Annotated in this window: 113 protein-coding genes, 1 other RNA gene, 6 pseudogenes and 1 other annotated feature (2 of these 121 only partly in view); of the genes and pseudogenes, 68 read left to right on the top strand and 52 right to left on the bottom strand. The window is 55.4% G+C overall.

All coding sequences use genetic code 11. The features are described 5' to 3' along the window. Positions 1-175 carry the 3' portion of a GlsB/YeaQ/YmgE family stress response membrane protein gene (locus B498_RS14155; protein WP_008500746.1) on the top strand. The gene continues 74 nt to the left of window position 1, outside the view, so 175 of the gene's 249 nt are visible here — the last part of the coding sequence; its start codon lies off the left edge, out of view; it ends in the stop codon at positions 173-175. A 130-nt stretch (positions 176-305) separates the two neighbouring features. On the opposite strand, the gene B498_RS22895 is transcribed toward B498_RS14155, so the two are convergent. Both B498_RS22895 and B498_RS14160 read right to left on the bottom strand, forming a co-directional pair. Continuing rightward, the gene (locus B498_RS22895) at positions 306-404 is read right to left on the bottom strand and encodes a YoaK family small membrane protein (RefSeq protein WP_014883431.1); all 99 of its coding nucleotides are present in this window, start codon (positions 402-404) and stop codon (positions 306-308) included. A 45-nt stretch (positions 405-449) separates the two neighbouring features. After that, positions 450-1,478 carry a sensor domain-containing diguanylate cyclase gene (locus B498_RS14160; RefSeq protein ID WP_032622855.1) on the bottom strand — a complete coding sequence of 343 codons (1,029 nt, stop codon included), beginning with the start codon at positions 1,476-1,478 and terminating at the stop codon, positions 450-452. A 309-nt stretch (positions 1,479-1,787) separates the two neighbouring features. Here B498_RS14160 and B498_RS14165 point away from each other — a divergent pair, with 309 nt between their 5' ends. Together B498_RS14165 and B498_RS14170 are read left to right on the top strand one after the other, a co-directional pair. Beyond that, positions 1,788-2,042, top strand: a complete 255-nt coding sequence (locus B498_RS14165) for a DUF333 domain-containing protein (RefSeq protein ID WP_008500743.1) — start codon at positions 1,788-1,790, stop codon at positions 2,040-2,042. Between the two features lie 80 nt (positions 2,043-2,122). Next, the gene (locus B498_RS14170) at positions 2,123-2,428 is read left to right on the top strand and encodes a hypothetical protein (protein ID WP_008500742.1); all 306 of its coding nucleotides are present in this window, start codon (positions 2,123-2,125) and stop codon (positions 2,426-2,428) included. Here B498_RS14170 and B498_RS14175 read toward each other — a convergent pair whose 3' ends face one another. Beyond that, positions 2,429-2,773 carry a DUF488 domain-containing protein gene (locus B498_RS14175; RefSeq protein ID WP_008500741.1) on the bottom strand — a complete coding sequence of 115 codons (345 nt, stop codon included), beginning with the start codon at positions 2,771-2,773 and terminating at the stop codon, positions 2,429-2,431. A 101-nt stretch (positions 2,774-2,874) separates the two neighbouring features. Between B498_RS14175 and B498_RS14180 the strand changes: the two genes are divergently transcribed. Next, entirely contained in the window at positions 2,875-3,582 is a 708-nt protein-coding gene (locus tag B498_RS14180; protein WP_008500740.1) for a CTP synthase, read from the top strand. 31 nt (positions 3,583-3,613) lie between these two features. Here the strand turns inward: B498_RS14180 and B498_RS14185 are convergent, their stop codons facing one another. Beyond that, positions 3,614-4,801, bottom strand: a complete 1,188-nt coding sequence (locus tag B498_RS14185) for a CynX/NimT family MFS transporter (protein ID WP_008500739.1) — start codon at positions 4,799-4,801, stop codon at positions 3,614-3,616. A gap of 99 nt (positions 4,802-4,900) precedes the next feature. On the opposite strand from B498_RS14185, the gene B498_RS14190 reads away from it, so the two are divergent. Next, entirely contained in the window at positions 4,901-5,692 is a 792-nt protein-coding gene (locus B498_RS14190; RefSeq protein WP_008500738.1) for an AraC family transcriptional regulator, read from the top strand. On the opposite strand, the gene B498_RS14195 is transcribed toward B498_RS14190, so the two are convergent. Then, complete coding sequence (locus B498_RS14195) at positions 5,676-6,122, bottom strand: DUF441 domain-containing protein (RefSeq protein WP_008500737.1); 447 nt, start codon at positions 6,120-6,122, stop codon at positions 5,676-5,678. The genes B498_RS14190 and B498_RS14195 overlap by 17 nt on opposite strands. Positions 6,123-6,266: 144 nt before the next feature. On the opposite strand from B498_RS14195, the gene yoaI reads away from it, so the two are divergent. Continuing rightward, the gene (yoaI, locus tag B498_RS22890) at positions 6,267-6,371 is read left to right on the top strand and encodes a small membrane protein YoaI (RefSeq protein WP_008500736.1); all 105 of its coding nucleotides are present in this window, start codon (positions 6,267-6,269) and stop codon (positions 6,369-6,371) included. Between the two features lie 20 nt (positions 6,372-6,391). Here yoaI and B498_RS14200 read toward each other — a convergent pair whose 3' ends face one another. From B498_RS14200 to B498_RS23345, 5 genes are all read right to left on the bottom strand, one after another. Further along, positions 6,392-6,892, bottom strand: a complete 501-nt coding sequence (locus B498_RS14200; protein WP_008500735.1) for a YbaK/prolyl-tRNA synthetase associated domain-containing protein — start codon at positions 6,890-6,892, stop codon at positions 6,392-6,394. 263 nt (positions 6,893-7,155) lie between these two features. Then, positions 7,156-8,298, bottom strand: a complete 1,143-nt coding sequence (locus B498_RS14205; RefSeq protein ID WP_008500734.1) for a phage integrase Arm DNA-binding domain-containing protein — start codon at positions 8,296-8,298, stop codon at positions 7,156-7,158. Beyond that, a complete protein-coding gene (locus B498_RS14210; protein ID WP_008500733.1) occupies positions 8,273-8,536 on the bottom strand; it encodes an excisionase in 264 nt (87 codons plus the stop codon). Before B498_RS14210 ends, B498_RS14205 begins: the two co-directional genes overlap by 26 nt. Positions 8,537-8,568: 32 nt before the next feature. Then, positions 8,569-8,838: a hypothetical protein gene (locus tag B498_RS14215; RefSeq protein WP_008500732.1), complete on the bottom strand. Its 270-nt coding sequence runs from the start codon at positions 8,836-8,838 to the stop codon at positions 8,569-8,571. Then, positions 8,838-9,467 (bottom strand): hypothetical protein, encoded by a 630-nt coding sequence (locus B498_RS23345; RefSeq protein WP_008500731.1) that lies wholly within the window; start codon positions 9,465-9,467, stop codon positions 8,838-8,840. Before B498_RS23345 ends, B498_RS14215 begins: the two co-directional genes overlap by 1 nt. Before the next feature lie 11 nt (positions 9,468-9,478). On the opposite strand from B498_RS23345, the gene B498_RS14220 reads away from it, so the two are divergent. Then, on the top strand, positions 9,479-9,997 hold the full coding sequence (locus tag B498_RS14220) for a DUF1133 family protein (protein WP_050547794.1): 519 nt from the start codon (positions 9,479-9,481) through the stop codon (positions 9,995-9,997). Positions 9,998-10,076: 79 nt separating this feature from the next. Here B498_RS14220 and B498_RS14225 read toward each other — a convergent pair whose 3' ends face one another. Beyond that, positions 10,077-10,982 carry a hypothetical protein gene (locus B498_RS14225; protein ID WP_008500729.1) on the bottom strand — a complete coding sequence of 302 codons (906 nt, stop codon included), beginning with the start codon at positions 10,980-10,982 and terminating at the stop codon, positions 10,077-10,079. Positions 10,983-11,129: 147 nt separating this feature from the next. Between B498_RS14225 and B498_RS22190 the strand changes: the two genes are divergently transcribed. After that, the gene (locus tag B498_RS22190; protein ID WP_071530953.1) at positions 11,130-11,615 is read left to right on the top strand and encodes a putative holin; all 486 of its coding nucleotides are present in this window, start codon (positions 11,130-11,132) and stop codon (positions 11,613-11,615) included. Continuing rightward, complete coding sequence (locus B498_RS0121355) at positions 11,612-11,887, top strand: hypothetical protein (protein ID WP_032622826.1); 276 nt, start codon at positions 11,612-11,614, stop codon at positions 11,885-11,887. Before B498_RS22190 ends, B498_RS0121355 begins: the two co-directional genes overlap by 4 nt. Before the next feature lie 213 nt (positions 11,888-12,100). Here B498_RS0121355 and B498_RS14230 read toward each other — a convergent pair whose 3' ends face one another. Then, positions 12,101-12,652, bottom strand: a complete 552-nt coding sequence (locus B498_RS14230; protein WP_008500726.1) for an ATP-dependent Clp protease proteolytic subunit — start codon at positions 12,650-12,652, stop codon at positions 12,101-12,103. A gap of 811 nt (positions 12,653-13,463) precedes the next feature. On the opposite strand from B498_RS14230, the gene B498_RS0121345 reads away from it, so the two are divergent. The 8 genes and pseudogenes from B498_RS0121345 (at position 13,464) to B498_RS23340 (ending at position 19,835) form a co-directional block, all read left to right on the top strand. After that, the gene (locus B498_RS0121345) at positions 13,464-13,913 is read left to right on the top strand and encodes a hypothetical protein (RefSeq protein WP_032622824.1); all 450 of its coding nucleotides are present in this window, start codon (positions 13,464-13,466) and stop codon (positions 13,911-13,913) included. 53 nt (positions 13,914-13,966) lie between these two features. Beyond that, entirely contained in the window at positions 13,967-14,317 is a 351-nt protein-coding gene (locus tag B498_RS22185; protein ID WP_032622823.1) for an HNH endonuclease, read from the top strand. Positions 14,318-14,443: 126 nt separating this feature from the next. After that, positions 14,444-14,941: a phage terminase small subunit P27 family gene (locus B498_RS14235; RefSeq protein ID WP_008500724.1), complete on the top strand. Its 498-nt coding sequence runs from the start codon at positions 14,444-14,446 to the stop codon at positions 14,939-14,941. Next, positions 14,938-16,671 (top strand): terminase large subunit, encoded by a 1,734-nt coding sequence (locus tag B498_RS14240; RefSeq protein ID WP_008500723.1) that lies wholly within the window; start codon positions 14,938-14,940, stop codon positions 16,669-16,671. The genes B498_RS14235 and B498_RS14240 overlap by 4 nt, the downstream gene beginning before the upstream one ends. A 147-nt stretch (positions 16,672-16,818) precedes the next feature. Continuing rightward, positions 16,819-17,256, top strand: a pseudogene (locus B498_RS22885) (phage portal protein); the annotation flags it as partial. Next, positions 17,255-18,121 (top strand): annotated as a pseudogene (locus B498_RS14255) (phage major capsid protein); the annotation flags it as partial. The pseudogenes B498_RS22885 and B498_RS14255, both read left to right, overlap by 2 nt. Continuing rightward, positions 18,118-18,555 (top strand): annotated as a pseudogene (locus B498_RS14260) (phage tail sheath C-terminal domain-containing protein); the annotation flags it as partial. The pseudogenes B498_RS14255 and B498_RS14260, both read left to right, overlap by 4 nt. A 14-nt stretch (positions 18,556-18,569) precedes the next feature. After that, positions 18,570-19,835 (top strand): hypothetical protein, encoded by a 1,266-nt coding sequence (locus B498_RS23340; RefSeq protein ID WP_008500718.1) that lies wholly within the window; start codon positions 18,570-18,572, stop codon positions 19,833-19,835. Positions 19,836-19,875: 40 nt separating this feature from the next. Here the strand turns inward: B498_RS23340 and B498_RS0121330 are convergent, their stop codons facing one another. The 3 genes from B498_RS0121330 to yeaG form a co-directional block, all read right to left on the bottom strand. Then, positions 19,876-20,874 (bottom strand): acyltransferase family protein, encoded by a 999-nt coding sequence (locus B498_RS0121330; protein WP_008500716.1) that lies wholly within the window; start codon positions 20,872-20,874, stop codon positions 19,876-19,878. Between the two features lie 894 nt (positions 20,875-21,768). Continuing rightward, on the bottom strand, positions 21,769-23,052 hold the full coding sequence (locus tag B498_RS14270) for a YeaH/YhbH family protein (protein WP_008500714.1): 1,284 nt from the start codon (positions 23,050-23,052) through the stop codon (positions 21,769-21,771). Positions 23,053-23,126: 74 nt separating this feature from the next. Then, positions 23,127-25,061, bottom strand: a complete 1,935-nt coding sequence (gene yeaG, locus B498_RS14275; protein ID WP_008500713.1) for a protein kinase YeaG — start codon at positions 25,059-25,061, stop codon at positions 23,127-23,129. A 431-nt stretch (positions 25,062-25,492) separates the two neighbouring features. Between yeaG and B498_RS14280 the strand changes: the two genes are divergently transcribed. Continuing rightward, positions 25,493-26,239 carry a MipA/OmpV family protein gene (locus B498_RS14280; protein WP_008500712.1) on the top strand — a complete coding sequence of 249 codons (747 nt, stop codon included), beginning with the start codon at positions 25,493-25,495 and terminating at the stop codon, positions 26,237-26,239. Positions 26,240-26,317: 78 nt separating this feature from the next. On the opposite strand, the gene B498_RS14285 is transcribed toward B498_RS14280, so the two are convergent. Then, positions 26,318-27,202 (bottom strand): D-hexose-6-phosphate mutarotase, encoded by an 885-nt coding sequence (locus B498_RS14285; RefSeq protein WP_008500711.1) that lies wholly within the window; start codon positions 27,200-27,202, stop codon positions 26,318-26,320. A gap of 72 nt (positions 27,203-27,274) precedes the next feature. Further along, the gene (gapA, locus tag B498_RS14290) at positions 27,275-28,270 is read right to left on the bottom strand and encodes a glyceraldehyde-3-phosphate dehydrogenase (RefSeq protein WP_006809136.1); all 996 of its coding nucleotides are present in this window, start codon (positions 28,268-28,270) and stop codon (positions 27,275-27,277) included. Between the two features lie 341 nt (positions 28,271-28,611). Here gapA and msrB point away from each other — a divergent pair, with 341 nt between their 5' ends. After that, positions 28,612-29,025, top strand: a complete 414-nt coding sequence (msrB, locus tag B498_RS14295; RefSeq protein WP_008500710.1) for a peptide-methionine (R)-S-oxide reductase MsrB — start codon at positions 28,612-28,614, stop codon at positions 29,023-29,025. Positions 29,026-29,066: 41 nt separating this feature from the next. Continuing rightward, entirely contained in the window at positions 29,067-29,339 is a 273-nt protein-coding gene (locus tag B498_RS14300) for a YeaC family protein (RefSeq protein ID WP_008500708.1), read from the top strand. Positions 29,340-29,390: 51 nt separating this feature from the next. Here the strand turns inward: B498_RS14300 and B498_RS14305 are convergent, their stop codons facing one another. The 4 genes from B498_RS14305 to sppA all read right to left on the bottom strand — a co-directional run bounded on the left by B498_RS14305 (position 29,391) and on the right by sppA (position 34,453). Beyond that, positions 29,391-30,644, bottom strand: coding sequence for a glycoside hydrolase family 18 protein (locus tag B498_RS14305; RefSeq protein WP_008500707.1), 1,254 nt, complete (start codon positions 30,642-30,644; stop codon positions 29,391-29,393). Positions 30,645-30,865: 221 nt separating this feature from the next. Next, positions 30,866-31,507: a bifunctional nicotinamidase/pyrazinamidase gene (gene pncA / locus B498_RS14310; protein WP_008500706.1), complete on the bottom strand. Its 642-nt coding sequence runs from the start codon at positions 31,505-31,507 to the stop codon at positions 30,866-30,868. Between the two features lie 9 nt (positions 31,508-31,516). Then, complete coding sequence (ansA, locus tag B498_RS14315) at positions 31,517-32,533, bottom strand: asparaginase (RefSeq protein WP_008500705.1); 1,017 nt, start codon at positions 32,531-32,533, stop codon at positions 31,517-31,519. 63 nt (positions 32,534-32,596) lie between these two features. After that, positions 32,597-34,453: a signal peptide peptidase SppA gene (sppA, locus tag B498_RS14320; protein WP_008500704.1), complete on the bottom strand. Its 1,857-nt coding sequence runs from the start codon at positions 34,451-34,453 to the stop codon at positions 32,597-32,599. Between the two features lie 167 nt (positions 34,454-34,620). Here sppA and B498_RS14325 point away from each other — a divergent pair, with 167 nt between their 5' ends. The 3 genes from B498_RS14325 to B498_RS14335 all read left to right on the top strand — a co-directional run bounded on the left by B498_RS14325 (position 34,621) and on the right by B498_RS14335 (position 38,250). Then, on the top strand, positions 34,621-35,172 hold the full coding sequence (locus B498_RS14325) for an NAD(P)H nitroreductase (RefSeq protein WP_008500703.1): 552 nt from the start codon (positions 34,621-34,623) through the stop codon (positions 35,170-35,172). 116 nt (positions 35,173-35,288) lie between these two features. Further along, positions 35,289-36,332: a selenide, water dikinase SelD gene (gene selD, locus B498_RS14330; RefSeq protein WP_008500702.1), complete on the top strand. Its 1,044-nt coding sequence runs from the start codon at positions 35,289-35,291 to the stop codon at positions 36,330-36,332. Positions 36,333-36,336: 4 nt separating this feature from the next. Next, complete coding sequence (locus B498_RS14335) at positions 36,337-38,250, top strand: DNA topoisomerase III (RefSeq protein ID WP_008500701.1); 1,914 nt, start codon at positions 36,337-36,339, stop codon at positions 38,248-38,250. Between the two features lie 116 nt (positions 38,251-38,366). On the opposite strand, the gene gdhA is transcribed toward B498_RS14335, so the two are convergent. Then, complete coding sequence (gene gdhA, locus B498_RS14340) at positions 38,367-39,710, bottom strand: NADP-specific glutamate dehydrogenase (RefSeq protein ID WP_008500700.1); 1,344 nt, start codon at positions 39,708-39,710, stop codon at positions 38,367-38,369. 229 nt (positions 39,711-39,939) lie between these two features. Here gdhA and B498_RS14345 point away from each other — a divergent pair, with 229 nt between their 5' ends. After that, a complete protein-coding gene (locus B498_RS14345) occupies positions 39,940-40,212 on the top strand; it encodes a YnjH family protein (protein WP_008500699.1) in 273 nt (90 codons plus the stop codon). Here the strand turns inward: B498_RS14345 and B498_RS14350 are convergent. Continuing rightward, complete coding sequence (locus B498_RS14350) at positions 40,172-40,588, bottom strand: pyrimidine (deoxy)nucleoside triphosphate diphosphatase (RefSeq protein ID WP_008500697.1); 417 nt, start codon at positions 40,586-40,588, stop codon at positions 40,172-40,174. The genes B498_RS14345 and B498_RS14350 overlap by 41 nt on opposite strands. Before the next feature lie 75 nt (positions 40,589-40,663). On the opposite strand from B498_RS14350, the gene B498_RS14355 reads away from it, so the two are divergent. Beyond that, positions 40,664-41,233: a carboxymuconolactone decarboxylase family protein gene (locus B498_RS14355; RefSeq protein WP_008500696.1), complete on the top strand. Its 570-nt coding sequence runs from the start codon at positions 40,664-40,666 to the stop codon at positions 41,231-41,233. Continuing rightward, positions 41,226-41,843 (top strand): CDP-alcohol phosphatidyltransferase family protein, encoded by a 618-nt coding sequence (locus B498_RS14360; RefSeq protein ID WP_008500695.1) that lies wholly within the window; start codon positions 41,226-41,228, stop codon positions 41,841-41,843. Before B498_RS14355 ends, B498_RS14360 begins: the two co-directional genes overlap by 8 nt. Here B498_RS14360 and B498_RS14365 read toward each other — a convergent pair. From B498_RS14365 to xthA, 6 genes are all read right to left on the bottom strand, one after another. Then, on the bottom strand, positions 41,840-43,147 hold the full coding sequence (locus tag B498_RS14365; RefSeq protein WP_008500694.1) for a sulfurtransferase: 1,308 nt from the start codon (positions 43,145-43,147) through the stop codon (positions 41,840-41,842). The genes B498_RS14360 and B498_RS14365 overlap by 4 nt on opposite strands. A gap of 73 nt (positions 43,148-43,220) precedes the next feature. Beyond that, entirely contained in the window at positions 43,221-43,841 is a 621-nt protein-coding gene (locus B498_RS14370; protein WP_008500693.1) for an ATP-binding cassette domain-containing protein, read from the bottom strand. Beyond that, positions 43,841-45,370: a thiamine ABC transporter permease gene (locus tag B498_RS14375; protein ID WP_008500692.1), complete on the bottom strand. Its 1,530-nt coding sequence runs from the start codon at positions 45,368-45,370 to the stop codon at positions 43,841-43,843. Before B498_RS14375 ends, B498_RS14370 begins: the two co-directional genes overlap by 1 nt. Beyond that, the gene (locus B498_RS14380; protein WP_050547795.1) at positions 45,343-46,503 is read right to left on the bottom strand and encodes an ABC transporter substrate-binding protein; all 1,161 of its coding nucleotides are present in this window, start codon (positions 46,501-46,503) and stop codon (positions 45,343-45,345) included. The genes B498_RS14375 and B498_RS14380 overlap by 28 nt, the downstream gene beginning before the upstream one ends. A 15-nt stretch (positions 46,504-46,518) precedes the next feature. After that, positions 46,519-47,202, bottom strand: a complete 684-nt coding sequence (locus tag B498_RS14385; RefSeq protein ID WP_008500689.1) for a TVP38/TMEM64 family protein — start codon at positions 47,200-47,202, stop codon at positions 46,519-46,521. Positions 47,203-47,208: 6 nt separating this feature from the next. Beyond that, a complete protein-coding gene (gene xthA / locus B498_RS14390) occupies positions 47,209-48,015 on the bottom strand; it encodes an exodeoxyribonuclease III (protein WP_008500688.1) in 807 nt (268 codons plus the stop codon). Positions 48,016-48,448: 433 nt separating this feature from the next. Between xthA and B498_RS14395 the strand changes: the two genes are divergently transcribed. The 7 genes from B498_RS14395 to ves all read left to right on the top strand — a co-directional run bounded on the left by B498_RS14395 (position 48,449) and on the right by ves (position 56,159). Further along, positions 48,449-49,669 carry an aspartate aminotransferase family protein gene (locus B498_RS14395; RefSeq protein ID WP_008500687.1) on the top strand — a complete coding sequence of 407 codons (1,221 nt, stop codon included), beginning with the start codon at positions 48,449-48,451 and terminating at the stop codon, positions 49,667-49,669. Next, positions 49,666-50,700 (top strand): arginine N-succinyltransferase, encoded by a 1,035-nt coding sequence (gene astA, locus B498_RS14400; protein ID WP_008500686.1) that lies wholly within the window; start codon positions 49,666-49,668, stop codon positions 50,698-50,700. Before B498_RS14395 ends, astA begins: the two co-directional genes overlap by 4 nt. Then, positions 50,697-52,184: a succinylglutamate-semialdehyde dehydrogenase gene (gene astD, locus B498_RS14405; protein ID WP_008500685.1), complete on the top strand. Its 1,488-nt coding sequence runs from the start codon at positions 50,697-50,699 to the stop codon at positions 52,182-52,184. The genes astA and astD overlap by 4 nt, the downstream gene beginning before the upstream one ends. Continuing rightward, on the top strand, positions 52,171-53,496 hold the full coding sequence (gene astB, locus B498_RS14410; protein WP_008500684.1) for an N-succinylarginine dihydrolase: 1,326 nt from the start codon (positions 52,171-52,173) through the stop codon (positions 53,494-53,496). The genes astD and astB overlap by 14 nt, the downstream gene beginning before the upstream one ends. Before the next feature lie 10 nt (positions 53,497-53,506). Further along, positions 53,507-54,472, top strand: a complete 966-nt coding sequence (gene astE / locus B498_RS14415) for a succinylglutamate desuccinylase (RefSeq protein WP_008500683.1) — start codon at positions 53,507-53,509, stop codon at positions 54,470-54,472. A 338-nt stretch (positions 54,473-54,810) separates the two neighbouring features. Continuing rightward, positions 54,811-55,305: an ATP-independent periplasmic protein-refolding chaperone Spy gene (gene spy / locus B498_RS14420; protein ID WP_008500682.1), complete on the top strand. Its 495-nt coding sequence runs from the start codon at positions 54,811-54,813 to the stop codon at positions 55,303-55,305. A gap of 296 nt (positions 55,306-55,601) precedes the next feature. Beyond that, on the top strand, positions 55,602-56,159 hold the full coding sequence (gene ves, locus B498_RS14425; protein WP_008500681.1) for an environmental stress-induced protein Ves: 558 nt from the start codon (positions 55,602-55,604) through the stop codon (positions 56,157-56,159). On the opposite strand, the gene cho is transcribed toward ves, so the two are convergent. After that, positions 56,137-57,027: an excinuclease Cho gene (gene cho, locus B498_RS14430; RefSeq protein WP_172955643.1), complete on the bottom strand. Its 891-nt coding sequence runs from the start codon at positions 57,025-57,027 to the stop codon at positions 56,137-56,139. The two genes, ves and cho, sit on opposite strands and share 23 nt — an antisense overlap. A 103-nt stretch (positions 57,028-57,130) precedes the next feature. Next, positions 57,131-57,955: an ammonia-dependent NAD(+) synthetase gene (gene nadE / locus B498_RS14435; protein WP_008500678.1), complete on the bottom strand. Its 825-nt coding sequence runs from the start codon at positions 57,953-57,955 to the stop codon at positions 57,131-57,133. Between the two features lie 221 nt (positions 57,956-58,176). Between nadE and osmE the strand changes: the two genes are divergently transcribed. From osmE to chbG, 7 genes are all read left to right on the top strand, one after another. Next, positions 58,177-58,518, top strand: a complete 342-nt coding sequence (gene osmE, locus B498_RS14440) for an osmotically-inducible lipoprotein OsmE (protein ID WP_008500677.1) — start codon at positions 58,177-58,179, stop codon at positions 58,516-58,518. A 284-nt stretch (positions 58,519-58,802) separates the two neighbouring features. Beyond that, positions 58,803-59,120 (top strand): PTS N,N'-diacetylchitobiose transporter subunit IIB, encoded by a 318-nt coding sequence (gene chbB / locus B498_RS14445; protein ID WP_008500676.1) that lies wholly within the window; start codon positions 58,803-58,805, stop codon positions 59,118-59,120. Between the two features lie 79 nt (positions 59,121-59,199). Then, positions 59,200-60,558: a PTS N,N'-diacetylchitobiose transporter subunit IIC gene (gene chbC, locus B498_RS14450; protein ID WP_008500675.1), complete on the top strand. Its 1,359-nt coding sequence runs from the start codon at positions 59,200-59,202 to the stop codon at positions 60,556-60,558. Positions 60,559-60,604: 46 nt separating this feature from the next. Continuing rightward, a complete protein-coding gene (gene chbA, locus B498_RS14455; RefSeq protein ID WP_008500674.1) occupies positions 60,605-60,952 on the top strand; it encodes a PTS N,N'-diacetylchitobiose transporter subunit IIA in 348 nt (115 codons plus the stop codon). A 29-nt stretch (positions 60,953-60,981) separates the two neighbouring features. Next, the gene (gene chbR, locus B498_RS14460; protein WP_008500673.1) at positions 60,982-61,800 is read left to right on the top strand and encodes a transcriptional regulator ChbR; all 819 of its coding nucleotides are present in this window, start codon (positions 60,982-60,984) and stop codon (positions 61,798-61,800) included. 109 nt (positions 61,801-61,909) lie between these two features. Next, entirely contained in the window at positions 61,910-63,265 is a 1,356-nt protein-coding gene (locus tag B498_RS14465; RefSeq protein WP_008500672.1) for a 6-phospho-beta-glucosidase, read from the top strand. Positions 63,266-63,276: 11 nt separating this feature from the next. Further along, positions 63,277-64,026 carry a chitin disaccharide deacetylase gene (chbG, locus tag B498_RS14470; RefSeq protein WP_008500671.1) on the top strand — a complete coding sequence of 250 codons (750 nt, stop codon included), beginning with the start codon at positions 63,277-63,279 and terminating at the stop codon, positions 64,024-64,026. Positions 64,027-64,120: 94 nt separating this feature from the next. Here chbG and katE read toward each other — a convergent pair. After that, positions 64,121-66,371, bottom strand: a pseudogene (katE, locus tag B498_RS0121325) (catalase HPII). A 167-nt stretch (positions 66,372-66,538) separates the two neighbouring features. Between katE and cedA the strand changes: the two are divergent. After that, a complete protein-coding gene (cedA, locus tag B498_RS14475; protein ID WP_191091794.1) occupies positions 66,539-66,814 on the top strand; it encodes a cell division activator CedA in 276 nt (91 codons plus the stop codon). Positions 66,815-66,862: 48 nt separating this feature from the next. Here cedA and tcyP read toward each other — a convergent pair whose 3' ends face one another. The 3 genes from tcyP to hxpB all read right to left on the bottom strand — a co-directional run bounded on the left by tcyP (position 66,863) and on the right by hxpB (position 69,745). Then, complete coding sequence (gene tcyP, locus B498_RS14480; protein ID WP_008500667.1) at positions 66,863-68,254, bottom strand: cystine/sulfocysteine:cation symporter; 1,392 nt, start codon at positions 68,252-68,254, stop codon at positions 66,863-66,865. Between the two features lie 127 nt (positions 68,255-68,381). Continuing rightward, entirely contained in the window at positions 68,382-68,972 is a 591-nt protein-coding gene (locus B498_RS14485; protein WP_014883483.1) for a metal-dependent hydrolase, read from the bottom strand. A gap of 101 nt (positions 68,973-69,073) precedes the next feature. Further along, positions 69,074-69,745 carry a hexitol phosphatase HxpB gene (gene hxpB / locus B498_RS14490; protein WP_008500664.1) on the bottom strand — a complete coding sequence of 224 codons (672 nt, stop codon included), beginning with the start codon at positions 69,743-69,745 and terminating at the stop codon, positions 69,074-69,076. Positions 69,746-69,893: 148 nt separating this feature from the next. Here hxpB and B498_RS14495 point away from each other — a divergent pair, with 148 nt between their 5' ends. Next, positions 69,894-70,430, top strand: a complete 537-nt coding sequence (locus B498_RS14495) for a YniB family protein (protein WP_008500663.1) — start codon at positions 69,894-69,896, stop codon at positions 70,428-70,430. Between the two features lie 36 nt (positions 70,431-70,466). Here the strand turns inward: B498_RS14495 and B498_RS14500 are convergent, their stop codons facing one another. The 3 genes from B498_RS14500 to pfkB form a co-directional block, all read right to left on the bottom strand. Beyond that, positions 70,467-71,327 (bottom strand): fructosamine kinase family protein, encoded by an 861-nt coding sequence (locus B498_RS14500; protein WP_008500662.1) that lies wholly within the window; start codon positions 71,325-71,327, stop codon positions 70,467-70,469. Between the two features lie 105 nt (positions 71,328-71,432). Continuing rightward, a complete protein-coding gene (ghoS, locus tag B498_RS14505) occupies positions 71,433-71,723 on the bottom strand; it encodes a type V toxin-antitoxin system endoribonuclease antitoxin GhoS (RefSeq protein ID WP_008500661.1) in 291 nt (96 codons plus the stop codon). 106 nt (positions 71,724-71,829) lie between these two features. Then, positions 71,830-72,762: a 6-phosphofructokinase II gene (gene pfkB / locus B498_RS14510; protein WP_008500660.1), complete on the bottom strand. Its 933-nt coding sequence runs from the start codon at positions 72,760-72,762 to the stop codon at positions 71,830-71,832. 295 nt (positions 72,763-73,057) lie between these two features. Here pfkB and B498_RS14515 point away from each other — a divergent pair, with 295 nt between their 5' ends. After that, complete coding sequence (locus B498_RS14515; protein WP_021241081.1) at positions 73,058-73,816, top strand: YdiY family protein; 759 nt, start codon at positions 73,058-73,060, stop codon at positions 73,814-73,816. Between the two features lie 80 nt (positions 73,817-73,896). Here B498_RS14515 and yniD read toward each other — a convergent pair whose 3' ends face one another. Together yniD and yncL are read right to left on the bottom strand one after the other, a co-directional pair. Next, entirely contained in the window at positions 73,897-74,004 is a 108-nt protein-coding gene (yniD, locus tag B498_RS22870; RefSeq protein WP_008500658.1) for a small membrane protein YniD, read from the bottom strand. A 98-nt stretch (positions 74,005-74,102) separates the two neighbouring features. After that, on the bottom strand, positions 74,103-74,195 hold the full coding sequence (gene yncL, locus B498_RS23085; protein ID WP_021241082.1) for a stress response membrane protein YncL: 93 nt from the start codon (positions 74,193-74,195) through the stop codon (positions 74,103-74,105). A 324-nt stretch (positions 74,196-74,519) separates the two neighbouring features. Between yncL and thrS the strand changes: the two genes are divergently transcribed. The 14 genes from thrS to selO all read left to right on the top strand — a co-directional run bounded on the left by thrS (position 74,520) and on the right by selO (position 87,156). Next, positions 74,520-76,448 carry a threonine--tRNA ligase gene (thrS, locus tag B498_RS14520; RefSeq protein WP_008500657.1) on the top strand — a complete coding sequence of 643 codons (1,929 nt, stop codon included), beginning with the start codon at positions 74,520-74,522 and terminating at the stop codon, positions 76,446-76,448. A gap of 3 nt (positions 76,449-76,451) precedes the next feature. Further along, on the top strand, positions 76,452-76,994 hold the full coding sequence (gene infC, locus B498_RS0121315; RefSeq protein ID WP_023616141.1) for a translation initiation factor IF-3: 543 nt from the start codon (positions 76,452-76,454) through the stop codon (positions 76,992-76,994). Positions 76,995-77,091: 97 nt separating this feature from the next. Continuing rightward, a complete protein-coding gene (gene rpmI, locus B498_RS14525; RefSeq protein WP_001124225.1) occupies positions 77,092-77,289 on the top strand; it encodes a 50S ribosomal protein L35 in 198 nt (65 codons plus the stop codon). 49 nt (positions 77,290-77,338) lie between these two features. Further along, on the top strand, positions 77,339-77,695 hold the full coding sequence (gene rplT / locus B498_RS14530; protein WP_000124850.1) for a 50S ribosomal protein L20: 357 nt from the start codon (positions 77,339-77,341) through the stop codon (positions 77,693-77,695). 117 nt (positions 77,696-77,812) lie between these two features. Next, positions 77,813-77,937 (top strand) — a sequence feature (Phe leader region). Next, a complete protein-coding gene (gene pheM, locus B498_RS23080; protein ID WP_001386830.1) occupies positions 77,818-77,862 on the top strand; it encodes a pheST operon leader peptide PheM in 45 nt (14 codons plus the stop codon). (Overlaps the previous feature by 45 nt.) Before the next feature lie 62 nt (positions 77,938-77,999). After that, positions 78,000-78,983, top strand: coding sequence for a phenylalanine--tRNA ligase subunit alpha (gene pheS, locus B498_RS14535; RefSeq protein WP_008500655.1), 984 nt, complete (start codon positions 78,000-78,002; stop codon positions 78,981-78,983). 15 nt (positions 78,984-78,998) lie between these two features. Continuing rightward, on the top strand, positions 78,999-81,386 hold the full coding sequence (gene pheT, locus B498_RS14540) for a phenylalanine--tRNA ligase subunit beta (protein WP_008500654.1): 2,388 nt from the start codon (positions 78,999-79,001) through the stop codon (positions 81,384-81,386). A gap of 4 nt (positions 81,387-81,390) precedes the next feature. Next, complete coding sequence (gene ihfA, locus B498_RS14545; protein WP_003857805.1) at positions 81,391-81,690, top strand: integration host factor subunit alpha; 300 nt, start codon at positions 81,391-81,393, stop codon at positions 81,688-81,690. A 103-nt stretch (positions 81,691-81,793) separates the two neighbouring features. After that, entirely contained in the window at positions 81,794-82,774 is a 981-nt protein-coding gene (gene btuC / locus B498_RS14550) for a vitamin B12 ABC transporter permease BtuC (RefSeq protein WP_008500653.1), read from the top strand. A 22-nt stretch (positions 82,775-82,796) separates the two neighbouring features. Next, positions 82,797-83,348 (top strand): glutathione peroxidase, encoded by a 552-nt coding sequence (locus tag B498_RS14555; protein WP_008500652.1) that lies wholly within the window; start codon positions 82,797-82,799, stop codon positions 83,346-83,348. Then, positions 83,348-84,103 carry a vitamin B12 ABC transporter ATP-binding protein BtuD gene (gene btuD / locus B498_RS14560; protein ID WP_008500651.1) on the top strand — a complete coding sequence of 252 codons (756 nt, stop codon included), beginning with the start codon at positions 83,348-83,350 and terminating at the stop codon, positions 84,101-84,103. The genes B498_RS14555 and btuD overlap by 1 nt, the downstream gene beginning before the upstream one ends. A gap of 74 nt (positions 84,104-84,177) precedes the next feature. Continuing rightward, positions 84,178-84,642 carry an NlpC/P60 family protein gene (locus B498_RS14565; RefSeq protein WP_008500650.1) on the top strand — a complete coding sequence of 155 codons (465 nt, stop codon included), beginning with the start codon at positions 84,178-84,180 and terminating at the stop codon, positions 84,640-84,642. Positions 84,643-84,935: 293 nt separating this feature from the next. Further along, the gene (locus B498_RS14570; RefSeq protein ID WP_008500649.1) at positions 84,936-85,652 is read left to right on the top strand and encodes an EAL domain-containing protein; all 717 of its coding nucleotides are present in this window, start codon (positions 84,936-84,938) and stop codon (positions 85,650-85,652) included. Positions 85,653-85,713: 61 nt separating this feature from the next. Further along, positions 85,714-87,156 carry a protein adenylyltransferase SelO gene (gene selO / locus B498_RS14575; RefSeq protein WP_008500648.1) on the top strand — a complete coding sequence of 481 codons (1,443 nt, stop codon included), beginning with the start codon at positions 85,714-85,716 and terminating at the stop codon, positions 87,154-87,156. Positions 87,157-87,194: 38 nt separating this feature from the next. Here the strand turns inward: selO and hmuV are convergent. The 5 genes and pseudogenes from hmuV to ppsR all read right to left on the bottom strand — a co-directional run. Beyond that, positions 87,195-87,683 (bottom strand): annotated as a pseudogene (gene hmuV, locus B498_RS14580) (hemin ABC transporter ATP-binding subunit); the annotation flags it as partial. Beyond that, positions 87,650-88,720 (bottom strand): annotated as a pseudogene (locus tag B498_RS14585) (TonB-dependent receptor plug domain-containing protein); the annotation flags it as partial. The pseudogenes B498_RS14585 and hmuV, both read right to left, overlap by 34 nt. 72 nt (positions 88,721-88,792) lie before the next feature. Beyond that, the gene (hemP, locus tag B498_RS0121310; protein ID WP_021241095.1) at positions 88,793-88,975 is read right to left on the bottom strand and encodes a hemin uptake protein HemP; all 183 of its coding nucleotides are present in this window, start codon (positions 88,973-88,975) and stop codon (positions 88,793-88,795) included. A gap of 198 nt (positions 88,976-89,173) precedes the next feature. Beyond that, a complete protein-coding gene (gene aroH / locus B498_RS14590) occupies positions 89,174-90,220 on the bottom strand; it encodes a 3-deoxy-7-phosphoheptulonate synthase AroH (RefSeq protein WP_008500645.1) in 1,047 nt (348 codons plus the stop codon). A gap of 152 nt (positions 90,221-90,372) precedes the next feature. Then, positions 90,373-91,206, bottom strand: a complete 834-nt coding sequence (gene ppsR, locus B498_RS14595; protein ID WP_008500644.1) for a posphoenolpyruvate synthetase regulatory kinase/phosphorylase PpsR — start codon at positions 91,204-91,206, stop codon at positions 90,373-90,375. A gap of 335 nt (positions 91,207-91,541) precedes the next feature. Here ppsR and ppsA point away from each other — a divergent pair, with 335 nt between their 5' ends. The 3 genes from ppsA (at position 91,542) to B498_RS14610 (ending at position 97,934) form a co-directional block, all read left to right on the top strand. Then, positions 91,542-93,920, top strand: coding sequence for a phosphoenolpyruvate synthase (gene ppsA, locus B498_RS14600; protein ID WP_008500643.1), 2,379 nt, complete (start codon positions 91,542-91,544; stop codon positions 93,918-93,920). Between the two features lie 234 nt (positions 93,921-94,154). Continuing rightward, complete coding sequence (locus tag B498_RS14605) at positions 94,155-95,555, top strand: MFS transporter (RefSeq protein ID WP_008500642.1); 1,401 nt, start codon at positions 94,155-94,157, stop codon at positions 95,553-95,555. Between the two features lie 3 nt (positions 95,556-95,558). Further along, positions 95,559-97,934: a glycoside hydrolase family 3 N-terminal domain-containing protein gene (locus B498_RS14610; RefSeq protein ID WP_008500641.1), complete on the top strand. Its 2,376-nt coding sequence runs from the start codon at positions 95,559-95,561 to the stop codon at positions 97,932-97,934. A gap of 5 nt (positions 97,935-97,939) precedes the next feature. Here B498_RS14610 and rprA read toward each other — a convergent pair. After that, positions 97,940-98,047: antisense sRNA RprA (rprA, locus tag B498_RS22175), an RNA gene on the bottom strand. Between the two features lie 207 nt (positions 98,048-98,254). Then, entirely contained in the window at positions 98,255-99,370 is a 1,116-nt protein-coding gene (gene ydiK, locus B498_RS14615) for an AI-2E family transporter YdiK (protein ID WP_008500640.1), read from the bottom strand. Between the two features lie 200 nt (positions 99,371-99,570). Between ydiK and B498_RS14620 the strand changes: the two genes are divergently transcribed. From B498_RS14620 to B498_RS14630, 3 genes are all read left to right on the top strand, one after another. Beyond that, a complete protein-coding gene (locus B498_RS14620) occupies positions 99,571-102,627 on the top strand; it encodes an FAD-binding and (Fe-S)-binding domain-containing protein (protein WP_008500639.1) in 3,057 nt (1,018 codons plus the stop codon). Beyond that, positions 102,624-103,034 carry a 1,4-dihydroxy-2-naphthoyl-CoA hydrolase gene (menI, locus tag B498_RS14625; protein ID WP_008500638.1) on the top strand — a complete coding sequence of 137 codons (411 nt, stop codon included), beginning with the start codon at positions 102,624-102,626 and terminating at the stop codon, positions 103,032-103,034. Before B498_RS14620 ends, menI begins: the two co-directional genes overlap by 4 nt. Before the next feature lie 85 nt (positions 103,035-103,119). Next, positions 103,120-103,314: a YdiH family protein gene (locus tag B498_RS14630; protein ID WP_003857766.1), complete on the top strand. Its 195-nt coding sequence runs from the start codon at positions 103,120-103,122 to the stop codon at positions 103,312-103,314. 50 nt (positions 103,315-103,364) lie between these two features. Here B498_RS14630 and B498_RS14635 read toward each other — a convergent pair whose 3' ends face one another. The 5 genes from B498_RS14635 to ycgZ form a co-directional block, all read right to left on the bottom strand. Further along, positions 103,365-103,994, bottom strand: a complete 630-nt coding sequence (locus B498_RS14635) for a helix-turn-helix domain-containing protein (protein WP_008500637.1) — start codon at positions 103,992-103,994, stop codon at positions 103,365-103,367. A gap of 131 nt (positions 103,995-104,125) precedes the next feature. Beyond that, the gene (fdhF, locus tag B498_RS14640; protein WP_008500636.1) at positions 104,126-106,276 is read right to left on the bottom strand and encodes a formate dehydrogenase subunit alpha; all 2,151 of its coding nucleotides are present in this window, start codon (positions 106,274-106,276) and stop codon (positions 104,126-104,128) included. A 190-nt stretch (positions 106,277-106,466) separates the two neighbouring features. Next, on the bottom strand, positions 106,467-106,745 hold the full coding sequence (locus B498_RS14645) for a biofilm/acid-resistance regulator YmgB/AriR (RefSeq protein WP_008500635.1): 279 nt from the start codon (positions 106,743-106,745) through the stop codon (positions 106,467-106,469). Positions 106,746-106,774: 29 nt separating this feature from the next. After that, positions 106,775-107,095, bottom strand: a complete 321-nt coding sequence (locus B498_RS0121305; protein WP_021241105.1) for a hypothetical protein — start codon at positions 107,093-107,095, stop codon at positions 106,775-106,777. Positions 107,096-107,099: 4 nt separating this feature from the next. Further along, complete coding sequence (ycgZ, locus tag B498_RS14650; protein WP_008500634.1) at positions 107,100-107,339, bottom strand: regulatory protein YcgZ; 240 nt, start codon at positions 107,337-107,339, stop codon at positions 107,100-107,102. Between the two features lie 340 nt (positions 107,340-107,679). Here ycgZ and B498_RS14655 point away from each other — a divergent pair, with 340 nt between their 5' ends. The 5 genes from B498_RS14655 to sufC all read left to right on the top strand — a co-directional run. Further along, complete coding sequence (locus B498_RS14655) at positions 107,680-108,900, top strand: diguanylate phosphodiesterase (protein ID WP_008500633.1); 1,221 nt, start codon at positions 107,680-107,682, stop codon at positions 108,898-108,900. Between the two features lie 188 nt (positions 108,901-109,088). Further along, the gene (locus B498_RS14660; RefSeq protein WP_008500632.1) at positions 109,089-109,817 is read left to right on the top strand and encodes a MerR family transcriptional regulator; all 729 of its coding nucleotides are present in this window, start codon (positions 109,089-109,091) and stop codon (positions 109,815-109,817) included. 313 nt (positions 109,818-110,130) lie between these two features. Then, positions 110,131-110,499 carry a Fe-S cluster assembly scaffold SufA gene (sufA, locus tag B498_RS14665; protein ID WP_008500631.1) on the top strand — a complete coding sequence of 123 codons (369 nt, stop codon included), beginning with the start codon at positions 110,131-110,133 and terminating at the stop codon, positions 110,497-110,499. 8 nt (positions 110,500-110,507) lie between these two features. After that, the gene (gene sufB / locus B498_RS14670; protein WP_008500630.1) at positions 110,508-111,998 is read left to right on the top strand and encodes a Fe-S cluster assembly protein SufB; all 1,491 of its coding nucleotides are present in this window, start codon (positions 110,508-110,510) and stop codon (positions 111,996-111,998) included. 9 nt (positions 111,999-112,007) lie between these two features. Further along, a protein-coding gene (gene sufC / locus B498_RS14675) for a Fe-S cluster assembly ATPase SufC (protein WP_008500629.1) crosses the window boundary here: on the top strand, positions 112,008-112,331 show its start. Its footprint extends 423 nt past the window's final position; the window shows 324 of its 747 coding nt (coding positions 1-324); its start codon is at positions 112,008-112,010; its stop codon lies beyond the right edge, outside the window.

The following is a 112,331-nucleotide window of genomic DNA, read 5'->3' as shown; positions in this document are numbered from 1 at the left end:
TGGCGGTGGGTTTATCGTCACCGTAATACTGGGTATTGTCGGCGCGGTAGTCGGCGGCTGGATCAGTACGCTGTTCGGTTTTGGCAAGGTCGATGGCTTTAACTTCGGCAGTTTCGCCGTCGCGGTGATCGGTGCGCTGGTTGTTCTGTTTATCTACAGAAAGATCAAAAGCTAAGGTCTTAAAGCGTTGAAAAAGGCTGCCAGATGGCGGCCTTTTTACGTACTGGCGTTTACCACCAGCCAAGCTGCGTGCCGGCAAACGCCGCGATGGCAACGATCAGCATAATGACGGTTGTCTTCCGCATTTATGCCCCCGGCGCCGCGTAACCGCCGACAAAAAACCACGCTAAAAATACCACCGCCGTTATAAATATAACGACCGGGAAGAGGATCCCTATTCTCATACCATCACCTGTTTCGGTTTCTGTAACGCCGTAGAGTGTACGGGGTTAATCCATAGTGAGAAAGCGTGATTTGCTTTTTCCTTTCTTATCCTGATACATCGCGACATCCGCAGCGCGTAACGCGCTGTCAGGATCGGTTGCGGCAGGGTCCACTTCGATCACGCCGAAGCTGGCGCCCGGATAAATAATATGAACGCTGCCCAGCCAGTATTCGCCAGCGATGCAGGCGCTGAGACGCGTTTTGAGCAGCGTAAGCTGCGCGTTATCCCCGTCCTGGTGGGGCTGGCTTAGCGACGCCACCAGAAATTCATCCCCGCCCAGACGACCGATAATATCGTCCTGCTGTTTCTCTTCGGTCAAACGCTTGCCCACTTCTATCAGGAACTGGTCGCCAGCCTCGTGGCCGTAACGATCGTTAATCAGTTTGAAGTCATCCAGATCGATGAACGCGATGATGGCGTTACGCTTAAGATGCCGGGCCAGAGAAAAGAGGGTGGTCAGATCTTCAAAAATGGCGCGACGGTTGGGTAAACCGGTAAGGGCATCCGTATAGGAGTGCGCGATGAGGGCCGCATTGGCTTCGCGAAGCTGGGTGACCAGCGACTCTTTCTGAATGGACTGGGCGATCAGCCCGGCGAAGAGCTTCAGAACCTGTTCGCCGCGCTCGCTCAGCGGCTTTCTGGCCGTGCTGGTGGCACAGAGCGTTCCGTAAAGTGAACCATCCGCAAGATGGACAGGAATACTCATGTAGGTGGTAATGCCAAGCGCTTTTGCGGCTTCACACTCGGGCCAACGTTCAGGCACATCATTGCTGAACATCGTGTCACTATCCAGCGCGCGTTTGCACAGCGTCTCATCCCATGGGACGCTCAGGCCCTCCGGGATCGTCATCTGTTTGCTGTTGCGGGCGTAGAGGATGTGCTGCAGCCGCGCCTCGATATCCACCTTCGTCAGGTAGGTCGACTCCATGTCGGTGACAATTTCCAGCATCTCCAGCAGCTGGCGAACGAGGCTTTCAAGGGATTGCTCGGTGGCAAGGGTTTCTGAAACGCGAGCGAGGATAAGGTCCGACATGACGTAGAATGACTCCCAGGCAGAAGACGTCTGCATCTGCATGTTATGCTGAGTTTTTAGGCTTCAGGCATAGTAAAACATGAATACAGAAAATTTAATATATGCAGGAAGCGGGGAGCAGGCGCGAAAAAAAGCCCCGTTGTTGAGACCGGGGCAAAGACATCTTGATTACGGAATGATGTTCTCTGGTCATATCGAGAACATGCCACACTATAGTGCTGAAAAGTGCAGTTAAAATGGAGAAATCATGGAGAACGTGGCGATGACCCGTTACCCTTAGACTCTGATGACGTCAAAAGGATCAATGAGATGAGATTTCTGCTTCTGGCGCTGGCGCTTCCCCTGGCCGCCTGCACCGCAAAAACCACGCCACCTGATGCACCGAAACCGCCGCACGTTATCGGTATGGCGAACCCAGCTTCCGTCTACTGTCTGGAGAAAGGCGGGGAACAGGTCCCGGTTCAAAGCCCGCAGGGCGTGCGTACCGAGTGCAAATTACCGGGCGGCGAAGTGATTGATGAATGGACGCTCTATCGTCGCGACCATCCGCAACCCGCCAGGTGACAAAGTAATATTGCCTGCGATACACTTCTCTTTAAGATTATTCTTAGCCAGTTCCTGGCGTTCGTTATCGTGAGAGAAGTATGTTTCAGCTAAAACCGGGCAGCATGGCGATGATCGTTGGCGCCCGCACGGCGTCAGGCCGTCGCAATATTGGTAAATCCGTTGAGCTGTTTGGCCTTTGCCAGCCTGGCCTGCGTTTTGTTAACCCGGTCAACGGCGTGATGACGCAATTACCGGTCACCGCAGATCGCGCGCTTTGGCTGGTGACGGGTGATGTCTACGCCTTTGACAACCAGCACGGCTTTGCGTTTGTCCGCGCCGAACATCTGATGCCGCTCACCCCGGATGAAGCGCCGCAAATTCTGGATGAACTGACGATCGGCTGATCACAGATGGCGCAGCCAGTCGGCTAAGACCAGAGCGTGATTTTGCTCCGTGTTTTTGGCAGCAAAGAGCAGGGTGACGGTCTGCCTGCGCGCCAGCGTCGCCAGACGCGCGCCCTCGTCAGCCTGCTGCGCCAGCTCTTCCCGATAGGCCTGACTGAAGGCGGCGAAATCAATCGTTTCGCTGTGAAAGGCCTTGCGTAGTTCAGTTGAGGGCGCGAGCGCTTTACACCATTCGTCATACGCGAGATCCGTTTTCTTCAGCCCGCGCGGCCACAGCCTGTCCACCAGTATCCTATAGCCGTCGTCAGGGCTTGCCTGTTCGTATACCCGTTTGCACTGAATCATGATTCCACCCTCCCAATTTAAGGTATTGTGATAATTGCAAAAGATCGGTAGTCTGAGGTTCCTTATGTTATCTGATAATACTCTGGCATAAGGAACCTTTCATGGAACACCTCCCGGTTAAAACAACGCTGCGCATTGCGCTGGTTGGCGATTACAATCCCAATGTTATTGCGCATCAGGCTATCCCGCTGGCCATTGACGACGCCGCTGCAGTGCTTGACCTCACCGCCGATTACGACTGGCTGGCCACGACGGAGCTAACAAGCGCTGAAGATCTGGTGGGCTACGATGCCATCTGGCTGGTTCCTGCCAGCCCCTATAAAAACACGGCGGCCGCTTTTATTGCCGCGCGCTACGCCCGTGAGAACGGCATCCCGTTCCTGGGCACCTGCGGCGGGTTCCAGCATGCGCTGATTGAGTATGCCCGAAACGTGCTGGGCTGGGCTGATGCGGCACACGCTGAGACGGATACCGAAGGCACCATGGTGATTGCGCCGCTGACCTGCTCGCTGATGGAAAAAACGGATGCCATTGAGCTGCGCAATAATACGCTGATCGCCAAAGCGTACGGCAAGCCGGAAATTGAAGAGGGGTATCACTGTAACTATGGCGTGTCGCCGGCGTTTGCGCAGGCGCTGGAAAGCGGTGATATGCATGTAACGGGCTGGGACGATCAGGGTGAAATTCGTGCCGCGGAGCTGGTGACGCACCCGTTCTTCGTGATCACCTTATTCCAGCATGAACGTGCCGCGCTGGAAGGACGCCCGGTCGTGCTGGTGCAGGCGATGCTGCGCGCAGCGCGCGGGTAAAAAAGGCAGACCCGGTGGTCTGCCTCAGGATTTAACGGGGCGCGATCTCCCGGTCTCGCCCGGCTAACACACCGCAGATAGCCATTATCACAGCGGCCAGCGCACAGCCCAGAAGCGGGATTTGCCAGTCTCCTGCAGTATCGTGAATTTTCCCCATCAGCGGCGGGCCGCAGGCGGCAAGCAGGTAGCCAATCGACTGTGCCATTCCGGAGAGCGCCGCCGCCTGGTGCGCAGAGCTGGCGCGCAGGCCGATGAACGTCAGGCCGAGGATCATTGTTGCCCCTGTGCCAAAGCCAAACATCAGCGTCCACATCACCGCCATTCCGGGCATAAACCATAATCCTGCCGCGCTTATTGCGCACATCAGGGCCACTAAGCCTGCGATCGCTCGCTGATCTTTCAGGCGGTGGAGGATCAGCGGAACGGCGAGTCCCGGCACGGCCGTGGCCAGCTGCAACAGACCGTGCACCGAACCGGCCTGCGCTTCGCTGTAGCCGTGGCTCAGCAATATCGCCGGCAGCCAGCCGATGATGACGTAGTAGATCAGCGAGTTAATTCCTAAAAAGAGCGTCACCTGCCAGGCGAGGGCCGAGCGCCAGAGCGCGCGGTTTTGCAGCGCGCCTGCGCCCGTTACCGTTGCGACGTGTTTCTGACGCCACTGCGGCAGCCAGAGCAGCAGTGCGACCAGCGGAAACGCCATCAGCATCAGCAGCGCGCCATGCCAGCCCGCGCTCCCCTGTGCAAGGGGAACGATCATCGCTGAGCCAAACGCCGCCGAGACGCCCATCGTCAGGGAATAGGCGCCGGTGAGCTTCGCCACCTGGCCCGGAAAATCACGCTTAATTAATCCCGGTAACAGCACGTTCCCGAGCGCAATACCGCAGCCGACGATCGCCGTTCCGATGAAAAGCAAAGTGGCGGAAGGCAGCGAGCGAACGGCAATCCCGGCGCAAATGAGCAGCAGGGCGATAAACAGGCTGCGCTCCATGCCGATACGCCGGGCAACGCCTGCGGCGAGCGGCGAGACAAGGGCGAAAGCCAGCAGGGGCAGGGTGGTCAGCAGACCGGTTTGCGCCGTGCTTAAGCCATAATCAAGACGAATGGTATCGAGCAGCGGCGCTGCGCCAGTAAAGGTGACGCGAAGCGTAGTGGCAATCATCAGGATGCCTGCAATCAACAGCGCGCCGTGTTTTCCTGAGGTGCGAATAGCAGTAGTCATTATGTTCTCATACGTTCAAGCGAGCGCACACAATACCGATTTTCTCAGCGGTTGAAATCAGGCTAAAATGACAGTTTATCGCTCATATCGGACAAACTGATGATTGGTCTGGGACTGGAAGGCTACGATCCAGATAGCCAGTACGATGCGGCCGTCGCATTTCGCATTCAGGTAGTGGCGGAGGAACAATATATTCCGCTTCATCATCACCGTAAGGGGCAGCTGATTCTGGCCCTCGGCGGCGCAATCACCTGTGAAGTGGAAAATGCCATGCTGATGGTGCCGCCCCAGTATGCCGTCTGGATCCCTGGACAGATGCCGCACAGTAACAGGGCCACGCCGGGCGCGCAGCTCTGCTTTTTGTTCATTGAGCCGGGGGCTGCCAGCCTGCCCGAGCGCTGCTGTACCCTGAAAATCTCCCCCCTGGTGCGGGAGCTGATTTTATCGCTCGCGGAAAAATCACGTGAACAGCTGCAGCTCGCGGCCACCTCGCGTCTGGTGGACGTCCTGTTTGACGAGCTGCCGCTCCAGCGACAGGAGCATCTGCAGCTGCCCGTGTCGCCCCATCCCAAAATCAGGCTGATGAGCGAGAAGATGGCGGAAGAGCCCGCCGCCTGGCAGACGCTGGCGCAGTGGGCGAGCCACTTCGCCATGAGCGAACGCAATCTGGCGCGGCTGGTAGTGAAGGAGACCGGTCTGAGCTTCCGCCGCTGGCGTCACCAGCTGCAGCTGATTGTGGCGTTACAGCATTTAATAAGCGGCAAATCGGTGCAGCAGGTGGCCCAGTCACTGGGCTATGACTCGACCACCGCGTTTATCACCATGTTCAGGAAGGGACTGGGCCAGACGCCGGCGCGTTATATGGCCAGCCTGACTACGACTTCCCAATAAACAGCGAGACAAGGCCTGCCGCAATCAGCGGGCCGACCGGCACGCCGCGAAAGAGCGCCACGCCCAGCACGGTGCCCACCAGCAGGCCCGCCACCAGCGAGGGCTGGCTGCTCATCAGCGTGACGCCGCGTCCGCCCAGCCATGACACAAAAATCCCCACCGCGATCGCCACCAGCGATTTCCAGTTTACAAACGAATGCAGCAGCGTTGAGGCGGGAAGGGTGCCGCTGGCAATCGGCGCCATCACCCCAATGGTTAAGATGATAATCCCGATGGTGAGGCCTTGTTTTTCTATCCACGGGAAAAAGGTATTTAATGGGGTCACGCGCACAATGATCAGCACCAGAATCGAGATGGCGACGGTAGTGTTATGGCTTATAAAGCCGAGCGCGGCGAGTGCCAGAAGAATGAGCAGAGTAGGGTCAAACATAGGGAATCCTTGCCAGAATAATGGTCCTGTTTACTGTACGCGCAAACGCGGCAGAGAACAGTGTTAAAAAGATTTTATCGTTGTCATAACCTTGTCATTTACGCGGATTAAAACGAAAGCAGATATCGCAAAAGGGTCGCCATCATGAACGATCACATGTATGTGGAAACGCTGATTATCTCCTCATCGTTTTTCGCTATTGCCGTTATTCTCGTTGCCTCCGTGCTGTTCCTGGAAAGAAAAGGCTGACAGGGCGTCAGCCGTTGCAGTTAGGCTTTATGGAAGGTGACGAGTTCAGGACGGGCGATGCGCAGGTAATCCTGGGTATCCATAATCACGGATTTCTCCAGCAGGCCGGCGTTAAACGCGATTTCGTCAAAGCGCTCGAACAGCAGCGGGTCGGCAACCAGCGCCAAATCAGGATGGAAGCTAAAGGGCGGGATAGCGCCGAAAACGCAGGCGGTCAGGGCATCGACTTCGGCAGGGCTGGCGAGGGAGGCCTTTAGCCCGCCAAAATGGCTGGCAAGCTGGCTCAGGTCAGCCTGCAGGTCGGCGGCAAGGATCGCCAGAACATGTTTCTTTACGCCGTTTCCCTTCACCTTGCAGACCAGGGCTTTAGCGCCTTGCCGCAGGTCGGTTCCGCGAATTTCACTTACCGCTTCACATTTCCCGACCGCCTCGTGCTCCATGACGCGAAAACGCGCGCCCTGCTCGGTGAGTAAGGTAATGAGCTGCTGGTGGGTTCCTGTTCCAATAACGTCGTCAGTCATAACGATTTTCCCGGTGATAATCCAGTATGCAGGGGTCTACATTAGCACGGGATGAACGGGGTCGAAAGAAAACAGCCAGCGGGTTCGCTGGCTGTGGGATTATGCGTTGCTGGTAGCAGACTGCTTGTGGAACAATTCGATGATTTTTATTTTATTGTTATATAAGGTTAATTTTTCTTCCCCAAATCATCCCCAAAAAAAATCCCCAAAACTCATATAACGCCAGCTTATCATTTGGCACTTTCTAAAAGTTATCTATCTCGCTAAATCACAAGTTTGTTCCACTCCAGACCACGATCATCTCCATACATTGTGCTCATCGCTTCAGTTTTATGCCCAAGCAAAGTTTTGACATCAATACCCTGTGCTTTATAGGTTCTAGATGAAAGCGAACGCTGCTCATGAAATGGGGGCAGGGCAATACAATCCTTTGGCCAGTCAATATTTGCTTTATCTCTCGCTTCTTTGAAATACTTAGATATTGTTTTTTCAGGAACGTGAGAACCAGCTTTACCGTAAGCATGATGTTTCACGTGGTGTATCAGATACGGGCTCACAACTATGTCTCGACACTTACTTATTACTTCTGCAAGCGTCATGCCAATGGCATCACACCGTAAATTTAAAGGAATAGCTAACTTCATTCCTGTTTTACTTTGGGTTATATGAAGATGATTATCCCATATATCGCTAAACTTCATCGCCACTATGTCGCCAATACGTTGACCCGTCACCAAAGCCAATAGCATGGAATTCTGAGCGCATGGTGGCAATGTTCCCGCGCTTTCATAGATTACCTTCCATTGTTCGATACTGAGCCTGCTTCGCTTGACCTTTGCTATCGGATTTTTAACTGCTAAAGCAGGATTGTAGCCGGGTTCAACCTCACCAGCATGTTGAGCCTCTTTAAATACGTCGTTAAGCACGCTCCTAATCAGCTGACCCATTCGATGTTTACCTTCAGACTTATATTCATCAATAATTTTTGCGATTAACTTCGTGTCAACATCTTTTAGGCGAACGTTAGGAGCTCTGTCAGCCAGAACTTGAGCACATAACCTCCTAGATTTTACGGTCGGTTTTTTTATTTCTCCGTCACGCATCCTTTCCATCTGAATATCTACGTACCTTTTTATCCAGTCTGCGACTCGAATTCCTTTCTCTTTCTTATCTGTCTTCTTAATGGCCATATCGATAAGAGCGAAGGATTGACGTGTTTCCTGCTCAGATGTTATCCGATTTAACTCCGTAGCAGCAGCTTTGGCTGCCTCTTCATCTGTTCCAAAACCAACAAATGTTCCAGTGACAGGGTGGCGATATTGCCAGTAGATTTTTGATGTACGTTTATCCAACTTGCAATACAGGTTAGGTATTTTAACGTTATGCTTTCTGGGGCGAGCTGCCATTTATTGCTTTCTCCACTAACTGGCGAGCCTTGTCGGATAATGATGATGAAATATCAACATTGCTTACCATGCCAATAAAACGAGCGTCCTCATCTATAACCCAGCGGCGACCTTGCTTTAAAGCTGGTGGGAAAGTTTGCTTGGTCTTGGCTATTTTGTTCAGTGCTGAGTTGCTTAATGGATATTTGAACCCATTAGGACCCGACGCCCACTCATGAAGTGTTACTAACTGCCCCATACGTTGATCTCCACTTAACCGGCTGCACCCGGCTATCTCTTATAGAAAATGCAAGATGAGCAACCACCTCGGAGCCCATCATTGCAGGTACGACATCTTTTTGTTTCGGTGTAATAGAGCTGGTGGACCATCTCCTTTGGCATGAGAACCGGCATCGGCACGCGGATGACCAGCTTTTTGAGCCTGTCGATTTCTGCGGCCAACTCCAGCAGGCGGTAGCGGCAATCCTCTGCCTCTTCACGCCACCATGCGACATCCGCTTTAAGGCGGCGCATACGCCGCTGTTTCAGTTTACTGGACATCAAGCCTCCGGCCTGGGCGCTGCTGCTAACATTGCCGCCCAGCATAGTTTTGCCCGGTGAGCCGCCTGCTGGCATCCACTCATAGCCTCATACTCTTCCCATTCTTTCTCATCGCTAAAGCTCTCATCTGGCTCTGATTCGAACCCATTGACCATCATGTCTTCTGTCGGCTCTACCGGAACCAGCACCCAACCATCCGGAATCACCGGAGAGTTGCCAGGTCTCACATATCCACTGTGCGCATCAGCGTCATAATCCAAAATGCTTGGGCGCTCACTTTTTTCACCGATGAGGTAACGGACGCGATCTGCGGCATAGAGTACGCGACCAGGATATTCAGAACGGTCAATGGTGAACCCATCCATGCAGCGACCTTCGCCCTTGCGATGAAGAATTGCCGTCCAGTTAGCCTTACCATTACTTTCCGGCATTGAACCATACCAGACAGTTAATTCAGGTTTTCTATCGGCAGCCTGAAGCATGGCGTCGCGGCATCCGTCATACGCTTCTTTCATGGCGTCACGAACCCAGCCGAGAGGTTTCTGCTTAGTCTGCTCACACCATTCCTCGAATGTGGGCACAGATACCGGCGCCGGCGGGGCGGCGCGATACAGAAGCACATCACCCATCTCTGTTCTGGATGCTGGCCATACAGGGCAAGCTCCGCATGTGGGGCCGCTGGTCATACATCGGTGGTGGTTCAGGCGGAAACATGTTCAACCAGCTGCTGGCATCCGGGAAAATCACCAAGACCGCAATCAACGATGCGTTGCGCCGCATGAAGAAATCCGGCATCACTAAACCTGAGCTGGAAGCTTACCTGCGCGAAATCCTCGACAGCAAAAACAAAAGTGGCTTGGCGTTCTGCTCCGACGAAGAGGGCCTTAAGGTGGATGGTGTTATTGCTTCGGTCCTGATGAATGATGAATACCGTGGGTTGTATGGCGTAATAGTTGACCGTCACCGGCTCCGCAAGAGCAAACTGCAGATGGCAAACGAGCTGAATGCAAAACACCCTGACTGGACTCTAATCACTTGCCGCCGCCGCATCGACACATGGGTAAGTTTGGCAGAATCGATCCTGTACGCTCCACTTTGTGATGCGTTTGGCACAAATGGCGACAGATTTAAGTTGCAGAGTGAGCAAGAAAGTGCTTAAATTGTGGTAGGCTCGGGACAGTAAAGCGTACTGAGCAACAGAACAAAACATAAACCCGCCAGAAGCGGGTTTTATTTTTTTAGAGACTCTCAACAAACTCTCTATAACGCTTAACATCTGAAGAACTGATGTTTTTGTTATCTTCCAGCTGAATAATCAACTGAGAAAGATTTTCCTGTGTAAAAAATACTTTTGCTGTTTCAATTATCTCTTTAACCCTTTCAATTCTTGTGTTCAGAGCTGAGATACCGTTAACAATAGGCCGCATTTGGGTTCTTGATAGTTTTTCAGGATCTGCATTCTGTAATGCTTGAACTACTCCTCGTAATTGATTTTCATAAAGTTCGGTTAAATCGTTATCAGGCGATATAAAATCAATATTTGAAATGAAACCAACAATAACCTCAACAGCCTGAGGTACAGGTTGTCCTGAAGCTTTTGCAAGCTCTATTTCTTTCGCTGTAGGAGGGCGTGTCGTAGTGACATTGCCATTCCCGTTCGCTTGCATCTCTCTCAAAGCGCGGTAGGCAGCAAGACCAATTACGTCTGATGAGTTTATTTTTCTGTATAAATCGATAGCCCACGAGACGTTCTTAGGGCCTACAGCCAGCGCATTAACTTTCTGCCAGTATTCGAAAACACGGGCCTTATTGTCTAAAATAAAGGCTTTTGCTTTTGCTATTTCGAGGGCATTTAGAAACTCAGATGACATGGTTTCAAATTGAACATCGAAGTATTTTGAGCCGCAGTCATGCCCAATGTTGGTTTCTGAGCTGTCGTCTGTTTCAACAACATAGCCTTTAAAATGCCTCTTATGGCAATTGGAAAGTCCGCATTTTACTTTTTCAGGTAGCTCGTAGTAGCCGACAATTCTTTCGAGAGTTCGATCTTTAACTACAAGGTTTTCTAAATAGCTTGGCCTGGCACAAACCTTCTGCCAGTCGTCAACCTCAACAAATGAATCACCTTCCAGCAGATAAATCATATAACCTCCTGAAATAAAGGACTTATCATGATAGCACTGGAGATTATAGGTGTATATGTTCATAAAATGATCTCTGAAGCAAATTCAAATTTTTAAAATTCTTTCCCCTCATTTCTGAGAGGACTCACGGCAATAAGAGGGGGCTAAATGTCCGATCCTGTTTCTGGCACTACGGTAGCGGCTGGTGGTTTGATGGGAGCCAGCATGTTTGGCCTGGCAACCGGCATAGACTACGGTGTGGTGTTCGGCGCATTCGCTGGTGCGGTGTTCTACGTCGCTACGGCGGTAAACATCAGTCGACTTAAGCTGGTGGGTTACTTCATCACATCATTCATCTTCGGTGCCGGCGTTAACATGGGCCCATCGGTTCAGACCAAATGGTTCCAGCGCTGGCTGAACGTATTCAACATTCAGGGCACGCTCTATCCCGATCTGATTGCAGATGGTTTTATCGGTCCGCGAACTATCAGCGCGCTAAAAAGCTATCTTTCCCGGCGAGGGAAAGAGGGTGAACTGGTTATGCTCCGCGCCCTGAATTGCAGCCAGGGCCAGCGTTATCTCGAGCTGGCAGAACAGCGCAGCGCGAACGAGACGTTTGTTTATGGCTGGGTAAAGGAACGGGTGGTTATATGACGCTTGAGATGATCACCGGACTCGTTGTAGCAGTATTTGCTGCTATCGCTGCCGCGTTTGGCTTGGGTCATTCACGCGGTACCAGCAAAGCGGAAGCGAAAGCAGACCTGCAGCGCACCGAAGAAAAGGCCGCAGCCACTGAAGCAGTAGCCGAACGCCGGGTAGAAGCAACGAAAGAGGCCAGCAATGTACAGCAGACTGTTAACCGCATGCCTGATGACGATGTTGATCGCGAGCTGCGTAACACGTGGAAGCGTCCCGGTGGTGGTTGATACCGCCTGTGACTGGGTAAAGCCAATCTACCTGACCGATCATGACATTGACGTTATGGACCGCCAGACGAAGAAAGACATCCTGACGCATAACAGATCTTGGCAGGTCAATTGCAAGAAAAAGATTCTTAATTGAACATTTATTTGACAATCGCAATGATTAAGCCCGACTATAATCTTAAAAATAATCGGGCTCTGAAAGGTTACTTTATGTCAACAATTAATCCACCAGGTAGCATTGGGTTCAACGATGCTAGCCTCCTGAATACCTTCAATAAGGCCGAGAGTTGCAGCTCTCTCAGGATTAAGAATGGAAGAAGTTCTGATCAGCTCACGCCAGTCAGTGAATTGTCCAGCGGAAACAGTTTCCTCGTTAAAGATAGAAATGAGGCGGTCAAGGTCGTGATCTAAACTAGATACCCATTCGCGCATTCGTTCGTGATCGACACTTTGCATTCCGCCGAAGTTCCACTGAAAGGGATGCAACAAAAATCTTGCTCCATGATTAGCAAAGCGCTTTATACCAGCGAGGAAAATCGCATTAGCAATTGAATCTATATTGCTAATGTTGAAGCAATAAACTGGAATTGGAAGTGTTTTGATGAAATTGTAAGCGGTAAAGCCGGATGTTACGTCGCCGCCAGAGCTCGAAATGTGTAGGTTGATTCGGGTTGCCCCTTGAGCTATTGCTGACAAAATGTTGTTTTGAAGCAAGCTTACTGTGCTTGGATTGACTGGGCATAAAAAATGAACAGTATGAATCATAGAATTTTCCAGAGGTTATCCCGGATTGGGCAAATCTGTTATTGGTGCGAAAATTCCTATTTCAACATGAAATATTTTCAAGAAGCATAAGCCGCCTCAGGGCGGTTTTTTATTGCCGGGAGAAAGCCAATGAACCAATAAAGCGGATAGGCCGGAAAGGCAATGCAGCAGTCATGATGCTGCCCCGAGTCGCGTAATGGCGAGCAGGTATAGCAGACCGTTGTGAGGGTAAGTGAGGGAACATGCTCCGGTAAAGCAGCGCGAACGCCAGACGCGCACCGGTTATAAGCGGCGATAAAGCGACAGCGTCTCAAGGGCATGAGCGTGGCCACTCCGGGTAGTGGCAGCCATTACAAAGCTCACCTGCTGGTGGGCTTGATAATGGTTATAGACTTATGCAGATGAATAAATCAGCTGATTATCTTGCGCAACTGGATTTCTTCCTGCTCGTTAAGCCTGGCATACTCGCTTATTTGTTTAATAAGTGACCCTTTGTTATTAGACATCATGGATGAAACATAGCAGCCAGTTCTCCATTCGAAAAAGCTCACCAAAAATAAGGTTGATGCTGTAGAATACTGATAATGTATTGAGAGGTTATTGCAAATTTTTTTCGTTACCATGGAGTTAGTTTTTACTTAATGCAAATTACCGGGATTTGTAATGCTTTATTGATATGAGATATATGGGTACTTAACTGTTGCTAAGAGGGAATTTAGCGCTACTAAAAATAGTAGGAATAATCTTACGTTGTTGTTGCTGTTGGCACAATATGGATAATAACTTTGCCTAAACAATACAATAGCAACCGATGAAAATTCACTCTCTTACAATCGCTTTGCTGGCGACGATTTCTTCTCCATCCTACGCAGCGTTTCAGGAAAGAGAATACAATACCTGGTATCAAAAAGATGCTGTACTCTACGACATTACCCAGACCTCAGAGGGGTTGCCTGTCATGATAAGTATCTCTCAACCGGGGAGGGAGTCAGCTAATATGCTCGTATCCTATATGTCCGATGGTGGTTGTGGCGATAGGAAGATGCGGCTTAATGCTAACGGGAAGGATGTGCCTGCAACTTACACCTGTGTATCAGTCGGAGCTAACAGGATTGAACACTTTGCAGTGAATGATGCAGGCAAGGTCAATGAGATGGTTAACTATCTCAAGTCAGATTTCACTTTATTGCTTCAAAACGATATCAAAGTCTGGGCTGCGAATATAAAGACGCCGAAATATGGCATAGCACCAAAATTTTAAATCTCAAAATTTAACCGCCTGAGGGCGGTTTTTTATTGTCATAACGAGGATATATGCCACCACGAACACCAAAAGCCTGCCGTGTTCGCGGCTGCCGCTCCACCACTACAGACCCGTCCGGTTACTGCGAAAAACATAAAGGCGAAGGATGGAAATCCTACAAATCAGGACAATCTAGGCATCAGCGTGGATATGGAACGAAGTGGGAAGTCATACGCGCTCGCATACTGAAGCGCGACAATGCTCTATGCCAGAATCATCTGCGTCAGGGGATTGCAAGGCAGGCTTCCTGTGTGGACCACATTAAGGCGAAGGCTCACGGCGGCACTGATGATGACAGTAACCTTGAAAGCCTGTGCTGGTCGTGTCACGCCGCTAAGACCGCGCGTGAGCGGCTCAAGTGAGAATCAATGTCATCATCACTCAGGGGAGGGGGAGGTCAAATCTCTGCGACCTCGCGCCTTCCGGACTGCCCGCCTCCTCGAATTTTTTTACCCGCGAAAAATCAAATTTAACCTGGAGTGTCGCTTATGGCTGGAACGACGGGGCGTTCCGGGCGTCGCCCCAAGCCAACGGCGCGCAAGGAGCTGGCTGGTAACCCCGGCAAGCGAGCCCTTAATAAAGAAGAACCAGTTTTCACACCCATTAAAGGCGTTGAACCCCCGGAATGGTTTTCCGAAGACGATGGTATGCCGATGGCCTCCGTCATGTGGGAACTGACCACGAAGGAATTATGCGGGCAAGGTCTTCTCTGTGTAACCGATCTTGCGGTGCTTGAACGCTGGTGTGTGGCTTACGAGTTCTGGCGCCGTGCTGTCAAAAACATCGCCCGTGATGGTCTTTCAATCGTTGGGGCTATGGGGGGAAAAATTAAGAACCCTGAACTTACAGCCAAAAAAGAACAGGAATCGGAGATGAGTTCTACCGGTTCAATGCTGGGACTTGATCCGAGTAGCCGCCAGCGTCTGATCGGTCTTGCTGGTCAGAAGAAAACCTCAAACCCATTCCTGAAGATGATCAATTCATGAGCCGGAAATCGTACCCTAACGTTAACGCCGCGAATCAGTACGCCCGCAACGTTGTGCGGGGTAAAGTCCCGGCGTGCCAGTTTGTCATTCAGGCCTGTCAGCGTCATATCGACGATATGGCCCAGGAGAAGAGCCGAAAATTCCGGTACCGCTTTGACAAGGATATGGCGGAGAAAGCCGCAAAGTTTATTCAACTATTGCCGCATACCAAAGGCGAATGGGCGTTTAAGCGGATGCCGATCACCCTGGAGCCGTGGCAATTGTTCATTGTCTGCTGCGCGTTTGGCTGGGTACAAAAAGGCACTAAGCTTCGTCGCTTCCGTGAGGTCTACACGGAAATACCGCGTAAGAATGGTAAATCGGCTATCTCTGCTGGGGTGGCGCTGTTTTGCTTTACCTGTGACAACGAATTTGGGGCAGAGGTTTATTCCGGTGCCACCACCGAAAAACAGGCATGGGAAGTATTCAGACCAGCGCGCCTGATGTGCAAGCGTACGCCGCTGCTGGTGGAGGCGTTCGGTATTGAGGTGAACGCTTCTAACCTGAACCGTCCCGAGGATGGTGCACGCTTCGAGCCGCTTATTGGCAACCCCGGCGACGGGGCTTCACCACACTGTGCCATTGTCGACGAATATCATGAACACCCGACGGATTCGCTTTACACCACAATGCTGACGGGTATGGGCGCCCGCCGCCAGCCGCTGATGTGGGCTATCACTACGGCAGGCTACAACATTGAGGGGCCGTGCTACGACAAAAGGCGGGAAGTGATAGAGATGCTGAGCGGTACGGTACCGAACGAAGAATTATTCGGGGTGATCTACACGGTCGATGAAGGCGATGACTGGACCGATCCAAAGGTGCTGGAGAAGGCTAACCCAAATATGGGCGTGTCGGTCTACCGTGACTTTTTGCTCAGCCAGCAACAGCGAGCCATCAATAATGCCCGTCAGGCTGGCGTGTTCAAAACAAAGCACCTCAACATCTGGGTTGCTGCCAGAGCAGCTTTCTTTAACCTTGTGTCGTGGCAGAACTGCGAGGATAAGACCCTTACGCTGGAGCAATTTGAGGGACAGCCGAGCGTGCTGGCGTTCGACCTGGCACGCAAACTCGACATGAACAGCATGGCGCGTCTGTTTACGCGGGAGATTGACGGTAAAACACATTACTACTGTGTCGCACCGAGATTCTGGGTGCCCTATGACACGGTGTTCAGCGTTGAAAAAAATGAAGACCGTCGTACTGCTGAGCGTTTTCAGAAATGGGTTGAGATGGGATTGCTGACGGTAACTGATGGTGCAGAGGTTGATTATCGCTACATTCTGGAAGAAGCCAAAGCAGCGAACAAACTCAACCCGGTGAGCGAATCACCAATAGACCCGTTCGGCGCAACTGGTCTTTCCCATGATTTGGCAGATGAAGGTCTTAACCCCATCACGATAATCCAGAACTACACCAATATGTCTGACCCGATGAAAGAGCTTGAGGCCGCTATTGAATCTGGGCGTTTTCATCATGACGGCAACCCAATCATGAGCTGGTGTATCAGCAACGTCGTCGGGAAATATCTTCCAGGTAACGATGACGTGGTTAAGCCTATTAAGGAGCAGAACGAAAACAAAATCGACGGCGCTGTAGCGCTGATAATGGCAGTCGGTCGGGCAATGCTGAAAGAGCCTGGCGATTTCCTTTCATCACTTGATCCGGACGATGACCTCTTAATTCTATGAAATCACTTATTACTGATGTTATCGGGCTTGCCGGTTTCGGCTTGCTTACGTCCGGGGTTTACCTGCGTTTTGGTCTGGCCCCGGCACTCATGTTCGCAGGTGGGCTAATGGTGCTGTGCGCCCTGGCTATGGCCAGAGGGGGTAAACGTGCTGCTTGATGCCTTATTCAGAAGTGAATCACTGGAGAACCCATCAACGCCAATAACGGGTGATTCGATTGATACCGATGGTTTATTTCGGGCCGATGTTTATGTGAGCCCTGAAACAGCTATGAAGCTGGCTGCGGTATATGCCTGTATTTATGTCCTGTCATCAAACCTTGCTCAGATGCCGCTGCACGTCATGCGAAAACACAACGGTAAGGTTGAACCTGCGCGGGACCATCCGGCATTTTATCTTGTTCATGACGAGCCAAATACCTGGCAGACCAGCTATAAATGGCGCGAGTTAAAGCAGCGTCACATCCTCGGCTGGGGTAACGGGTACACTTGGGTAAAACGTGATCGTCGAGGTGAAATTACTTCACTGGATTGTTGTATGCCGTGGGAGACAACGCTGATTAATACCGGCGGGCGATACACCTACCACGCCTGATGCGAAAGGCGGTTACACCGTGCCAACCCAGATGCTGAATAAAATTGTGGACTCGATGAAGGCCTACGGTGGTATCGCCAGCGTGGCCCAAATCCTCAACACCTCCAATGGACAGGACATAACCTGGTCTACGTCCGACGGCACTGCGGAAGAGGGGGAACTGCTGGGCGAAAACACGGAAACAACCGAAGAAGACGTGACGTTTGGCACGGCAATTCTGGGTGCCAAAAAGTTGTCATCCAAAATTATCAAGGTTTCAAACGAGTTGCTGCAGGACAGCGGTGTTGATATTGAAGCTTATCTGGCGTCGCGCATTGGTCAGCGTATTGGGCGCGGTGAAGCAAAATATCTGGTTCAGGGTACCGGAGCAGGAACGCCAGTGCAGCCAAAAGGCCTGGTGGCTTCAGTTACCGGGACGGTGAATACTGCCGCAGCTGCCTCGTTCACCTGGCAGGAGATGAACAAACTTAAACACGCAATCGACCCGGCTTATCGCGGTGGGCCAAAGTTCCGTTGGGCGTTTAATGATTCGACGCTTCAGGTGATCGAGGAGATGGTGGATGGGCAGAACCGCCCGCTGTGGCTTCCGGATGTGGCAGGCGGCACCCCGGCCACCATTCTGAATATTCCGTATGTGATCGACCAGGCGATTGACAGTATTGCCGCGGGTAAAAAATTCGCGTTCCTCGGCGATTTCGATCGATTTATCGTGCGACGTATTACCTACATGACGCTTAAACGCCTGGTAGAACGTTATGCTGAGTACGATCAGACCGCCTTCCTGGCATTCCATCGCTTCGATTGTGTGCTGGAAGATGTGGCAGCCATCAAAGCGCTGGTGGGTAAACCTGCGTAACAGCATTACCGCCCCCAACGGGCAAGCGTTTCATTCGTACTGAGCAGCAATCGTTACTGACTCACGGTGTCGCTACTGCATATGCAGAAGGCGGTGTGCTTCGTATTCAGCGGGATATCACCACCTACAAAAAGAACGCTTACGGCGTGGCGGATAACAGCTATCTGGACAGCGAAACGCTGCATACCAGTGCGTACGTGCTCCGTCGCCTGAAGTCCGTTATTACCAGCAAGTATGGCCGTCATAAACTGGCGAATGATGGTACACGATTCGGCCCCGGCCAGGCGATTGTCACCCCTGCGGTCATTAAGGGTGAGTTGCTGGCAACGTATCGCCAGATGGAGCGTGAAGGGATCGTAGAAAACTATGACCTGTTTAAAGCGCACCTGATTGTTGAGCGCGATGCGAATGACCCGACCCGCATCAACGTACTTTAACCGGAGACATTATGCATCGCATTGACACACCTACTGCGCAGAAAGATAAATTCGGCGCGGGCAAGAATGGCTTTACCCGTGGGAATCCACAGACAGGAACCCCGGCTACAGATCTTGATGATGATTACTTTGACATGCTGCAGGAAGAGCTGGCAGGCGTGGTTGAAGCAAGCGGCGCCAGCCTGGATAAGTTGAAACACAATCAGTTACTGACTGCCATTAAAGCGATACTGCTGACCCGGTCAAGCCCATTTGCGGACATCAAATCTGATGGCAACGTTCCGGTTGCGCTGGAAAATCTTGGTTTAACCACAGGTGGAAATGTTGGCAGGTTGATCGACATTAAACCGCTGTCAGGTACCGGGATTTATACCAGGCCTGCCAACTTAAAATACGCGCTTGTGTATGTTGTGGGGGCAGGTGGTGGGTCTGGTTCTGCGCCAGCGACATCATCAGCGCAGACATCAGCATCACCTGGCGGCGCCAGTGGTTCGTGGGCTAAGGTCAGATTGACCGCAGCAGAAATTGGCGCAAGTCTTCCTTACGTCGTTGGCCCTGGAGGTGCAGCCGGAGTCAGCGGAGCGGGCGGGGATGGTGGGAACACATCGTTTGGCTCATTAATCGTATGCCCTGGCGGTAAAGGATCGCCTAATGGAGTTTGCGTAATGAATACATATGCGATGGTTTCAAAGCCAGGAAATATTGTAACTAACGTATTTCCTGCTGATTATACACTCCAGGAACTGTCCGATATGTTCCCGGACTACATCATCGTCAGGATTACAGAAGGGCTGAAGTGTGCTAACGGTGATTATTACAACGTTGCTGATGGGTTGTTTTATATCGATCCAGATTTCACCTGGCTTTCAGGGACAACTCCACCACCTTCTCTGGATGATGCTTATGCCGCATCATTGAAAATGATAAGAGAGAATGGTAGTGCTGCGCTTATGTCTATTAAACCTCCCTATTCAGAGCAGGAAGCATCAACATGGTGGGCGCAAAGCGAAGAGGCAAATCTGTGGGCAAGTAATAATAGTTTTGTGCCAGAAATGCTAAACGCAATAGTAGCATCATCCAGTGGATTATATACGTTACAAACATTAGTTAGTGAGATATTATCTAATGTTACTTCCTGGAAAGAAGCATCTGGAAATATCTTAGGGCAGATAAAGTACAAGACTGAACAGTTAAATGCTATTAAAGCTGAGGTTATAGCTGGGGAGAAAAATGTTATGGACATTGTTAACTTTAATGCTGATATAAATATTCATTAAAACTACCGCCCACTCAACTAAAAAAATGAGTGGGCGATAATTACATCAATTTGGCTATTTTTGCTCTTACTTTTTCTATTCTCGATTCTATCAAGTAAAATGCAATTGCCCCAATTAATATTGATGCAAGGATAGTAATGAAAACAGAAACAGGTTTTCCAAATTTAAACTGTGATAATGTGGATAGCGCTATGAAATGGAATAAGTAGATAGAAAAACTCCACTCCCCCACTTTTCTAATTATTACGTTTTGTAGTAAGGAACCAAGCAACCCTCTTCCAGAAATACATGCAACCACAAATATTGTCCATACAAGACCAATAGGAATAAACATATTTGTAATATCAGCCCTTGAATCCCCACCAGTAAGCAGGTTCCTGACTGAAGGGTAAAACATGAATATGATAAATATTGACATTGCAGATATCGTATTTACTAATCTAACAGTCAGCAGATTCTGTATGTCCATATATATTACAGAGCCAACAACACCAAGCAAAAAACACGGCACATACCAAGTCACATCAATCGAGTTACTTGGGGTCATGTAATACGGCCACCATAATTGAATGACCAATATAAATATGCCTGAAGCGATTATGACAGCGATATTCCCAAATTTTCTTTGCGCAAAGAAAAATGCATAACTAACTATTGGTAGAAAGAAATAAAATTTAAACTCAACTGGAATAGTCCAGAGATGAAAAAATGTATCTCTAAATATAGATATGTCTATCATCTTCTGAAAGTCGTAATACCCCATAAAGTAATAAATAGAAACGGCAATAATAAACATTGGTAATATTCTTAGAAACCTACCAATAAGGTATGATGCTAATGAGCGGGGCGTGAGATCAATCCCATTCAGTTTATGGCTTAATAAAAATGCGCTAAGTATAAAAAACAGCCAAACGCCGACCTTCCCAGATCCTCGCATATAATCTGAATGTTCAGGATAATAAAGAACAAAGGAGTGAGCAAACAGAACCAAAAGCACTGCAATTCCCCTAATTCCTGAAGCAGAAGGAAAATATTTCAATTGATAATTCCTGTCATATTTTAAGTTTTCATGATTTATAGCACAAAAAAATCATACTATAAATTCCACCAGTTATCTCGTGATAGCGGCATAGCTAAACCCGAAAGCGCCAAGTGCAAAACCCTGCGCAGGATGCCGACACTTTAGAAAGATTGAGTTTGCTATACATATCCTTCCACTTCAACAAGTTTGAAGAAAGTTAACCGCTTCGCCTTGATCAGAGCCTGGAATGATAATACTGTATATATAAACAGTATCAATCGGAGGTGCATCATGGGGTTTCCATCGCCAGCTATGGATTACCAGGAACAGCGGTTAACCATAGATCTGCTATGCGGAATTGACGGGAACTGCCGGGTAATAGAGACGTCATGTGGTTGGGCTGTCATTAACGTTGCCCTGAGACCAGAGCAGGGAGATACGCTCCTGGTAAGAATGGATAACAGGAATGAGTTTGCAAAGCTTTACGGTTCTGCGTTGGTCACTGAAGATGGTGAAGCGATAGAAGGCGACGCGCTGGATGACGTGGAGGTTTTTGGAGTGTTAACGCATAGCCTTAACAGGGTAGGGAACGATGATTGCCCGGCGATTTAAAGCACGGTTAAACCATCATTTCACCATAGTTTCACCATAGAGATTTTACACAAAGAAAAAACCAGCCGTAAAAGGCTGGTTTTCAATGTGTTTTTGGTCGGCACGAGAGGATTTGAACCTCCGACCCCCGACACCCCATGACGGGCACACTAAAAAACAGGGTATCTGGTATAGCTATTTCTTACAAAATAGCCTTCCCCAAAATAAAAGCTAAGTGGATGAAAAACATGATGAAAATCGAGCACTAAAACGCAAATAAATCAGCCAGTAAAATGCATTTAACTGGCTGATTTTAATGATTTAATTTGCTGTTGATGTGCTTTGCTTGTGGAACAGCTCCCTGAACACCGGATAAATGTCATCCTGGTCACGGATATGCTGCATGGCAAAATTATCGAACATCGACTGCAGATGCTCATACTCCCGCCACAGGGTCTGGTGCGCACGACGGGTGATTTCGATATAGCTGTAGTAACGCACGACCGGCAGAATTTTCTTCGCCAGAATCTCGTGACACAGCGGCGAGTCGTCGGCCCAGTTATCGCCATCCGACGCCTGCGCGGCATAAATGTTCCACTGTGCCGGGTCGTAGCGCTCTTTGACCACTTCATCCATCAGCTTCAGCGCGCTCGAGACGATGGTGCCCCCGGTTTCCTGCGAGTAGAAGAACTCATGTTCATCCACTTCTTTTGCCTGGGTGTGGTGGCGGATATAGACCACCTCCACGTTCTTATAGGTTCTGCTCAGGAACAGATAGAGCAGAATATAGAAGCGCTTTGCCATATCCTTGGTGGCCTGGTCCATCGAGCCGGACACGTCCATCAGACAGAACATCACCGCCTGGCTGGAGGGCTCAGGGCGTTTTTCGTAGTTCTTGTAGCGCAGGTCAAAGGTGTCGATAAACGGGACCCGTTCGATCTTCGCCCTCAGCTCTGCAATCTCTTTACGCAGGCGCTCCTCTTCCAGCAGTTGCGCCGGTTCCGTATTTTCCACCACCTTCAGGCTGCTCTCCAGCTCGCGCAGTTCGCGACGTTTGCCTGCCGTCATGGCCGTGCGTCGCGCCAGCGAGTTCTGCAGCGAACGCACGACGCTGATGTTGGCGGGCACGCCGTTGGCGGTATAGCCCGCGCGGTGGGTTTTATATTCATTAAGCTGACGATGCTGATTCTTTTTCAGATTCGGCAGCGCCAGGTCTTCGAACAGCAGGTCGAGATATTCATCTTTTGAGATCTGGAAAACAAATTCGTCCTGACCTTCACCGTCCTGGCTGGCCTGTCCCTGACCGCTCCCTGAACCACCGCCGCCGCCCTGAGGGCGCTCAATTCTGTCGTTCTGAACGAAGTGGTCATTACCTGGGTGTACGCGATGGCGCAGGCCGCCTCGCCCCTGATGAAACATCGGTTCGCTGATGTCATCGGTGGGGATGGAGACAGACTCGCCGCTGTCGACGTCGGTCACCGAGCGTTTGTTGATGGCCTCGGAGATAGACTGTTTAATTTGCGCTTTATAACGACGCAAGAAGCGCTGGCGGTTCACCGTGCTCTTGTTTTTGCCGTTAAGACGCCGGTCAATAAACCAGGTCATATACCCCCCGTACTGCATTTGCCAACTTGCATTTTGTAGGCCCGGCAGGCGCTAAGCGCCGCCGGGCACTTGTTTTAAGACGATTTACGCACGCGCAGGTACCATTCGCAGAGCAGGCGGACCTGTTTGCGGGTGTAGCCTTTTTCCATCATACGGTCGACAAAATCGTCGTGTTTTTTCTGTTCATCGGTTGAGGTTTTGGCGTTAAACGAGATCACCGGCAGCAGCTCTTCGGTATTGGAGAACATTTTCTTCTCAATGACCGTGCGCAGCTTCTCGTAGCTGGTCCAGTTCGGGTTGCGCCCGTTGTTATGCGCTCTGGCGCGCAGGACGAAGTTCACAATCTCGTTACGGAAGTCTTTCGGGTTGCTGATCCCGGCAGGCTTCTCGATTTTTTCCAGCTCCGCGTTCAGGGATTCACGGTCAAACAGCTGGCCGGTATCCGGGTCGCGGTATTCCTGATCCTGGATCCAGAAGTCAGCGTAGGTGACATAACGGTCAAAAATGTTCTGCCCGTATTCTGAATAGGATTCCAGGTAGGCCGTCTGGATCTCTTTGCCAATGAACTCGGCGTATTTCGGGATCAGGTAACCTTTCAGGAACTCAAGGTAGCGTTCAGCCTGCTCCTGGGGGAACTGCTCGCGCTCGATTTGCTGCTCCAGCACGTAGAACAGATGCACCGGGTTGGCCGCCACTTCCGCATGGTCGAAGTTAAAGACGCGGGAGAGGATCTTAAACGCGAAGCGCGTGGACAGACCGTTCATCCCTTCATCAACCCCGGCGTAGTCGCGATACTCCTGATACGACTTCGCTTTCGGATCGGTATCCTTCAGGCTCTCACCGTCATAGACGCGCATTTTCGAGTAGATGCTGGAGTTTTCCGGCTCTTTCAGGCGCGACAGGATGGAGAAGCGAGACAGCGTTTCCAGCGTGCCCGGCGCGCACGGCGCATGCACCAGCTCACTGTGGTTAAGCAGTTTCTCGTAAATTTTGATCTCTTCGGAGATCCGCAGGCAGTAAGGCACCTTGACGATGTACACGCGGTCAAGGAAGGCCTCGTTGTTTTTGTTGTTACGGAAGGTCACCCATTCAGATTCGTTCGAGTGGGCAAGAATGATCCCGTTAAACGGCAGGGCGGAGATACCTTCCGTCCCGTTGTAGTTTCCTTCCTGAGTGGCCGTCAGCAGCGGATGCAGCACCTTGATGGGCGCTTTAAACATCTCGACGAATTCCATAATCCCCTGGTTAGCCCGGCACAGCGCGCCAGAGTAACCGTAGGCATCCGGGTCGTTTTGCGCGAAGTTTTCCAGCTTGCGGATGTCGACCTTACCGACCAGCGCCGAAATATCCTGGTTGTTCTCATCACCGGGTTCCGTTTTAGCGATGGCGATCTGTTCCAGGATCGACGGCCAGACTTTCACCACGCGGAATTTGGTGATGTCGCCACCAAACTCGTGCAGGCGTTTTGCCGCCCACGGCGACATGATGGTGCCGAGGTAGCGACGCGGGATGCCGTACTCTTTATCCAGAATCTGCGCATCTTCCTGCGGATTGAACAAGCACAGCGGGTGGTCATTCACCGGGCTGCGCTCGCCGTTGGCGCTCAGGACATAGATAGGCACGCGCTGCATCAGCGACTTCAGGCGTTCCGCCAGCGAGGATTTACCGCCGCCCACGGGGCCGAGTAAATAGAGGATCTGTTTCTTCTCTTCCAGACCCTGAGCGGCATGCTTCAGGTAGGAGACAATCTGTTCGATTGCATCTTCCATACCATAGAACTCTTCAAACGCCGGGTATCGGGCGACCACCCGATTCGAAAAGAGACGGGAAAGCCGGGGTTCCAGGGCAGTGTCAACCATGTTTGGCTCACCAATAGCCATCAATAGCCGTTCTGCCGCATTGGCATAGGCACTGCGATCTTGCCGACAGATGGTAAGAAACTCCTGCAGTGTGAACTCTTCGTCCTTGGCAGCTTCATAGCGCTGGCGATAGTGATCGAATATATTCATGGCATGCCGTCCTTTCGTTTTTTAGCACAGGATAAGAGCCGTTCGTATGAGTAGTGGAGGCTCCCGGAAGAGAATCTCTCGCACCTCACTGCCAGAGCAGCAACCTGTGTGCCAGGTCAGACGCTAAGAACCGCAGGGTGTTCAGGAAAACTCTTCTTAAATTAAAGCGTAGATGGCATTTGCAAAACTTGCATGCCCATAAAATCTACTTTCAATGACATATCAATAACTCATCCAAAAATTTCCACTCTGGTAATAAGGCAAAAGCACATTTTTCATTCAGCGGTCATGTAAATGAAAGCCGGTTGTCATCTGATAAGTTAAAAATAATGGGTTAATCAGACTGATTAGCAGGCAAAAAATTTTGGGATGTACGGGAATGGCGGTTACACTTCACCCGCTGATTATTTGACTACAGGAAAGAATGGATTGTGACCAAACTCAAACTTCTGGCATTAGGCATCCTTGCCGCGACCGCAGTAAGCACCGCACAGGCGGAAAGTCAGTGGACGGTTGGCGGGGGTGTTGGCGTCATTAACAGCCCGTACAAACAGTATGACCGTGATGTTTATCCTGTCCCGGTTATCACCTATGAAGGCGATAACGTCTGGTTCCGTGGGCTCGGCGGCGGCTACTATCTGTGGAACGATACGGCCGATAAGCTTTCCATCATGGCGTACTACGATCCTACGCACTTCAAGCCGGGTGACAGCGACAGCCACGCGCTTCGCCAGCTCGACAAGCGTAAAAGCTCGATGATGGCCGGCCTCTCTTATGTGCATAACACCCAGTATGGCTTCCTGCGTACGGCCCTGGCAGGCGATACGCTGGATAACAGCAACGGCTTTATCTGGGATCTGGCGTGGCTGTACCGTTACACCAACGGTGGTCTGACCCTGACGCCGGGTATTGGTGTGCAGTACAACAGCGAGAACTACAATGACTACTATTATGGCGTCTCTAAAAACGAGTCCCGTCGTAGCGGTCTGAAGAGCTACAGCGCAGATGACGGCTGGGATCCGTACCTGGAGCTGACCGCGAGCTATAACTTCCTTGGCGACTGGAGCGTGTACGGTACTGGCCGTTATGAGCGTCTGAGCGATGAAGTGAAAGACAGCCCGATGGTCGATAAGTCCTGGGCAGGCATCTTTTCTGTCGGTGTGACCTACAAGTTCTGATTGCGCACTTATATTGTGCAATTGGTGCATCAAAACGGGGCGCTTGCGCCCCGTTTGCTTTAGTGTGGTGCAGCGAGATTATCGCTTAATAATGCGGATCGTCTGACCTAAACGAGATGGCTTTTCTTCACTCGCTTTCTGCGGGGCAGTCACGCAGGCCGTTTCCACGCAGACAAACGTTTTATAACCGTCGTCAGGCACGTCGGCCATGCTGACAGACAGTGCAGGGCCCGGGTTCCAGCCCACCACGTTGCTGTGATGGTGATGTACTACCTCAATGCCGCGGTTCAGGGCACCGTCGTGGATCATGCTGCATGCTTCCGGATGCAGATAGACGCGGTCGGTACGGTCAGGAAACGCCTGAACGCCGTCGCTGAGTTTGCCTTCTTTCGCGTTGTCGACTTTATCGATAAAGGTATCGCCAAGACCGCTCACCTTCACAGCGCTGATGTCACCCACGTTGAAATAGGTGTGCAGGGCGGAGGTGGTTTCGAACTCGCCATGGGCTTCCAGTTCGATTTCACAGGTTTTACCCAGCTTAAAGCGGGCGTACAGGGTGAAATCGTGCGGCCACAGAGCGCGGGTTTCGTCATTTGCCTGCAGCTCAAAGGTCAGCACGGCGCCGTTGTCGTCTTCGTTATGCGCTTTAAGGGTCCACTGCTGGTTACGGGCAAAACCGTGAGAAGGCAAACCCGGCTGTGCGGACGGGCCGAACCACGGCCAGCAGATCGGTACGCCACCACGGATTGCAGCCCCTTTTTTGAAGGAGGTCGCATCACTGAGCCACAGTCCCTCAACTTCACCTTCCGGCTTCCAGGAGAGCAGGTGGGCGCCGTTCAGCGCCACGGAGGCCTTAACGCGTGGATGGTCAACGACGATAACGTCAGCACCGTCAATCTGGCGGCGGGAGAGCACAGGGGTAAGTTGTTCGACTACCGGAAGTGCAAAAATTTTATTAATCATTAAGCAATCCTCTGTCTTATAAATAAAAAAGGCGACCGAAGTCGCCTTTTTGGATCAAACACTCATCTCAACTTATTTGGAGATGTGAGCGATCAGGTCCAGTACTTTGTTAGAGTAGCCGGTTTCGTTGTCGTACCAGGATACCAGTTTAACGAAGTTGTCGTTCAGTGCGATACCTGCTTTAGCATCGAACACAGAAGTGCACACTTCGCCGTTGAAATCGGTAGATACAACGTCGTCTTCGGTATAACCCAGAACGCCTTTCATTGGGCCTTCGGAAGCAGCTTTGATTGCTTTCTTAATTTCTTCATAAGAAGCAGCTTTTTCCAGACGAACGGTCAGGTCAACAACGGATACGTTAGGAGTTGGAACGCGGAACGCCATACCAGTCAGTTTGCCATTCAGTTCTGGCAGTACTTTACCTACAGCTTTAGCCGCACCGGTAGAGGATGGGATGATGTTCTGAGCCGCGCCACGGCCGCCGCGCCAGTCTTTGTGAGACGGGCCATCAACGGTTTTCTGAGTAGCGGTGGTTGCGTGAACGGTAGTCATCAGACCTTCGATGATGCCGAAGTTGTCGTTGATAACTTTAGCCAGCGGTGCCAGGCAGTTGGTGGTGCAGGATGCGTTGGAAACGATGTCCTGGCCAGCGTAAGTTTCGAAGTTTGCACCACGAACGAACATTGGGGTGTTGTCTTTGGAAGGACCCGTCAGAACAACTTTCTTCGCACCCGCAGTGATGTGTTTACGTGCAGTTTCGTCGGTCAGGAAGATACCGGTTGCTTCAGCAACAACGTCAACACCAATTTCGTTCCATTTCAGGTTAGCTGGGTCTTTCTCAGCAGTAACGCGGATGGTTTTGCCATTTACAACCAGGTGGCCGTCTTTCACTTCAACGGTGCCGTCGAAACGACCGTGAGTTGAGTCGTACTTCAGCATGTACGCCATGTATTCAGCGTCCAGGAGATCGTTGATACCAACGATTTCGATGTCAGAACGTTTCTGAGCAGCACGGAAAACAATACGGCCGATACGGCCAAAACCGTTGATACCTACTTTGATAGTCATATATTCCACCAGCTATTTGTTAGTGAATAAAAGGTTGCCTGTAAAATTACAAAAACCTTACGCAGCGTCAAGCGGAATCGTGTCAATCATTGCGACAAATCAATCCTGTGACTAACGTTTGTGCGACTGACTCGCCTCACTTTCCCTTTGAGCTTGCAACCACATGGGGGCTGCGCCCGGAATTTTAAAGTCCTCGCAGGATAAAAATGTGAATATGATCACAATTGCCTGACCGCCTTTTCGCGACACATAAGTTTAGATCAAAAGTGCACGCAAGGGTGTTAATGTTTTGTTAGAATGCGGGGTAAAAGATGTCTGTTTCTACAGCGAGATGTAAGCATATGTCGAACCAACGTAACCCCGACGATTTGAAAAAAAACCTCACAGAAATGCAGTTTTACGTGACGCAGAACCACGGGACGGAACCGCCGTTCACCGGGCGTTTACTGCACAACAAGCGAGACGGCGTCTACCACTGCCTGGTCTGTGATGCTCCGCTGTTCAATTCCCAAACGAAATTTGATTCGGGCTGCGGCTGGCCGAGCTTTTACGAGCCGGTGAGCGATGAGGCTATCCGCTATCTGACCGACTCGTCGCACGGTATGGTGCGCACCGAAATTCGCTGCGGCAACTGCGATGCGCACCTTGGACACGTCTTCCCGGATGGCCCTCAGCCAACGGGCGAGCGTTTCTGCGTGAATTCAGCCTCAATGAGCTTCACTGACGACGAAAACGGCGACCAGATCAAGGGTTGAAAAAACGATTCAGCAAATTATTCCTTCGAAAGGGCGGGATTGTGAATATTGAAGACATGATTAGCGGTATGACGCCGGAGATTTATCAGCGTCTGGTCACCGCCGTAGAGCTGGGAAAATGGCCCGATGGCGTCGCGCTGACCACGGAGCAAAAAGAGAACAGCCTGCAGCTGGTTATGCTGTGGCAGGCGCGCAACAACACCGACGCGCAGCACATGACGATCGACACCCATGGTCAAATGGTGATGAAGAGCAAGCGTGAGCTGAAAGAGGACTTCGGTATCACGCCGAAGCCGATTGCGACTTTCAAATAAGGCTCTCCCTGTAGGCCGGGTAAGCGCTAGCGCCACCCGGCACGCTACACTTTAGTGCGGGATCCCGAGCGACGCCGCCAGCTGCTTCGCTAACTGGTTTTCATCATCCGCGCCGTACTCCCAGAACATCGCCCCGGCGAGACCTTTCTCTTTGATGTAGTCCGCTTTGATCGCCACGGATCGCGGGTTCTCATACGAAATCGCAAACAGCGCGTTGCCATCGGCACCCTTCACCGAAAGCCACGGCACTTTCGCCTGGTCGTCCCAGTGCTCGGTAAAGCGTTTCTGCGGATCGTTCAGCAGCTTTTTGACGATATCGTTGTACTTCACGTAGGTATCTTTGGTCAGGTCGTAGCCGAGCGACTTGAACAACCCGATCTCCTGCGGCCCGAAGTAGGGCTGAGTGGCCGGATTTTTTTGCGCATCGGGTTTCGTCCAGTCAATGCCCGGCTCCACGGCGCGTTTTGGTACGCGGCCATAGAAACCAATCCCGAGATTCATCTGCTGCGGCTTCAGCCCGGCGGCCAGATAGTTGTTCACCACAAAATCGACGCTGTATTTGTCCGCGGCGGCCACCGTCGGCCAGGCGCTGGAGTCGTACAGGTTGGCATTGAAATACTGCGTGCCGTACGCCATGTCGTAGGTCATCAGGTTGATGTAATCGAGCAGGGGGGCAATGGCTTTCACATCCACCCAGCTTTTCGGACTTTCCGCATTCGCGCCTACCGCAATGGTCACCAGCTTTTTATGCCCGAACGCGTCGCGCATCTCCTTCAGCAGGGCGGTAAAGTTATCCCTGTCGGCGGGCTGGCTTGCCACCAGGCCCCAGGCACCGTTGACCGGATACTCCCAGTCGAGGTCGATCCCGTCCAGACCATATTTTTCAACAATCTCCTGCGCGGAGCGGATGAACACCGCGCGACTCTCTTGGGTTGCCGCTGCGCCAGAGAAGCCACGGGCGCCCCAGCGGCCGACGGAGAGCAGGACCTTAAGATTTGGGTTTTGCTTACGCAGGGTGGGGATCAAGGCCAGGTCGGACGCCACTTTTGGTGATAGCCAGATTTGATGCAGCTTCGCCGGATCTTTCAGCGCGGCGTTGGTTTCGTCTTTTTCGTCGTTATAGACCAGACCAAACGAGTAGTTCAGGTGGGTGATCTGGCGAACGTCCAGCTTATTGATATCGCCACCCGGTCCAGCGGTGACGTCGCCACCCCCGTTAAAGTAGCCCACGGACATCAGGGAACTGGCGGAGGCAACTGACGCGCAAAGCAAGGGTAAGGCTGCCAGCAAGGGCAAACGTTTCATACAAGTTCCTCTTTGACTTAATAAAATTAACCACGCCACGGAAAAGGCGTGGCGAAAAAACAGCCTGAAGAGAATAGCATTGCCGCTTCGGTGAGGTTGCGAGGGAGTTCACTTTATGGGGATCGGAGGGGGAGTTTTGCCGGGTGGCGCTGACGCTTACCCGGCCTACAAAACCAAAGAAGTCGGCCGGGTAAGGCGCAGCCGCCACCCGGCTTAAAAGACTACGCCTGCGTTTCCAGCCAGTCTTCGAGCGTATACAGCGTCGCGCCTTCCGCAGCCATATCCATAAACGCCTGAGCGCTGTCCTGCGGGTGAATGTTCACCCCGCGGCAGCCGTCGGTGATGACGCTGACGGTGTAGCCAAGCTGAAGCGCATCCAGCACGGTGAACTTCACGCAGTAGTCCGTTGCCAGCCCCAGTACAATCAGCTCGGTGATTTCATGGTGACGTAACCAGGCGTCCAGCGCCGTTTTCTGGCGATGCCCGTTATCAAAAAACGCGCTATAGCTGTCGATAGCCGGGTTTTCACCTTTATGGAACACCGCGTCGATGGCTTTCTGGTTCAGGAGCGGATGTAACTCCGCGCCTTCCGTTTGCTGTACGCAATGATCCGGCCAAAAAGTTTGCGCCAGCCCGTCGAGTTCACCGTGGGTGAAGGGCTCGACATTGTGCTGGCTGGCAAAGCTGCCGTGATTTGCCGGGTGCCAGTCCTGGCTTGCGACAACTGCTTCACCACGGGCTTTGCACCAGTCAATCAGCGTGTTGGCTACGTCAACGGTGCTGTCACCTTCGGCGACGGCCAGCGCACCGCCCGCGCAGAAATCATTTTGCAAATCGACCAGGAGCAGGGCGCGTTGCTTCATGAGACCTCCTTATTCGTCAGGTGTCAGTTCACCGCGCAGGTTTTGCATCATCGCGCTGCGAATGGACTGAATGTCCAGATCCTGACTCAGTAAATAGTGAAGTTTAGTCAGCGTTGCCTCAACGGTCATATCGAAACCGCTGATCACGCCCGCATGCGCCAGCGCGTTGCCGGTGGCATAGCCGCCCATATTCACTTTACCGGACATACACTGGGTCAGGTTCACCACCACAATTCCGCGCTCGCTGGCTTCCTGAAGCTCTTTCAGAAACTCGCCGTTTTGCGGCGCATTGCCCACGCCATAGGAGCGCAGGATAAGCGCTTTCACCGGCTGGCGCAGGAAGTTACGCACCACGTCCGCAGAGATACCCGGATAAATGGTCACCACGCCAATCGGTTGCGGAGTAATCGGATGCACAATCAGCTCGCCCGCGGTGTTCGGCGCAGGAGGGGTTCCCAGACGACGGATATGAATCCCGGCCTCCAGCAGCGGCTGCAGGTTGGGTGAGGCAAAGGCGTCAAAGCCGTCAGCGTGGGCTTTGGTGGTGCGGTTCCCGCGATACAGACGGTTGTTAAAGAACAACGACACTTCGTTAATCGGGTAATTCGCCGCCACGTACAGGGAGTTCAGCAGGTTGATCTGCCCGTCAGAGCGCAGCTCCGCCAGCGGAATTTGCGATCCGGTGACGATAACCGGCTTGCTCAGGTTCTCCAGCATGAAGGAGAGCGCCGAGGCGGTAAACGCCATGGTGTCGGTACCGTGCAGGATCACGAAGCCGTCGTACTGGTCGTAATGGGCTTTAATGTCATCCGCGATGTGCTGCCAGTCTTCCGGCGTCATGTCGGAGGAGTCCATCAGCGGCTCGTATTCGTGGATGGTGAAGTCAGGCATTTCCGGACGGTGAAATTCGGGCATCAGCGCAAGCTGACGCTGCAGGTGGCCGGAGACGGGGATATAGCCGTTTTCAGAGCGCTGCATACCGATGGTACCGCCAGTGTAGGCTACATAAATCGATTTCTTCTGCATGGTAGTGAGTTCTTGTTCTTCAAAAGAAAAAAATCCCCTCTTCGTAGGAAGAGGGGACGGTTTTTAACGGACGTTCGCGCAGGTCAGGCAAAACGCGTAACGACTCTGTGGATCGTTAAAGGCCGCAAGCTTATCGCTTTCTGCCTTCATCGCTTTTGCCGCCGTGGCGACCGGCGCAGGCAGATAAGCCTGCAGCGCCTCCGGCAGCATGGCGCGTACCGAGCCGGACATGCTGTCCATGACCATATCGAAGAACGACGGTTCGTCCTGGTAATACTCGATATGCCACTGCTTCAGCTTCGCCAGTTCGGCGGCTTTCTTCACCGCGTCATCGAAGTCGCCCAGGCTGTCCACCAGTCCGTTGCTCTTCGCATCCTGACCGGTCCAGACGTGGCCCTGCGCAATCTGGTCGATCTGCTCAGGCGTCTTTTTGCGCGAGTCGGCGACCAGGGTGATAAAGCGTTTATAGCCGTTTTCAATGCTGAGCTGCATCATCTCAGAGACTTCCGGCGGCAGGGATTTGGTCACCGCGACATCCGCGAGCGGAGAAGTCGCTACGCCGTCAGTATGCACGCCCAGAGAATCCAGGCTGTTTTCTACGGTGTTGATCACCCCGAAGATGCCAATCGAGCCGGTGAGCGTGCTTGGGTTCGCCACGATGTAGTTGGCTGGCGTGGAGATCCAGTACCCCCCGGAGGCGGCCATTCCGCCCATTGAGACGACGACAGGCTTACCGGCGGCGCGGGCCGCGGCCAGTTCAGCGCGGATCACTTCGGAGGCGCTGACGCTACCGCCAGGGCTGTTGACCCGCAGGACAATCGCCTTCACTTTCGGATCGAGGCGCGCATCGCGGATCTGTGACGCCGTGGTATCGCCGCCCACGTTCCCCGGGGTCTCCTGACCGTCCATGATCGCACCGTTAGCAAAGACCACCGCGACGCTGTCACCGTTCTCATCCGGTTTCTTCGTCGAGTAATCATACATGCTGATGGCGCTGTAATTTTTGTCCTCTTTGCTCCAGCCAAACTGTTTGCTCAGGGATTTTTCAATCTCGGCGCTGGTGCCCAGGGCATCAACCAGTTTGTTATCGAGCGCGTATTTCGCGGTATCGCCGTCAACCTTACGCAGGCCTTCGAGCACGCCCTGCGCGCCAGGGAACACCTGCTCAGGCGTAATCTGACGGTTCGCGGCAACGGTGCCGAGATAGTTCTGCCACAGCTCGCCAATCCAGCGGCTGTCCGCTTCGCGGGCGGCAGGTGACATATCGTCGCGGATAAACGGCTCCACGGCGGATTTGTACGTGCCGACGCGGAAGACGTGGGTGGTAACCTTCAGCTTGTCGAGCAGCGATTTGTAGTACAGGCCGTTGGTGGCAAAGCCGTGCAGATCGACCGTACCCTGCGGGGAGAGCCAGATTTTATTGGCGAAGCTCGCCAGATAATATTGCCCCTGGCTGTAGCTGTCGCCCACGGCAATCACCGGCTTGCCGCTGTCGCGGAATTCGCGCAGCGCTTTACCGATGTACTGCATAGAGGGCTGGTCGCCGCCGGCAAAATCTTTCAGATCCAGCACGATGCCGGTGATGTTGCGGTCATCTTTCGCCTGACGGATGGCATCGACGATATCGAACAGGGAGTTTTCCTGCAGGCGGTCGGACGTGGCGCCAAACAGCTGGCGACTGATCACACCCAGACGGTTGCTGGCTGACGGTTTATCAACGATGACGCCGGTGATATCGAGTAACAGGGCCCCGCGAGTCGAATGCTGCGCCTGATTTGCGTTGCTGATATGCATCCAGATGCCCGCGCAAACCAGAACCAGCAGGATGAAGAAGATATTCATCACCAGGTTGCGGACGAAGTTGAGCAGTCGCCACGTCCATTTAAAGAAACCGGCAATAATTCGCCAAAGGGTTCGCATGTATTCTCCCTAACCAGAAAATGACTGTTTCCGTCGCCACTGGACGGTAATGTTGGGTTATCGTAATGACCCAACCGCCACTTGTCAGCAGGAATCGCCTGCCAGGCTGTAACAAAATCTGCCGTCGTGTTAATTTTGTGAGTAAATTTCAAGAAAGGAGTTAACCAATGGACGCACTCGAACTGCTTGTTAACCGCCGTAGCGCTTCCCGTCTGGCCGAACCTGCCCCGGCAGGCGAGCAGCTGGAGAACATTCTGCGTGCCGGCATGCGTGCCCCCGATCATGGCACGCTGCAGCCGTGGCACTTCTTTGTGATTGAAGGCGAAGGCCGCGATCGTTTCAGTAAACTGCTGGAGCAGGGGGCGGTGGCCGCAGGGCAGGATGAGAAAGGAATCGATAAGGCGCGTAATGCCCCGTTCCGCGCCCCGATGATCATCGCTGTCGTGGCAAAATGCCAGGCGGATCATAAAGTCCCGGTCTGGGAACAGGAAATGTCTGCGGGCTGTGCGGTGATGGCGATGCAGATGGCCGCCGTCGCGCAAGGCTTTAACGGTATCTGGCGCACCGGTGCGCTGACCGAAAGCCCGGCGGTCCGGGACGGTTTTGCCTGCGGTGAGCATGACAAAATTGTCGGTTTCCTCTATCTCGGTACTCCGCAGCTTAAAGCCTCCAGCACCATCAGCGTGCCGGACACCACGCCTTTCGTCAGCCGTTTCTGATAGCGCGCGCTAAACTGTCTGGATTCTGAGCATCTGCCGCAGAATTCAGACAGTCATACTTACCTCTTTATGGAATGAGCGCTACCATAGCGCGATTGAGATGACAGGAGACGTCCATGAGCGAGCAAACCATTCGTTTAACGCAGTACAGCCACGGAGCCGGTTGCGGTTGTAAAATTTCCCCGAAAGTGCTGGAGACCATCCTGCACAGCGAACAGGCGAAGTTTGTTGACCCGAACCTGCTTGTCGGCAACGAAACGCGTGACGATGCAGCGGTTTATGACCTGGGTAACGGCACCAGCATTATCAGCACCACCGACTTCTTTATGCCGATTGTCGACAACCCGTTCGATTTCGGGCGTATTGCGGCCACCAACGCCATCAGCGATATCTTCGCCATGGGCGGCAAACCGATTATGGCGATCGCTATTCTGGGCTGGCCGATCAACACCATCCCGCCGGAAGTAGCCCGTGAAGTGATTGATGGCGGCCGTTTCGCCTGCCAGCAGGCGGGGATTGCGCTGGCCGGTGGTCACTCTATCGATGCGCCGGAGCCTATCTTCGGCCTGGCCGTTACCGGCGTGGTCCCGACCGAGCGCGTGAAGCGCAACAGCACCGCGCAGGCGGGCTGCAAGCTGTTCCTCACCAAGCCGTTGGGCATTGGCGTGCTGACCACCGCCGAGAAAAAATCCCTGCTCAAACCGGAGCACAAAGGGCTGGCAACGGAAGTCATGTGCCAGATGAACCTCGCGGGTGCCGCTTTCGCCAATATCGACGGCGTGAAGGCGATGACCGACGTGACCGGTTTTGGTCTGCTGGGGCACCTCTCCGAAGTGTGTCAGGGCGCGGGCGTGCAGGCGCAGGTCTGGTATCAGGACGTGCCGAAGCTGCCGGGCGTGGAAGAGTACATTGCTCAGGGCGCGGTCCCGGGCGGTACCCAGCGTAACTTCGCCAGCTATGGTCACCTGATGGGCGAAATGCCAGAAGAATGGCGCAACCTGCTGTGCGATCCGCAAACCTCCGGCGGCCTGCTGCTGGCGGTCACGCCGGAATCCGAAGCCGAGGTTCAGGCCACGGCCGCCGAGTTCGGCATTACCCTGACGGCGATCGGCGAGCTGGTGACCGCGCGCGGTGGCCGACCGATGATTGAGATCCGTTAATTCGATGCGGTTGTTTATTGCCGAAAAGCCGAGCCTGGCCCGTGCCATTGCTGATGTGCTGCCCAAGCCGCATCGCAAAGGCGACGGCTTTATCGAATGCGGTAACGGGCAGGTGGTCACCTGGTGTATCGGTCACCTGCTTGAGCAGGCGCAGCCGGATGTCTATGACAGCCGCTACGCCCGCTGGAATTTAAACGATCTGCCCATCGTGCCGGAAAAATGGCGCCTGCAGCCCCGACCTTCGGTGACCAAACAGCTCAACGTGATCAAGCGCTTCCTGCATGAAGCCGATGAAATCGTGCACGCGGGTGACCCGGACAGGGAAGGACAGCTGCTGGTGGATGAGGTGCTGGACTATCTTGAACTGGCACCGGAAAAGCGTCAGCAGGTGCAGCGCTGCCTGATCAACGACCTCAACCCGCAGGCGGTGGAGCGTGCGATCTCGCGCCTGCGCGCCAACAGCGAATTTATTCCGCTGTGCGTCTCGGCGCTGGCCCGCGCGCGCGCGGACTGGCTGTACGGTATAAACATGACCCGCGCCTACACCATCCTCGGGCGCAACGCGGGCTATCAGGGCGTGCTCTCGGTGGGGCGCGTGCAGACGCCGGTGCTGGGGCTGGTCGTGCGTCGTGATGAAGAGATTGAGAACTTCGTCGCCAAAGATTTCTTTGAAGTGAAAGCGCATATCGTCACGCCTAAAGACGAACGCTTTACCGCCGTCTGGCAGCCGAGCGATGCCTGCGAGTCATATCAGGATGAAGAGGGGCGTTTGCTGCACCGTCCGCTGGCGGATCATGTGGTTAACCGCATTACCGGACAGCCCGCTATCGTCACCAGCTATAACGATAAACGGGAATCAGAACCGGCGCCGCTGCCGTTCTCGCTGTCGGCCCTGCAGATTGAGGCCGCGAAGCGCTTCGGCCTCAGCGCGCAGAACGTGCTGGACATCTGCCAGAAGCTCTATGAAACCCATAAACTGATCACCTATCCGCGTTCGGATAGCCGCTACCTGCCGGAAGAGCATTTTGCCGGTCGTCATTCGGTGATGAACGCCATTAGCGTGCACGCGCCGGATCTACTGCCGCAGCCGGTGGTGAACCCGGACACCCATAACCGCTGCTGGGATGATAAAAAGGTGGACGCCCACCACGCGATTATCCCGACGGCGCGCGCCAGCAGCGTCAACCTGACGGATAACGAAGCGAAGGTCTACAACCTGATCGCTCGTCAGTACCTGATGCAGTTCTGCCCGGACGCGGTGTTCCGCAAATGCGTGATCGAGCTGGAAATCGCAAAAGGGAAGTTTATCGCCAAAGCCCGTTTCCTCGCGGAAGCAGGCTGGCGCACGCTGCTCGGCAACAAAGAGCGTGACGAAGAGAACGACGGTACGCCGCTGCCAGTGGTCGCCAAAGACGACGAGCTGCTGTGCGAGAAAGGGGAAGTGGTGGAGCGCCAGACCCAGCCGCCGCGCCATTTTACCGATGCGACGCTGCTTTCCGCGATGACCGGCATCGCCCGGTTCGTGCAGGATAAAGATCTGAAGAAAATCCTGCGCGCCACCGACGGTCTGGGCACGGAGGCAACCCGCGCGGGGATTATCGAGCTGCTCTTTAAGCGCGGTTTTCTTGAGAAAAAGGGGCGCTATATCCATTCGACCGAGCCGGGCCGCGCGCTGATTCATTCCCTGCCGGAGCTGGCCGCCAGGCCGGACATGACCGCGCACTGGGAATCGGTGCTGACGCAGATCAGCGAGAAGCAGTGCCGCTATCAGGACTTTATGCAGCCGCTGGTGGGGACGCTTTACCAGCTGATCGATCAGGCGCGCAGCACGCCCGTGAAAACGTTCAGAGGGATGGTTGCACCCGGTGGTGGCGCGAAGAAACCGTTTAAAAAGAAAAAGAGCGCGGCCGCTTCTTAACCCGTAGGCCGGGTCAGGCGAAGCCGCCACCCGGCGAAAGACAGCTCTGCGGCCTGAAAAAAGCCCGGTGGCGGCTACGCCTTACCGGGCCTACAGGGCGAGAACCCCGCGAAACTTTAAATCACACCCTGCCCAATCATCGCATCCGCCACCTTCACGAACCCGGCGATATTCGCCCCACGCACGTAGTTGGTTTGCGATGCTTCACCGCCGTACTCCACGCAGGCGTGGTGAATATCCAGCATGATATGGTGCAGGCGCGCATCCACTTTCTCCGCCTTCCAGCCGAGACGCGCGGCGTTTTGCGCCATTTCGAGGCCGGAGGTTGCCACGCCGCCCGCGTTGGCGGCCTTGCCCGGTGCAAACAGCACGCCTGCCTCCAGGAACAGGTCCGTCGCGTCGATGGTGGTCGGCATGTTTGCCCCTTCGGCGACCGCTTTTACACCGTTGCTAATTAACGTGCGCGCGGCTTCAGCATCCAGCTCGTTCTGCGTGGCGCACGGCAGGGCGATATCCACCGGCACGCCCCACGGCTGTTTACCTTCGAGGTAGGTCAGGCCAAACTCCCGGGCGTAATCCGCTACGCGTCCATCGCGGCTGGCTTTGATTTCACACAGGCGCGCCAGCTTCTCTGCCGTGAAGCCCGCTTCATCCACCACCGTTCCGCTGGAGTCAGAGGCGGTCACCACGCGAGCGCCAAACTGCATCGCTTTTTCAATCGCGTACTGCGCCACGTTACCGGAGCCGGAAACGGCTACGCGCATGCCTTCGAAGCCTAAGCCGTGACGCTTGAGCATGGCCTCTGTGAAGTAAACCAGGCCGTATCCGGTCGCTTCCGGGCGGATCAGGCTCCCGCCAAACGACAGCCCTTTGCCGGTAAAGACGCAGGCGCTGTTGTTGGAAAGCTTTTTCATCATCCCGGCCATAAAGCCCACTTCACGTCCGCCCACGCCGATATCACCGGCAGGCACGTCGGTGTCCGGGCCGAGGTGACGGTAGAGTTCGGTCATCAGCGCCTGGCAGAAACGCATCACTTCACCTTCGCTTTTGCCTTTCGGGTCGAAATCGCTGCCGCCTTTTCCGCCGCCCATGGGCAGCGTGGTCAGTGCGTTTTTAAAGGTCTGCTCGAAGCCGAGGAATTTCAGAATCGACAGGTTCACGGACGGATGGAAACGCATGCCGCCCTTAAACGGGCCGATGGCGGAGTTAAACTGGACGCGCCACGCGCGGTTGACCTGCACCTGATTGCGATCGTCCACCCAGGTCACGCGGAACTGGATCACGCGCTCTGGCTCGACCAGGCGTTCGAGCAACGACATCTGGCGATAGCGCGGGTTTTGTTCAAGGAAGGGCCACAGGGTGGTCATCACTTCACGCACGGCCTGGGCAAACTCGCTTTGGTGCGGGTCGCGCTGCTGAACATGGGCAAGGAAACTTTCCAGAGAGCGTGTCTGATCCATAGATATAAGAACCTCTTATAATAATGTTTGTATATGACTTATGCGTTTTGTGTTGTTTTTTTGACTATACCACCCGTACCGCTTTGTGTGGCAAGCAGAAATTCAGGACGAAAGGGAAATTAATGACAGGTGCTGCGTCATAACCAAAAGCGATGACGAGATAAATTAAAGGTTCCGCGCCGGTTTACCGTTATAGTCATTATCAAGGGAACAACAGGAAGATGTGTCTATGAACCGTTATGTACTTACCGCGTTATGTGCGATCTTTACCGCAGGCGCGCAGGCTGACCGCATTCGCCCGGATGTAGAAGTGAACGTGCCGCCGGAGGTGTTTAGCTCCAGCGGCCAGCGCGCGCAGCCGTGTAACCAGTGCTGCATCTACCAGGATCAAAACTATTCTGAAGGGGCCGTCGTGAAGGCGGAGGGCGTGCTGTTGCAGTGCCAGCGCGACGAGCGCGCCATCAGCACGAACCCGCTGGTCTGGCGTCGCGTAAAACAATAAACGCCTCCAGCAGGGGAATATCCGCGGGGGCTAAGGCGTAGCCAAACGCCTCTTCCGGCGTGCACCATGCCAGCGCGCAGTGGTAGTGCGCCGTGAGCGCACCGCTAAACGCAGGAACGTGCCAGGCGTGCAGGTTGATTAAGCGCTGCGAGACCTCGCGCTGGTGGCTTGCCACGTATTGCGCAGGCCGTGCTTCAATACCCAACTCTTCACGCAGCTCGCGGATAAGCGCCTCGGGCTGGGTTTCTCCCGCCTCGACTTTGCCGCCTGCAAATTCCCACATGCCCGGCTGGTCGGCGTGGGCAGGGCGCTGCGCCAGTAAAATTTTGTCGTCTTTTTCGATGATGGCGGCAACGACATCGAGTGTTTTCAGCATGGTCGTCAATAATTGATAGCGAAAAAAGACATATTATCGTGCCCTTTCTCAGAGTCCAGTAATCAGGAGAATCAGGTGAAAGAGACTACCGCCTGGGTTGCCCCTATCGAATCCCTTCCCGCCAGCCTTAAACCCATTACCGTGATGCAGAAAAAGCATTTTGGCGCCGTGCTGAATCCCACGCGCTGGTGGGGGCGCATGCCGCGTCTGTTCTGGCTGGTGGCGCTGTTCGTCGGTTTTCTGGAGCGTCGTCGCGCGCGCCTGTCACCCGTGCTGCGTTCGCTGCTCATGACGCGGGTGTCCCAGCTCTGCCACTGCGCTTTCTGTATTGATGCCAACAGCCTGCGGCTAGCCGAGCGCTGCGGGGCGCTGGATAAGGTGCAGGCCGTGAGCGACTGGCAGGATTCCGCCTTGTTCACGGAGCAGGAGCGCGCGGCGCTGGCCTACGCCGAGGCGGTGACCGCCACGCCGCCCCGGGCGGATGAGGCCATCAGAACGGCGCTGAAGCGCCACTTTACGGAAGATGCCATCACCGAGATGACGGCGCTCATTGCCTTTCAGAATCTCTCTGCCCGCTTTAACGCCGCGCTGGATATTCCGGCGCAGGGGCTATGCGCCACCTTTAACGAGACGCCCCATGCTTGATCGCCATCTTCACCCGCGGATAAAACCGGCTCTGAATCGTCTGGTCTCCGTGCTGGACAGGCCGGGCATCACGCCCGACGGATTAACCCTGGCCGGGTTTGCCATCGGCGTGCTGGCGCTGCCGTTTCTGGTCCTTGGCTGGTATCCGGCGGCGCTGGTCGCCATCGTGCTTAACCGCCTGCTGGACGGTCTGGACGGGGCGCTGGCGCGCCGCAGAGGGCTGAGCGATGCGGGGGGATTTCTCGATATCGCGCTCGACTTTCTGTTCTACGCCCTGGTGCCGTTTGGCTTTGCGCTGGCAGCACCGGCGGAAAATGCGCTGGCAGCCGCCTGGCTGCTGTTCGCGTTTATCGGGACCGGCAGCAGTTTTCTGGCGTTCGCGGCCCTGGCCGCGAAGCACGACATCGACAACCCCGGCTATGCGCACAAGTCGTTTTATTACATCGGCGGGTTAACGGAAGGGACGGAGACCATCGTGCTGTTTGCGCTGTGCTGCCTTTTTCCTGCGCACTTTACGCTCTTCGCGTGGGTATTCGGCGCGCTGTGCTGGCTGACCACCACAACGCGCATCTGGAGCGGCTACGTGACGCTGAAGTCACTTAACCCTTAGCGCGCGCTTTCAGGCCCGCGCTCACCGGTCGTCACCGGGTTCTGCGGGTGACTGCTCCATTCGTACCAGCCGCCGTCATAGACGGCGATATTCTTCCAGCCCATCGCCCGGGCGTACATAAAGGTTTCAGACGCCCGCCAGCCGGTGCCGCAGTAAAACGCGACGTGCTGTTCCGGCAGAATATTCCAGCGCTTCCACTGGGCGGCGATGTCGTCAGCGCTGCGCATGGTGCCATCCGGGTTATGGAAATCCTCCATGTGGGTGGCATCGCTGCCCGCGTGACCCCAGCGGGCACCGGCAATTTCACCTTTTGGCTTGATGTAGCTGTAGCCGCTGGTTTCGCCGATGAACTCCGGCCACGAGCGTATGCTGACCAGAGAGGCATCCTGACGGTGCAGCATGCCGCGCGCCTGTTCCATATCCACCATCAGCTGCGGCTGACCGGGGATCGGCGCGCCGAAATCGGGGGCGGGCGTCACTTTACCGGGCGTACCGCGCTCAACCGGCAGGCCTGCATCTGACCACGCCTTCCAGCCGCCGTCGAGAATACGCACATCCTTCACGCCCGCATACAGCATAATCTGCGCAACGCGCGCGGCGGCGTAGACGTCGCGGCCATACAAGATGACGGTGGTGTCGTGACGGATCCCGTGCTTCGCCAGCATCGCTCTAAGCTTGTCGTCGGAGACTTTATTCCACAGCGGTTCGCTTTCCACCTCGTTGGTGTCGATATAGCCCGCGCCGGGAATGTGGTTCAGCAGGTAAAACTTCGGTGCACCCCAGGCGGCCTCAATCACTTTCCAGTCGCCCGCCGGTGCGGCAGCCACGGGTTTACCCTGCTGGAGCCGGTGGATCCACTGCGGGTAAACCAGCTGTTCAAAGTGAGGCAGGCGCTGAAGGCGATCGGGCGTCTGCAGAGCATCGCTGAGCAGCGAAACGTGGCGGTACCCGGCTTTCTCCAGGCGGGCTTTCACCGCCTGGTTATCGTTCTCGTCGCCGTACAGGGCGATGGTCGTCGCAGGGGTAAGCTGATGCTGTTTTGCCCACAGCGCAATCTGCTCGTCGCTCATGGCGCTGAGCCAGGCGGCAGCAAGGTTGAGCGCGGCGGGTTCATGCCCGGAGGGGCCGCTGAGCGTCTGCGGCCAGCCGTTATAGAAGGCGCTGGCGCGTGTGTCGACAGGCGTGCCGTGCTGTGCCTGAAGCTGAGACAGCGTGATGGCGTTGGGCATATCAGCCGCCAGCGAGGAAAAAGAAGCGAGGCCGCAGAGCAGGGCCAGCGCGGTCAGTTGAGAAACACGTTTCATCGAATAACCTGACGTCAGTAAAAGAGGGGGGCATTGTCGTCTCTCCCGAAACGGAAAACATTGCGTTAGCACATTATTGCCAGCGAGAAATCTCAATCAGCTCGCCGCCGGGTGGAATATCGTCCTCATCGTGCGTGACCAGCACCGCCGGAATATTGCGCGCGCGGACGGCGTCAAATACCCATGCCCGAAACGTGGCCCGTAACGCTTTATCGAGGCGGCTGAACGGTTCATCCAGCAGCAGCGCCTGCGGCTCCGCGAGCAGGGCCCGCAGCAGGCTGACCCGGGCACGCTCCCCGCCGGAGAGGGTGGCCGGATCGCTGGCGTAATGGCCGCTCAGCCCGGCGGAATCCAGCGCCTGCGCGACCGCCTCCCGACGCGCGCGCCCGGCGATGCGCTCGGGCAGCGCCAGCAGCAAGTTTTGCCCGACGCTGAACTGGTCGAACAGCAGCGCGTCCTGAAAGAGAATACCCAGCCCGCGGGACTCCACGGGAAGCGCGTCGCAGCGACGCGCGTCGAGCCACAGTTCGCCCCGCGCCTGGAAATCGTCTGACAGCGCGCCGACCATCCAGGCAAAAAGGGTCGACTTTCCGCTGCCGGACGGCCCCATCAGAGTGACGATCTCCCCGCGGGGCACGCAAAAACTGACCTCGCGGAAAAGCGGTTCGATGGTGAGATTTTTTACCTTCAGCATTAACGTAACCCTTGTCGGTAGCGGCCCACGAGCCGGGATAGCAGGGCAGCAGCACCAAACACCGAACCCGTGACCAGCAGTAATCCCAGCGCCCGGTTAGCGAGAATCGGGATGCTGCCCCCGCTGCTGAGCGCCACGGTTTCGGTGGTCAGCGTGGCGAAACGCCCCGCGCCCAGCCACAGCGTCGGCATGTATTGCGCCATGCTGACGGAAAAGCCGGTGGCAAAGGCCAGTAGCGCAGGGCGCACCAGCAGCGGGCATTTCAACAGTAAAAAGATTTTTGTCCGCCGCCAGCCGAGCGTTCTGGCGGTGAGGATAAGCCGGGAATCGATCCGGCGCCAGGCGGGTTGCAGCACCAGCAGCATCCACGGCAATACCCACAGAAGGTGGCTCCAGAGCACGGCGGCGTAGTGCCCGTCGATGCCCAGGTGCAACGCAATGGCATACTGGCCGGTGACGAGCGGGAGGGCCGGAAGGGCGAGCGGTAACCATACCCACAGCGTGCCGCGCTGCGGGCCCCACTCCAGCCAGAGTAACCCGACGACCAGGGCAATCAGGGCTGAAAGCAGACCGAAGGAAAGGCTGGTTCCCACCGGGCCAACGTCATCCCGTTGCGCCAGCATCAGCAGTACCGCGGCGCACAGGACGCCGCAGGCGGGCAGAAACCCGCTCAGTGCCCGCTCAGGCAGGACGCGCTGCGACCGGGGACGCGTTCCGGTGAGGTCTGCAAGTGTGCGAACCCATGCCTTCCAGAGTCCGTATCCCAGAGCGGCAAGCGCGGCCAGCAGCAGAAGGAGAAGCAGGCACAGCAGCGTCCCTTTTGCCTGCTGCTGCGCGTCGCCCTGGCTTAACCACTGCCAGGCCTGCACGGCCAGGGTAGGCGGGTTGCCGGGCCCGAGAACGATCGCCACGTCCACGACCGACAGCGACCATGCCAGCACCGCCAGCATGACTGCTCCGAGGACGGGCGCGATAGCTGGCAGGATCAGCCAGCTGAGCGTCTGAAAACGCCCGTAGCCGAGCGTCTGCAGGACGATCTTCTGCTGCGCGAGCCGTTTTTCCGGCAGTACGGCATAAATGGCCCACAGGACAAACGCGCTCTCTTTGACTGCGAGCGTCAGCCCCAGCCCGGCGCCGTAGCGGTCAAACGGCGGCGAACAGACGGTGCAGACCTGATAAAACAGTCCGCCCTCGGCAAACAGCAGTAGCGCGCCGGTGGCGAACGCCACATGGGGTATCGCCAGCAGCCACGGCAGACGGGTTGTGAGACGTCGCCAGCGTTTTCCGGGCCAGAGAAGGCTGACGAGGAGAAGGGCAATGAACAACGCCCCCAGCGTGGCGATGAGCGTTGAGACCAGCGTGGCGACGGCCGCCTGCGGGAGCTGCGGATCGTTCAGCAGCCGCTGCCAGTTTGTCACCGAAAACGCCGGGGCAAGCAGCATGGCGCCGGCGGGCAGGATCGGCAGATAAATCACCGCCATCGCCAGCCAGACGAGCCCGCTCAGCGGGTGCCGTAACGACGCAGCCATTCCTGCTCCAGCGCGTTCACCCAGGCGGACTGCGGCTCGGCAAGCACCTTCGGCAGCCCCTGAGGCGTGTGGGCCAGCAGCTGTCTGGCTTCTTCTTCGGGCAGCGTTTTCGCATCCAGCACGCTCGGATCGCCCCAGATGGCCGGGTCAGCTTTGCGGATCTGCGCCTGCGGCGACAGCAGGAAATTGGCGACCATTTTCGCCCCCGCGCTCGCGCTGGCGTTGGCCGGAATCGCCACAAAATGGACGTTGCCGAGCATCCCGCCCTGAAAACCAAAGCTATAGCTGTCGGCGGGCAGTTCGCCGCTCGCCACTTTCTGCTGCGCATGGGCCGGGTTAAAGGTCAGCGACAGGTACAGGCTGCCGCTGGCAAGCAGGGCATCCATCCGTGCAGGAGAAGGGGGAAAATCTTTCCCTTCGCGCCACAGCAGCGGGTGGAGCGTGTCCAGATAATCCCAGAGCGGGGCCGTGACCTCGGCAAAGGTGCTATCGGGGGCCTTTTGCAGCGCCTCCGGGTGAGCGGTTAGCGTCATCAGCAGCTGCTCAAGAAATGCCGTGCCGGTAAAATCGGGCGGGCGAGGATAGCTGATCTTGCCCGGATGCTGCTGCGCGTAAGCCAGCAGCGCCTGAGGATCCACAGGCGGCGTCGGCATGCTGGCTTTGCGGGCGATAAAGGTCAGCTGCGCGCCGCCCCACGGCGATTCCGCGCCGTCTGTGGGGATAGCAAAATCCTCCGTAACCGGTTTGCGGGTATCAACATAGCGCCAGTTGGGCAACGTCTGCGCCCATCCGGTCTGCAGCAGGTTTGCCTCTTTCAGCGTGCGGAAGTTCTCGCCGTTAACCCACAGCAGGTCGACGGAGCCGTTGGTCTTACGTCCCGCGGCGGCTTCGGTCTGAATACGTTTTACCGCGTCGGCAGCATCCGCCAGCGGGACAATTTTAAGGGTAATGGCATAGTGCGTTTGCATCTCGCCGCTGACCCACTCCAGATAGCGGTTGACCGCCGGATCGCCGCCCCAGGCGTTAAACCAGACGGTCTGGCCTTTGGCCTGTTGCTGAATGGCCTGCCAGCCGTCGGCGGCATACAGAGGGGCTGCCAGCAGCAGCCCGGTCAGAAACGCGCAAAAACGCACACGGCGCATAATGCCTCACTTTTTAGCAGACGGGAGATAACGGGAAAACAGCCGGCGGGTGACCAACGGCAATACCCCCAGTAGTGTAAAGGCGAATACCATGCCCGGCGACAAAATATCGCGCAGCGAGGTCACTTTTCCTAGCTCGCGCCCGGCGTTCAGAAAGATAATCGTGGCGGGCAGCATGGCGAGCTGGCTGACCCACCAGTAGCGAAATACTCCCATGCGGGTCAGCCCCATCAGCAAATTCACCAGGAAAAACGGGAACAGCGGCATCAGGCGCAGGGCAAAAAGATAGCCCGCGCCGTCGCGCGCCATGCCGGTATTCACCGTACTCATCTGCCGGGCAAACCGCCGTTGCACCCAGTCGCGCAAAAAATAGCGGCTGGCGAGCATCGCCAGCGTGGCCCCGAGCGTGGAGGCAAAGGAGACCAGCACGGTGCCTTCCCACAGGCTAAACAATGCCCCGCCCAGCAGGGTCAGGACCGCCGCGCCGGGGATCGAGAGGGCGGAGACCGCCACATAGACCGCAAAGAAGATCAGCGCGCTGCGCAGCGGCGCGTGGTCGACATAGGAGAGTAATGCCTGCTGGTGCGTTTTAATCCCTTCCAGGGAGAGGGTTCCCGGCGGAAGCATGATAAACGCCAGAATAAAGGCGCCCAGAAGGGCGCACAGGAAGAGTGTTTTTGAAAGGTTCACGCGTCATTACAGCTTGAATTTAGCCCACACCGGCGCGTGGTCAGACGGTTTTTCCATGCTGCGGATGTCGTAGTCGATCCCGGTTTCGATGCAGCGCTCGGCCAGCGGGGAACTGGCCAGCAGCAGATCGATACGCAGGCCGCGGTTGTCGTCAAAGCCTTTGGAGCGGTAGTCAAACCAGGAGAAGCGATCCTGCGTTTCCGGGTTGGCATTGCGGAACGTATCCACCAGGCCCCAGCCCAGCAGGCGCTCCATCCACTCACGCTCTTCCGGGAGGAAGGAGCATTTGCCGGTGCGCAGCCAGCGTTTGCGGTTCTCTTCGCCAATACCGATATCGAGATCCGTCGGGCTGATATTCATGTCGCCCATGATCAGCACCGGATTCTCTTTTTTGAGTTCGGTGGTCAGGTAGTCCTGTAGATCCTGATAAAACTTCGCTTTCGCCGGGAATTTGGTTTCATGGTCACGGCTCTCACCCTGCGGGAAATAGCCGTTGATGACCGTGATATTGCCGATCGCAGAAGGGACTTCCGCCATGATAATGCGACGCTGCGCTTCTTCACCGTCGCCCGGGAAGCCGCGACGCACGGAAACCGGCGGCGCTTTGGTGAGCAGCGCGACGCCATAGTGACCTTTCTGGCCGTGATAAAAGACGTTGTAGCCGAGTTTCGCCACCTCTTCGAGGGGGAACATGTCGTCGTGAACCTTTGTCTCCTGCAGGCCGATCACATCTGGCTGATGTTGCTCAACGATAGCTTCAAGCTGATGAGGGCGGGCACGCAGGCCGTTGATATTAAAAGAGACAAATTTCATAGTCGCTGCCAGTGCAAGGTGAATAGTGCAAGGATGGTAGCAGAATTTGCGTCAACTGTTACCGGCTTCGACCAATAACTGCAACAGATAATGCCGGTGGTGCAATATTTGCACCATTCTGACGCGCTTCGCCCCCAAAGAGGGCGTAAATGGCCGATAAATTTCGCGAGCGATCACAATTCCAGAATTATATTTGGCCTGTGCATACTCTTTCTGATTTTCATGCGGCAAAGCGCCGCTTGTCGTAAAAATATTCACTTTTTATGCACTAACAGTGAATAACTCCATGTTGTAACTTATTGATATTCTGTTCTCTCAACCCGTTTATGCATTTTTATCGCTGGCTGGCACGAAGGCTGCAATCTACATTCACAGTGCAAACACTCAATTATTTAACATTCAAATAACCTTTTATTTACCGGATGAGGTCGCTATGTCTCTGTCAATTACGCGTGAAAATTTCGATGAATGGATGATGCCGGTTTACGCTCCGGCGGCTTTTATTCCGGTTCGTGGGGAAGGCTCGCGCCTGTGGGATCAGCAGGGTAAAGAGTATATCGACTTTGCCGGTGGGATTGCGGTGAACGCGCTGGGGCATGCGCACCCGGCGCTGCGTCAGGCGCTCAATGACCAGGCAGCGAAGTTCTGGCATACCGGCAACGGCTTTACCAACGAGCCTGCGCTGCGCCTGGCCAAAAAACTGATCGACGCGACGTTTGCCGAAAAAGTCTTTTTCTGTAACTCGGGGGCGGAAGCCAACGAAGCGGCGCTGAAGCTGGCGCGCAAATATGCGCACGATAAGTTTGGAACCCACAAGAGCGGTATCGTGGCGTTTAAAAATGCCTTCCACGGACGGACGCTCTTTACCGTCAGCGCGGGTGGCCAGCCTTCCTACTCGCAGGATTTCGCACCGCTGCCGCCGGATATCCGTCACGGTATTTATAACGATCTGCAGTCTGCCAGCGAGCTGATTAACGACACCACCTGTGCGGTGATCGTCGAGCCGATGCAGGGCGAGGGCGGCGTGCTTCCGGCGAAAAAAGAATTCCTGCAGGGGCTGCGCGAGCTGTGCGATCGTCATAACGCGGTGCTGATTTTCGACGAAGTGCAGACCGGCGTGGGCCGCACCGGCGAGCTGTATGCCTATATGCACTACGGCGTCACGCCGGACGTGCTGTCGACCGCCAAAGCGCTGGGCGGCGGCTTCCCGATTGGCGCAACGCTGACTACCGATAAATTCGCCAGCGTGATGACCGTCGGCACCCACGGTACCACCTACGGCGGCAACCCGCTGGCCACCGCCGTTGCCGGACAGGTGCTCGACATCATTAATACCCCTGAGGTGCTGAAGGGCGTTAAGCAGCGCCACGACTGGTTTGTTGAGCGCCTGAATGCCATCAACGGCAAGGTTGGCCTGTTTAAAGAAATTCGTGGCCTGGGGCTGTTAATCGGCTGCGAGCTCACCGCTGAGTTTGCCGGAAAAGCTAAACTTATTTCACAGGAAGCGGCAAAAGTGGGCGTGATGGTACTGATTGCCGGTGCCAACGTCGTGCGTTTTGCTCCCGCGCTGATTGTCAGCGAGGAAGAGGTGCAAACCGGTCTGGACCGCTTTGCGCTGGCGTGTGAAAAGGTGAAATCCGGGGTGTCATCATGATGGTCATCCGTCCCGTTGAGCGCGGCGATCTCGCCGGGCTCATGCAGCTTGCCGGTAAGACGGGAGGCGGGCTGACCTCGCTTCCAGCCGATGAAAAAACGCTGTCGGCGCGCATTGAGCGCGCCCTTCAAACCTGGCAGGGGACGTTGCCAAAAAGCGAACAGGGGTATGTGTTCGTGCTGGAAGACACCGACACGGGGACCGTGGCCGGGATCTGCGCCATTGAAGTGGCCGTCGGGCTTAACGACCCGTGGTACAACTACCGCGTCGGCACCATGGTTCATGCCTCGAAAGAGCTGAACGTCTATAACGCGCTGCCGACGCTGTTCCTCTGCAATGACCACACGGGCGCCAGCGAGCTTTGCACGCTGTTCCTCGACCCGGCGTGGCGCAAGGAGGGCAACGGCTATCTGCTCTCCAAATCGCGCTTTATGTTTATGGCCGCCTTCCGCGATCGCTTTAACGAAAAGGTGGTTGCGGAGATGCGCGGCGTGATCGACGACACCGGCTATTCACCGTTCTGGGAGAGCCTGGGCGAGCGCTTCTTCTCGATGGAGTTCAGTCGGGCGGACTATCTCTGCGGCACGGGTCAGAAAGCCTTTATTGCCGAACTGATGCCGAAGCATCCTATCTATACCCATTTCCTCAGCCCGGAAGCGCAGGCGGTGATCGGCGAAGTGCATCCGCAAACCGCACCTGCCCGCGCGGTGCTGGAGAAAGAGGGCTTCCGCTACCGTAACTATGTCGACATCTTTGACGGCGGGCCTACGCTTGAGTGCGATATCGACCGCGTGCGCGCGATCCGTAAGAGCCGGCTGGTTGAGGTCTCTGAAGGCCAGCCCGCGCCGGGCGACTGGCCGGCATGCCTGGTGGCAAACGAAAATTACGCCAACTTCCGTGCGATGCTGGTGCGGACCAACCCGAAATGTGAACGTCTGGTGCTGACGGCTGCAGAACTGGATGCCCTGAAATGTAACGCCGGCGATAAGGTTCGCCTGGTGCGTCTCTGCCCTGAGGAGAAAACAGCATGACATTATGGATTAACGGTGACTGGGTCACGGGCGAAGGCGAACAGCGCGTAAAGACCAATCCGGTAGGAAAAGAGGTGCTCTGGAACGGGAACGACGCCAGCGCCGCGCAGGTGGAACAAGCCTGCCATGCCGCTCGCCGCGCGTTCCCGGCGTGGGCAAAACAGCCTTTCGCCGTGCGCCAGGCGCTTGTTGAAAAGTTTGCCGGGCTGCTGGAGGCCAATAAGGCCGAACTGACGCGCATCATCGCGTCTGAAACCAGTAAACCGCGCTGGGAAGCGGCAACCGAAGTGACAGCGATGATCAACAAAATCGCCATTTCGGTGAAGGCGTACCACACCCGCACCGGCGAACAGCACACCGAGATGCCGGACGGCGCGGCCACGCTGCGCCACCGTCCGCACGGCGTGCTGGCGGTGTTTGGTCCGTACAACTTCCCGGGGCATCTGCCGAATGGCCACATTGTGCCCGCGCTGCTGGCAGGCAATACCGTGATTTTCAAGCCGAGCGAGCTCACCCCATTAACCGGCGAGGCGGTGGTGAAGCTGTGGGAACAGGCTGGCCTGCCGCCGGGCGTGCTGAACCTGGTGCAGGGCGGACGTGAAACCGGCCAGGCGCTGAGCGCGCTGAGCGATATCGACGGCCTGCTGTTTACCGGCAGCGCCGGGACGGGCTATCAGCTGCATCGCCAGCTGGCGGGGCAGCCGGAAAAAATCCTTGCTCTCGAGATGGGCGGCAACAACCCGCTGATTGTGGAAGACCCTGACGATATCGACGCCGCGGTGCACCTGACGATTCAGTCCGCCTTTATTACCGCCGGACAGCGCTGCACCTGCGCCCGCCGCCTGCTGGTGAAACGGGGCGCGCAAGGGGATGCGTTCCTCAAACGTCTGGTTGAGGTGAGCGCGCGTCTGGTGCCAGCCGCGTGGGATGCCGATCCGCAGCCGTTTATCGGCGGGCTGATTTCCGAGCAGGCCGCGCTGAACGTGCTGAAGGCCTGGCAGGACCACCTCACGCGCGGCGCGAAAACCCTGCTCGAACCGAAACAGGTTCAGCCGGGTGCCTCGCTGCTGACGCCGGGCATCGTTGAGATGAGCGGCGCGAGCAACGTGCCGGATGAAGAGGTCTTTGGCCCGCTGCTGTGCGTCTGGCGCTATGACGATTTTGACGATGCCATCGCAATGGCCAATAACACCCGCTACGGTCTGTCGAGCGGGCTGATTTCGCCGCATCGCGAGAAGTTTGACCAACTGCTGCTGGAAGCGCGCGCCGGGATTGTGAACTGGAATAAACCGCTGACCGGGGCCGCGAGCACCGCGCCGTTCGGCGGCGTGGGCGCGTCGGGGAACCATCGCGCCAGCGCGTGGTATGCCGCTGATTACTGTGCCTGGCCGATGGCGAGCCTGGAAACCCCGGCGCTGACGCTGCCGGAGACGCTTAATCCGGGGCTGGACTTTACCGGAGGGGACCGTCATGAAAGCGCGTGAAGTCAACTTTGACGGGCTGGTGGGGCTGACGCACCACTACGCCGGTCTCTCTTTTGGTAATGAAGCCTCCACGAAGCACCGTTTTCAGGTTTCCAACCCGAAGCTGGCGGCGAAGCAGGGGCTGCTTAAGATGAAAGCGCTGGCGGATGCCGGTTTCCCGCAGGCGGTGATCCCGCCGCAGGAGCGTCCGAACGTGGCGGTACTGCGTCAGCTCGGCTTTAGCGGCACCGATGAGCAGGTGGTCGAAAAAGCGGGGACGCAGACGCCGCACCTGCTCTCGGCGGCAAGCTCCGCCTCTTCGATGTGGGTCGCCAACGCGGCAACCGTCGCGCCGTCAGCCGATACGCTGGATGGCAAAGTCCACCTGACGGTAGCGAACCTGAATAACAAGTTTCACCGCGCCACCGAAGCGGAAACCACCGAGCGCGTGCTGCGCGCCATTTTCAACCAGGATGCCCATTTCGCGGTGCATCAGGCCCTGCCGCAGGTGGCGATGTTTGGCGACGAAGGCGCGGCCAACCATAACCGCCTGGGGGGCGATTATGGCGAGCCGGGTGTGCAGCTGTTTATTTACGGGCGAGAAGAGGGGGGCCACGTCGCGCCAACCCGTTATCCTGCCCGTCAGACGCTGGCGGCCAGCCAGGCGGTTGCCCGCCTGAACCAGGTGAATCCTTCCCAGGTGATTTTTGCCCAGCAGAACCCGCATGTGATCGACCAGGGCGTGTTCCACAACGACGTGATTGCCGTTTCTAACCGCCAGGTGCTGTTCTGCCACGAGCTGGCGTTTGCCCATCAGGAAAAGCTGCTCGCCACGCTGCATGAGCGCGTGCACGGCTTGACGCCTGTCCAGGTGCCAACGGAGGCGGTGAGCGTGCAGGACGCGGTTGAAACGTATCTGTTCAATAGCCAGCTGCTCAGCCGCGATGACGGCAGCATGATGCTGGTCCTGCCGCAGGAGTCCCGGGATCATCAGGGCGTATGGCGCTACCTGACCGAGCTGGTGAAGGCGGATAACCCGATTGACGAACTGCGCGTGTTTGACCTGCGTGAAAGCATGGCCAACGGCGGTGGTCCAGCCTGTTTACGTCTGCGCGTGGTCTTGACTCAGGACGAAATGCAGGCGGTTAACCCGGCGGTCATGATGAACGATACGCTCTTTACGCGCCTGAATGACTGGGTCGATCGCTACTATCGCGACCGTCTAACGCAGGCCGATCTGGTTGACCCGCAGCTTCTGCGCGAAGGTCGCGAGGCGCTGGACACGTTGTCGACAATCCTGCAGCTGGGATCGGTTTATCCGTTCCAGCGCTAAAGGAGTGGGTATGGAAAATTTACTGGCGCTGACCCTGGCCGATGAAACGCCGGAACAGAAAGAGGGGGATGGCCCCTCATTTCGCTGGCGGTGGCTGGGGCGCGGGGTGCTTGAGCTGACGCCGACCGCAAAGAGCGATCTCTCGCTGCTGCTTTCAACGGGCATTCACGGGAATGAAACGGCGCCCGTTGAGATTGTCGATCTGCTGCTGCGCGCGCTGTATCGCAATGAAATTGCCCTGAAGTGCCGCGTGCTGGTGGTGCTCGGCAATCCCCCTGCGCTGGCGCAAAATAAACGGTATCTGGTGAGCGACATTAACCGCATGTTCGGCGGGCGCTGGTCGCAGTTTCCGCAAAGTGACGAAACGGCGCGGGCAGCGTGGCTGGAGAACGTGGTGACCGCGTTCTTTGCCGCTGCGGGGCCCGTGCGCTGGCATCTGGATCTGCATACGGCCATCCGCGCGTCCTACCATGTCCGCTTCGGCGTGCTGCCGCAGCGCAATCAGCCGTGGGAGGAAGATTTCCTGAGCTGGCTGGGAGATGCCGGGCTGGAGGCGCTGGTGTTTCACCAGTCGCCGGGCGGAACCTTTACGCACTTCACCTGTGAGCACTTTGGTGCGTTGTCCTGTACGCTGGAGCTGGGGAAAGCGCTGCCGTTTGGGCAAAACGATCTCACCCGCTTTGCGCCAACGCATCTCGCCCTGCGGGCGCTGCTGGGCGGGTCGGCTCCCGAGCATACGCACCAGACCGTTGAGCGTTACCGGGTCGTGCAGCAGATCACGCGCCGCAGCGATGCCTTCCTGCTCCACATGGCCGCACACACCCTCAACTTCACCCCGTTCCGCAAAGGGGCGCTGCTGGCCGAGGACGGCGAGGAACGTTACGAGGTACAGAAAACCACCGAGTATGTTTTATTCCCTAACCCAACCGTCGCGTTTGGCCTGCGTGCCGGGCTGATGCTGGAAAAAATATCCTGAACCTTTCCCCTCTCATCATCCGGGAGGGGAAGTTAAATACCTTTTCTTAGCAATTAAAGCGCGTGAACGTGTTTTGCAGAATATTCCTGGTGAATTGCTTTATTATTCACCTTCACTCCGTTATACTTTTTCTAAATCGCTTTAAAATCATCGCATTGAATATTTTTGGTTGCAACTCTCCACGCTTTATCCTTATTTCCTCCATATTTGGCGAAAATTTGTTTTTTACACTTTCATTGTTTTACCGTTGCTCTGACTAATTGACGATAAACCCCGTAAAGTTAATCTCGTCAACACGGCATAGCGCCGAAGAATAACTGAAAGAAAGGAAATAAATTATGCGTAAGTTTACTGCACTGTTTGTTGCTTCTACCCTGGCTCTGGGCGCTACCAGCATGGCCTTCGCCGCAGATACTGCGACCACCACCGCTGCCGCGCCTGCTGAAGGCAAAATGATGATGCATCATAAAGGCCCGGGTATGCACAACGAGATGATGATGTTTAAGGATCTCAACCTGACGGATGCGCAGAAACAGCAGATCCGCGATATCCGGAAAAGCGAACGCGACCAGATGAAACGTCCGCCGCTGGAAGAGCGTCGTGCCATGCATGACATCATCGCTAGCGACAGCTTCGACAAGGCGAAAGCCGAAGCGCAGATCGACAAAATGGCCGAGCAGCACAAAGCCCGTATGCTGGCTCACCTGGAAACCCAGAACAAGATCTACAACATTCTGACCCCGGAACAGAAAAAACAATTTAATGCGAATTTTGAGAAGCGTCTGACAGAACGTCCGGCGATGGAAGGTAAAATGCCAGCACCAACCGAATAATCGGTTCACTCTCTTAAGACCGCCGGGATCCTGTCCACAAAAGCGCAATCGCTGTGGACAGGACCGGCGGTTTTTCTTTCCTGCCCTCTTGTCTGCCGCCGCCAGCGCGGTATGCTCCTGTAGTCGCATCAGAGAATGTTTGTAGAGTCATGGCGTTAGAATTTTTATTAACGTTCCGCTAAGGCCTGCCCGCTCTGCTGCCGATACTGTGTTGTGAATACCTAACGATAACAAACAAGACAGCAACGATAGCAATATCCTTGCCCTGGCACGGGTTGTGCCATTCAGGAGTGGTGATGGAGTTCTTTGATATCCGTAAGATGCCGGTCAGCCTCTGGCGCAATGGTGCGGGTGAAACGCGTGAGATTTGTTGTTTCCCTCCCGCAACGCGCGATTTTCACTGGCGCGCCAGTATCGCAACTATCGCCAGCAACGGCGAATTTTCCTCTTTTCCCGGCGTCGATCGGGTAATTACCTTGCTGGAAGGCGGGGAGGTGACGCTGGATGCGGGCCAGGCGTTCTTCCATACCCTGAAGCACCATCAGCCCTACAGCTTTGCTGGCGACCTGCCGGTGAAAGCGCTGCTGTCCGATGGGCGGATGGCGATGGACTTCAACATCATGACCCGTCGCGACTGCTGTCGGGCGAAGGTGCGCGTGGCTGACCGTACCTTTACCACCTTTGGCACACGCGGGGGCGTGGTGTTTGTGTTAAGCGGGGCGTGGCAGCTGGGTGATAAATTGCTGACGGCCGATCAGGGCGCCAGCTGGGAGGAGGGTACCCATACGCTGCGTCTGCTGGAGGCTCAGGGTACCTTATTGTTCAGCGAAATCACGTGGCTGCTAGGCCATTGAGCTCAATGATTTCAAACTTACCGGCCAGCACAGGTTTACAGAGAATTTTGTAGCCATCGTGGTCAAATCCGGCGGGCGTGCGCAGCAGGGTTGCCGCGTCGTTGATATCGTCGACAGCGCCCAGCCAGAGCCAGTTATTGACGATGTGATATTGGGTCATCGCGTCACCCACTTCTTTTAGCGCAACGGCGCTTTCCCAGGGCCAGCACTTCACGCTGATGGCCGCCAGACCGGCGAGGAGCCGGGCGTGGTGCGCCTCAACGCTCTCTTTCCCACAGCAGGCACCGGCACAGCGCTTCAGCGCGGATCGGAAACAGGCGCGTCCGCGCGTGGTCGCCTCAAGGCCCAAAAGGCTGTAGCAAAGCTGGAGTTCGTCCGCCAGCGTCTGCAGCGCCTGAAGTGCGGCTCTTTTATTAGCGAACAACCCATAGAGATTCGGGGCATGAGAAAAATCGACGTCCCGCGCGTAGACGACCTGCGGCTTGCCTTCGTTGATCTGCAGGGAGCAGAGCTGACGGTTGCGGCGCAGGCGCTTGTTGAACAGCGGCTGCTGCTCTTTAATCAAACGCGCTTCCAGCAACAGCGCGCCCATTTCTCCCGCCGTCTGGAACCAGGTAATGCGTCGCGACTGGCGCAGCATGGCGGCCTCGTCCGGGGTACGCAGATGGGATAACACCCGACTGCGAATGTTAACGCTCTTGCCGATGTAAAGCGGCAGCGTGTCGCTTTCGCCGTGAAAGATGTACACGCCCGGCTGTTTAGGCAGTGCCTCAAGCCAGGGGCGAAGGTGCTCGGGGTATTCGTAGATAGCCGCCGCTTCAAACTCAAGACGCGGGGCGGATTGACGCCTGCTCACATACTGCTCCATATACTGTTCAGGCATACAGTGTAGCAGGAGTGTGGTGGTTAAAAAAGAGCCGGGTAGCGGCGACGCCTTACCCGGCCTACAAAACGGGGTTACCGTTTTGCGTTTATTTCCAGAAGTCGTCAAACACCGTAATTGGCGTGTGGCGCTTGTGCTCGGTTTTCAGATACCAGCCTTCGATGATCTTCGCGGTGCCTTCATCCAGCTTTTTGCCTTCCAGATAATCATCAATGTTGTCGTAGGTGACGCCAAGGGCCGCTTCATCCGGCAGGGAAGGGCGATCGTCTTCAAGGTCCGCTGTCGGCGCTTTCTTATACAGATGCTCAGGACAGCCCAGCGCGGCAAGCAGCTGCTTACCCTGACGCTTGTTCAGGCGGAAGATCGGGTTGATGTCGGTGCCGCCGTCGCCGTACTTGGTGAAGAAACCGGTGATCGCTTCTGCCGCATGGTCGGTGCCGACCACGACGCCTTTGGTCATCCCGGCAATGCTGTACTGCGCTTTCATGCGCTCGCGGGCTTTCTCGTTGCCGCGAACAAAATCGCTTAACTCAATGCCCGCTTCGCGAAGCGCCTGCTCGCTTGCCAGCACGGAGCCTTTAATATTGACGGTCAGCACGCGGTCAGGCTGAATGAAGGCGATTGCATCCTGGCAATCCTGCTCGTCCGCCTGTACGCCATATGGAAGACGCACGGCGATAAATTGCAGGGTTTCATCTCCCGTCTCCTCGCGCAGCTCTGAAATTGCCATCTGGCAGAGCTTACCGGTCAGCGTTGAATCCTGGCCGCCGCTGATGCCTAGCACCAGAGATTTCAGGAAAGAGTTCTTCTTTAAATACGCTTTTAAAAAATCCACGCTGCGGCGGATCTCTTCATTTGCATCTACCGCAGGCTTCGCGCCCAGCGCCTGGATAATCTCTTGTTGCAGAGTCATCACGCTCTCCATAAACAGAATGTGTTAACTGTTAAAACTAACCCTTTGGACGTAAAACGACAAGGATCACAGTTTCGAGTGCGCTAATTTACGCCGTTTTAGCAGGTTATCGTTGTTTTATTAGAATTTTCCGAAATTCGTCTGGCGTAACGCACAAAGTTGAACAATAGTACTTTTTATCCCATGCTTAGATAACACGCTGATAAACAAGAGGACGGAATATGAACAAGAACGTAGCAGGAATTCTTAGCGCAGCGGCGGTACTGACTATGCTGGCAGGGTGTACGGCTTACGATCGCACCAAGGATCAGTTTACGCAGCCCGTAGTAAAAGATGTCAAAAAAGGGATGACCCGTTCGCAGGTCGCTGCGATTGCCGGTAAACCTTCTTCCGAAGTTACCATGATTCATGCGAAAGGGACCTGCCAGACCTACATCCTGGGTCAACGTGATGGTAAGGCAGAAACCTACTTTGTCGCCCTGGATGATACCGGTCATGTGATCAACTCCGGCTATCAGACCTGTGCTGAATACGATACTGACCCGCAGGCACCTAAGGCGTAGTCACCCTGCTTGCCTGAGGATGTTAACAAACCGGCCCCGGGGCCGGTTTTTTTATGCATCAGAAAATCTTATTTCTTTTCGCGAATTATTTGCCCGAAATGTGAGGGTAGTCAACAAGCCAGGTCAATGAGAGACAATTTGAGTCTGTTCAGAATTATCCCCTGTCTGTACCATTGCGTATACTCACTCCAACGATAAACAACAGTACGCAAACTACCTGTCTGCCGGGACAGCGAGTCGAGTGAGAACGCGACGGCAGGTAGTCATACAAGAGGGAAATTACGATGGAAAAGAAACATATCTACCTGTTCTGCTCAGCGGGCATGTCAACCTCGCTTCTGGTGTCAAAGATGCGTGCGCAGGCTGAAAAGTATGAAGTCCCTGTGGTGATCGAAGCGTTCCCGGAAACGCTGGCGGGCGAAAAAGGTCAGACAGCCGATGTTGTTTTACTGGGACCGCAAATTGCCTATATGTTGCCCGAAATTCAACGACTGTTACCCAATAAACCGGTCGAAGTGATCGACTCGGGGCTGTACGGCAAGATTGATGGTTTAGGTGTTCTTAAAGCTGCTGTGGCAGCGATTAAAAAAGCTGCTAATTAATTTTTATTTTTCCCGTCAAAGAGTTATTTCACACACAATACGCCGTAACATGCGTTACGGCATTTAAGGGTATTTTCCTATGAGTAAAGTCATCGCTTCACTTGAAAAGGTACTCCTTCCTTTTGCTGTTAAAATAGGAAAGCAGCCTCACGTTAATGCCATCAAAAACGGCTTTATTAAATTAATGCCGTTGACGCTGGCCGGGGCCATGTTCGTTTTAATTAACAACGTTTTTCTGAGCTTTGGTGAAGGTTCCTTCTTTTATTCATTAGGAATTCGGTTAGACGCTTCCACAATTGAAACCCTTAATGGTTTTAAAGCCATCGGCGGCAACGTCTATAACGGTACGTTGGGGATTATGTCGCTGATGGCGCCTTTCTTTATTGGGATGGCGCTGGCAGAAGAGCGTAAGGTGGACCCACTGGCTGCCGGGTTATTATCCGTCGCCGCCTTTATGACAGTGACCCCGTACAGCGTCGGTGAAGCCTATGCTGTGGGCGCCAACTGGTTGGGTGGGGCTAACATCATCTCCGGTATTGTTATCGGCCTGGTGGTGGCAGAGATGTTCACCTTTATTATCCGTCGCAACTGGGTGATCCGCCTGCCGGATAGCGTACCGGCCTCCGTTTCCCGTTCATTTTCCGCGTTGATTCCAGGCTTCATTATTCTCTCTATTATGGGGATTATCGCCTGGGCGCTCTCTCACTGGGGCACGAACTTCCACCAGATCATCATGGACTCTATCTCTACGCCGCTGGCGTCTATGGGTGGCGTGGTCGGTTGGGCGTACGTGATTTTCACCTCTCTGCTGTGGTTCTTTGGCGTGCATGGTTCACTGGCACTGGCCGCGCTGGACAGCGGAATTATGACCCCGTGGGCACTGGAAAACGTTGCACTGTATCAGCAGTACGGCTCCGTTGACGCGGCGCTGGCAGCGGGTAAAACTTTCCATGTGTGGGCGAAGCCGATGCTTGACTCCTATATCTTCCTGGGCGGTACCGGGGCAACCTTGGGTCTGATCATCGCGGTCTTTATTGTCTCTCGTCGCGCAGACTACCGTCAGGTCGCGAAGCTGGCGCTGCCATCAGGCATCTTCCAGATTAACGAACCGATTCTGTTCGGTCTGCCAATCATCATGAACCCGGTCATGTTCATTCCGTTCATCCTGGTTCAGCCGCTGCTGGCCGCTATCACCCTGACGGCGTATTACATGGGCATCATTCCACCGGTCACCAACATTGCACCGTGGACCATGCCAGCGGGTCTGGGCGCCTTCTTCAACACCAACGGCAGCGTCGCAGCCTTCCTGCTGGCGATATTTAACCTCGGGATTGCCACCCTGCTGTACATGCCGTTCGTAGCGATTGCGAACAAAGCCGCCACCATCATTGATGAAGAAGAGAGCGAAGAGGATATCGCCCTCTCACTGAAATTCTAAGATTGACGGCGCGGGGAAACCCGCGCCAGCCACAAGGAGCTTAAAGATGTTAGATTTGGATAATATTGTCGCAGACGACGCCGTCGAGAACGATCTCGAAGAAGTGGTGATGGGGCTTATCATCAACTCCGGGCAGGCCCGCAGCCTGGCCTACGCCGCGCTGAAGCAGGCCAAGCAGGGGGATTTCGCCGCGGCGAAAACCATGATGGAACAGTCCCGCACGGCGCTGAACGAAGCGCACCTGGTGCAGACAAAGCTGATTGAAAGCGATCAGGGCGAAGGGAAGATGAAGGTCAGCCTGGTGCTGGTCCACGCGCAGGATCACCTGATGACCTCGATGCTGGCACGCGAGCTGGTGGCGGAGCTCATTGAGCTTCACGAGAAGATGCAGTAAGTCAGACTGAGTAGCAGGAGGTCAGCACGATGGAAATTAAAACCGCACTTGAACAGCAGCTGTTTAATGGCAAAAATTTTCACGTGGTTATCTACAACAAAACGGAGAGCGCCAGCGGTCTGCATCAGCATGACTACTACGAGTTCACGATTGTTCTGACCGGCCGCTACTACCAGGAGATCAACGGTAAGCGCGTTCTGCTTGAACGAGGGGATTTTGTCTTCCTGCCGATGGGATCTTATCACCAGAGCTTTTACGAATTTGGTGCCACCCGTATTCTGAATGTGGGCGTCAGCAGACGTTTCTTCGAGAAGCACTATCTGCCGCTGGTGCCGTTCTGCTTTGTGGCCTCCCAGGTTTATCGCGTCAAAAACGAGTTCATGACCTGGATTGAAACGGTTATCGCCTCGCTTAACTTCCGCGACAATGAATTTGATGAGTTTATTGAAACGGTGACCTTCTACGTGATGAACCGGCTGCGCCATCATCGTGAAGAGCAGCAGGTGACGGATGATATTCCGCAATGGCTGCGCAGCACCGTTGAGCTGATGCACGATAAAAGCCAGTTCAGCGAAAATGCGCTGGAAAATATGGTCTCCCTGTCGGGCAAATCCCAGGAATATCTGACCCGCGCGACGCAGCGTTATTACCGTAAAACGCCCGTGCAAATTATTAATGAAATCCGCATTAATTTTGCTAAAAAACAGCTGGAAATTACCAACTATTCTGTCACCGATATTGCATACGAGTCAGGATACAGCAGCCCCAGCCTGTTTATTAAAACCTTTAAGAAACTGACGTCATTCACACCGAACAGTTACCGGAAAAATTTGACGGTAATTAATTAACTGTCGGCGGATTACCCGCCACGAATATTGCTTTAATGGCTTGCCCAAATAGCGGGAAGAGCACGCTATACCTTGCAGGCGATTAACCTGATACGCTAAGGGAGATATTATGCAGAAGAAATTAAAAGTCGTAACCATTGGTGGCGGCAGCAGCTATACCCCGGAATTACTCGAAGGTTTCCTGAAACGTTATCATGAATTACCGGTCAGCGAATTATGGCTGGTAGACGTTGAGGAAGGTCAGGAGAAGCTGAATATTATTTTCGACCTGTGCAAGCGCATGGTGGAAAAAGCGGGCGTGCCTCTGACCGTGCATAAAACCCTCTATCGTCGTCTGGCGCTGAAAGATGCGGATTTCGTCACCACCCAGCTGCGCGTCGGCCAGCTGAAAGCGCGTGAGCTGGACGAGCGTATTCCCCTGAGCCACGGGTATCTGGGGCAGGAGACCAACGGCGCGGGCGGCCTGTTTAAAGGCCTGCGCACCATCCCGGTCATTTTCGACATCGTCAAAGACGTGCAGGAGATCTGCCCGAACGCGTGGGTCATTAACTTCACCAACCCGGCCGGTATGGTGACCGAGGCGGTCTATCGTCATACGAATTTCAAACGCTTTATCGGCGTCTGTAATATTCCGATCGGCATGAAGATGTTCATCCGCGACGTGCTGGCGCTGACCGACAACGACGATCTCTCCATCGATCTGTTCGGCCTGAACCACATGGTGTTTATTAAAGATGTCATCGTGAACGGGGAATCGCGCTTTGCCGAGCTCCTCGACGGCGTAGCCTCCGGTCGTCTGACGGCGGCATCGGTGAAAAACATCTTTGACCTGCCGTTCAGCGAAGGGCTGATCCGCTCGTTGAATCTGCTGCCTTGCTCGTACCTGCTTTACTACTTCAAGCAGAAAGAGATGCTGGCCATTGAAATGGGCGAGTATTATAAGGGCGGCGCGCGTGCGCAGATCGTTCAGAAGGTCGAAAAGCAGCTGTTCGATTTGTATAAAGACCCGAACCTGAACGTCAAACCGAAAGAGCTGGAGCAGCGCGGCGGGGCCTACTACTCCGATGCGGCGTGTGAAGTGATCAACGCCATCTACAACGACAAGCAGGCTGAGCACTATGTTAACGTCCCGCATCACGGCCATGTCGACAATATTCCGGCTGACTGGGCCGTCGAAATGACCTGCATCCTGGGGCGCGAGGGGGCTAAACCGCATCCCCGTATCACCCACTTCGATGACAAGGTCATGGGGCTGATTCATACCATCAAAGGCTTTGAAGTGGCAGCAAGCAACGCGGCGCTGAGCGGGGAACTCAATGACGTGCTGCTGGCCCTGAACCTCAGCCCGCTGGTGCATTCTGACCGCGACGCGGAGCAGCTGGCCAGCGAGATGATCCTGGCGCATGAAAAGTGGTTGCCGAACTTTGCCGCCACGATCGAGAAGCTGAAGTTCAAACAGCAATAAGAGGACGCACAATGGAAAACCTGCTGATCGTTAATGCTGATGATTTTGGCCTCTCGAAAGGCCAGAACTACGGCATTATTGAAGCCTGTCGCCGGGGGGTTGTGACCTCTACAACGGCGCTGGTTAACGCTGAGGCGGTTGAACACGCGGCGCAGCTGAGCCGCGAGGTGCCAGAGCTGGGCGTCGGCATGCATTTTGTGCTGACGCTCGGGATGCCGCTTTCGCCAATGCCGGGCCTGACGCGCGACGGCCAGCTGGGTAAATGGATTTGGGAACGGGCGGAGCAGGGTGCTCTGCCGCTCGAAGAGATTGCCCGCGAGCTGGAGTGCCAGTTCAACCGCTTCGTTGATGTGTTTGGTCAGGCGCCGACGCACATCGACAGCCATCACCACGTGCATATGATCCCGGCAATTTTCCCTGTTGTCGCCGGGTTTGCGCAGCGCAAAGGCGTGGCGATGCGCGTGGATCGCGAGGTGCACGGATTGCCGGACTGCGCTGTTACGTCCACTGAGGGGTTCAGCAGCGGGTTTTACGGAGAAGAGATCAGCGAAGCGCTGTTCCTGAAGGTGCTGGATGATTCCGCTGCCCGCGGTGAAACCTCGGTGGAAGTGATGGCGCATCCTGCCTTTGTCGATAACACCGTGCGTAAAAGTGCCTACTGCTGGCCGCGGCTGGCGGAGCTGGACGTGCTGACGTCGGCCTCGCTGAAATACGCGATTGCCGAGCGCGGGTATCGGTTGGGGACGTTCAGGGAGCTGTAAGAGTTGCCGGGTGGCGGCTTCGCCTTACCCGGCCTACGAACGACCTGCTAACTCTTGTAGGCCCGGTAAGGCGAAGCCGCCACCGGGCTTTTTTTTACGCCGGAATCTGATCGACCTTGCTGCTTCGCGACCAGACGCGGTGCGCGGCGAGCAAATCAAACAGCTTCGTCATGAAGGCATCGTCAACGTTATCGCCCTCGACAATGCCGTCCTCACCCTGATCGGCCACCTTCAGCTGCGCTTTAAACTGTCGCGCGTCGCCGGACAGCGCGATCGGTTTCAGGTGCTTATAGGCTTCCAGCAGATAATAGACGGCGTCGCCGTTGGTCAGCAGACTGGCAAGATCTCCGCCTGGCACAATCACCGCATCGACGGTGAGCGATGGCGCACCGGCAAAGGTCGCCGCGACCGGCAGCACAGAACCATCGTCGGCCGTCACTTCACCCATGCGGGAATTGAGCAGTTTGGCATGCACGCCCTGGGTTTTTAGCGCCTGCATGATCCCCAGCACGTCGCTGGCGCGGGTTTTGTCGTTCAGCAGAATGGCAACCACGCGGCCTTTAATCGAGCCGCCCGGCAACGCATACAGGCTCAGCGACGGATCTTTCTTCACGCCGTTAACCTCTTTCGGCGGAGCGAGGTTACGCTGCTCGTCGGTCAGCGTAATGCCCAGGTTGTCCGCGACGCTCTGGGCAAGCTGAACATCAATATGCGCCAGCTGATCGACCACGCGCTCGCGGATGTAGGTGCGCACCACTTTACTCAGCTCAAAGCTGAAGCCGCCGATGATGTGCTGTTGCTCAATTCGGCGTCTGGCTGTTCCAGAACAGGCGAGGGTGGGCGTAATACTCGCCGAACGAGGGGCTGCGTTCGCGAATTTTATTGCCATCGATACGCTCCTGATAGGATTCAAATCCACCGCGTTTCGGTCCGGGAGGCGTTTCACGCGGCCAGTTATCGTTGATGGAGTTCGGCTCATAGTTCGCCGGGTTGGTATCAATATCCTGACGGTGCATCCCGTCGCGCTGGAAGTTGTGGTACGGGCAGGTTGGGCGGTTGATCGGTATCTCGTGGAAGTTCGGCCCGCCAAGACGGCTGATCTGCGTATCGGTATAGGAGAACAGGCGTCCCTGCAGGAGCGGATCGTTGGTGAAGTCCAGCCCCGGCACGATATGCCCCGGGTGGAACGCGGCCTGCTCGTTTTCGGCAAAGAAGTTATCCGGGTTGCGGTTGAGCACCATTTTACCCACCAGCTGCACCGGTACCAGCTCTTCCGGGATCAGCTTCGTCGGGTCCAGAAGGTCGAAATCGAACTTAAATTCGTCCTCTTCCGGGATGAGCTGCAGGCCCAGCTCGTATTCCGGGAAGTCGCCCGCTTCAATGGATTCCCAGAGCTCGCGGCGATGGAAGTCCGGATCGCGCCCGGTCAGCTTCTGCGCCTCGTCCCACACCAGCGAGGCTTTACCCGCCACCGGCTTCCAGTGGAAACGGACAAACGTGGCTTTCCCCTCGGCGTTGATCATCCGGAAGGTATGGATGCCAAACCCCTCCATGGTGCGGTAGCTGCGGGGGATCCCGCGGTCTGACATCGCCCACATCACGTTGTGTAAGGTTTCAGGCTGCAGGGAGACATAGTCCCAGAAGGTGTCGTGCGCACTTTGTCCCTGCGGTATGGCCCAGTGGGGCTCCGGTTTTACCGCATGGACAAAGTCAGGAAATTTATGCGCGTCCTGAATGAAAAACACCGGCGTGTTATTGCCGACCAGATCGAAAATACCTTCTTCGGTATAAAACTTGGTGGCAAAGCCGCGGATATCCCGGACGGTGTCTGCCGAACCTGCGCCGCCCTGCACGGTGGAGAAACGCACAAATACCGGGGTAATTTTATCCGGGTCGGAGAGGAAGTCCGCTTTGGTGATCGCCTTCAGGCTCTTGTAGGGCTGAAAATAGCCATGCGCAGCGGAACCGCGTGCGTGGACGATGCGTTCCGGTATCCGCTCGTGGTCAAAATGGGTGATTTTTTCCCGAAGAATGAAGTCTTCCAGCAGGGTTGGCCCGCGCGAGCCTGCGCGAAGGGAGTTCTGATCGTCAGCGATGCGCACGCCCTGATTGGTGGTGAGCGCAAAACCTTCGCCGCCTTTACGGTGTGGCTCAAGCGACTTCAGCTTCTCGTTTCCCGTATCCGGGGATTTCATGCTTCCCGGTGCGGTAGGCTGTTCGCCTGGTGCGGAAGGGCCCGGGGAGGGGCGGTGAGAGCCGTCTGCAGGGGCGAGAGAGTCCATGCCCGGTTGAGATTCTTCAGTGCCATGAATCGGTGATTGATGTGTTTTATCTTTGTTCGACATTGCACGCTTCTCCTTTATCCATTGCTAAAAACCCTATTAAGGATAGAACAATGTCGTGAGATGGCTCGCGAACTAAGAGTTTTCACAGGCCATCATTAACGAAAGGAGCCATCTCACCCACTCGGAGCGCGACGGAAGGCAGCAGGATCGGCTATCATAGAATTTTCCTGCTTCAAGAATTTGCTTTAGTGAATCCGTCGCTTATGAAACCTCTTCGTCAACAAAACCGCCAGGTTATTAGCTATGTGCCCCGCGTTGAGCCCGCGCCGCCAGACCATGCCCTGAAAGTGGAGGGTTTTCGCGATGTGTGGCAGTTACGGGGGAAATACGTGGCCTTTGTGCTGATCGGCGAACATTTCCGTCGCTCTCCCACCTTTACGGTGCCGGAGTCCGCACAGCGGTGGGCGATGCAGATCCGCCAGGATGAAGAGGTTGAAGAATAACAGCCATAAAAAAACCGCCTGTTGGCGGTTTTTTTATATCTACAGCGATTAACGATGCGCCAGTTCGGCGTCGTCTTCACTTTCCAGAATCGCTTTGTCGGTCTGCTTCAGCCACTGGCTGGTCAGCGTACCGGCGGTCATGGAGCCGCTGACGTTCAGCGCGGTACGGCCCATGTCGATCAGCGGCTCAACGGAGATCAGCAGCGCGACAAGCGTCACAGGCAGACCCAGCGCAGGCAGCACAATCAGCGCGGCGAAGGTTGCACCGCCGCCAACGCCCGCAACGCCTGCGGAGCTTACGGTAACAATCCCGACCAGCGTGGCGATCCAGACCGGATCCAGCGGGTTGATGCCGACTGTAGGAGCAACCATTACCGCCAGCATCGCCGGGTACAGACCCGCACAGCCGTTCTGACCAATGGTGGCACCAAAGGAGGCAGAGAAGCTGGCGATGGATTCAGGCACGCCCAGACGACGAGTCTGTGCTTCAACGTTCAGCGGAATAGACGCGGCGCTGGAACGGCTGGTGAAGGCAAAGGTCAGTACCGGCCAGACCTTACGGAAGTATTTCAGCGGGCTGACGCCGTTCACGCCCAGCAGGATGCCGTGCACCACGAACATAATGCCAAGGCCCAGGTAAGAGGCGACAACGAAGCTGCCCAGCTTAATGATGTCCTGCAGGTTAGAGCCGGCAACCACTTTGGTCATCAGCGCCAGCACGCCGTAAGGGGTGAGCTGCATGACCAGACGAACCAGCTTCATCACCCAGCTTTGCAGGGTATCAATCGCGGTCAGCACGCGTTCGCCTTTTGGCGCATCGTCTTTCAGCAGCTTCAGCGCCGCCACGCCCAGGAACGCGGCGAAAATAACCACGCTGATGATGGAGGTTGGGCTCGCACCGGTCAGGTCAGCAAACGGGTTCTTAGGAATGAAGGAGAGCACCATCTGCGGCACGGTCAGGTCAGCCACTTTACCGACGTAGTTGGTCTGAATCGCAGTCAGACGTGCCGTTTCAGCGGTCCCCTGAACCAGACCTTCTGCGGTCAGGCCAAACAGGTTAGTGACCAGCACACCCACCAGCGCGGCAATCAGCGTGGTGAACAGTAGCGTACCAATGGTCAGGAAACTGATTTTTCCCAACTGGGTCGCGTTATGCAGGCGGGCAACGGCGCTCAGAATAGAGGCGAACACCAGCGGCATAACGATCATCTGCAGCAGCTGAACATAGCCGTTACCGACAATGTTGAACCACTGAATGGAATCTTTCAGTACTGGATTATCGGAGCCATAAATAGCCTGTAATGCCAGACCAAATACGACACCCATGGCCAGACCAACCAGCACCTTTTTCGCCAGGCTCCACTGTTTATGGCGCGCCTGCGCGAGAAGCAATAGCAATACAACGAACACAACGACGTTCGCGATGAGTGGAAAATTCATCCCCGTTCTCCTGATTTATTATCGGATCGGTTTTTACCGATCCTGTTGGCGGAAGGTTAGCAGAAGTGTGATGTCGCGCTTATATCCAAATGGAATGGGTTATGACAAATGGGATAGTTTTGTTGGTTTACTGTTCAATCTGGTGATGAATAAAGCGATTGAACTGAAATTGTAGCGAATTAATCATCTGGGAAGACCAGCGGACTGCACTGTTTTCGGGCAACGTTTGCGGCATCCAGACGGCGTAAGCAAACAGCGCCATGCACAAGACGCGCTCAAGCTGGTTCCCTTTCTGCGGTGCCAGGATAGGAAAACGGAAGCGCCAGCGGCAGGGCCACAGCAGCGGTACGCCCGCGGGCGTCAGCATATCGGCCAGAATATGGCTCAGATAGCCCAGCACCATCCCCTGGATGGCATCGGCGGGGACGATCCAGCTTTCGGGCACTTTTAAATAGAAAAGCGTCAGCAGGCCAAACACGGCCAGCAGGCTGTGCGTAAACCCCCGGTGGCCGAACGCGCGGGCGATGGGTTTTGACACCCACTTCAGGCGCTGACCGAGGAAGGACTTGGGATGGTCAATATCGGGCAGCAGACAGGTCAAAACGGCGGAAGGGACGATATGCCACCAGTCCCCCTGTGCCAGCACGGGGGTGAGTTCAGCGTTTTTGGCAAATACTGCGCACGCGATAGAAAAAAGCAGGTGGCCTTCCGCCGTCATGATAAAACCCATAAAACTGTCAATTCATACAGTATAGGGTTTTTATACAGTAGGCGGAAGAGGTGACGGTGTAACTGTTTGTCACAAACTGCAGGAGGGTCTTAACCGCCCCGCAGGTGATGCGCCGTGAGTTCTGCCAGTGAAATCAGCTTCACATCGGCAAGGGCAAACCGGGGATCGTGGCGGCCTTCTTCCGCAGGCACCACAATGGAGCGCATCCGCGCGGCTTTAGACGCTATCATGCCGTTAACGGAATCTTCCAGCGCAACGCAGTTGAGGGGATCCACGCCGAGCTTAGCGGCACAGTCGAGATAGACCTGCGGGTGCGGCTTGCTGTAAGGCAATTTCTCAGTGGACGCCAGCGCGTCGAAACTGTCGCGCAGTTCAAACATGATGAGCACTTTTTCCAGCATATGCAGCGGTGACGCCGAGGCCAGGCCGACCTTGAGCCCCTGGGCTTTACACAGCGCGACGGCCTCACGTACGCCGGGCAGCAGCGGCTTGCTCTCTTCTACCAGCGAAATGGCGCGGCTGATAATGCGCGCGGTCACTTCATCACGACCCGGTCCAGCCCACGGCTGTTGGGCAAACCACAGGTCAACCACCATATCGATGCGCAGGCCCAGCGTATCGGGAAGTTCATTACGGCGGCTGATGTCCACGCCCAGGCTGGCCATGACCTCCAGTTCGGCGCGATCCCACAACGGTTCGGAATCGATCAGTAATCCATCCATGTCAAAAATTGCGGCAAGAATTTGGCGCGGTGTCGACATCACAACGTCTCCTTATCCAGGGTGTTCGACAGACGATAAGTGCTAAGCACACTCTGCAATTTAGCATATTGCTTTTAAAGAGCGGGCGAAATTGATGGCCAGCAGGTAGACTTAGGCACAAATAACGCGTCTTTATGAAGAGGAACTGATGACGTATCAACAAGCTGGACGCATTGCGGTCTTAAAACGTATTGCTGGCTGGGTGATTTTTATTCCTGCCGTCATTTCTACGCTGATTTCTGTACTCAAATTTATGTACGATCACAGCGAAAAACAGCCGGGTATCAATGCGGTTATGCTTGATTTTGCGCATGTGATGATTGAGATGATGCGTTTTAATACGCCATTCTTGAATGTCTTCTGGTTTAACTCACCGACCCCGGATTTTCAGCATCAGCTGAATATCGGCTTTTGGGTGATCTACGCCCTGATCTTTGTTGCGCTGGCGCTGCAGGCCTCTGGCGCGCGAATGAGCCGTCAGACGCGCTTCTTACGCGAGGGCGTCGAGGACCAGCTCATTCTGGAGCAGGCCAAAGGCCCGGAAGGTATGAGCCGGGAGCAGATTGAATCCCGCATTGTTGTGCCGCGCCACACCATTTTCCTGCAAATCTTCCCGCTCTATATCCTTCCCGTGATTATCATTGTGGCAGGATACTTCTTCTTCTCACTGCTCGGTTTTCTGTAACCGATACGGGTGGCGGCAAAGCCACCCGTTCGCGTCTCAGGCGGCAAGCATGCGCTCAAGCGCCCGCTGGGCGTTAACCAGGTGTTCCCCACCAAAAAGTATGGCGCGGTTCATCAGCGTATAAAGCTGATACACCGGTTGACGATCGAGGAAGCCGGGCGGCAGGGGGGAAACCGACTGATACCCGTCGTATATCTGCGGCGGTTGTTCTGGGTGCAGCGGCAGCATGGCAAGATCGCACTCACGGTCGCCCCAGTAGCAGGCCGGGTCGAAGATATAGGGGCCGTTGGGCCCCAGCGCGCAGTTATCGGACCACAAATCACCGTGGAGCAGAGACGCCTGAGGCTGGTGGGAGGCCAGACGCTGCTGCACGTGTTCGACGATGGCATCAATATTGCCAAATTCCAGGCCTTTCTCGGCGGCAAGCTCTAACTGCCAGCCAATGCGCTGCTCGGCAAAAAACGTCGACCAGCGGCGCTGCCAGGCATTGGGCTGTGGCGTGGTGGAGAGATCGTTGTCAAAATCAAGGCCAAACTGCGGCTGGTCGCTCCACTGATGGAGGCGCGCTAGCTGCTGGCCAAGAATGAAAGCGTTATGGGCATCCAGCGGACGGGCGGGGAGATATTCCATGACCAGAAAACTGTAATCGCGGTCGCTACCGACGGCCAGAACCTGCGGGACCGTCACCGTTTTACTGCGCGACAACAGCTCCAGCTGATCGGCTTCGGCGGTAAATATCGGAAGCAGCTCGCGTTCATCGCATTTTACGAAGAGATCGCGCCCTGCGTAGCGTAAATGCCACGCGGCGTGGATCTCTCCGCCTGGCAGTTCGTTACGCAGTTCAATTTCACCTTCACCCAGCTGCTCACTTAAAAGATGACTGATAGCCTGCCACATGTTGACTCTCCCATGTTGTCTGCCAGATCATAAAGTTAGCGCATTATTGCGGTAAAAAAATACGAACTAACGCACACCTGAGCGGTTTAATTTCATACAGGGCACTTATTGTTCTTTTTTCTGCCAGCTTTCCCAGGTGTCGACGTCAATTTCGGCTGGCTTGTCGGTCACACTTTCCACCAGGCTGGCGGCCAGCGCATGGACCTCTTCTTTATTAAGCGCGCCGATCAGGCCAAATGCCAGGGTGCCTAAATCATGAATATTGCCTTCGTCATCCGTCAGGGTGAGGAGAAAATTAGCCCGGGTGAAGGCATTGTTGAGCTCATTTAGCTCGGTAAGCGATGCTTCATGAAGGTTGACGGTTACGACATAACGAGTGATGTCACCACTGCTCATAATTCACCTCATTGTTATCATGGAAGTTTTCTTAGCATAGTCGATAGTTTGCGTTTGGCGACTCGGGGATGACGTTCCCCTCCATGCAGATGAAGGGGAACAGACGTTAATTTCGGGACAGGTAATCGACGATTTTTTGCGTATCGGCCAGCGAACAGAGGCGCGTGCCCTGGTTGATGGTGGCGGCGCTACCCGCCGCCACGCCGTAGCGCGTCATCTCCAGCAGTGACGCACCCTGCGCCAGTTTAAGCGTCATCGCACCCACCATGCTGTCACCCGCGCCAACCGTGCTCTGGCTCTTCATCGGCGGTGGAACAACCTGAACGGACGACGTTTCATCGACGGCCAGTGCCCCCTGCGGACCGAGGGAAACCACCACGCGTCGCGCTTTGCCGCTGCGTACCAGCTCCTGCGCGGCGGTGCGCACATCGTCAGGCTGCGTCAAGTCTCGGTTGACCAGCGCGCTTAACTCTTTCTGGTTGGGTTTGACCAGTTCAAGATTGCCCGGCACTAAGGCCGCTTGCAGGGCCTCGCCGCTGCTGTCGACGATGCAGCGAATACCGCGTTGCTGCGCCGCCTGAATCAGCGCGGTTAATTTTTCCGTGCTGACGCCGGGCGGCAGGCTGCCGCTGACCACCAGCAGCGCGCCGCTTTCTATCGTCAGCACTTTCTCTTCAAGCTGACGAAACTCGTCATCGGTGAGTTTCGCGCCCGGCATGACAAACCGGTACTGCTCGCCGCTGGATTCCACGTGAACATGCAGGTTTTGCCGCGTCCAGTCTTTCGCCTCGACGGTCTCTACGGCCACTTGTTCATCTGCCAGCAGGGAGACCAGATGTTCACCGGTAGCACCGCCTGCGGGGAAAATGGCCGTGGCTTTGCCGCCGAGGTGGGTAATGGCGCGCGCCACGTTGATACCGCCACCGCCGGGCTCAAAGACCGGGGCGCTACAGCGCAATTTACCTTCCGGATAAATCTGCGGCGTCAGGGTGGCGGAATCAAGGGAAGGGGAGAGCGTCAGGGTGTAGATAGGAACCATCATTACCTCCTTTTAGCATGGGTTCCTTTTAGTCTGGCACCATTTGTCAGGAAGGCAATGTAAATAACAGTATGATTTTAAATATGAATAGTGAATAAAAGTGAGGCCGGAGACATATAAAATAAAACGCTTTTTGGGATCGTTCTTATTCAAAAAATGAAATAAGAAAACATTGCTATGTTATTTGCGGCTTTTTATAATTTGTTACCTTTCTCTGGACGCCTTGTCATTGATCCTCAAGAAAGATTCCGGGACCGTGTGGTCTCTTTTTTTGTTGTACGGACTCCTTAATAAAATGAAGCTTTTAAAGACAGTGCCCGCTGCACTGATGCTGGCGGGTGGCGTGTTTGCGGCTATGAACGCGACCGCCGATGATTCCGTTTTTACTGTCATGGACGATCCCTCCACCGCGAAAAAACCGTTTGAAGGTAACCTGAACGCGGGGTACCTGGCACAATCCGGTAACACCAAAAGCTCTTCTCTGACGGCGGACAGTACGCTCACCTGGTACGGTAATACCACCGCCTGGTCTCTGTGGGGTAATGCCAGCAATACGTCCGCTAATGACGAACGCTCTTCCGAGAAATATGCGGTAGGCGGACGTAGCCGTTACAACATGACCGACTATGACTACCTGTTTGGTCAGGCAAGCTGGTTAACCGACCGTTACAACGGTTATCGCCAGCGTGACGTGTTCACGGCGGGTTATGGTCGTCAGTTCCTGAACGGTCCGGTACACAGCCTCCGTTTTGAATTCGGTCCCGGTGTGCGTTATGACGAGTACACCAATGGCGATACCAAAACCCAACCGCTCGGTTACGCTTCTGGTACCTATGCCTGGCAGATGACTGATAACACCAAATTTACACAGGGTGTTTCTGTATTTGGTGCCGACGACACGACGCTGAACTCTGAGACGGCGCTCAACGTGGCCATCAACGAACACTTTGGTCTGAAAGTCGCCTACAACGTGACCTGGAACTCTTCACCACCAGAGTCTGCACCGGATCATACCGACCGCAGAACCACGGTTTCACTGGGTTATAGAATGTAATGAAGACGGGCCGATGATAATGTCGGCCCGTTTATTCTCTCTGATCTTGTGACGTCCCTTCTGATGAGCTGTACTCGCCCCTAACCCCAAATCATCGCCGCCCAACGGAGTAACAGCATTGCGCCGCAGATGGCAATCAGCACCAGCACCATTTTCCAGTGTTTTACGGCAAATCGTTTTGTTGGCATAACCTAATCCTTGTTCGTTGATATCCACAGTCTACCAAACAGGGCCTGAATATGCCCCTTCGCAGGAACGATTGGGTTATGCCAGCGTAGGGGGCGGTTCAGAACCAGTGGAATCGTTCGGCGAGAATCAACAATAAACCTGTGGCGGAAAGGATGTTCAATATCACAACCGTTCTACTGGATACGTTCATGGTATGCACCTTTGGGTTTAAAGACCTGTTCAAGAGTAGCTCTGCATTTCTAAATTGCGAGCGCCGGGAATATGCAACCTGCAAATTCATGCGAAAGTGCCAGCACATCAATCTGCCAGCAGAGGGTGCAATCTCCCTTTTGTTAGTGTTAACATTGCAAGGCTTGCCGTATATCCGGCGTTGTCTGATTTTCCGGCAGGTGAATGATGACGAACCAATTTGACGATTGTTGGTCAGATGGTGTCGTAATCTATTGTCAAATCACGATTATTTTCTTTGTATATGCTCTTATGTGTGGGGCATCACTGCAAATAAGGATATAAAATGCCTGTAATTACTCTTCCTGATGGCAGCCAACGCCATTTCGACCGCGCTGTTAGCCCAATGGATGTTGCCCTGGACATCGGTCCTGGTCTCGCGAAAGCGACCATCGCCGGCCGTGTCAACGGTGAGCTGGTGGATGCCTCCGATCTGATCGAAAACGATGCGACGCTGGCCATCATCACCGCAAAAGATGAAGAAGGTCTGGAGATCATTCGTCACTCCTGCGCGCACCTGTTGGGCCATGCCATCAAACAGCTGTGGCCAAACACCAAAATGGCGATCGGTCCGGTTATCGATAATGGTTTCTACTACGACGTTGACCTTGACCATACCCTGACTCAGGAAGATATCGACGCGCTCGAAAAACGTATGCACGAGCTCGCCGAAACGAACTATGACGTCATCAAGAAGAAAGTCAGCTGGCACGAAGCGCGTGAAACCTTCGTGAAGCGCGGCGAGAGCTATAAAGTCTCGATTCTTGACGAAAACATTTCGCATGATGACAAGCCTGGCTTGTACCATCACGAAGAATACGTCGACATGTGCCGTGGACCGCACGTGCCGAACATGCGCTTCTGTCATCACTTTAAGCTGATGAAGATCGCAGGCGCCTACTGGCGCGGCGACAGCAACAACAAGATGTTGCAGCGTATCTATGGTACCGCATGGGCCGATAAAAAAGCCCTGAACGCTTACCTGCTGCGTCTGGAAGAGGCGGCGAAGCGTGACCACCGCAAAATCGGCAAGCAGCTTGACCTGTACCACATGCAGGAAGAAGCGCCGGGTATGGTGTTCTGGCATAACGACGGCTGGACCATCTTCCGTGAACTGGAAACCTTCGTACGCTCCAAGCTGAAAGAGTACCAGTATCAGGAAGTGAAAGGCCCGTTCATGATGGACCGTGTGCTGTGGGAAAAAACCGGCCACTGGGACAACTACAAGGATGCGATGTTCACCACCTCCTCTGAGAACCGTGAATACTGCATCAAGCCAATGAACTGCCCGGGCCACGTTCAGATCTTCAATCAGGGTCTGAAATCCTACCGCGACCTGCCGCTGCGTATGGCGGAGTTCGGTAGCTGCCACCGTAACGAGCCATCAGGTGCGCTGCACGGTCTGATGCGCGTGCGTGGCTTTACGCAGGATGATGCGCATATCTTCTGTACCGAAGATCAGGTCCGTGATGAAGTTAACGCCTGTATTCGTATGGTCTACGATATGTACAGCACCTTTGGCTTCGAGAAGATCGTGGTCAAACTCTCAACGCGTCCGGAAAAACGTATCGGTAGCGATGAGACCTGGGATCGCGCAGAAGCGGATCTCGCCGTGGCGCTGGAAGAGAACGGCATTCCGTTCGAATACCAGCTGGGCGAGGGCGCATTCTACGGTCCGAAAATTGAATTTACCCTGTATGACTGCCTCGATCGCGCATGGCAGTGCGGTACTGTACAGCTGGACTTCTCCCTGCCGCAGCGTTTAAGCGCCTCTTATGTTGGCGAAGACAACGAGCGTCAGGTGCCGGTAATGATTCACCGCGCCATTCTCGGTTCTCTGGAGCGCTTCATCGGCATCCTGACCGAAGAGTTCGCCGGCTTCTTCCCAACCTGGCTTGCGCCGGTGCAGGTGGTGGTGATGAACATTACCGATTCTCAGGCAGATTACGTTAAAGAATTGACGCAGAAACTACAAAATGCGGGCATTCGCGTAAAAGCAGACTTGAGAAATGAGAAGATTGGCTTTAAAATCCGCGAGCACACTTTACGTCGTGTCCCGTATATGTTGGTCTGTGGTGATAAAGAGGTGGAAGCCGGCAAAGTTGCCGTTCGCACCCGCCGTGGTAAAGACCTGGGCAGCCTGGACGTAAGTGAAGTGATTGAGAAGCTGCAACAAGAGATTCGCAGCCGCAGTCTTCAACAACTGGAGGAATAAGGTATTAAAGGCGGAAAACGAGTTCAAACGGCACGTCCGAATCGTATCAATGGCGAGATTCGCGCCCAGGAAGTTCGCTTAACAGGTCTGGAAGGCGAGCAGCTGGGGATTGTGAGTCTGAGAGAAGCAATCGAAAAGGCTGAAGAAGCTGGAGTAGATTTAGTTGAAATCAGCCCTAACGCCGAACCGCCAGTTTGTCGTATCATGGACTACGGCAAGTTCCTTTATGAAAAGAGTAAGTCTTCTAAGGAACAGAAGAAGAAGCAAAAAGTTATCCAGGTTAAGGAAATCAAATTCCGTCCTGGTACCGACGATGGCGATTATCAGGTAAAACTCCGCAGCCTGATTCGCTTTCTGGAAGATGGCGATAAGGCCAAGATCACACTGCGTTTCCGCGGTCGTGAGATGGCCCACCAACAGATTGGTATGGAAGTGCTTAACCGCGTCCGTGACGATCTGAGTGAACTGGCAGTAGTCGAATCCTTCCCTACGAAGATCGAAGGCCGCCAGATGATCATGGTGCTCGCTCCTAAGAAGAAACAGTAAGGCCTTCAAGCAGCAAAATCTGTGGAGCCTTCGGGTTTCATAGGTTTTGTTCGCCTATGTTTCGTTTATTTAACAATGCGAAGTGGAAGTTATTAAAATGCCAAAAATTAAGACCGTACGCGGTGCTGCTAAGCGCTTCAAAAAAACCGGTAAAGGTGGTTTTAAGCACAAGCACGCTAACCTGCGTCACATTCTGACTAAGAAAGCTACCAAGCGTAAACGTCACCTGCGTCCAAAAGCCATGGTTTCTAAAGGCGATCTGGGCCTGGTCATCGCGTGCCTGCCGTACGCATAAGTCGTTTCGTTTAACTTTTTTAACTTAGAATAGATACAGGAGAGCACACATGGCTCGCGTAAAACGTGGTGTAATTGCACGTGCACGTCACAAGAAAATTTTGAAACAAGCTAAAGGCTACTACGGTGCGCGTTCACGCGTATACCGCGTTGCCTTCCAGGCTGTTATCAAAGCAGGTCAGTACGCTTACCGTGACCGTCGTCAGCGTAAGCGTCAGTTCCGTCAACTGTGGATTGCGCGTATCAACGCAGCAGCACGTCAGAACGGTATTTCTTACAGCAAATTCATCAACGGCCTGAAAAAAGCCTCTGTTGAAATCGACCGTAAGATCCTGGCTGACATCGCAGTATTCGACAAAGTAGCGTTCACCGCTCTGGTCGAAAAAGCGAAAGCAGCACTGGCATAAGCCAGTTGAGAGAGGGGGCCTGGCTCCCTCTTTTCATATAACCCTGTAAGAAGATTGACATTTACCCGTGCAGGCTTTTCAATAAGGTCTCAACGGTTTTTACCCAACAAGGTAACGCAAGCATGAATGCTGCTATTTTCCGCTTCTTCTTTTACTTTAGCACCTGACTTCAGGAGGCTAGCGCGTGAAAGATGAAACGAAAAACAGCGCCAGATAAGCCTCCCGATGGAGGCTTTTTTTGTGCCTGAATTTGAGAGAATAACTCCACCAAATCGGTGTCTGCACCGACATAATGAGGAAAATCATGTCACATCTCGCAGAGCTGGTTGCCAGTGCAACAGCCGCCATTAATCAGGCCTCAGATGTTGCCGCGTTAGACAATGTCCGCGTCGAATATCTTGGGAAGAAAGGGCACCTGACCCTTCAAATGACAACCCTGCGTGAGCTGCCGCCAGAAGATCGCCCGGCAGCGGGGGCGGTGATTAACGAAGCCAAAGAGCAGGTACAGCAGGCGCTGAACGCACGCAAAGCCGAGCTGGAAAGCGCGGTGCTGAATGCGCGTCTGGCCGCAGAGACGATCGACGTTTCTCTGCCGGGTCGCCGCATCGAGAACGGCGGTCTGCACCCGGTTACCCGCACCATCGATCGCATTGAAAGTTTCTTCGGTGAGCTCGGCTTTACCGTGGCGACTGGCCCGGAAATTGAAGATGATTACCACAACTTCGATGCTCTGAACATTCCTGGCCATCATCCGGCACGCGCTGACCACGACACTTTCTGGTTCGACGCGACGCGTCTGCTGCGTACCCAGACCTCCGGCGTTCAGATCCGTACCATGAAGGATCAGGCACCGCCAATCCGTATTATCGCGCCGGGCCGCGTCTATCGTAACGACTACGATCAGACCCACACCCCAATGTTCCACCAGATGGAAGGTCTGATTGTTGATAAAAACATCAGCTTCACCAACCTGAAAGGCACGCTGCACGATTTCCTGAACAACTTCTTTGAGGAAGATCTGCAGGTTCGTTTCCGTCCGTCCTACTTCCCGTTCACCGAACCGTCTGCGGAAGTTGACGTGATGGGCAAAAACGGCAAATGGCTGGAAGTGCTGGGCTGCGGCATGGTGCATCCAAACGTCCTGCGCAACGTGGGTATCGATCCGGAAGTTTACTCCGGCTTCGCCTTCGGTATGGGCATGGAGCGTCTGACCATGCTGCGCTATGGCGTCACCGACTTACGTGCATTCTTCGAAAACGATCTGCGTTTCCTCAAACAGTTTAAATAAGGGCAGGACAGAACAATGAAATTCAGTGAACTGTGGTTACGCGAGTGGGTGAACACCACGCTGGACAGCGACGCGCTTTCTAATCAGATTACCATGGCGGGCCTGGAAGTGGATGGCGTTGAGCCGGTTTCAGGGGCATTCAACGGCGTGGTCGTCGGTGAAGTGGTAGAGTGCGGTCAGCACCCTAACGCGGACAAACTGCGCGTAACAAAAGTAAACGTAGGCGGTGACCGTCTGCTGGATATCGTCTGCGGTGCGCCAAACTGCCGCCAGGGACTGAAAGTGGCCGTGGCGACCGTCGGTGCGGTACTGCCGGGCGATTTCAAAATCAAAGCGGCTAAGCTGCGCGGCGAGCCGTCTGAAGGCATGCTGTGTTCCTTCTCCGAGCTGGGTATTTCCGACGATCACAACGGCATCATTGAGCTGCCGCTGGATGCGCCAATCGGCACCGACATCCGCGAATACCTGAAGCTTGATGACAACACCATCGAAATTAGCGTCACGCCAAACCGCGCTGACTGCTTAGGGATCATCGGCGTGGCGCGCGACGTTGCCGTGCTGAACCAGACCGAGCTGAACGCGCCGGAGATTGCCCCGGTTGAAGCGACCATCAGTGACGTGCTGCCTATCCAGGTTGACGCTGCGGATGCCTGCCCGCGCTATCTCGGTCGCGTGGTGAAAGGTATCAACGTGAAAGCGCCAACCCCGCTGTGGATGAAAGAGAAGCTGCGCCGCTGCGGTATCCGCTCTATCGACGCCGTGGTTGACGTGACTAACTACGTTCTGCTGGAACTGGGCCAGCCAATGCACGCCTTCGATAAAGATCGTATCGAAGGCGGTATTGTGGTGCGCATGGCGAAAGAGGGCGAAACCCTGGTTCTTCTGGACGGCACCGAAGCGAAACTGAACGCCGACACCCTGGTGATTGCTGACCACAGCAAAGCGCTGGCAATGGGCGGTATCTTCGGAGGCGAGCATTCAGGCGTCAACGACGAAACGCAAAACGTCCTGCTGGAGTGCGCGTTCTTCAGCCCGCTTTCCATCACTGGTCGCGCACGCCGTCACGGACTGCACACCGATGCGTCCCACCGCTACGAGCGCGGCGTGGATCCTGCGCTGCAATACAAAGCGATGGAGCGTGCGACTCGCCTGCTGATCGACATCTGCGGCGGCGAAGCGGGCCCGGTTATCGACGTCACCAACGAAGCCACGCTGCCGAAGCGTGCGACCATCACCCTGCGTCGCAGTAAGCTGGATCGCCTGATTGGGCACCACGTTGCCGACGCGCAGGTGACCGATATTCTGAAGCGTCTGGGTTGCGACGTAACCGAAGGCCAGGACGAGTGGAAAGCCGTTGCGCCGTCATGGCGTTTCGACATGGAAATTGAAGAAGATCTGGTGGAAGAAGTGGCCCGTGTTTATGGCTACAACAACATCCCTGACGAGCCTGTGCAGGCAGGTCTGGTGATGGGCACCCACCGTGAAGCCGACCTGTCCCTGAAGCGTGTAAAAACCATGCTGAACGACAAAGGCTATCAGGAAGTGATCACCTACAGCTTTGTTGATCCAAAGCTGCAGCAGCTGATCCACCCGGGTCAGGAAGCGCTGATCCTGCCAAGCCCAATTTCCAGCGAAATGTCCGCGATGCGTCTGTCCCTGTGGACGGGCCTGCTGGGCACTATCGTTTACAACCAGAATCGCCAGCAAAACCGCGTGCGAATTTTCGAAAGCGGTTTGCGCTTTGTACCGGATAATCAGGCAAATTTAGGCATCCGTCAGGATCTCATGCTGGCTGGCGCCATCAGCGGTAACCGTTATGAAGAGCACTGGGACCTGGCAAAAGGCACGGTTGATTTCTACGATATGAAGGGCGATCTGGAAGCGATTCTGGATCTGACCGGTAAATTATCTGAAATTGAATTCCGCGCAGAAGCCATTCCGGCCCTGCATCCAGGCCAGAGCGCCGCCCTCTATTTAGACGGCAAACGCATTGGTTTTATTGGGGTTGTTCACCCTGAGCTGGAGCGTAAACTGGACCTGAATGGCCGTACCATCGTGTTCGAGCTGGAATGGAACCTGGTGGCAGACCGCGTGATTCCTCAGGCTCAGGACGTCTCCCGCTTCCCGGCAAACCGCCGTGATATCGCGGTTGTGGTCGCGGAAAATGTGCCCGCAGCAGATATTTTGGCCGAATGTAAGAAAGTTGGCGTAAATCAGGTAGTTGGCGTAAACTTATTTGACGTGTACCGCGGCAAGGGCGTAGCAGAGGGCTTTAAGAGCCTGGCTATCAGCCTGATCCTTCAGGATACCAGCCGTACACTCGAAGAAGAGGAGATTGCCGCTACCGTCGCCAAATGTGTAGAGGCATTAAAAGAGCGATTCCAGGCATCATTGAGGGATTGAACCTATGGCGCTTACAAAAGCTGAAATGTCAGAATATCTGTTTGATAAGCTTGGGCTTAGCAAACGGGATGCCAAAGAGCTGGTAGAGCTGTTTTTCGAAGAGATCCGTCGTGCTCTGGAAAATGGTGAGCAGGTAAAACTCTCCGGCTTTGGCAATTTTGATTTGCGAGATAAAAACCAACGTCCGGGCCGCAACCCGAAGACGGGGGAAGATATTCCCATTACAGCCCGCCGCGTGGTGACCTTCAGACCCGGCCAGAAGTTAAAAAGCCGTGTCGAAAACGCAACGCCCAAAGCAGAGTAATATGAACTAACTAAAAAGGCCGCCCACGCGGCCTTTTTTCTTTGCGCTCTCAGGCAAACCCGCCGTAAAATCAATTACATCTCTCGCTACGAAAACCGTAAACATGCTTGATTATGTCCATCTCCAGCACCGTTCCGATCGGCGTCACCTGTTTATTCTGGTGCTGCTGCTCATTGTCGCCGCAGGCGTTAGCCTCTGCGCCGGTGACCGGTGGATAGGGCCCGAAAGCTGGTGGGGACCTGACGGACAGCTCTTCGTCTGGCAAATTCGTCTGCCGCGTACCGTCGCGGTGATGCTGGTGGGGGCCGCGCTGGCGCTGTGCGGCACCATTATGCAGGCGTTGTTTGAGAATCCTCTGGCGGAGCCCGGGCTGCTCGGCGTGTCTAACGGTGCGGGCGTGGGGCTGATTGCAGCGGTGATGCTGGGCGGAGGAGAACTCTCCGGCTGGAGCATTAGCCTGAGCGCGATCCTTGGCGCATTACTGATAACGCTCATCCTTCTTCGTTTTGCCAGACGGCACTTATCGACCAGCCGTCTGCTGCTTGCCGGCGTGGCGCTGGGGATCATCTGTAGTGCGTTGCTGACTTGGGCGGTCTACTTCTCGACCTCTTTTGACCTTCGGCAGCTCATGTACTGGATGATGGGCGGCTTTGGCGGCGTCGACTGGCAGCAGGGCTGGCTGATGGCGCTGCTGGTGCCGGTCATCGTGTGGGCTGCCCTGCAGGCGCAGCCGTTGAATATGCTCGCGCTGGGTGAAACCTCAGCCCGCCAGCTGGGCATGCCGATTGGGTTCTGGCGTAATGTGCTTGTCATCGCCATTGGCTGGCTGGTCGGCGTCAGCGTGGCTCTGGCGGGCGCGATTGGCTTTATCGGTCTGGTGATTCCGCATATGCTCCGACTGTGCGGAATCACGGACCATCGAACCTTGCTTCCGGCCTCGGCGGTTGCCGGGGCCGTCACGCTGCTGGTGGCCGACATCATCGCCAGGCTTGCCCTGACGGCCGCAGAGCTGCCCATTGGCGTGGTGACCGCCACGCTGGGCGCGCCGGTCTTTATCTGGCTACTATTAAAAGCTGGACGTTAAATCGACAACCTGAGGAAATGCTATGCAGTCAGATATCCTGAATACTGAAGTGACCACCATTGATGGCGATAAAACCACGCTGGAAGGCTACAAAGGCAATGTGTTGCTGATCGTCAACGTGGCATCCAAATGCGGCCTGACGCCGCAGTACGAGCAGCTGGAAAACATTCAGAAGGCCTGGGAGAAAGACGGTTTTACCGTGCTGGGCTTCCCCTGCAACCAGTTCCTGGGGCAGGAGCCGGGCAGCGAAGAGGAGATTAAAACCTTCTGCAGCACTACCTACGGCGTAACGTTCCCGCTGTTCAGCAAAATCGATGTCAACGGTGAAGACCGCCACCCGCTGTATGCGAAGCTGATCGCTGCCGCACCGAAAGCCGTCGCGCCGGAAGGCAGCGGTTTTTATGAACGCATGGCCAGCAAAGGCCGCGCGCCGCTTTATCCGGACGATATTCTGTGGAACTTTGAAAAATTCCTGATAGGTCGCGACGGCCAGGTCGTACAGCGTTTTTCACCGGATATGCCCCCTGAAGATCCGATCGTTATGGAATCGATCAAGCTGGCGCTGGCGAAATAATGTCGCTGCTGATGCAGCTCACGGACGTTGCCGAGAAGGGACGTCTGGAGCCGATAACCGGCGCCGTCAATGCGGGAGAAATCCTGCATCTTGTCGGGCCAAACGGCGCAGGAAAGAGCACGCTGCTGGCACGGATGGCAGGCATGACTGCCGGAGAAGGGCAGATAATGTTGCTGGAGCATACGCTGGCCGAGTGGTCGCCGGTCTCGCTGGCGCATCGGCGCAGCTATCTCGTGCAGCAGCAGGTACCCCCCTTTGCGATGCCGGTCTGGCACTATCTGATGCTGCATTTGCACGACAAACATTCTACGGCACTGCTGACGGACGTGGCCGCGGCGCTGGGGCTGGAGGATAAACTCTCCCGGCATGTCAGCCAGCTATCCGGCGGCGAATGGCAGCGGGTGCGTCTGGCGGCTGTCATTGTTCAGATCCACCCGGCCGGTAATCCTCATGGGCGGATGCTGCTTCTCGATGAACCGATGAGCGGGCTGGATGTGGCGCAGCAGGCGGCCCTGGATACCCTGCTAAGTGCGCTCAGCCGAAAAGGCATCGCCGTGGTGATGAGCAGTCATGACCTCAACCACACCTTGCGTCATGCCCACCGGGTGTGGCTGCTGTCGCAGGGGAAGATGATCGCCAGCGGTACGCGGGATCAGGTTCTTACGCCGCCCAATCTTGCCCGCGCGTACAACATGTCGTTCCGCAGGCTGGATATTGAGGGCCATAAGATGCTGATTTCGACCGGGCAGGAGTAAGCGTTTCTTGCCTGTGAGCGCAATTGCACGCTAAATTACGAAAAGAACAAAAAAAGCAGAGGATTCGTCTGAAAATGCGATTCTGGTTTCTCCTGATGGCCGCACTTTTTCTTGCGGGATGCAGTAGCCATCGTGCACCGCCGCCTAACCCACGGCTTTCAGATTCGATCACCGTCATTGCCAGCCTCAACGATCAGCTGAGCAACTGGCGCGGCACGCCTTATCGCTACGGCGGCATGAGCCGTGGCGGTGTAGATTGCTCCGGCTTCGTTCTGATGACGTTTCGCGACAAGTTTGATTTACAGCTGCCGCGTGAAACGCGTAAACAGGCAGAAATCGGCACGGAAATTGATAAAGACGACCTCCTGCCCGGGGACCTGGTTTTCTTCAAAACCGGATCGGGGGAAAGCGGACTTCATGTGGGCATTTATGATACTGACAACCAGTTCATTCACGCCTCGACGAGCCGCGGCGTGATGCGCTCTTCTCTTGATAATGTTTACTGGCGTAAAAATTTCTGGCAGGCACGACGTATATAATCTTCGTCGTATACCTCTCTTATGACGGCATGGTAGCGAATAAACATGCCGTTTTTTCTCAAATAAGATGATTAAAGTTAAATTTACCTAAAATTAGCGAATCCCTCATGTATCTGTTTTATCTAAAACTGGCTATTATTTTGCAACCAGGATAAGATTATTTTAGATTCAGGGAAAAATCTGAAAATTAATACGGAACTAATGAAATTAATCTTATTAAAATCAAGACAGTGGAATTGTGTCGGCAATTGCTCCAGGATGTCCTCTCTCATCTTTAATGCGGGGCGAGTGCAATGATAATTACGCTAGATAATGCTTACCAGTCTGAACTGCTGCTTTTGCCTGCCCGTAATAGCGCAGGGGAGCTTAAAGGTTTAGAAATTCTGGTTAACTTTACTGGCGTCGACAGCGATGTGCGGATCCCCACTGAGCTTGTTATCCCACGACTTTCAGCGGCTGAAGAGTTAGCGCTGTTTAACGAAAAACTGCAATTGCTTGATACCTGCAAACTGTTTTTTATTCAGCATCAGTTAATTGCATGGATCAATATTACACCTGCAATAGTTGAATTTTTATTAAGTAATGGAAACGCTGTTTCAATTCTTGAGCGTTATCCGTTTCTTGAGTTTACTGTTAATGAGAATTATCCAGGTTTAAATAACGGAAAGGACGATCTTCAGCTGGCGAGAATGGCAATCCATTTCCCATTGGTGCTGGCAAACTTTGGTGCAGGCGCTGCATCGCTCAAAGCGGTGTATGATGGATTATTTAAACGGGTTATTCTCGATAAAGGCTTCATTCAGCAGCGTGCTTCAGAGCTCTCTTTTGAGCCATTTATGCGCGCCATCCTCTGGCAAATCACGCCGCACTGCCAGTCTGTGATTGTCTCGGGCATTGACGACCACGGTCTGTTGCAGCGCGTGTTGTCCTTTAATTTTGGCGCCATGCAGGGAACACTCTGGCCTGCCGTCTCGGCGGAACACGTCACTACGCTGGTTCAGCAGCGATAACCCTTGCTTTCGCCCGTGTTTAAGTCCGGGTAAACCCTCTACACTAAAAGCAGGAGGACTTATGACCCTGTCTTTTACTGCTCACTGGCATGACGAGTTGCCGGGATTTTATACCGCACTCAAACCCACACCGTTACAAAATTCACGCCTTATCTGGTATAACGATCGGCTGGCAGAAGAGCTGGCCATTCCGCCTGAGCTGCTTCAGCGTTCAGGAAGCGCTGGCGTCTGGGGAGGCGAAACGCTTCTCGCCGGTATGCAACCCCTTGCTCAGGTCTATAGCGGGCATCAGTTTGGCGTCTGGGCTGGGCAACTGGGCGACGGCAGGGGGATCCTGCTCGGTGAACAACAGCTTCCCAACGGGGAGACGGTTGACTGGCACCTGAAAGGTGCGGGCCTGACGCCCTATTCGCGGATGGGCGACGGGCGTGCGGTTCTGCGTTCAACGATTCGCGAATGCCTGGGCTCCGAAGCGATGCATGCCCTGGGTATCCCCACCACCCGTGCGCTGTCGATCGTGACCAGCGACACGCCGGTTGCGCGCGAAACCGTGGAAAAGGGCGCAATGCTGATGCGCATTGCGCAAAGCCATCTGCGCTTCGGTCATTTTGAGCACTTTTACTATCGCCGCGAGCCGGACAAGGTGCGCCAGCTGGCTGACTTTGCCATTCGTCACCACTGGGCGCATTTGCAGGACGACGCGGATAAATACGTTCTCTGGTTCAGGGATGTGGTGGCCCGTACCGCAGCCCTGATTGCCCGCTGGCAAACGGTAGGTTTTGCCCATGGCGTCATGAATACGGACAACATGTCGCTTCTCGGGTTGACCTTTGACTACGGCCCGTTTGGTTTCCTGGATGATTATCAGCCAGGGTACATCTGTAACCACTCCGACTATCAGGGGCGCTACAGTTTTGACAATCAGCCCGCGGTGGGCCTGTGGAACCTGCAGCGGCTTGCGCAAACCCTGTCGCCGTTCATCGACGTTGATGCCCTGAATGATGCGCTCGACAGCTATCAGGCGATCTTACTGCGAGAGTATGGCTCGCTGATGCGCAACAAGCTGGGGCTAGTCACGCAGGAGAAGGGCGATAACGACATCCTCAATGGCCTGTTTGCCCTGATGGCGCGCGAGGGCAGCGATTACACGCGCACCTTCCGGATGCTGGGCCAGACGGAGCAGCACAGTGCCGCCTCTCCGCTGCGCGATGAGTTTATTGACAGACAGGCGTTTGACGACTGGTTTGCATCGTACCGCACGCGGCTGCAGCAGGAGCAGGTGGATGATGTGACCCGCCAGGCGCAGATGAACGCTACGAACCCGGCGATGGTGTTGCGCAACTGGCTGGCGCAGCGGGCGATTGAGCAGGCCGAGCAGGGCGAGTACGACGAGTTACACCGTCTGCACGTGGCGTTGCGCACGCCGTTTGCCGACCGGGATGATGATTACGTCAGCCGCCCGCCTAAGTGGGGCAAGCGGCTGGAGGTCAGTTGCTCAAGCTAGTGTCTGGCCGGAGTCGGCGTCATCAGAATCCGGACCGGTCAGGGGGCGAGAAACACCTGCGGCACGGCGTGAGCCGGATGCCTGCCGACGTGAACCTGTGCGCCGTACCAGCGCGCCAGCGCATCGGCCTGCAACACGGTTTCCGGCTCTCCCTGGGACACGATCCTGCCGCTGTGCAGGAGCAGGATGCGATCCGCCCACAGCGCTGCCAGGTTGAGGTCGTGCAGCACCGCGCACACGTGCAGATGTCCCCGGCTGGTCAGGGATTTCAGCAGGCGCAGCAGATGCTGCTGGTGATAGAGATCCAGCGCGGACGTCGGTTCATCAAGAAACAGCCAGCCGCGCGGCGCACCGTCGCACCAGAGCTGAGCCAGCGCGCGGGCGAGCTGAACGCGCTGCTGCTCGCCGCCGGAGAGCGCGGCAAACTGCCTTCCCGCCAGCGGTAAACAGCCGGTGATGGCCATCACCTCCTCGATCACCGACGCTTCTGGCGTGCGGGTCCAGGGCGCACGCCCCATACCGACCATTCCCCACCGTAGGTCAGCAGATGTGCTGCTAAAGTGTCGCTGAACAGGCGGGTGCGGTTTTCCACCTTGCCGCCTTTGGTGGTCTGCTTGCGGAACTCACCGCTGTTGTCAATATTCTGGGCATTAATGCGCGCTTCGGACCAGTAGACCTTCGCGTCGGCGTTCAGCCAGTCGTTACCTTCCGGGGCGATGCGGTAGCCCACCTGCGCGTCACGCTGGATGGTGGAGCGATCGGTCATCGGGTTACTGCTGTCCGCCCCAGTGGTTTGCGGGTTTTTTGGTTCCTGAGCATCGTTGTTGTAGTAGCGCATGGCGCCGCTCAGGGTCTGGGCCGGGTCGATTTTCCAGCTGCCTTTCGCCAGCATGTTATTGATGGACTCGTCGTTAGGGGCGGTTGCTCCGTCGCTCTGGCGGATATCACCGCGATCCCGGCTGGACCAGGCCACCAGACCGTCCAGGGTGTCGGTGCGGCCATAGGCGCTGGCCCCCATCCCAAGACTGTGATCGCCTGTCGCCCCCGTACCAAACACACGATAACCGCTGTTTTTACCCGTTTCCAGCAGGTCTTTTGCATCGACGGTGTCATAGGAAATCACGCCGCCCAGCGCGCCGCTGCCGTACAGCAGGGCCGACGGGCCGCGAACCACTTCGATACGCTTAATCAGCGCCGGATCGAGGAACGTGCTGTTCAGGTGGCCGGTGTCGGTGCCCTGACGCACGCCGTCAACCAGCACCAGCACGCCGCGACGATCGTAGCCGCGCAGGTTCACGTCCTGCCCGTTGGTGCGCCCGGTGCCGTCCAGCATCAGGCCGGGAACGTTACGCAGCAGGTCGGCCGCCGAGCTGGCGGTTTGCTTCTCCGGCGCGCTGGCGTCAATCACGCTCACCATCATGGGGGCTTCAAAGGCGCTGCGGGCGTTGCCCGTGGCGGTGACGGTAATGTCATCTGTGGCAGCAAACGCCGCGCCCGGCAGGGTGCTGACAATCGCCAGCGCCAGAAGTGACGGGCGTAAAGACGCGGAAGGCAGGTGTGGCATAGCAACTCTCCATAAAGAATCGAAAGCGCTGGCTGCCTGGGGATCACCTGGGTGGCTGGCGAAGTTTTTGGTTTATTTTGTGAGGATCAGTTTTCCGGCATGGGTCTGGCGCAGCAGATAGCGCTGGCCGTCATGCTCGATAATGACCCGCCCCGCATCGCCGAGCAGGGTTTTGCTGTCAATCCGACGCTCGGTAGGGGCTGGTGCTGTGTCTGTTTTTGCTGGCGTTGCCGCGCTGTTATCCGTACGTGACATAATGTTTATAAATAACAATCAATGTAACAATGATAATCATTATCAATAAACTGCAAATTTACGGCAAGCGTTTTTGTGAAAAAAGGGTGAGAGGATCAATATTGTGCAATCAAAAGCCCGGTGGCGGCTTCGCCTTACCGGGCCTACAACGGCAAGAATCGTAGGCCGGGTAAGGCGAAGCCGCCCCCCGGCAGGATGTTAAAAGCGCGTGTCCACGGCTGCAGCCAGCTTCTCCAGCAGCAGCTCGCTGTCTTCCCAGCTCAGGCACGGGTCGGTGATCGACTGGCCGTACACCATCTGCTGGCCAGCAACGATTTTCTGCGTGCCTTCTTTGATAAAGCTCTCCGCCATAATCCCTGCAACGGCGGTTGAACCGCTGCGGATCTGCTGGCAGATCTCATCGCAGACGTCCAGCTGGCGGCGATGCTGCTTCTGGCAGTTGCCGTGGCTGAAGTCCACCACCAGATGTTCCGGCAGGTCGAATTCCGCCAGCGTTTCACAGGCCGCCGCAATATCTTGTGCATGATAATTGGGCTTCTTCCCGCCGCGCATAATGATATGCCCGTACGGGTTACCGCTGGTCTGGTAGATGGTCATGTGACCGCTCTTGTCCGGCGACAGGAACATGTGGCTGGCACGGGCCGCGCGGATGGCATCAACCGCAATACGCGTATTGCCATCGGTCCCGTTTTTAAAGCCGACCGGACAGGAGAGGGCGGAGGCCATCTCGCGGTGGATTTGGCTCTCGGTGGTGCGTGCGCCAATCGCGCCCCAGCTGATCAGATCGGCGATAAACTGCCCGGTCACCATATCAAGGAACTCGGTGGCGGTCGGCACGCCCAGCTCGTTGACCTGCAAAAGCAGCTTCCGCGCCAGCTCGATGCCGTGGTTCACGCGATAACTGCCGTTGAGGTCAGGGTCGGAAATCAGCCCTTTCCAGCCCACCACGGTACGTGGTTTTTCAAAGTAGGTTCGCATCACAATCTCAAGGCGGTGCTGATACTTATCCCGCAGGCCCTGAAGCCGTTTTGCATAATCCATCGCGGCATCCAGATCGTGGATGGAGCAGGGACCAATCACTACCAGAAGACGCTTGTCTTCACCATTGAGGATTTTTTCAATGCGGCGGCGGGAGGCCGTCACGTGTTCCGCAACGGCCGCGGAAACAGGATGCCGCTGGGCCAGTTCAGCCGGCGTGACCAGGCTGTCAATGCGCGCAGTGCGGAGTTCATCGGTTTTATTCATGGAATGTCTCAGAAAATTTTTGCTTCATCGGCAGACTACCGGGAAGTGATGGGCATCACCTTAAACCAATCCCTGCTGATTTCAAGTTCGGGGCGACATAGCCCCGTGGTTGCCGATGATGATACCTGAATCTGAGCTAATGTACTAGCATATTAGTACATGCGGCGATTAAGCCCCATGATGTCGAGAATTTTGGTTGCAATTTCTTCCACAGAGTAGTTGGTGCTGTTCAGCCACGGGATCTGATTTTTGCGGTACAGGGCTTCCACTTCGGAGACCTCCATCCGGCACTGGCGCATGGAGGCGTAGCGGCTGTTCTCGCGGCGCTCTTCGCGGATGGCGGCAAGGCGCTCCGGATTGATGGTCAGCCCGAACAGCTTGTGCTGCAGCGGCTTCAGGGCGGCGGGCAGCACCAGGTTATCCATATCGTCAGCGATGAACGGGTAGTTGGCGGCGCGAATGCCGAACTGCATCGCCAGGTAGAGGCTGGTCGGCGTTTTGCCGCAGCGCGACACGCCAAGCAGGATCACCTGCGCCTGGTCGAGATTACGCAGCGAGATGCCGTCGTCGTGCGCGAGGGTATAGTCAATGGCGGCGATACGCGCGTCGTACTTGGTCAGGTTGCCGGGGTTCAGCCCGTGGGTACGGTGGGCGATAGGCGTTGGGTCGAGCTTCAGCTCGCTTTGCAGCGGAGCCACCAGCGCCTGCACGATATCCTGGCAGAAGCCTTCACTCTGCAGAATGATGGCGCGAATCTCGGGGATCACAATGGAGTAGAACACCAGCGGGCGGACGCCGGTCTGCTGGTAAATGGCGTCGATCTGGTCCTTCACCGCTTTGGCGCGGCTCTCATTTTCCACAAACGGCAGCGTGATGCTGTTGATCGATACGGGAAACTGCGACATCACCGCGTGGCCCAGCACCTCGGCGGTGATCGCCGTACCATCAGAAATATAAAAAACGTGACGATCGACAGCACTATCCATTTTACCCACCCTGAATATCAGACGTAATTGTCTGAAAGCATAAATTAAAAAAGTAATTTACACAGCAAAGAACTTATCCTAATTATGAATGAAACGCTGTTTTTGATTTTCCTGAAAAGTGGATTTCATTTTTCAAATAGCGACTTTATTTTTGGGGTTTCTGGCTGAATATAGAGGAATCACCGGGTTAATCGTTGATGGGAAAGTATCCGAAAAGTTGAAAATTTAAATTGCTTACACGATTCACCGTTTTTTTAGCGGAAATAATTATGCCAGTATAAATACGTAGTCAGGTGTTTCTTACTCCGATCAAATATCACAAAAGGATTGTTTCGATGTCCAACAATGGCTCGTCACCGCTGGTGCTTTGGTATAACCAACTCGGCATGAATGATGTAGACAGAGTTGGGGGCAAAAATGCCTCCCTGGGTGAAATGATTACAAACCTGTCGGGTATGGGTGTCTCCGTACCGAACGGGTTTGCCACCACCGCCGATGCCTTTAACCTGTTTTTAGACCAGAGCGGTGTTAACCAGCGCATTTACGACCTGCTGGATAAAACGGATATTGATGACGTGACCGAGCTTGCCAAAGCCGGGGCGCAGATCCGCCAGTGGATCATCGACACACCTTTCCAGCCGGAACTGGAAAAAGCCATTCACGACGCGTACAACCAGCTCTCCGCTGACGACGCGCAGGCCTCCTTTGCCGTGCGCTCTTCAGCCACCGCAGAAGACATGCCGGACGCCTCGTTTGCCGGGCAGCAGGAAACCTTCCTGAACGTCCAGGGTTACGATGCGGTGCTGGTGGCGGTGAAGCACGTGTTTGCTTCCCTGTTCAACGACCGCGCCATCTCCTATCGCGTGCACCAGGGCTACGACCATCGCGGCGTGGCGCTCTCCGCTGGCGTACAGCGCATGGTGCGCTCGGACGTGGGCTCATCCGGCGTGATGTTCTCCATTGATACCGAATCCGGCTTCGACCAGGTGGTGTTCATCACCTCCGCGTGGGGGCTGGGTGAGATGGTCGTGCAGGGTGCGGTAAACCCTGACGAATTCTACGTTCACAAGCCTACGCTGGCCGCTGGCCGTCCGGCGGTGGTGCGCCGCACCATGGGCTCGAAAAAAATCCGCATGATCTATGCCCCGACCCAGGAGCATGGCAAGCAGGTCAAAATTGAAGATGTACCGCAGGAGCAGCGCGACCGCTTCTCCCTGACCGACGCCGAAGTGCAGGAGCTGGCGAAGCAGGCGGTGCAGATCGAAAAACACTACGGCCGTCCGATGGATATCGAATGGGCGAAAGACGGGAACACCGGCAAGCTGTTTATCGTGCAGGCGCGCCCGGAAACCGTTCGCTCACGCGGTCAGGTGATGGAGCGTTACACGCTGCACGCCCAGGGCAAAATCGTGGCGGAAGGCCGTGCTATCGGTCACCGCATCGGTGCCGGTCCGGTGAAGGTGATCCACGACATCAGCGAGATGAACCGCATTGAGCCCGGCGACGTGCTGGTGACCGACATGACCGACCCGGACTGGGAACCGATCATGAAGAAAGCGGCGGCTATCGTTACCAACCGCGGCGGCCGTACCTGCCACGCGGCGATCATCGCCCGCGAGCTGGGGATTCCTGCGGTTGTCGGCTGCGGTGATGCTACCGAGCGCATGAAGGACGGACAGAACGTGACCGTCTCCTGTGCCGAAGGCGATACCGGCTACGTGTATGCCGATATCCTCGACTTCAGCGTGAAGAGCTCCAGCGTGGATACCATGCCGGACCTGCCGCTGAAGATCATGATGAACGTCGGTAACCCGGACCGGGCGTTCGACTTCGCCTGCCTGCCGAACGAAGGCGTAGGCCTGGCGCGTCTGGAATTTATCATTAACCGTATGATCGGCGTTCACCCGCGTGCGCTGCTGGAGTTTGACGACCAGGAGCCGAAGCTGCAGAACGAAATCCGCGAGATGATGAAAGGCTACGACTCGCCGAAAGAGTTCTACGTCGGCCGTCTGACCGAAGGGATCGCGACGCTGGGTGCCGCTTTCTATCCGAAACGCGTGATTGTGCGCCTGTCTGACTTTAAGTCTAACGAATACGCCAACCTGGTGGGCGGCGAGCGCTACGAGCCGGAAGAAGAGAACCCGATGCTGGGCTTCCGCGGGGCCGGACGCTACGTGTCCGACAGCTTCCGCGACTGCTTCGCGCTGGAGTGTGAGGCGGTGAAGCGCGTGCGCAACGACATGGGGCTGACCAACGTCGAAATCATGATCCCGTTCGTGCGTACCGTCGATCAGGCGAAAGCGGTTGTTGACGAGCTGGCGCGTCAGGGTCTGAAGCGCGGCGAGAACGGGCTGAAGATCATCATGATGTGCGAAATCCCGTCCAACGCCCTGCTGGCCGAGCAGTTCCTGGAGCACTTCGACGGCTTCTCTATCGGCTCGAATGACATGACGCAGCTGACGCTGGGTCTGGACCGCGACTCCGGCGTGGTCTCCGAGCTGTTCGACGAGCGCAACGAGGCGGTCAAAGCATTGCTCTCCCTGTCCATCCGCGCGGCGAAGAAGCAGGGCAAATACGTCGGGATTTGTGGTCAGGGGCCATCCGACCATGAAGACTTTGCCGCCTGGCTCATGGAGGAGGGGATCGATAGCCTGTCCCTGAACCCGGACACCGTGGTGCAAACCTGGCTGAGCCTGGCGGAACTGAACAAGTAACGCCACGCTGACCCGAAAAGGCGAGGATATTATTCCTCGCCTTTTTTATTTCCGCCCGAATATGCTCCCCATCACAAATAAAGTAAAAAACTAAATATCATAATTTGCCTGTCAATTTAGACAATTGTTAGCGCGCAAACCGTTGCTAATACTTGAGCCTTACATGCGCATTTCCCTTCAGATGATGCGCAACTGGTTGAAATACGTTTTAACCTGATAAAAAGGCAAATAACAATGACACTCTCCTCTGTATTGCGTACCAAAGATAAAATAGGTTATGGCTTAGGTGATATGGCCAGCGCGCTGGTCTGGCAAACGGCAACGTTATTTCTCGCCTATTTCTATACGGACGTTTTTGGGCTGCCCGCCGCAATCATGGGCACCATGTTTTTAGTGGTGCGCGTGGTCGATGCGTTTGTCGACCCGTGCATTGGCGCGCTGGTGGATCGCACTCAAACGCGCCACGGCCGTTTCCGTCCCTGGCTGCTGTGGTTTGCCATTCCGTTTGGCGTAAGCTGCCTCATCACCTTCTATGTACCGGACGTGGGGCCGACGGCGAAAATCGTTTATGCCTGCCTGACCTACGCGATCTTAAGCCTGATTTACTCCGCGATTAACGTGCCTTACTGCGCTATGCCCGGTGCGCTGACGCTGGATCCCCGCGAGCGTCACTCCCTGCAGTCGTGGCGCTTTGGCCTGTCGTTTATCGGCGGATTGATTGTGACGGTGATTGCCCTGCCGCTGGTCTCACTGTTAGGTCAGGGCAACGTGCAGAAAGGCTATTTCTACGCCATGAGCCTGATGGGGCTGCTGGGCATTGTGCTGTTTTTCTGCTGCTTCCTGATGACCCGCGAGCGTTATTCTCCGCGCAGTGATACTTCCGGCTCGATGCTCACCGATTTAAAACTGCTGGCCGGAAACAGCCAGTGGCGCATTGTGTTCCTGTTTAATATTTTGCTGTTAACGGCGGTGGTAACGCGCGGTTCCGCCACGATGTATTACGTGAACTACGTGCTGTTGCGCCCGGAGCTGGTTTTTGCCTTTATTGTTTCCGGAATGGTCGCCTCCTTAAGCGGCGCACTATTATCTGAACGGCTGCTGGGGAAATTTGACCGCGTCCGCGCCTACCAGTGGACCATTATTTCCTTCGTCATTTTCGGGGCGCTGATTTTCTTCCTGCCGCCTTCGCAGGTGTGGCTGATTTTTGGCCTCAACATTGTCTTTAGCTTTGTGCAAAACCTCACCACGCCGCTGCAGTGGACCATGTTCTCCGATGTGGTCGACTACGAAGAGCATCGCAGCGGCCGCCGCCTGGACGGGCTGGTTTTCTCTACCGCGCTGTTTGCCATCAAATTTGGGCTGGCGCTGGGTGGGGCGGTCGTCGGCTGGGTGCTTGGCATGGTGGATTACGCCCCGGGACAGGCAGCCCAGGTGCCGCACGTGCTCTCTACGATCAACGCCCTGTTCACCCTTATCCCTTGCGCGCTGTTCCTCTGCATGGTCGCGCTGCTTTCAATCTACAAGCTTAACAGCCGGCTGGTGGATTCCATCGCCCGGGAGCTGGCCAGCAAGCGTGAAGTGAGACCCGAAGCAGGGCCGCTCAGCCCGGCAACCCCTTCCGCACTACAGGAGTAAAACATGACAGCTATCTATAAGGACGCGGGACGTCCCGTGCACGAGCGCGTCGCCGATTTACTGGCGCGTATGACCCCGGAAGAGAAGTTCGCCCAGATGCATGCGTACTGGCTGATCCTCGATGAAAACGGCAACCACCGCGAGCGCAGCGATCTGAGCGACGAATTCGCCGGCGTGAGCGAGCAGGCTGCACTGAGCGAACGGCTGAAGCTGGGCGTCGGGCAGATCACCCGTCCGCTGGGTACCCATATCGTTGACGCGAAAAACGGCGTGCGCGCCGCTAACCGCCTGCAGCGCTTGATGATGGAGGAGACGCGACTCGGCATTCCGGCCCTGTTCCATGAAGAGTGCCTGGTGGGGCTGCTGTGCAAAGACGCCACGCTGTTCCCGTCGTCGCTGAACTACGGTTCGAGCTGGGATCCGGAGCTGGTGCAGCGCGCGGCAGAGCAGATTGGCAAAGAGGCGCGATCCGTCGGCTGCCAGCAGGGGCTGGCGCCGGTGCTGGACGTTTCCCGCGACGTGCGCTGGGGGCGAACCGAAGAGACCTTCGGGGAAGATCCCTGGCTGGTGGGCGTGATGGCGACCGCCTACGTGAAGGGCTTACAGGGCGATAAGCGCGACCTGCTGGCGACGCTCAAGCACTACGTGGGCCACTCGTTCAGCGAAGGGGCGCGCAACCATGCGCCGGTACATCTGGGCTTTAGCGAACTGAACGACACCTTCCTGCTGCCGTTTGAAATGGCGGTGAAGCTGGCAAACGCCGGTTCGGTCATGCCCGCCTACCACGATATCGACAATCAGCCGGGGCACAGCGATAGCTTCCTGCTGACCACCGTCCTGCGCGAACAGTGGGGCTTCGACGGCATTATTGTGGCGGACTACGGCGGCGTCAGCCTGCTGCACCAGCATCACGGCATTTCCCACGATGCGGCCGAATCCGCCGCGCTGGCCTTCAACGCCGGGCTGGACGTTGAGCTGCCGAAAGATGACTGCGCGCGGCATCTGTCAGACGCCGTTGAGCGCGGGCTGATCTCTATGGCGAAAGTGGATGAGATTGTGGGCCGTGTGCTGACCGAAAAATTCCGTCTCGGCCTGTTTGAGAACCCGTATGCCGATGAAAACGGCATCGATCTGCAAAATGACACCACCCGACAGGTTGCGCGGGAGGTGGCGACGAAATCGGTCACGCTGCTGGAAAACAACGGCATTCTGCCGCTGAATGGTAAACCCCGCGTGGCGCTGGTGGGGCCGACGGCAGACGATCCGCTGGCGTTGCTCAGCGGCTACAGCTTTCCGGTGCATCTGATCATCAGCGATATGGTGGAGGAGACCTCGCAGGTGACGACCCCGCGCGCGGCGCTGGAACACTACCTCGGCGCGTCTCAGGTCCGTTACGCCAAAGGGTGTCACATCATCGAGAAACGGATGGCGGGTGCGCCGGTCTTCCCGGGCGACAGCGGCGGTAAACCGATGCAGCAGTCGCCGGTCTCGCAAAGCACCGCGCTGATCCCCGAGGCCGTGAAGGCGGCGCAGGAGAGTGACGTGGTGGTGGCCTGCGTGGGCGATCTCGCCGGGCTGTTCCAGAGCGGTACCGTGGGGGAAGGTTCCGACACCGATTCCCTGAACCTGCCGGGCGTGCAGCAGCAGCTGCTGGAGGCGCTGGTGGCGACGGGCAAACCGGTGATTGTCGTGATGACCGGCGGGCGTCCTTACACTCTTCAGGGCCTGGAGGACAAGGTGGCCGCGCTGATCGTGGCCTGGGCACCGGGGCAGGAAGGGGGCTGGGCCATTGCGGACGTGTTAACGGGACGTGCAGAGCCGCAGGGGCGTCTGGTGGTGAGCGTGCCGAAAAGCGCCGGGGCCATGCCGTATTACTACAATCACAAGCTCAAAAGCGGGGGCACGCCGTTTGCGTTCCACTTCGGTTCACGTTATCCGTTTGGCTTCGGCCTCGGCTGGACGACGTTTCGCTGGAATGCTGCCCGCGTCGCTGCAAGCAGCGTGCCGGTCGACGGCGAGGTGACGCTGAGCGTGGATATTACCAATACCGGAGAGCGCAGCGGCAGCGAGGTGGTGCAGGTTTACGTCAGGGATAAGGTCGCCACCCAGGTACGTCCGCTTCAGGAGCTGAAGGCCTTCCAGCGCGTCACGCTCTCGCCGGGCGAAACCGCCACGCTCAGCTTTACGCTGCCGGTGGAGATGTTCAACTTCACCCGTCGCGACGGGAAACGCATTGTTGAGCCGGGCGAGTTTGAACTGCAGGTTGGCGCATCGTCGGCGGATATCCGCCAGGTGGTGACGGTCAATGTGACCGGGGAAACGCGGGTGCTGCCTGCCGAGTGGCGGATGCTCAGTACCTGTGAGGTTACGCGCGCGTAGTCAGGATAAAAAAAAGCCCATCGTGGGAGATGGGCAAAGACTACACACAGCAATTCGTTGTTTCACTCAGGGGATTTCCATGCTTATAAATCAAGGTGTTGATTTATAACCGTGTGCTAATAGTAGGCATGTCCGCTTTTAGCGTCGATCGGATTCGTCTCAATAGTTAAAGAGATATAAAGAATTCTTGAGGTTATGAGCAGATTGAGTGCAGAAATTGCGGGTCTGACCAGTGTGCAACGAATAAATACTTTAGCAGCGTTAAAGTATTGGGTGGGGGAATGTAGGCCGGGTAAGCGTTAGCGCCACCCGGCAAAAACTTAATGCGTGTTCTTCTCTTCCAGCTCTTCCAGTTCGCTCAAAATCACGTCCGGGTCGGTTCCCGGCGGCGGAATTTCATGCACCCAGGCGGAGAACAGACGCCAGGTAACGGCGAGCAGCACCGGGCCGATAAACAGGCCAATCATGCCGAAGGCAATCAAGCCGCCAATCACCCCGGAGAGGATCAGGATCAGCGGCAGGTCGGCACCCATACGGATGAGAATCGGGCGAATGACGTTATCCATGGTGCCGACCACGCAGCTCCAGATCAGCAGCACCGTTCCCCATGTGGTATCTCCCGTCCAGTAGAGCCAGATAATGCAGGGCACCAGCACCAGCAGCGGCCCCAGTTGTGCAAGACAGGTCATCAGCATGACAACGGTGAATATCGTGGCATACGGTACGCCGGAAATCGCCAGACCAATACCGCCCAGCACCGCCTGCACCAGCGCGGTGACCACCACGCCCAGCGCCACCGCGCGTACGGCCTGCGCCGCCAGCAGTACCGCAGCGTCACCACGTTTGCCCGCCAGGCGGGTGGCAAAGTGACGAACGCCCAAAGCCACCTGCTCACCGCGCCAGTAAAGCAGGGCGCTGAAGAGCAGCATCAGGGTACAGTGCATCATAAAGCGGCCAATATGCGCCGCCTGACCCACAAACCAGGTGGTGGTGGTGCCAATATACGGGCGCACTTTTGCCATCAGCGCGCTGCCGCCCATCTCCAGCAGGCTGTGCCAGCCGCTGTAGAGCTTGGCGCCCACGACCGGAATGCTGTTCAGCCAGGCGAGATCCGGCAGCGTGAGATCGCCGCTGGTCACGGCGCGGATCACCGGGCCGCTGGAGTCGACGAGACTGTTTACCAGCAGCGCAATGGGAATAATAAACAGCAGGAATAGCAGCAGCGTCATGACCAGCACCGCTAACCCGCGGCGGCCGAACAGCAGCTTCTGCAAGCGCAGCAGCAGAGGCCACGTGGCAACGACAACGGTCGCGGCCCAGGCGAAGCCAAGAATAAAGGGTTGAACAATCCACAGACACGCAATGATCATGAGGGCCAGGAACAGCACCGACAGCAAAATTTGCGCAACATCCCTGGGCTGGCGAAGATTGACCATAAATGAAACTTTCCTTAAAAGAACGCCAGCGCGGCTGGCGGGAACGGAAAACCGCATCTCTTTAATCATTAATGATCTCAGCGGTTTTTGACAGGCGGATTTTGCCCGTAATTCTACGAAGCACATAAGAAAAAAATGTGATAAAACTTTCCGGACACAACGCAAACGATTTCACATTACTCTAATTAGGGTCGACAGTCATGATCCCACAGATTTCTCAGGCACCCGGCGTCGTTCAGCTGGTGCTTAATTTTTTGCAGGCACTGGAGCAACAGGGTTTTACAGGTGATACCGCCACGAACTATGCCGACAGGCTGACGATGGCAACCGATAACAGTATTTACCAGCTTCTTCCCGATGCCGTCGTTTTCCCTCGTTCTACGGCCGACGTGGCGCTGATTGCCCGGCTCGCCACGCAGGAGCGCTTTGCCTCGCTGGTCTTTACGCCGCGCGGCGGCGGCACCGGGACCAACGGTCAGGCGCTGAACCAGGGCATTATTGTTGATATGTCGCGCTATATGAACCGCATCATTGAGATCAACCCGGAAGAGGGGTGGGTGCGGGTCGAAGCGGGCGTTATCAAAGATCAGCTTAACCAGTACCTCAAGCCTTACGGCTACTTTTTTGCCCCGGAACTTTCCACCAGTAACCGCGCGACCCTCGGCGGGATGATCAACACGGATGCCTCCGGTCAGGGCTCGCTGGTCTACGGCAAAACCTCCGATCACGTGCTGGGCGTGCGTGCGGTTCTGCTGGGCGGCGATATTCTCGATACGCAGCCGATGCCGGTCGAACTGGCGGAAACGCTGGGGAAAGATAACACCGCCAGCGGACGCATCTACCGTACCGTGCTGGAGCGCTGCCGCGACAACCGCCAGCTTATTCTCGACAAATTCCCCAAACTGAACCGCTTCTTAACGGGCTACGACCTGCGCCACGTCTTTAATGACGACCTGACCCAGTTCGATTTAACCCGCGTGCTCACCGGTTCCGAAGGGACGCTGGCGTTTATCACCGAGGCGCGGCTGGATATCACCCGCCTGCCGAAGGTGCGTCGTCTGGTGAACGTCAAATATGACTCTTTCGACTCCGCGCTGCGCAATGCGCCGTTTATGGTGGAGGCGAAAGCGCTGTCGGTTGAGACGGTCGACTCCAAAGTGCTCAACCTGGCCCGGGAAGATATTGTCTGGCACTCCGTCAGCGATCTCATTACCGACGTGCCGGACAAAGAGATGCTCGGTCTTAACATCGTGGAATTTGCTGGCGACGACGCGGCGCTGATTGAGAGCCAGGTCACCACGCTCTGCCAGCGACTGGATGAGCTGATTTCGCAGGGCGAAGGCGGCGTGATCGGCTGGCAACTCTGTAACGATCTGGCCGGGATTGAGCGTATCTATGCGATGCGTAAAAAAGCCGTGGGTCTGCTCGGCAATGCGAAAGGGGCCGCGAAGCCCATTCCTTTTGCCGAAGATACCTGCGTGCCGCCTGAGCATCTGGCGGATTATATCGTCGAGTTTCGCGCCCTGCTGGATAGCCACGGCCTGAGCTACGGCATGTTCGGCCACGTCGATGCCGGGGTGCTGCACGTGCGTCCGGCGCTGGATATGTGCGACCCGCAGCAGGAGATCCTGATGAAGCAGATCTCCGACGACGTGGTGGCCTTAACCGCTAAATACGGCGGTCTGCTTTGGGGCGAGCACGGGAAAGGGTTCCGCGCAGAATACAGCCCGGCGTTCTTCGGCGAACAGCTCTATGCGGAGCTGCGCAAGGTGAAAGCCGCTTTCGACCCGCATAACCGCCTCAACCCGGGTAAAATCTGCCCGCCAGAAGGCGTGGACGCCCCCATGCTGCAGGTGGATGCCGTCAAGCGCGGCACCTACGACAGACAGATCCCGATTGCGGTGCGCTCCTCCTGGCGCGGCGCGATGGAGTGCAACGGCAACGGCCTGTGCTTTAACTTTGACGTGAAAAGCCCGATGTGCCCGTCGATGAAAATCACCAGCAACCGCATTCATTCGCCGAAAGGGAGGGCGACGCTGGTGCGCGAGTGGCTGCGTCTGCTGGCGGACCGCGGCGTCGATCCGCTCAGGCTGGAGCAGGAGCTGCCGGATAAACGGGCCAGCCTGCGCTCGCTGATTGAGCGCACCCGCAACAGCTGGCATGCCAACAAGGGCGAGTATGATTTCTCCCATGAGGTGAAAGAGGCGATGTCCGGCTGTCTGGCCTGTAAAGCCTGCTCTACCCAGTGCCCGATTAAAATCGACGTCCCGGAATTCCGCTCGCGCTTCCTGCAGCTTTACCACACGCGCTATCTGCGTCCGGTGCGCGACCATCTGGTGGCGACGGTAGAGAGCTATGCGCCGCTGATGGCGCGCGCGCCGAAGACCTTCAACTTCTTTATCAACCAGCCGCTGGTGCGCAAGCTTTCCGAAAAGCATATCGGCATGGTCGATCTGCCGCTGCTGTCGGTGCCGTCTCTGCAGCGCCAGCTCGTCGGGCATCGTTCGGCGAACATGACCCTGGAGCAGCTGGAGGCGCTCACGCCCGAGCAAAAAGCGAAGGTGGTGCTGGTGGTGCAGGATCCGTTTACCAGCTATTACGATGCCCAGGTGGTTGCGGACTTCATCCGCCTGTCTGAAAAGCTGGGCTATCAGCCGGTTGTGCTGCCGTTCTCGCCCAACGGCAAGGCGCAGCACATTAAAGGCTTCCTGACGCGCTTTGCGAAGACCGCGCAGAAAACATCTGACTTCTTAAACCGCGTGGCGCAACTCGGGATACCGATGGTCGGCGTCGACCCGGCGCTGGTGCTGTGCTACCGCGATGAATACAGGCAGACGCTGGGCGATAAGCGCGGTGATTTCCACGTCATGCTGGTGCACGAGTGGCTGCCGACGGCCCTGGAAGACAAAGCGGTTCAGGACGTCAGCGGTGAGCCGTGGTACCTGTTCGGACACTGCACGGAAGTCACCGCGCTGCCTGGCGCCCCCGCGCAGTGGGCGTCCGTCTTTGCCCGCTTCGGCGCGAAGCTGGAGAGCGTTAGCGTGGGCTGCTGCGGCATGGCCGGCACGTACGGACACGAAGTGAAAAACCACGCCAACTCGCTCGGCATTTATGAGCTGTCCTGGCATCAGGCGATGCAGCGCTTGCCGCGAAACCGCTGTCTGGCGACGGGATACTCCTGCCGCAGCCAGGTGAAACGGGTAGAGGGTAACGGCGTACGCCACCCATTGCAGGCTTTACTGGAGATAATTGGATGATCTGGAAACGTGCCGTGACGCTGCAGGCGCTGAACGCCATGGGCGAGGGGAATATGGTGGGGCTGCTGGATATCCAGTTCACCCGCATTGGCGACGATGACATTGAGGCCACCATGCCTGTCGATCATCGCACCCACCAGCCGTTTGGTTTATTGCACGGCGGGGCGTCCGTCGTGCTGGCCGAAACCCTGGGCTCGGTGGCGGGGTATCTCTGTACCGAAGGGGAACAGAAGGTGGTCGGACTCGAGGTGAATGCTAATCATATCCGCTCGGTACGCAGCGGGCGCGTGCGCGGCGTGTGCCGCGCGCTGCACGCCGGTAGTCGCCACCAGGTGTGGCAGATTGACATTCTCGACGAGCAGGATCGCCTGTGCTGCTCTTCAAGGTTGACGACAGCGGTCGTGTAAAGTTTTCAGATGTTTTGCCTTTGGTCAAAAACTAGCCAGCGGGTTGTGATATACTGGTCAGGTTTTGTACATAAGCGAGGACATCATGGATACTGAAATAACCCCAACACAGCTGGCAATTGAATATTTACGTCGCGATAAGAGCAATCTGTCCCCGGCGCAGTACCTGAAAAAGCTGAAACAGCTTGAGCTGGAATTTACAGATTTGCTGGCGCTCTCTTCGAATGAGCTGAAAGAAGAGATCTATTTTGCCTGGCGGTTGGGCGTTCACGTCCATTGAGAGAGTAATGTTGAAAAGGCCGCAACTGCGGCCTTTTTTGTGCCTGAGATTCAGTATTTAGCGGGGAGCTTGTTGATTTTGATAAGCCTGCCTTCTTCCATTTCGATAAATCCGCCGGTTTTCAAATCCGCCAGAATGCGCATCACGCCGCTGCGGGAGAGGTGGGTTTTCTCCCTGATATACTTTTCCGCCGTCACGCTGAGCCGATAACCCTCCTCTTCCTCCGTCAGCTTCATTAACTGCTGGCGAATCATCTCATACGCCGTCGGCGCGCCCTGCGGCATCACGTTGTTATAGAGACGGCTATACATATACATGAGCTGTTGAGAGAGCAGTCCCCAAAGCGCCTTCTCTTTAATAATGGCATTCACCCTTTCTGTGGTGATCGTCCCGATCAGGCACGGGCTGACGGTCTTAAGATAATCACTAAAATAGATATCAGTGAGGTTAGCGAGGCCGAAAACAGCAGGGCTACGGGCCGTAGACAGCATCATGTTATCGCTTCTTCTGTAGACGGCGATGGTTCCTTCAAGAATTAAATAGCACATGCCCTGACCATTGACCTGCAGGTCCAGCCGCTCGCCGCGGGCGGTATGTCGCGTTGTGCAATCAGGTAACAGGTGTGAAATAAGCGCTTGCGCGTGGGGAGAACCCCGTTGAGACTTTTCTGGAAGGGACATGGTTGCCGACAGCCTTAAAAAAAACCTGGCTAATTATAGCGCTTCTCTTTGGGACGGGTAAGCGAGTTGCTTGTTATTGCATGATACCGTACGCGATTGCCGGGTGGCGGTTACGGCACCCGGCATTTTCCTCAGACGTTCGCCGCACTTATCAGCCGCGACTTCATGGACTGATACGCCGACGCGGCATAGTCCTCCGCCCAGCGCTGGTCCTCAATCGCCTCCAGTTGCACCGCGCAGTACTTCGTTTCCGGGGTTTTGGAGATGGGATCGAGGTTATCCTGGGTTAGCTCGTTGCAGGCGCCAATCCACCACTGATAGGTCATATAAACGGCCCCGGCGTTGATACGCTCGCTGATGCTGGCGCGGGAAATTACTTTCCCCCGGCGGGAGCGCACCCAGACCAGCTGTCCGTCGGTAATGCCCAGCTTGTCCGCATCGGCAGGGTTCATTTGCACCCGGCCCGGCTCGTCGGCCAGGCTTTGCAGCGCGGCACAGTTCCCGGTCATGGAGCGGCAGGAGTAGTGGCCGACCTCGCGGACCGTACAGAGCACCAGCGGGAAATCCGCATCCGGAGTTTCCGCCGGCGCGCGCCACGGTGCGGCAAAGAGCTGCCCTTTACCGCTCGGGGTATCGAACTGATTATCTTTGTACAGGTACGGCGTACCGGGATGATCCAGCGTCGGGCACGGCCATTGAACGTGACCCATCTCGCCCATTTTTTCATACGTCACGCCGTAGAAGAGCGGGCACAGCTCGCGCATCTCGTCCCAGATCTGCTGGTTGGAGTCATAATGCATCGGGTAGCCCATCTCGGTGGCGAGCAGGCTGATGATCTCCCAGTCGCGCTTCACGTTGCCGCTGGCTTCAATGGCTTTGCCAAAACGCTGGAAGCCGCGATCGGCACAGGTAAAGACGCCGCCGTGTTCACCCCATGAGGTAGCCGGAAGCAGAACGTCCGCCACCTCTGCCGTTTTGGTCATAAAGATGTCCTGAACCACGACAAAATCGAGCGCCTCAAAACCGCTGCGCACCAGGCCGAGATCGGCTTCCGTCTGGAGCGGATCTTCTCCCATGATGTAATAGGCTTTGACCTTGCCTTCCAGCGCAAGATGCGGCACTTCGGTAATGCGCGTCCCGACGCGATCGTCCATTTTATTGACATCAATTCCCCAGGCATCGGCGAACTTCTGCCGGACCGCCGGGTCGGTCACATCCTGATAGCCGGGGAACATATTCGGCAGGACGCCCATATCGCAGGCACCCTGGACGTTGTTCTGACCACGCACCGGCCCGACGCCGACGGCGGGGCGACCGAGATTCCCGGTCAGCAGCGCCAGGCTGGAAAGCCCTTTGACCACATCAACGGCCTGACCAAACTGGGTCACGCCCATTCCCCACATCACGGTAGCGGAAGGAGCCGCCGCAAAGGTGCGCATCGCCTGACGGACATCACGGGCGGGGATGCCGGTAAGATGTTCGACCTTCTCAGGCGCATAGTCTTTTACCGTTTGCCGGTAGGCCTCAAGCCCTTCCGTAAAGCGCGCCACGTAGCTTTTATCGTACAGCTCCTCTTCCAGCAGCACATAGCCAAAGGCGTTCACCAGCGCCATGTTGCTGCCGTTTTTCAGCTGCAGATGTTGGTCGGCAATACGCGCCGTTTCAATACGCCGCGGATCGCAGACGATAATTTTTGCGCCGTTTTCACGCGCTTTCAGCACGCGGCGGGCAACGATAGGGTGGGAGTCCGCGCAGTTATAGCCAAACACCAGCAGGCATTTTGAGTTTTCAATATCGTTAATGGAGTTGCTCATCGCGCCGTTGCCGAGCGTTTCCTGTAAACCCGCCACGGACGGGCCATGACAGACGCGCGCGCAGCAGTCCACGTTGTTGGTGTTCAGCACCGCGCGGGCAAACTTTTGCATCACGTAGTTGGTTTCATTGCCGGTGCCGCGAGAGGAGCCGGTGGTCATGATCGACCGCGGCCCGTGCTGCGCTTTAATGCTGCTGAGCCTGTGGGCGGTGTAGCGGATCGCCTCTTCCCAGGTAACGGGGGTGAAGGCTTCGCCTTTGCGGTAGCGGATCATGGGCTGGGTAAGGCGGGGGGTGAGAAGACGGGTGTCGTTGAGGAAGTCCCAGCCGTAAAACCCTTTCAGACATAAGGTGCCCTGGTTTGTGACCCCCTCTGCCGCTTCGGCACGGATGATACGGTTATTTTCAACGACAAGGTTCAATTTACAGCCTGCACCGCAGTACGGGCAGACGCTGGCGATCTTTTTCATCAATAACAGACCTGTTAAGAAATGAAGCAAAGTTGACTGGAAAAACCAGTCCCGTATGCGGAGATAAGCAGAAAGCGTGCCAGGTTGGCTTTGCGTGTATTACAGGGTGTTATGGGGGAGGGCGCGTGTCATCGTCAGGCCGATCGTCAGTTTTGACGATGACACGTTAGGGGGCGCGGCGAGCAGGAACTCAGAGATCGTCCATGGTGTAACCCACCACGATTTCCAGCGTCTTACGAATCACATCCGCCTGAACCACGTCGTTGGTGGATTCCAGCGTCTGAATGAGCCAGAGGATGATCGCTTTATTGGAAAGATGACCTTCGGAGGCCAGAACACAGCGTACTGCAGTAGAAAAAATAGCGGACTCTTCAGCAAAACGATCGCCTGCATGGCGGAAATACTCCGCCAGCGCACTGTCTAAAAAAGCAGAGTGATATTCGGGTTGAAGCTGAATATTTTGTCTCATTTGTTCTCACCGTAGCTGTTAAATTGCAGTCAATGTATTTTTTTGGGATCGGACGGTTTTCCACTTCCAAATAACGGCACTACATTGTCTCGGTTATCGTTGAGAGATCCCTCTCTTTTTGTTCGTCCTTGCGCGGTTCGGCGACGTGTAAAGGCGATGCTGTTTGAGCCGATCTCGGCAATCACCATCGCAAGTGTCTCCCGCCGCTGGGGATCCTTTTCATGTTCTTTCATGACCCGCAGACGCTGTAGCAAGCCTTCTGTTGTCACCGGCCCCCGCTCTTTCAGAAGAGAGAGAACGGCTTCACCGATAAGCTGGTCTATCAGTCGGTCTGCGTTACTGCGATTCATATCCTTACCGTTCGAAGAGCAGACCAAGCAGCATGTGGTAATGCTCTTCCTCTTCCGGCCCATCGGCCTTTTCGAGGCGGCTGAGCAATTTTGTACAAAGCGATTTGCGATTAAGGTTTCGCCCGTCGCTGAGAATTTCAACAACCACCTGGCCCAGCGTTTCCTGTTGGGTCGGAAGCGCGGCTTTTTCGAAGTACTGTGCGATTGCTGCTGCGGAATCTGCGACGTAACCTTTCTGCTGCATGTTTCGCTCCTGTAAAATTTTGTAATCAGTAACGTTACATTTAAGGTATACACAATTTCCAAATCTGTACATCTAAAATGTACAGATTTTTAGATTTTTTACGATATATTTTATAAATCATTTATTTTTCATTACGTTGGGTTGGCGTTGTGATGGGGGGTGAGTGCAGGATATATTGTACAAAAAGCGCAGGTGCTGGTAAGTTGTACAGCCGAGTCAAACGGTCTCATTAACTGCCGTAAATGGTTGAGATGTAAATTATTTGTCAGGCAATTAATGTGCTATAAATGAACATTCCCCACGTCTTTTGTGGCCAAAACCCTAACCTCCCAGGAATAGCATGCTCACAACCATCATTTACCGCAGTCATATCTGCGAGGACGTTCCAGTGAAAGCGCTGGAAGCAATGGTCGCTGCTGCAAATCGTAAAAATCGGCAATCCAATGTCACGGGGATCCTGCTGTTTAACGGCACACATTTTTTTCAACTGCTGGAAGGGCCGGTGGAGCACGTGTCGGCTATCTATGAGCAGATCTGCAACGACCCGCGCCACCATAACGTAGTCGAGTTGATGCGCGATCACGGCCCTGTCCGGCGTTTTGGCAACGTGGGTATGGAGCTTTTTGATTTGCGCCACTTCGACCGGGACGAGGTGCTGCAGCAGATACTTAATAAGGGGACGACACGCTACCAGCTGGCCTATAACGATCGCCCTCTGCAGTTTTTCCGCACCTTTGTCGAGGCCACGGAAAAAGCGAACTATTTTGAACTGCCGCCTGCGGATACATGGGATTTCGTTCGCGAAGAGACGCGTTTGTCCGCACAGCCTGAGGTGGTCGCGAAAGGGGCGGATTGCAGCTTCGCGTTCCAGCCGATAGTCGATCCGTTTATGCAGCAGGTTGTCTCCTGGGAGGCGCTTCTCCGCACCCCGTCCGGCGACTCGCCGGGGGCCTATTTCGCCAGCCTTTCGCAGGAGGAAGTGTACACCTCTGATTTGCAGAGCAAGCAGGTGGCTCTGTCTATGGCCAGCGCGCTGGGGTTACAGGACCAGACGTTATCCCTGAACCTGCTGCCTATGACGCTGGTTAACATTCCCAACGCCGTGGATTTTCTGCTCACCGCGATTGAAGCAAACGGGTTTGTACCTGAGCAAATCGTGGTGGAGTTCACCGAGAGCGAAGCCATTTCCCGTTTTGATGAATTCACGGATTCGGTCAGGCAGTTAAAAAGCGCGGGTATCAGCGTGACGATCGATCACTTTGGTGCCGGTTTTGCCGGGCTGCAGCTGCTGGCCCACTTCCAGCCTGACAGAATTAAGATTAATCGCGATCTGGTCGCGAACGTGCATAAAAGTGGCCCCCGACAGGCCATCATTCAGGCGATCATCAAATGCTGTTCCTCGCTTGAAATCCAGTTCTGCGCGGTGGGGGTAGAGAAGGCAGAAGAGTGGATGTGGCTGGAATCTGCGGGAATTTCCCAGTTCCAGGGGCATCTTTTTGCCAGCCCCCGGCACGGCGGTATTCCAGCCATTGCCTGGCCGGAGAAAAAGTTCGAATTGTGATAAAGCTGTACACAATCGGACAGACGTAACTGTACGAACGGTAAATTTTATACAACAATGTATTAACAGGTGAATGGCGTCGTAAGCCATTCACCCGTTCAAAATGCGGTCTTAGTTATACAAATGGTGTGTACAATCTGATAAGGTTGGTGCAGTTAGGTATGGAAGTTCTGAGCGTGAGGGAGTTAATGGCCTATTACAGTATCGGCGAAGTGGCCGAACGATGCGGTATCAACCCCGTTACGCTGCGTGCCTGGCAGCGCCGTTATGGATTGTTGAAGCCGCAGCGCAGCGAAGGGGGCCATCGTCAGTTTGACGATGAAGATATCCTGCGTATAGAAGAGATCAAACGCCTGATGAAGAGCGGCGTTTCGGTCGGGAAAGTAAAAGCCCTGCTGGAAAACAAGGAAGTGTTGACTCAGGGCAACTGGGTCTCGTTCCAGGAAGAGATGATGACCGTTCTGCGCTACGCCAGCCCGGCAAAGCTGCGCGCCAAAATTGGCGAGTTCCGCCGCGATCACCCGATAGATTCCCTGATTGACAATATCATTTCTCCCGTCCGTCAGCGGATGAACCAGGACCAAAATACCGTGCGGCACATGGCGAGCCTGTTAGACGGAGTCCTGATTGAATTCGCGATTGCAAGCCTGGCGGAGTCCCGTAAGAAAGCCGGTAAAGACGCTCTCCTGATCGGCTGGGAGTGCGATGACCGCACCCATCTGTGGCTCGAAGCCGCGCGCTTAGCGCAGAAGGGCTGGCACATCGACGTCCTGGCAGAACCGATTGATTCGCCGCGTCCTGAACTGTTCCCGGGGCAAAAAATCTTCGTCTGGACGGGGAAATCGCCAACGCCTCGACAGCAGGAACAGCTCGACCACTGGCGTGAACAGGGGTTTGCTGTCTCATTTCATCATTAAGTGTAAGAGGCCTTGAGGGCCTTTTTTTATTTTTGTCACTTTCCACGCAAAAGCTATCTCAAAAATAGGCATTTCCAATGCATATTTTACGTTTCTCCTCTCCTGCCCAAATGCCACAACGAAATGCATTATTAATCAATGTATTGAACAATTGAATCCATCCTGCCTGCATCCTGCCACAGGGTCTATGCTTAATAAAAGTAGGCAAAAAGGGCGGTTTAGCCGAATGCCCCTGCTGACAGAGGGTTGAAGTGATAATCGTTATCACTAACATGGTGTTATGCCCTGATGGCTTATCAGATGAGGTGGACCTATGGAACTGCATTCAGAAACCTTTAATCCTGCCGATTTTGCCTGGCGCGGGTTAACGCTCACGCCGGCTGCGGCGGCACATATTCACGAGCTGGTGGCGAAAAAGCCCGAGATCCTCGGCGTGCGTTTAGGTGTCAAACAGACCGGCTGCGCAGGTTTCGGTTACGTGCTTGATACCGTCACCGAACCCGAGAAAGATGACCTGGTGTTTGAGACCGACGGCGCAAAACTGTACGTCGCGCTGCAGGCCATGCCCTTTATCGACGGCACCGAAGTGGACTACGTCCGCGAAGGCTTAAACCAGTTATTCAAATTTCATAACCCGAAAGCCCAGAACGAATGCGGCTGCGGCGAAAGCTTCGGGGTATAGGCGGAACTATGTCTCGTAATACTGAAGCAACGAGTGAAGTAAATACCTGGAGCGGCGGGCACCTCAACTATAAAGAGGGGTTCTTCACGCAGCTGCAGACCGATGAGCTGGCAAAAGGCATCAATGAAGATGTCGTGCGGGCGATCTCGGCGAAACGTAACGAGCCCGAGTGGATGCTGGAGTTTCGCCTGAGCGCCTACCGCGCCTGGCTGGAGATGGAAGAGCCGCACTGGCTGAAAGCGCATTATGACAAGCTGAACTATCAGGACTACAGCTACTACTCCGCGCCCTCCTGCGGCAGCTGTGATGACACCTGCGCCTCGCAGCCCGGCGCGGTGCAGCAAACCGGCGCGGAGAACAGTTTCCTCAGCAAAGAGGTAGAAGAAGCCTTCAACCAGCTGGGCGTACCGGTGCGCGAAGGAAAAGAGGTGGCGGTGGACGCCATTTTTGACTCCGTCTCGGTGGCGACGACCTACCGCGAGAAGCTGGCAGAGCAGGGGATCATTTTCTGCTCCTTCGGCGAAGCGATTCACGATCATCCTGAACTGGTGAAAAAGTACATCGGAACCGTGGTGCCCTCTAACGACAACTTCTTTGCGGCGCTTAACGCGGCGGTGGCCTCGGACGGCACCTTTATTTACGTGCCGAAAGGCGTGCGCTGTCCGATGGAGCTTTCCACCTATTTCCGCATTAATGCCGAAAAAACCGGCCAGTTCGAACGTACCATTCTGGTCGCGGATGAAGGCAGCTACGTCAGCTACATCGAAGGGTGTTCCGCACCTGTGCGCGACAGCTATCAGCTGCACGCGGCGGTGGTGGAGGTCATCATCCATAAAGACGCCGAGGTGAAATACTCGACGGTGCAAAACTGGTTCCCGGGCGACGGCAATACCGGCGGCATCCTGAACTTCGTGACCAAGCGTGCGCTGTGCGAAGGCGAAAACAGCAAGATGTCGTGGACCCAGTCCGAAACCGGCTCGGCCATCACCTGGAAATACCCGAGCTGCATCCTGCGCGGGGATAACTCCATCGGCGAGTTTTACTCGGTGGCGCTTACCAGCGGCCATCAGCAGGCGGACACCGGCACCAAGATGATCCACATTGGTAAAAACACCAGATCGACCATTATCTCGAAAGGGATTTCCGCCGGACACAGTCAGAACAGCTATCGCGGGCTGGTGAAAATCATGCCGACGGCGACCAATGCGCGAAACTTCACCCAGTGTGACTCGATGCTGATTGGCGCTGACTGCGGGGCGCATACCTTCCCATACGTCGAATGCCGTAATAACACGGCCCAGCTGGAGCACGAGGCGACCACGTCACGGATTGGGGAAGATCAGCTCTTCTACTGCCTGCAGCGCGGGATCAGCGAAGAGGATGCCATCTCGATGATCGTAAACGGCTTCTGTAAGGACGTGTTCTCTGAACTGCCGCTGGAATTTGCCGTTGAAGCCCAGAAACTCCTCGCCATTAGTCTTGAACACAGCGTCGGTTAAGGAAAGCACATGTTAAGCATTAAAGATTTACAGGTCAGCGTAGAAGATAAAGCCATCCTGCGTGGCCTCAATTTTGACGTCAAGCCGGGCGAAGTCCACGCCATCATGGGGCCGAACGGTTCCGGGAAAAGTACGCTTTCTGCGACGCTGGCGGGACGCGAAGATTATGAGGTGACCCACGGCTCGGTCGAATTTAACGGCAAAGATCTGCTGGAGATGTCGCCGGAAGACCGCGCGGGCGAGGGCATCTTTATGGCCTTCCAGTATCCGGTAGAAATCCCCGGCGTCAGCAACCAGTTCTTCCTGCAAACCGCGCTCAACGCGGTGCGGAAA

The organism is Enterobacter sp. SST3, from assembly GCF_000286655.1.
Classification (GTDB): Bacteria; Pseudomonadota; Gammaproteobacteria; order Enterobacterales; family Enterobacteriaceae; genus Enterobacter; species Enterobacter roggenkampii.
This window is presented reverse-complemented; position numbering and strand designations above follow the sequence as displayed.

What these genes read in the sequence shown, in the direction of transcription:
- B498_RS22895 (WP_014883431.1), bottom strand. Translation starts at nt 404, where the DNA reads ATGAGAATAGGGATCCTCTTCCCGGTCGTTATATTTATAACGGCGGTG.
- B498_RS14160 (WP_032622855.1), bottom strand. Translation starts at nt 1,478, where the DNA reads ATGTCGGACCTTATCCTCGCTCGCGTTTCAGAAACCCTTGCCACCGAG.
- B498_RS14165 (WP_008500743.1), top strand. Translation starts at nt 1,788, where the DNA reads ATGAGATTTCTGCTTCTGGCGCTGGCGCTTCCCCTGGCCGCCTGCACC.
- B498_RS14170 (WP_008500742.1), top strand. Translation starts at nt 2,123, where the DNA reads ATGTTTCAGCTAAAACCGGGCAGCATGGCGATGATCGTTGGCGCCCGC.
- B498_RS14175 (WP_008500741.1), bottom strand. Translation starts at nt 2,773, where the DNA reads ATGATTCAGTGCAAACGGGTATACGAACAGGCAAGCCCTGACGACGGC.
- B498_RS14180 (WP_008500740.1), top strand. Translation starts at nt 2,875, where the DNA reads ATGGAACACCTCCCGGTTAAAACAACGCTGCGCATTGCGCTGGTTGGC.
- B498_RS14185 (WP_008500739.1), bottom strand. Translation starts at nt 4,801, where the DNA reads ATGACTACTGCTATTCGCACCTCAGGAAAACACGGCGCGCTGTTGATT.
- B498_RS14190 (WP_008500738.1), top strand. Translation starts at nt 4,901, where the DNA reads ATGATTGGTCTGGGACTGGAAGGCTACGATCCAGATAGCCAGTACGAT.
- B498_RS14195 (WP_008500737.1), bottom strand. Translation starts at nt 6,122, where the DNA reads ATGTTTGACCCTACTCTGCTCATTCTTCTGGCACTCGCCGCGCTCGGC.
- yoaI (WP_008500736.1), top strand. Translation starts at nt 6,267, where the DNA reads ATGAACGATCACATGTATGTGGAAACGCTGATTATCTCCTCATCGTTT.
- B498_RS14200 (WP_008500735.1), bottom strand. Translation starts at nt 6,892, where the DNA reads ATGACTGACGACGTTATTGGAACAGGAACCCACCAGCAGCTCATTACC.
- B498_RS14205 (WP_008500734.1), bottom strand. Translation starts at nt 8,298, where the DNA reads ATGGCAGCTCGCCCCAGAAAGCATAACGTTAAAATACCTAACCTGTAT.
- B498_RS14210 (WP_008500733.1), bottom strand. Translation starts at nt 8,536, where the DNA reads ATGGGGCAGTTAGTAACACTTCATGAGTGGGCGTCGGGTCCTAATGGG.
- B498_RS14215 (WP_008500732.1), bottom strand. Translation starts at nt 8,838, where the DNA reads ATGTCCAGTAAACTGAAACAGCGGCGTATGCGCCGCCTTAAAGCGGAT.
- B498_RS23345 (WP_008500731.1), bottom strand. Translation starts at nt 9,467, where the DNA reads ATGGGTGATGTGCTTCTGTATCGCGCCGCCCCGCCGGCGCCGGTATCT.
- B498_RS14220 (WP_050547794.1), top strand. Translation starts at nt 9,479, where the DNA reads ATGCTGGCCATACAGGGCAAGCTCCGCATGTGGGGCCGCTGGTCATAC.
- B498_RS14225 (WP_008500729.1), bottom strand. Translation starts at nt 10,982, where the DNA reads ATGATTTATCTGCTGGAAGGTGATTCATTTGTTGAGGTTGACGACTGG.
- B498_RS22190 (WP_071530953.1), top strand. Translation starts at nt 11,130, where the DNA reads ATGTCCGATCCTGTTTCTGGCACTACGGTAGCGGCTGGTGGTTTGATG.
- B498_RS0121355 (WP_032622826.1), top strand. Translation starts at nt 11,612, where the DNA reads ATGACGCTTGAGATGATCACCGGACTCGTTGTAGCAGTATTTGCTGCT.
- B498_RS14230 (WP_008500726.1), bottom strand. Translation starts at nt 12,652, where the DNA reads ATGATTCATACTGTTCATTTTTTATGCCCAGTCAATCCAAGCACAGTA.
- B498_RS0121345 (WP_032622824.1), top strand. Translation starts at nt 13,464, where the DNA reads ATGAAAATTCACTCTCTTACAATCGCTTTGCTGGCGACGATTTCTTCT.
- B498_RS22185 (WP_032622823.1), top strand. Translation starts at nt 13,967, where the DNA reads ATGCCACCACGAACACCAAAAGCCTGCCGTGTTCGCGGCTGCCGCTCC.
- B498_RS14235 (WP_008500724.1), top strand. Translation starts at nt 14,444, where the DNA reads ATGGCTGGAACGACGGGGCGTTCCGGGCGTCGCCCCAAGCCAACGGCG.
- B498_RS14240 (WP_008500723.1), top strand. Translation starts at nt 14,938, where the DNA reads ATGAGCCGGAAATCGTACCCTAACGTTAACGCCGCGAATCAGTACGCC.
- B498_RS23340 (WP_008500718.1), top strand. Translation starts at nt 18,570, where the DNA reads ATGCATCGCATTGACACACCTACTGCGCAGAAAGATAAATTCGGCGCG.
- B498_RS14270 (WP_008500714.1), bottom strand. Translation starts at nt 23,052, where the DNA reads ATGACCTGGTTTATTGACCGGCGTCTTAACGGCAAAAACAAGAGCACG.
- yeaG (WP_008500713.1), bottom strand. Translation starts at nt 25,061, where the DNA reads ATGAATATATTCGATCACTATCGCCAGCGCTATGAAGCTGCCAAGGAC.
- B498_RS14285 (WP_008500711.1), bottom strand. Translation starts at nt 27,202, where the DNA reads ATGATTAATAAAATTTTTGCACTTCCGGTAGTCGAACAACTTACCCCT.
- gapA (WP_006809136.1), bottom strand. Translation starts at nt 28,270, where the DNA reads ATGACTATCAAAGTAGGTATCAACGGTTTTGGCCGTATCGGCCGTATT.
- msrB (WP_008500710.1), top strand. Translation starts at nt 28,612, where the DNA reads ATGTCGAACCAACGTAACCCCGACGATTTGAAAAAAAACCTCACAGAA.
- B498_RS14305 (WP_008500707.1), bottom strand. Translation starts at nt 30,644, where the DNA reads ATGAAACGTTTGCCCTTGCTGGCAGCCTTACCCTTGCTTTGCGCGTCA.
- pncA (WP_008500706.1), bottom strand. Translation starts at nt 31,507, where the DNA reads ATGAAGCAACGCGCCCTGCTCCTGGTCGATTTGCAAAATGATTTCTGC.
- ansA (WP_008500705.1), bottom strand. Translation starts at nt 32,533, where the DNA reads ATGCAGAAGAAATCGATTTATGTAGCCTACACTGGCGGTACCATCGGT.
- sppA (WP_008500704.1), bottom strand. Translation starts at nt 34,453, where the DNA reads ATGCGAACCCTTTGGCGAATTATTGCCGGTTTCTTTAAATGGACGTGG.
- B498_RS14325 (WP_008500703.1), top strand. Translation starts at nt 34,621, where the DNA reads ATGGACGCACTCGAACTGCTTGTTAACCGCCGTAGCGCTTCCCGTCTG.
- selD (WP_008500702.1), top strand. Translation starts at nt 35,289, where the DNA reads ATGAGCGAGCAAACCATTCGTTTAACGCAGTACAGCCACGGAGCCGGT.
- B498_RS14335 (WP_008500701.1), top strand. Translation starts at nt 36,337, where the DNA reads ATGCGGTTGTTTATTGCCGAAAAGCCGAGCCTGGCCCGTGCCATTGCT.
- gdhA (WP_008500700.1), bottom strand. Translation starts at nt 39,710, where the DNA reads ATGGATCAGACACGCTCTCTGGAAAGTTTCCTTGCCCATGTTCAGCAG.
- B498_RS14345 (WP_008500699.1), top strand. Translation starts at nt 39,940, where the DNA reads ATGAACCGTTATGTACTTACCGCGTTATGTGCGATCTTTACCGCAGGC.
- B498_RS14350 (WP_008500697.1), bottom strand. Translation starts at nt 40,588, where the DNA reads ATGCTGAAAACACTCGATGTCGTTGCCGCCATCATCGAAAAAGACGAC.
- B498_RS14360 (WP_008500695.1), top strand. Translation starts at nt 41,226, where the DNA reads ATGCTTGATCGCCATCTTCACCCGCGGATAAAACCGGCTCTGAATCGT.
- B498_RS14365 (WP_008500694.1), bottom strand. Translation starts at nt 43,147, where the DNA reads ATGAAACGTGTTTCTCAACTGACCGCGCTGGCCCTGCTCTGCGGCCTC.
- B498_RS14370 (WP_008500693.1), bottom strand. Translation starts at nt 43,841, where the DNA reads ATGCTGAAGGTAAAAAATCTCACCATCGAACCGCTTTTCCGCGAGGTC.
- B498_RS14375 (WP_008500692.1), bottom strand. Translation starts at nt 45,370, where the DNA reads ATGGCTGCGTCGTTACGGCACCCGCTGAGCGGGCTCGTCTGGCTGGCG.
- xthA (WP_008500688.1), bottom strand. Translation starts at nt 48,015, where the DNA reads ATGAAATTTGTCTCTTTTAATATCAACGGCCTGCGTGCCCGCCCTCAT.
- B498_RS14395 (WP_008500687.1), top strand. Translation starts at nt 48,449, where the DNA reads ATGTCTCTGTCAATTACGCGTGAAAATTTCGATGAATGGATGATGCCG.
- astA (WP_008500686.1), top strand. Translation starts at nt 49,666, where the DNA reads ATGATGGTCATCCGTCCCGTTGAGCGCGGCGATCTCGCCGGGCTCATG.
- astD (WP_008500685.1), top strand. Translation starts at nt 50,697, where the DNA reads ATGACATTATGGATTAACGGTGACTGGGTCACGGGCGAAGGCGAACAG.
- astB (WP_008500684.1), top strand. Translation starts at nt 52,171, where the DNA reads ATGAAAGCGCGTGAAGTCAACTTTGACGGGCTGGTGGGGCTGACGCAC.
- astE (WP_008500683.1), top strand. Translation starts at nt 53,507, where the DNA reads ATGGAAAATTTACTGGCGCTGACCCTGGCCGATGAAACGCCGGAACAG.
- spy (WP_008500682.1), top strand. Translation starts at nt 54,811, where the DNA reads ATGCGTAAGTTTACTGCACTGTTTGTTGCTTCTACCCTGGCTCTGGGC.
- ves (WP_008500681.1), top strand. Translation starts at nt 55,602, where the DNA reads ATGGAGTTCTTTGATATCCGTAAGATGCCGGTCAGCCTCTGGCGCAAT.
- cho (WP_172955643.1), bottom strand. Translation starts at nt 57,027, where the DNA reads ATGGAGCAGTATGTGAGCAGGCGTCAATCCGCCCCGCGTCTTGAGTTT.
- nadE (WP_008500678.1), bottom strand. Translation starts at nt 57,955, where the DNA reads ATGACTCTGCAACAAGAGATTATCCAGGCGCTGGGCGCGAAGCCTGCG.
- osmE (WP_008500677.1), top strand. Translation starts at nt 58,177, where the DNA reads ATGAACAAGAACGTAGCAGGAATTCTTAGCGCAGCGGCGGTACTGACT.
- chbB (WP_008500676.1), top strand. Translation starts at nt 58,803, where the DNA reads ATGGAAAAGAAACATATCTACCTGTTCTGCTCAGCGGGCATGTCAACC.
- chbC (WP_008500675.1), top strand. Translation starts at nt 59,200, where the DNA reads ATGAGTAAAGTCATCGCTTCACTTGAAAAGGTACTCCTTCCTTTTGCT.
- chbA (WP_008500674.1), top strand. Translation starts at nt 60,605, where the DNA reads ATGTTAGATTTGGATAATATTGTCGCAGACGACGCCGTCGAGAACGAT.
- chbR (WP_008500673.1), top strand. Translation starts at nt 60,982, where the DNA reads ATGGAAATTAAAACCGCACTTGAACAGCAGCTGTTTAATGGCAAAAAT.
- B498_RS14465 (WP_008500672.1), top strand. Translation starts at nt 61,910, where the DNA reads ATGCAGAAGAAATTAAAAGTCGTAACCATTGGTGGCGGCAGCAGCTAT.
- chbG (WP_008500671.1), top strand. Translation starts at nt 63,277, where the DNA reads ATGGAAAACCTGCTGATCGTTAATGCTGATGATTTTGGCCTCTCGAAA.
- tcyP (WP_008500667.1), bottom strand. Translation starts at nt 68,254, where the DNA reads ATGAATTTTCCACTCATCGCGAACGTCGTTGTGTTCGTTGTATTGCTA.
- B498_RS14485 (WP_014883483.1), bottom strand. Translation starts at nt 68,972, where the DNA reads ATGACGGCGGAAGGCCACCTGCTTTTTTCTATCGCGTGCGCAGTATTT.
- hxpB (WP_008500664.1), bottom strand. Translation starts at nt 69,745, where the DNA reads ATGTCGACACCGCGCCAAATTCTTGCCGCAATTTTTGACATGGATGGA.
- B498_RS14495 (WP_008500663.1), top strand. Translation starts at nt 69,894, where the DNA reads ATGACGTATCAACAAGCTGGACGCATTGCGGTCTTAAAACGTATTGCT.
- B498_RS14500 (WP_008500662.1), bottom strand. Translation starts at nt 71,327, where the DNA reads ATGTGGCAGGCTATCAGTCATCTTTTAAGTGAGCAGCTGGGTGAAGGT.
- ghoS (WP_008500661.1), bottom strand. Translation starts at nt 71,723, where the DNA reads ATGAGCAGTGGTGACATCACTCGTTATGTCGTAACCGTCAACCTTCAT.
- pfkB (WP_008500660.1), bottom strand. Translation starts at nt 72,762, where the DNA reads ATGGTTCCTATCTACACCCTGACGCTCTCCCCTTCCCTTGATTCCGCC.
- B498_RS14515 (WP_021241081.1), top strand. Translation starts at nt 73,058, where the DNA reads ATGAAGCTTTTAAAGACAGTGCCCGCTGCACTGATGCTGGCGGGTGGC.
- yniD (WP_008500658.1), bottom strand. Translation starts at nt 74,004, where the DNA reads ATGCCAACAAAACGATTTGCCGTAAAACACTGGAAAATGGTGCTGGTG.
- yncL (WP_021241082.1), bottom strand. Translation starts at nt 74,195, where the DNA reads ATGAACGTATCCAGTAGAACGGTTGTGATATTGAACATCCTTTCCGCC.
- thrS (WP_008500657.1), top strand. Translation starts at nt 74,520, where the DNA reads ATGCCTGTAATTACTCTTCCTGATGGCAGCCAACGCCATTTCGACCGC.
- rpmI (WP_001124225.1), top strand. Translation starts at nt 77,092, where the DNA reads ATGCCAAAAATTAAGACCGTACGCGGTGCTGCTAAGCGCTTCAAAAAA.
- rplT (WP_000124850.1), top strand. Translation starts at nt 77,339, where the DNA reads ATGGCTCGCGTAAAACGTGGTGTAATTGCACGTGCACGTCACAAGAAA.
- pheS (WP_008500655.1), top strand. Translation starts at nt 78,000, where the DNA reads ATGTCACATCTCGCAGAGCTGGTTGCCAGTGCAACAGCCGCCATTAAT.
- pheT (WP_008500654.1), top strand. Translation starts at nt 78,999, where the DNA reads ATGAAATTCAGTGAACTGTGGTTACGCGAGTGGGTGAACACCACGCTG.
- ihfA (WP_003857805.1), top strand. Translation starts at nt 81,391, where the DNA reads ATGGCGCTTACAAAAGCTGAAATGTCAGAATATCTGTTTGATAAGCTT.
- btuC (WP_008500653.1), top strand. Translation starts at nt 81,794, where the DNA reads ATGCTTGATTATGTCCATCTCCAGCACCGTTCCGATCGGCGTCACCTG.
- B498_RS14555 (WP_008500652.1), top strand. Translation starts at nt 82,797, where the DNA reads ATGCAGTCAGATATCCTGAATACTGAAGTGACCACCATTGATGGCGAT.
- btuD (WP_008500651.1), top strand. Translation starts at nt 83,348, where the DNA reads ATGTCGCTGCTGATGCAGCTCACGGACGTTGCCGAGAAGGGACGTCTG.
- B498_RS14565 (WP_008500650.1), top strand. Translation starts at nt 84,178, where the DNA reads ATGCGATTCTGGTTTCTCCTGATGGCCGCACTTTTTCTTGCGGGATGC.
- B498_RS14570 (WP_008500649.1), top strand. Translation starts at nt 84,936, where the DNA reads ATGATAATTACGCTAGATAATGCTTACCAGTCTGAACTGCTGCTTTTG.
- selO (WP_008500648.1), top strand. Translation starts at nt 85,714, where the DNA reads ATGACCCTGTCTTTTACTGCTCACTGGCATGACGAGTTGCCGGGATTT.
- hemP (WP_021241095.1), bottom strand. Translation starts at nt 88,975, where the DNA reads ATGTCACGTACGGATAACAGCGCGGCAACGCCAGCAAAAACAGACACA.
- aroH (WP_008500645.1), bottom strand. Translation starts at nt 90,220, where the DNA reads ATGAATAAAACCGATGAACTCCGCACTGCGCGCATTGACAGCCTGGTC.
- ppsR (WP_008500644.1), bottom strand. Translation starts at nt 91,206, where the DNA reads ATGGATAGTGCTGTCGATCGTCACGTTTTTTATATTTCTGATGGTACG.
- ppsA (WP_008500643.1), top strand. Translation starts at nt 91,542, where the DNA reads ATGTCCAACAATGGCTCGTCACCGCTGGTGCTTTGGTATAACCAACTC.
- B498_RS14605 (WP_008500642.1), top strand. Translation starts at nt 94,155, where the DNA reads ATGACACTCTCCTCTGTATTGCGTACCAAAGATAAAATAGGTTATGGC.
- B498_RS14610 (WP_008500641.1), top strand. Translation starts at nt 95,559, where the DNA reads ATGACAGCTATCTATAAGGACGCGGGACGTCCCGTGCACGAGCGCGTC.
- ydiK (WP_008500640.1), bottom strand. Translation starts at nt 99,370, where the DNA reads ATGGTCAATCTTCGCCAGCCCAGGGATGTTGCGCAAATTTTGCTGTCG.
- B498_RS14620 (WP_008500639.1), top strand. Translation starts at nt 99,571, where the DNA reads ATGATCCCACAGATTTCTCAGGCACCCGGCGTCGTTCAGCTGGTGCTT.
- menI (WP_008500638.1), top strand. Translation starts at nt 102,624, where the DNA reads ATGATCTGGAAACGTGCCGTGACGCTGCAGGCGCTGAACGCCATGGGC.
- B498_RS14630 (WP_003857766.1), top strand. Translation starts at nt 103,120, where the DNA reads ATGGATACTGAAATAACCCCAACACAGCTGGCAATTGAATATTTACGT.
- B498_RS14635 (WP_008500637.1), bottom strand. Translation starts at nt 103,994, where the DNA reads ATGTCCCTTCCAGAAAAGTCTCAACGGGGTTCTCCCCACGCGCAAGCG.
- fdhF (WP_008500636.1), bottom strand. Translation starts at nt 106,276, where the DNA reads ATGAAAAAGATCGCCAGCGTCTGCCCGTACTGCGGTGCAGGCTGTAAA.
- B498_RS14645 (WP_008500635.1), bottom strand. Translation starts at nt 106,745, where the DNA reads ATGAGACAAAATATTCAGCTTCAACCCGAATATCACTCTGCTTTTTTA.
- B498_RS0121305 (WP_021241105.1), bottom strand. Translation starts at nt 107,095, where the DNA reads ATGAATCGCAGTAACGCAGACCGACTGATAGACCAGCTTATCGGTGAA.
- ycgZ (WP_008500634.1), bottom strand. Translation starts at nt 107,339, where the DNA reads ATGCAGCAGAAAGGTTACGTCGCAGATTCCGCAGCAGCAATCGCACAG.
- B498_RS14655 (WP_008500633.1), top strand. Translation starts at nt 107,680, where the DNA reads ATGCTCACAACCATCATTTACCGCAGTCATATCTGCGAGGACGTTCCA.
- B498_RS14660 (WP_008500632.1), top strand. Translation starts at nt 109,089, where the DNA reads ATGGCCTATTACAGTATCGGCGAAGTGGCCGAACGATGCGGTATCAAC.
- sufA (WP_008500631.1), top strand. Translation starts at nt 110,131, where the DNA reads ATGGAACTGCATTCAGAAACCTTTAATCCTGCCGATTTTGCCTGGCGC.
- sufB (WP_008500630.1), top strand. Translation starts at nt 110,508, where the DNA reads ATGTCTCGTAATACTGAAGCAACGAGTGAAGTAAATACCTGGAGCGGC.